109 protein-coding genes, 3 tRNA genes and 1 pseudogene (1 of these 113 running past the window's edge) are annotated in these 115,343 nt (G+C 31.9%); 48 read left to right on the top strand and 65 right to left on the bottom strand.

The genetic code is table 11. The annotated features are described in order from the left end of the window. Nucleotides 1–69: 69 nt before the first annotated feature. The 9 genes and pseudogenes from HXZ74_RS11755 to HXZ74_RS11795 all read right to left on the bottom strand — a co-directional run. Nucleotides 70–2,391 (bottom strand): annotated as a pseudogene (locus HXZ74_RS11755) (efflux RND transporter permease subunit); the annotation flags it as partial. Nucleotides 2,392–2,395: 4 nt separating this feature from the next. Then, nucleotides 2,396–3,487 (bottom strand): efflux RND transporter periplasmic adaptor subunit, encoded by a 1,092-nt coding sequence (locus tag HXZ74_RS11760; protein WP_286475574.1) that lies wholly within the window; start codon nucleotides 3,485–3,487, stop codon nucleotides 2,396–2,398. Between the two features lie 4 nt (nucleotides 3,488–3,491). Beyond that, the gene (locus HXZ74_RS11765; RefSeq protein ID WP_286475576.1) at nucleotides 3,492–4,742 is read right to left on the bottom strand and encodes a TolC family protein; all 1,251 of its coding nucleotides are present in this window, start codon (nucleotides 4,740–4,742) and stop codon (nucleotides 3,492–3,494) included. A gap of 72 nt (nucleotides 4,743–4,814) precedes the next feature. After that, nucleotides 4,815–6,152 carry a sensor histidine kinase gene (locus HXZ74_RS11770; protein ID WP_286475577.1) on the bottom strand — a complete coding sequence of 446 codons (1,338 nt, stop codon included), beginning with the start codon at nucleotides 6,150–6,152 and terminating at the stop codon, nucleotides 4,815–4,817. 3 nt (nucleotides 6,153–6,155) lie between these two features. Next, entirely contained in the window at nucleotides 6,156–6,833 is a 678-nt protein-coding gene (locus HXZ74_RS11775; protein WP_125349494.1) for a response regulator transcription factor, read from the bottom strand. 143 nt (nucleotides 6,834–6,976) lie between these two features. Beyond that, nucleotides 6,977–7,804, bottom strand: a complete 828-nt coding sequence (locus tag HXZ74_RS11780) for a 5'-nucleotidase, lipoprotein e(P4) family (RefSeq protein WP_286475578.1) — start codon at nucleotides 7,802–7,804, stop codon at nucleotides 6,977–6,979. Nucleotides 7,805–7,860: 56 nt separating this feature from the next. After that, a complete protein-coding gene (locus tag HXZ74_RS11785; RefSeq protein ID WP_286475580.1) occupies nucleotides 7,861–8,412 on the bottom strand; it encodes a hypothetical protein in 552 nt (183 codons plus the stop codon). Between the two features lie 490 nt (nucleotides 8,413–8,902). Beyond that, complete coding sequence (locus HXZ74_RS11790; protein ID WP_435653709.1) at nucleotides 8,903–9,478, bottom strand: acyl-CoA thioesterase; 576 nt, start codon at nucleotides 9,476–9,478, stop codon at nucleotides 8,903–8,905. Next, on the bottom strand, nucleotides 9,475–10,977 hold the full coding sequence (locus HXZ74_RS11795; protein ID WP_286475582.1) for a GH3 family acyl-acid amido synthetase: 1,503 nt from the start codon (nucleotides 10,975–10,977) through the stop codon (nucleotides 9,475–9,477). Before HXZ74_RS11795 ends, HXZ74_RS11790 begins: the two co-directional genes overlap by 4 nt. 256 nt (nucleotides 10,978–11,233) lie before the next feature. Between HXZ74_RS11795 and porW the strand changes: the two genes are divergently transcribed. After that, the gene (gene porW / locus HXZ74_RS11800; protein ID WP_502875853.1) at nucleotides 11,234–13,573 is read left to right on the top strand and encodes a type IX secretion system periplasmic lipoprotein PorW/SprE; all 2,340 of its coding nucleotides are present in this window, start codon (nucleotides 11,234–11,236) and stop codon (nucleotides 13,571–13,573) included. 83 nt (nucleotides 13,574–13,656) lie between these two features. On the opposite strand, the gene HXZ74_RS11805 is transcribed toward porW, so the two are convergent. The 20 genes from HXZ74_RS11805 to HXZ74_RS11900 all read right to left on the bottom strand — a co-directional run bounded on the left by HXZ74_RS11805 (nucleotide 13,657) and on the right by HXZ74_RS11900 (nucleotide 30,566). Further along, nucleotides 13,657–14,556 carry a helix-turn-helix domain-containing protein gene (locus HXZ74_RS11805; RefSeq protein ID WP_280062325.1) on the bottom strand — a complete coding sequence of 300 codons (900 nt, stop codon included), beginning with the start codon at nucleotides 14,554–14,556 and terminating at the stop codon, nucleotides 13,657–13,659. Nucleotides 14,557–14,614: 58 nt separating this feature from the next. Then, entirely contained in the window at nucleotides 14,615–15,502 is an 888-nt protein-coding gene (locus HXZ74_RS11810) for an urea transporter (RefSeq protein WP_280062326.1), read from the bottom strand. Nucleotides 15,503–15,518: 16 nt separating this feature from the next. Next, nucleotides 15,519–16,301 (bottom strand): urease accessory protein UreD, encoded by a 783-nt coding sequence (locus tag HXZ74_RS11815; protein ID WP_286475586.1) that lies wholly within the window; start codon nucleotides 16,299–16,301, stop codon nucleotides 15,519–15,521. 1 nt (nucleotide 16,302) lies between these two features. Further along, nucleotides 16,303–16,941: an urease accessory protein UreG gene (gene ureG, locus HXZ74_RS11820; RefSeq protein WP_115000045.1), complete on the bottom strand. Its 639-nt coding sequence runs from the start codon at nucleotides 16,939–16,941 to the stop codon at nucleotides 16,303–16,305. A gap of 21 nt (nucleotides 16,942–16,962) precedes the next feature. Further along, on the bottom strand, nucleotides 16,963–17,652 hold the full coding sequence (locus HXZ74_RS11825) for an urease accessory protein UreF (protein ID WP_115000043.1): 690 nt from the start codon (nucleotides 17,650–17,652) through the stop codon (nucleotides 16,963–16,965). An 11-nt stretch (nucleotides 17,653–17,663) separates the two neighbouring features. Further along, nucleotides 17,664–18,164 carry an urease accessory protein UreE gene (locus HXZ74_RS11830; protein ID WP_115000041.1) on the bottom strand — a complete coding sequence of 167 codons (501 nt, stop codon included), beginning with the start codon at nucleotides 18,162–18,164 and terminating at the stop codon, nucleotides 17,664–17,666. A gap of 5 nt (nucleotides 18,165–18,169) precedes the next feature. Next, entirely contained in the window at nucleotides 18,170–18,802 is a 633-nt protein-coding gene (locus HXZ74_RS11835; RefSeq protein WP_115000040.1) for a hypothetical protein, read from the bottom strand. A gap of 82 nt (nucleotides 18,803–18,884) precedes the next feature. Further along, the gene (ureC, locus tag HXZ74_RS11840; RefSeq protein ID WP_286475587.1) at nucleotides 18,885–20,606 is read right to left on the bottom strand and encodes an urease subunit alpha; all 1,722 of its coding nucleotides are present in this window, start codon (nucleotides 20,604–20,606) and stop codon (nucleotides 18,885–18,887) included. Between the two features lies 1 nt (nucleotide 20,607). Further along, nucleotides 20,608–20,976, bottom strand: a complete 369-nt coding sequence (gene ureB, locus HXZ74_RS11845; RefSeq protein WP_038336652.1) for an urease subunit beta — start codon at nucleotides 20,974–20,976, stop codon at nucleotides 20,608–20,610. An 18-nt stretch (nucleotides 20,977–20,994) separates the two neighbouring features. Continuing rightward, nucleotides 20,995–21,297, bottom strand: coding sequence for an urease subunit gamma (gene ureA / locus HXZ74_RS11850; protein ID WP_038336653.1), 303 nt, complete (start codon nucleotides 21,295–21,297; stop codon nucleotides 20,995–20,997). Between the two features lie 712 nt (nucleotides 21,298–22,009). After that, nucleotides 22,010–22,792, bottom strand: a complete 783-nt coding sequence (locus HXZ74_RS11855) for a DUF2490 domain-containing protein (protein WP_286475588.1) — start codon at nucleotides 22,790–22,792, stop codon at nucleotides 22,010–22,012. 26 nt (nucleotides 22,793–22,818) lie between these two features. Continuing rightward, nucleotides 22,819–25,233 (bottom strand): TonB-dependent receptor, encoded by a 2,415-nt coding sequence (locus HXZ74_RS11860; protein WP_286475590.1) that lies wholly within the window; start codon nucleotides 25,231–25,233, stop codon nucleotides 22,819–22,821. Then, the gene (locus HXZ74_RS11865; protein ID WP_286475592.1) at nucleotides 25,226–25,780 is read right to left on the bottom strand and encodes a GNAT family N-acetyltransferase; all 555 of its coding nucleotides are present in this window, start codon (nucleotides 25,778–25,780) and stop codon (nucleotides 25,226–25,228) included. The genes HXZ74_RS11860 and HXZ74_RS11865 overlap by 8 nt, the downstream gene beginning before the upstream one ends. Nucleotides 25,781–25,787: 7 nt before the next feature. Beyond that, complete coding sequence (locus HXZ74_RS11870) at nucleotides 25,788–26,555, bottom strand: ABC transporter ATP-binding protein (RefSeq protein WP_286475594.1); 768 nt, start codon at nucleotides 26,553–26,555, stop codon at nucleotides 25,788–25,790. Beyond that, nucleotides 26,555–27,568 (bottom strand): FecCD family ABC transporter permease, encoded by a 1,014-nt coding sequence (locus tag HXZ74_RS11875; RefSeq protein WP_038336659.1) that lies wholly within the window; start codon nucleotides 27,566–27,568, stop codon nucleotides 26,555–26,557. The genes HXZ74_RS11870 and HXZ74_RS11875 overlap by 1 nt, the downstream gene beginning before the upstream one ends. After that, nucleotides 27,558–28,580: an ABC transporter substrate-binding protein gene (locus tag HXZ74_RS11880; RefSeq protein WP_286475597.1), complete on the bottom strand. Its 1,023-nt coding sequence runs from the start codon at nucleotides 28,578–28,580 to the stop codon at nucleotides 27,558–27,560. Before HXZ74_RS11880 ends, HXZ74_RS11875 begins: the two co-directional genes overlap by 11 nt. A 3-nt stretch (nucleotides 28,581–28,583) precedes the next feature. Continuing rightward, nucleotides 28,584–29,048, bottom strand: coding sequence for an urease accessory protein UreE (locus HXZ74_RS11885; protein WP_286475599.1), 465 nt, complete (start codon nucleotides 29,046–29,048; stop codon nucleotides 28,584–28,586). A 12-nt stretch (nucleotides 29,049–29,060) separates the two neighbouring features. Continuing rightward, nucleotides 29,061–29,780, bottom strand: a complete 720-nt coding sequence (hypB, locus tag HXZ74_RS11890; RefSeq protein WP_052217937.1) for a hydrogenase nickel incorporation protein HypB — start codon at nucleotides 29,778–29,780, stop codon at nucleotides 29,061–29,063. A 24-nt stretch (nucleotides 29,781–29,804) separates the two neighbouring features. Continuing rightward, entirely contained in the window at nucleotides 29,805–30,152 is a 348-nt protein-coding gene (locus HXZ74_RS11895) for a hydrogenase maturation nickel metallochaperone HypA/HybF (RefSeq protein ID WP_038336663.1), read from the bottom strand. A gap of 87 nt (nucleotides 30,153–30,239) precedes the next feature. Continuing rightward, nucleotides 30,240–30,566: a hypothetical protein gene (locus tag HXZ74_RS11900; RefSeq protein WP_280062339.1), complete on the bottom strand. Its 327-nt coding sequence runs from the start codon at nucleotides 30,564–30,566 to the stop codon at nucleotides 30,240–30,242. A 281-nt stretch (nucleotides 30,567–30,847) separates the two neighbouring features. Here HXZ74_RS11900 and HXZ74_RS11905 point away from each other — a divergent pair, with 281 nt between their 5' ends. From HXZ74_RS11905 to ribD, 7 genes are all read left to right on the top strand, one after another. Then, nucleotides 30,848–31,054 carry a helix-turn-helix domain-containing protein gene (locus HXZ74_RS11905; RefSeq protein ID WP_115000022.1) on the top strand — a complete coding sequence of 69 codons (207 nt, stop codon included), beginning with the start codon at nucleotides 30,848–30,850 and terminating at the stop codon, nucleotides 31,052–31,054. Nucleotides 31,055–31,323: 269 nt separating this feature from the next. Beyond that, nucleotides 31,324–32,061 (top strand): DUF4290 domain-containing protein, encoded by a 738-nt coding sequence (locus HXZ74_RS11910; RefSeq protein WP_280062340.1) that lies wholly within the window; start codon nucleotides 31,324–31,326, stop codon nucleotides 32,059–32,061. Between the two features lie 24 nt (nucleotides 32,062–32,085). Next, nucleotides 32,086–33,396 carry a UDP-N-acetylglucosamine 1-carboxyvinyltransferase gene (gene murA, locus HXZ74_RS11915; protein WP_280062341.1) on the top strand — a complete coding sequence of 437 codons (1,311 nt, stop codon included), beginning with the start codon at nucleotides 32,086–32,088 and terminating at the stop codon, nucleotides 33,394–33,396. A 10-nt stretch (nucleotides 33,397–33,406) separates the two neighbouring features. Beyond that, nucleotides 33,407–34,084, top strand: a complete 678-nt coding sequence (locus HXZ74_RS11920; protein ID WP_038336669.1) for a DedA family protein — start codon at nucleotides 33,407–33,409, stop codon at nucleotides 34,082–34,084. Further along, nucleotides 34,081–34,818: a shikimate dehydrogenase family protein gene (locus tag HXZ74_RS11925; protein ID WP_038336671.1), complete on the top strand. Its 738-nt coding sequence runs from the start codon at nucleotides 34,081–34,083 to the stop codon at nucleotides 34,816–34,818. Before HXZ74_RS11920 ends, HXZ74_RS11925 begins: the two co-directional genes overlap by 4 nt. Nucleotides 34,819–34,872: 54 nt before the next feature. Further along, nucleotides 34,873–36,735, top strand: a complete 1,863-nt coding sequence (locus HXZ74_RS11930) for a DUF349 domain-containing protein (protein ID WP_286475602.1) — start codon at nucleotides 34,873–34,875, stop codon at nucleotides 36,733–36,735. Nucleotides 36,736–36,744: 9 nt separating this feature from the next. Then, nucleotides 36,745–37,797, top strand: a complete 1,053-nt coding sequence (gene ribD, locus HXZ74_RS11935) for a bifunctional diaminohydroxyphosphoribosylaminopyrimidine deaminase/5-amino-6-(5-phosphoribosylamino)uracil reductase RibD (protein ID WP_286475604.1) — start codon at nucleotides 36,745–36,747, stop codon at nucleotides 37,795–37,797. Nucleotides 37,798–37,813: 16 nt separating this feature from the next. Here the strand turns inward: ribD and HXZ74_RS11940 are convergent, their stop codons facing one another. Continuing rightward, nucleotides 37,814–38,068 carry a hypothetical protein gene (locus HXZ74_RS11940; RefSeq protein ID WP_038336677.1) on the bottom strand — a complete coding sequence of 85 codons (255 nt, stop codon included), beginning with the start codon at nucleotides 38,066–38,068 and terminating at the stop codon, nucleotides 37,814–37,816. Nucleotides 38,069–38,157: 89 nt separating this feature from the next. Between HXZ74_RS11940 and HXZ74_RS11945 the strand changes: the two genes are divergently transcribed. The 4 genes from HXZ74_RS11945 (at nucleotide 38,158) to HXZ74_RS11960 (ending at nucleotide 42,706) form a co-directional block, all read left to right on the top strand. Continuing rightward, nucleotides 38,158–38,763: an IMPACT family protein gene (locus tag HXZ74_RS11945; protein WP_038336679.1), complete on the top strand. Its 606-nt coding sequence runs from the start codon at nucleotides 38,158–38,160 to the stop codon at nucleotides 38,761–38,763. Continuing rightward, on the top strand, nucleotides 38,763–39,812 hold the full coding sequence (locus tag HXZ74_RS11950) for an acyltransferase family protein (RefSeq protein ID WP_038336681.1): 1,050 nt from the start codon (nucleotides 38,763–38,765) through the stop codon (nucleotides 39,810–39,812). Before HXZ74_RS11945 ends, HXZ74_RS11950 begins: the two co-directional genes overlap by 1 nt. Before the next feature lie 309 nt (nucleotides 39,813–40,121). Then, complete coding sequence (locus HXZ74_RS11955; protein ID WP_286475606.1) at nucleotides 40,122–41,777, top strand: M36 family metallopeptidase; 1,656 nt, start codon at nucleotides 40,122–40,124, stop codon at nucleotides 41,775–41,777. After that, nucleotides 41,738–42,706, top strand: a complete 969-nt coding sequence (locus tag HXZ74_RS11960) for a M36 family metallopeptidase (RefSeq protein WP_286475663.1) — start codon at nucleotides 41,738–41,740, stop codon at nucleotides 42,704–42,706. The genes HXZ74_RS11955 and HXZ74_RS11960 overlap by 40 nt, the downstream gene beginning before the upstream one ends. A 67-nt stretch (nucleotides 42,707–42,773) precedes the next feature. On the opposite strand, the gene HXZ74_RS11965 is transcribed toward HXZ74_RS11960, so the two are convergent. Then, nucleotides 42,774–43,865, bottom strand: coding sequence for a M42 family metallopeptidase (locus HXZ74_RS11965; RefSeq protein WP_038336353.1), 1,092 nt, complete (start codon nucleotides 43,863–43,865; stop codon nucleotides 42,774–42,776). Between the two features lie 61 nt (nucleotides 43,866–43,926). On the opposite strand from HXZ74_RS11965, the gene HXZ74_RS11970 reads away from it, so the two are divergent. From HXZ74_RS11970 to HXZ74_RS11990, 5 genes are all read left to right on the top strand, one after another. Next, complete coding sequence (locus tag HXZ74_RS11970) at nucleotides 43,927–44,580, top strand: DUF4294 domain-containing protein (RefSeq protein WP_115000016.1); 654 nt, start codon at nucleotides 43,927–43,929, stop codon at nucleotides 44,578–44,580. Nucleotides 44,581–44,652: 72 nt separating this feature from the next. Further along, nucleotides 44,653–45,636 (top strand): 6-phosphofructokinase, encoded by a 984-nt coding sequence (gene pfkA, locus HXZ74_RS11975; RefSeq protein WP_260392431.1) that lies wholly within the window; start codon nucleotides 44,653–44,655, stop codon nucleotides 45,634–45,636. 31 nt (nucleotides 45,637–45,667) lie between these two features. Then, nucleotides 45,668–46,672 (top strand): type I glyceraldehyde-3-phosphate dehydrogenase, encoded by a 1,005-nt coding sequence (gap, locus tag HXZ74_RS11980; protein ID WP_038336349.1) that lies wholly within the window; start codon nucleotides 45,668–45,670, stop codon nucleotides 46,670–46,672. 114 nt (nucleotides 46,673–46,786) lie between these two features. Then, nucleotides 46,787–46,915, top strand: a complete 129-nt coding sequence (locus HXZ74_RS11985; protein WP_260392430.1) for a hypothetical protein — start codon at nucleotides 46,787–46,789, stop codon at nucleotides 46,913–46,915. A 230-nt stretch (nucleotides 46,916–47,145) separates the two neighbouring features. Then, nucleotides 47,146–47,739 (top strand): RNA polymerase sigma factor, encoded by a 594-nt coding sequence (locus HXZ74_RS11990; RefSeq protein ID WP_038336347.1) that lies wholly within the window; start codon nucleotides 47,146–47,148, stop codon nucleotides 47,737–47,739. 306 nt (nucleotides 47,740–48,045) lie between these two features. Here the strand turns inward: HXZ74_RS11990 and aspS are convergent, their stop codons facing one another. Both aspS and HXZ74_RS12000 read right to left on the bottom strand, forming a co-directional pair. Then, nucleotides 48,046–49,803 (bottom strand): aspartate--tRNA ligase, encoded by a 1,758-nt coding sequence (aspS, locus tag HXZ74_RS11995; protein WP_115000015.1) that lies wholly within the window; start codon nucleotides 49,801–49,803, stop codon nucleotides 48,046–48,048. Nucleotides 49,804–49,924: 121 nt separating this feature from the next. Continuing rightward, a complete protein-coding gene (locus HXZ74_RS12000) occupies nucleotides 49,925–51,832 on the bottom strand; it encodes an amino acid permease (RefSeq protein WP_286475608.1) in 1,908 nt (635 codons plus the stop codon). 140 nt (nucleotides 51,833–51,972) lie between these two features. Between HXZ74_RS12000 and HXZ74_RS12005 the strand changes: the two genes are divergently transcribed. Further along, entirely contained in the window at nucleotides 51,973–52,998 is a 1,026-nt protein-coding gene (locus tag HXZ74_RS12005; protein ID WP_286475610.1) for a M28 family peptidase, read from the top strand. Nucleotides 52,999–53,048: 50 nt separating this feature from the next. On the opposite strand, the gene HXZ74_RS12010 is transcribed toward HXZ74_RS12005, so the two are convergent. From HXZ74_RS12010 to HXZ74_RS12025, 4 genes are read right to left on the bottom strand one after another with little or no spacing between them, the layout of a single operon-like run. Next, nucleotides 53,049–53,810: an ABC transporter permease gene (locus HXZ74_RS12010; protein WP_286475611.1), complete on the bottom strand. Its 762-nt coding sequence runs from the start codon at nucleotides 53,808–53,810 to the stop codon at nucleotides 53,049–53,051. Further along, a complete protein-coding gene (locus HXZ74_RS12015) occupies nucleotides 53,803–54,465 on the bottom strand; it encodes an ABC transporter ATP-binding protein (RefSeq protein WP_286475612.1) in 663 nt (220 codons plus the stop codon). Before HXZ74_RS12015 ends, HXZ74_RS12010 begins: the two co-directional genes overlap by 8 nt. Next, on the bottom strand, nucleotides 54,462–54,692 hold the full coding sequence (locus HXZ74_RS12020) for an ATP-binding cassette domain-containing protein (protein ID WP_286475613.1): 231 nt from the start codon (nucleotides 54,690–54,692) through the stop codon (nucleotides 54,462–54,464). Before HXZ74_RS12020 ends, HXZ74_RS12015 begins: the two co-directional genes overlap by 4 nt. Further along, entirely contained in the window at nucleotides 54,692–55,996 is a 1,305-nt protein-coding gene (locus tag HXZ74_RS12025) for an erythromycin esterase family protein (RefSeq protein ID WP_286475615.1), read from the bottom strand. Before HXZ74_RS12025 ends, HXZ74_RS12020 begins: the two co-directional genes overlap by 1 nt. A 185-nt stretch (nucleotides 55,997–56,181) precedes the next feature. Between HXZ74_RS12025 and HXZ74_RS12030 the strand changes: the two genes are divergently transcribed. The 3 genes from HXZ74_RS12030 (at nucleotide 56,182) to HXZ74_RS12040 (ending at nucleotide 58,902) form a co-directional block, all read left to right on the top strand. Beyond that, the gene (locus HXZ74_RS12030; protein ID WP_286475617.1) at nucleotides 56,182–57,672 is read left to right on the top strand and encodes an aminoacyl-histidine dipeptidase; all 1,491 of its coding nucleotides are present in this window, start codon (nucleotides 56,182–56,184) and stop codon (nucleotides 57,670–57,672) included. Between the two features lie 96 nt (nucleotides 57,673–57,768). Further along, on the top strand, nucleotides 57,769–58,563 hold the full coding sequence (locus HXZ74_RS12035; protein WP_115000013.1) for a cobalamin-binding protein: 795 nt from the start codon (nucleotides 57,769–57,771) through the stop codon (nucleotides 58,561–58,563). A gap of 30 nt (nucleotides 58,564–58,593) precedes the next feature. Then, nucleotides 58,594–58,902: a hypothetical protein gene (locus HXZ74_RS12040; RefSeq protein ID WP_115000011.1), complete on the top strand. Its 309-nt coding sequence runs from the start codon at nucleotides 58,594–58,596 to the stop codon at nucleotides 58,900–58,902. Between the two features lie 28 nt (nucleotides 58,903–58,930). Here HXZ74_RS12040 and murB read toward each other — a convergent pair whose 3' ends face one another. Together murB and HXZ74_RS12050 are read right to left on the bottom strand one after the other, a co-directional pair. Then, a complete protein-coding gene (gene murB / locus HXZ74_RS12045; RefSeq protein ID WP_115000010.1) occupies nucleotides 58,931–59,950 on the bottom strand; it encodes a UDP-N-acetylmuramate dehydrogenase in 1,020 nt (339 codons plus the stop codon). A 13-nt stretch (nucleotides 59,951–59,963) separates the two neighbouring features. After that, entirely contained in the window at nucleotides 59,964–61,166 is a 1,203-nt protein-coding gene (locus HXZ74_RS12050) for a pyridoxal phosphate-dependent aminotransferase (protein ID WP_115000008.1), read from the bottom strand. 100 nt (nucleotides 61,167–61,266) lie between these two features. Here HXZ74_RS12050 and HXZ74_RS12055 point away from each other — a divergent pair, with 100 nt between their 5' ends. The 3 genes from HXZ74_RS12055 (at nucleotide 61,267) to HXZ74_RS12065 (ending at nucleotide 62,359) form a co-directional block, all read left to right on the top strand. After that, complete coding sequence (locus tag HXZ74_RS12055) at nucleotides 61,267–61,626, top strand: YtxH domain-containing protein (RefSeq protein ID WP_038336332.1); 360 nt, start codon at nucleotides 61,267–61,269, stop codon at nucleotides 61,624–61,626. Between the two features lie 63 nt (nucleotides 61,627–61,689). Next, on the top strand, nucleotides 61,690–62,043 hold the full coding sequence (locus HXZ74_RS12060; protein WP_038336331.1) for a phage holin family protein: 354 nt from the start codon (nucleotides 61,690–61,692) through the stop codon (nucleotides 62,041–62,043). Then, nucleotides 62,033–62,359, top strand: a complete 327-nt coding sequence (locus tag HXZ74_RS12065; protein ID WP_038336330.1) for a hypothetical protein — start codon at nucleotides 62,033–62,035, stop codon at nucleotides 62,357–62,359. The genes HXZ74_RS12060 and HXZ74_RS12065 overlap by 11 nt, the downstream gene beginning before the upstream one ends. A gap of 67 nt (nucleotides 62,360–62,426) precedes the next feature. Here HXZ74_RS12065 and HXZ74_RS12070 read toward each other — a convergent pair whose 3' ends face one another. From HXZ74_RS12070 to HXZ74_RS12100, 7 genes are all read right to left on the bottom strand, one after another. After that, nucleotides 62,427–64,124, bottom strand: coding sequence for an AMP-binding protein (locus tag HXZ74_RS12070; protein ID WP_180906377.1), 1,698 nt, complete (start codon nucleotides 64,122–64,124; stop codon nucleotides 62,427–62,429). Between the two features lie 116 nt (nucleotides 64,125–64,240). After that, complete coding sequence (locus tag HXZ74_RS12075) at nucleotides 64,241–66,178, bottom strand: DEAD/DEAH box helicase (protein WP_260392429.1); 1,938 nt, start codon at nucleotides 66,176–66,178, stop codon at nucleotides 64,241–64,243. A gap of 216 nt (nucleotides 66,179–66,394) precedes the next feature. After that, the gene (locus HXZ74_RS12080) at nucleotides 66,395–67,810 is read right to left on the bottom strand and encodes an L-serine ammonia-lyase (protein ID WP_114999998.1); all 1,416 of its coding nucleotides are present in this window, start codon (nucleotides 67,808–67,810) and stop codon (nucleotides 66,395–66,397) included. A gap of 208 nt (nucleotides 67,811–68,018) precedes the next feature. Then, complete coding sequence (locus tag HXZ74_RS12085; protein WP_038336323.1) at nucleotides 68,019–68,501, bottom strand: hypothetical protein; 483 nt, start codon at nucleotides 68,499–68,501, stop codon at nucleotides 68,019–68,021. Nucleotides 68,502–68,510: 9 nt separating this feature from the next. Beyond that, nucleotides 68,511–69,212 (bottom strand): NUDIX hydrolase, encoded by a 702-nt coding sequence (locus tag HXZ74_RS12090; protein ID WP_125350221.1) that lies wholly within the window; start codon nucleotides 69,210–69,212, stop codon nucleotides 68,511–68,513. Between the two features lie 33 nt (nucleotides 69,213–69,245). Next, complete coding sequence (locus HXZ74_RS12095) at nucleotides 69,246–69,716, bottom strand: Lrp/AsnC family transcriptional regulator (RefSeq protein WP_038336320.1); 471 nt, start codon at nucleotides 69,714–69,716, stop codon at nucleotides 69,246–69,248. Between the two features lie 212 nt (nucleotides 69,717–69,928). Then, nucleotides 69,929–74,524, bottom strand: coding sequence for a translocation/assembly module TamB domain-containing protein (locus HXZ74_RS12100; protein ID WP_286475619.1), 4,596 nt, complete (start codon nucleotides 74,522–74,524; stop codon nucleotides 69,929–69,931). A gap of 63 nt (nucleotides 74,525–74,587) precedes the next feature. Between HXZ74_RS12100 and tsaD the strand changes: the two genes are divergently transcribed. From tsaD to HXZ74_RS12115, 3 genes are all read left to right on the top strand, one after another. After that, nucleotides 74,588–75,607, top strand: coding sequence for a tRNA (adenosine(37)-N6)-threonylcarbamoyltransferase complex transferase subunit TsaD (gene tsaD / locus HXZ74_RS12105; RefSeq protein WP_280045759.1), 1,020 nt, complete (start codon nucleotides 74,588–74,590; stop codon nucleotides 75,605–75,607). Beyond that, nucleotides 75,607–76,314 carry an RsmE family RNA methyltransferase gene (locus tag HXZ74_RS12110; RefSeq protein WP_286475621.1) on the top strand — a complete coding sequence of 236 codons (708 nt, stop codon included), beginning with the start codon at nucleotides 75,607–75,609 and terminating at the stop codon, nucleotides 76,312–76,314. The genes tsaD and HXZ74_RS12110 overlap by 1 nt, the downstream gene beginning before the upstream one ends. Before the next feature lie 98 nt (nucleotides 76,315–76,412). Beyond that, nucleotides 76,413–76,766 (top strand): hypothetical protein, encoded by a 354-nt coding sequence (locus HXZ74_RS12115; protein ID WP_286475623.1) that lies wholly within the window; start codon nucleotides 76,413–76,415, stop codon nucleotides 76,764–76,766. Between the two features lie 49 nt (nucleotides 76,767–76,815). Here the strand turns inward: HXZ74_RS12115 and HXZ74_RS12120 are convergent, their stop codons facing one another. Both HXZ74_RS12120 and HXZ74_RS12125 read right to left on the bottom strand, forming a co-directional pair. Next, complete coding sequence (locus HXZ74_RS12120) at nucleotides 76,816–77,541, bottom strand: hypothetical protein (RefSeq protein ID WP_286475625.1); 726 nt, start codon at nucleotides 77,539–77,541, stop codon at nucleotides 76,816–76,818. 108 nt (nucleotides 77,542–77,649) lie between these two features. After that, nucleotides 77,650–79,269, bottom strand: a complete 1,620-nt coding sequence (locus tag HXZ74_RS12125) for a glycoside hydrolase family 10-like protein (RefSeq protein WP_286475627.1) — start codon at nucleotides 79,267–79,269, stop codon at nucleotides 77,650–77,652. A gap of 185 nt (nucleotides 79,270–79,454) precedes the next feature. On the opposite strand from HXZ74_RS12125, the gene HXZ74_RS12130 reads away from it, so the two are divergent. Further along, nucleotides 79,455–79,889, top strand: coding sequence for a potassium channel family protein (locus tag HXZ74_RS12130; RefSeq protein ID WP_280036098.1), 435 nt, complete (start codon nucleotides 79,455–79,457; stop codon nucleotides 79,887–79,889). Nucleotides 79,890–79,922: 33 nt separating this feature from the next. Here the strand turns inward: HXZ74_RS12130 and HXZ74_RS12135 are convergent, their stop codons facing one another. Together HXZ74_RS12135 and HXZ74_RS12140 are read right to left on the bottom strand one after the other, a co-directional pair. Continuing rightward, entirely contained in the window at nucleotides 79,923–80,657 is a 735-nt protein-coding gene (locus tag HXZ74_RS12135) for a DUF2911 domain-containing protein (RefSeq protein WP_286475629.1), read from the bottom strand. A gap of 4 nt (nucleotides 80,658–80,661) precedes the next feature. Then, the gene (locus HXZ74_RS12140; RefSeq protein ID WP_180906370.1) at nucleotides 80,662–80,823 is read right to left on the bottom strand and encodes a DUF5522 domain-containing protein; all 162 of its coding nucleotides are present in this window, start codon (nucleotides 80,821–80,823) and stop codon (nucleotides 80,662–80,664) included. Between the two features lie 161 nt (nucleotides 80,824–80,984). On the opposite strand from HXZ74_RS12140, the gene HXZ74_RS12145 reads away from it, so the two are divergent. Genes HXZ74_RS12145 through HXZ74_RS12155 form a run of 3 tightly spaced genes read left to right on the top strand, consistent with a single transcriptional unit; the run spans nucleotide 80,985 to nucleotide 83,307 of the window. Then, on the top strand, nucleotides 80,985–81,311 hold the full coding sequence (locus HXZ74_RS12145; protein WP_114999988.1) for a hypothetical protein: 327 nt from the start codon (nucleotides 80,985–80,987) through the stop codon (nucleotides 81,309–81,311). Continuing rightward, a complete protein-coding gene (locus HXZ74_RS12150) occupies nucleotides 81,311–82,228 on the top strand; it encodes a 1-aminocyclopropane-1-carboxylate deaminase/D-cysteine desulfhydrase (protein ID WP_114999986.1) in 918 nt (305 codons plus the stop codon). The genes HXZ74_RS12145 and HXZ74_RS12150 overlap by 1 nt, the downstream gene beginning before the upstream one ends. Further along, a complete protein-coding gene (locus HXZ74_RS12155) occupies nucleotides 82,225–83,307 on the top strand; it encodes a glucosaminidase domain-containing protein (protein WP_114999984.1) in 1,083 nt (360 codons plus the stop codon). The genes HXZ74_RS12150 and HXZ74_RS12155 overlap by 4 nt, the downstream gene beginning before the upstream one ends. Before the next feature lie 402 nt (nucleotides 83,308–83,709). Here HXZ74_RS12155 and HXZ74_RS12160 read toward each other — a convergent pair whose 3' ends face one another. Further along, nucleotides 83,710–86,535: a GEVED domain-containing protein gene (locus tag HXZ74_RS12160; RefSeq protein WP_286475631.1), complete on the bottom strand. Its 2,826-nt coding sequence runs from the start codon at nucleotides 86,533–86,535 to the stop codon at nucleotides 83,710–83,712. Between the two features lie 253 nt (nucleotides 86,536–86,788). Further along, on the bottom strand, nucleotides 86,789–87,373 hold the full coding sequence (locus tag HXZ74_RS12165; protein WP_280061957.1) for a TlpA family protein disulfide reductase: 585 nt from the start codon (nucleotides 87,371–87,373) through the stop codon (nucleotides 86,789–86,791). 158 nt (nucleotides 87,374–87,531) lie between these two features. Here HXZ74_RS12165 and queA point away from each other — a divergent pair, with 158 nt between their 5' ends. The 4 genes from queA to HXZ74_RS12185 are packed head-to-tail and all read left to right on the top strand — an operon-like array spanning nucleotide 87,532 to nucleotide 91,593. After that, nucleotides 87,532–88,581: a tRNA preQ1(34) S-adenosylmethionine ribosyltransferase-isomerase QueA gene (gene queA, locus HXZ74_RS12170; protein ID WP_038336356.1), complete on the top strand. Its 1,050-nt coding sequence runs from the start codon at nucleotides 87,532–87,534 to the stop codon at nucleotides 88,579–88,581. A gap of 7 nt (nucleotides 88,582–88,588) precedes the next feature. Continuing rightward, nucleotides 88,589–89,638 (top strand): dual-specificity RNA methyltransferase RlmN, encoded by a 1,050-nt coding sequence (gene rlmN / locus HXZ74_RS12175; protein WP_286475633.1) that lies wholly within the window; start codon nucleotides 88,589–88,591, stop codon nucleotides 89,636–89,638. 12 nt (nucleotides 89,639–89,650) lie between these two features. Continuing rightward, nucleotides 89,651–90,604 (top strand): hypothetical protein, encoded by a 954-nt coding sequence (locus HXZ74_RS12180; RefSeq protein WP_286475635.1) that lies wholly within the window; start codon nucleotides 89,651–89,653, stop codon nucleotides 90,602–90,604. A gap of 56 nt (nucleotides 90,605–90,660) precedes the next feature. Beyond that, nucleotides 90,661–91,593, top strand: a complete 933-nt coding sequence (locus HXZ74_RS12185; RefSeq protein WP_314242868.1) for a polyprenyl synthetase family protein — start codon at nucleotides 90,661–90,663, stop codon at nucleotides 91,591–91,593. A 349-nt stretch (nucleotides 91,594–91,942) separates the two neighbouring features. On the opposite strand, the gene HXZ74_RS12190 is transcribed toward HXZ74_RS12185, so the two are convergent. Next, the gene (locus HXZ74_RS12190; protein ID WP_286475639.1) at nucleotides 91,943–92,854 is read right to left on the bottom strand and encodes a GNAT family N-acetyltransferase; all 912 of its coding nucleotides are present in this window, start codon (nucleotides 92,852–92,854) and stop codon (nucleotides 91,943–91,945) included. A 95-nt stretch (nucleotides 92,855–92,949) separates the two neighbouring features. On the opposite strand from HXZ74_RS12190, the gene kbl reads away from it, so the two are divergent. Next, nucleotides 92,950–94,149 carry a glycine C-acetyltransferase gene (gene kbl / locus HXZ74_RS12195; RefSeq protein ID WP_280061962.1) on the top strand — a complete coding sequence of 400 codons (1,200 nt, stop codon included), beginning with the start codon at nucleotides 92,950–92,952 and terminating at the stop codon, nucleotides 94,147–94,149. Between the two features lie 50 nt (nucleotides 94,150–94,199). On the opposite strand, the gene HXZ74_RS12200 is transcribed toward kbl, so the two are convergent. Then, on the bottom strand, nucleotides 94,200–94,868 hold the full coding sequence (locus HXZ74_RS12200; protein WP_280061963.1) for a CheR family methyltransferase: 669 nt from the start codon (nucleotides 94,866–94,868) through the stop codon (nucleotides 94,200–94,202). A gap of 123 nt (nucleotides 94,869–94,991) precedes the next feature. Between HXZ74_RS12200 and HXZ74_RS12205 the strand changes: the two genes are divergently transcribed. Beyond that, nucleotides 94,992–97,679: a PD-(D/E)XK nuclease family protein gene (locus HXZ74_RS12205; protein WP_286475641.1), complete on the top strand. Its 2,688-nt coding sequence runs from the start codon at nucleotides 94,992–94,994 to the stop codon at nucleotides 97,677–97,679. 138 nt (nucleotides 97,680–97,817) lie between these two features. Beyond that, complete coding sequence (locus HXZ74_RS12210; protein WP_114999970.1) at nucleotides 97,818–99,086, top strand: dicarboxylate/amino acid:cation symporter; 1,269 nt, start codon at nucleotides 97,818–97,820, stop codon at nucleotides 99,084–99,086. A gap of 85 nt (nucleotides 99,087–99,171) precedes the next feature. Here HXZ74_RS12210 and HXZ74_RS12215 read toward each other — a convergent pair whose 3' ends face one another. Continuing rightward, nucleotides 99,172–99,489, bottom strand: coding sequence for a GNAT family N-acetyltransferase (locus HXZ74_RS12215; RefSeq protein WP_125350400.1), 318 nt, complete (start codon nucleotides 99,487–99,489; stop codon nucleotides 99,172–99,174). A 102-nt stretch (nucleotides 99,490–99,591) separates the two neighbouring features. Then, nucleotides 99,592–100,824: a metallophosphoesterase gene (locus HXZ74_RS12220; protein WP_280051681.1), complete on the bottom strand. Its 1,233-nt coding sequence runs from the start codon at nucleotides 100,822–100,824 to the stop codon at nucleotides 99,592–99,594. Nucleotides 100,825–100,979: 155 nt separating this feature from the next. On the opposite strand from HXZ74_RS12220, the gene HXZ74_RS12225 reads away from it, so the two are divergent. Next, nucleotides 100,980–102,224: a GTP-binding protein gene (locus tag HXZ74_RS12225; RefSeq protein ID WP_286475643.1), complete on the top strand. Its 1,245-nt coding sequence runs from the start codon at nucleotides 100,980–100,982 to the stop codon at nucleotides 102,222–102,224. 372 nt (nucleotides 102,225–102,596) lie between these two features. On the opposite strand, the gene HXZ74_RS12230 is transcribed toward HXZ74_RS12225, so the two are convergent. The 5 genes from HXZ74_RS12230 to HXZ74_RS12250 form a co-directional block, all read right to left on the bottom strand. Further along, nucleotides 102,597–103,604, bottom strand: a complete 1,008-nt coding sequence (locus HXZ74_RS12230) for a cytochrome d ubiquinol oxidase subunit II (RefSeq protein ID WP_280061968.1) — start codon at nucleotides 103,602–103,604, stop codon at nucleotides 102,597–102,599. Between the two features lie 2 nt (nucleotides 103,605–103,606). Then, nucleotides 103,607–104,944, bottom strand: coding sequence for a cytochrome ubiquinol oxidase subunit I (locus HXZ74_RS12235; protein WP_280051684.1), 1,338 nt, complete (start codon nucleotides 104,942–104,944; stop codon nucleotides 103,607–103,609). A 103-nt stretch (nucleotides 104,945–105,047) separates the two neighbouring features. Further along, the gene (locus HXZ74_RS12240) at nucleotides 105,048–106,049 is read right to left on the bottom strand and encodes an acyl-ACP desaturase (RefSeq protein WP_038333672.1); all 1,002 of its coding nucleotides are present in this window, start codon (nucleotides 106,047–106,049) and stop codon (nucleotides 105,048–105,050) included. Nucleotides 106,050–106,058: 9 nt separating this feature from the next. Beyond that, complete coding sequence (locus HXZ74_RS12245; RefSeq protein WP_280061972.1) at nucleotides 106,059–106,793, bottom strand: lysophospholipid acyltransferase family protein; 735 nt, start codon at nucleotides 106,791–106,793, stop codon at nucleotides 106,059–106,061. Nucleotides 106,794–106,857: 64 nt separating this feature from the next. Continuing rightward, nucleotides 106,858–107,259: a hypothetical protein gene (locus HXZ74_RS12250; protein ID WP_280051686.1), complete on the bottom strand. Its 402-nt coding sequence runs from the start codon at nucleotides 107,257–107,259 to the stop codon at nucleotides 106,858–106,860. A gap of 101 nt (nucleotides 107,260–107,360) precedes the next feature. On the opposite strand from HXZ74_RS12250, the gene HXZ74_RS12255 reads away from it, so the two are divergent. Beyond that, a complete protein-coding gene (locus HXZ74_RS12255; RefSeq protein WP_286475645.1) occupies nucleotides 107,361–107,615 on the top strand; it encodes a hypothetical protein in 255 nt (84 codons plus the stop codon). On the opposite strand, the gene HXZ74_RS12260 is transcribed toward HXZ74_RS12255, so the two are convergent. From HXZ74_RS12260 to HXZ74_RS12275, 4 genes are all read right to left on the bottom strand, one after another. After that, nucleotides 107,599–108,408 (bottom strand): hypothetical protein, encoded by an 810-nt coding sequence (locus HXZ74_RS12260; protein ID WP_280061975.1) that lies wholly within the window; start codon nucleotides 108,406–108,408, stop codon nucleotides 107,599–107,601. The two genes, HXZ74_RS12255 and HXZ74_RS12260, sit on opposite strands and share 17 nt — an antisense overlap. A gap of 79 nt (nucleotides 108,409–108,487) precedes the next feature. Beyond that, a tRNA-Arg gene (locus HXZ74_RS12265) sits at nucleotides 108,488–108,561 on the bottom strand. 27 nt (nucleotides 108,562–108,588) lie between these two features. Then, nucleotides 108,589–108,663: transfer RNA gene (locus tag HXZ74_RS12270), tRNA-Pro, on the bottom strand. A 22-nt stretch (nucleotides 108,664–108,685) separates the two neighbouring features. Then, nucleotides 108,686–108,769 (bottom strand) — tRNA-Ser (locus HXZ74_RS12275). 145 nt (nucleotides 108,770–108,914) lie between these two features. Here HXZ74_RS12275 and HXZ74_RS12280 point away from each other — a divergent pair. The 8 genes from HXZ74_RS12280 to HXZ74_RS12315 form a co-directional block, all read left to right on the top strand. Next, nucleotides 108,915–109,829 carry an N-acetylmuramoyl-L-alanine amidase gene (locus HXZ74_RS12280; protein WP_286475647.1) on the top strand — a complete coding sequence of 305 codons (915 nt, stop codon included), beginning with the start codon at nucleotides 108,915–108,917 and terminating at the stop codon, nucleotides 109,827–109,829. A gap of 353 nt (nucleotides 109,830–110,182) precedes the next feature. Next, the gene (locus HXZ74_RS12285) at nucleotides 110,183–110,557 is read left to right on the top strand and encodes a VOC family protein (protein WP_280061977.1); all 375 of its coding nucleotides are present in this window, start codon (nucleotides 110,183–110,185) and stop codon (nucleotides 110,555–110,557) included. A gap of 2 nt (nucleotides 110,558–110,559) precedes the next feature. Next, complete coding sequence (locus HXZ74_RS12290; protein ID WP_280061978.1) at nucleotides 110,560–110,808, top strand: hypothetical protein; 249 nt, start codon at nucleotides 110,560–110,562, stop codon at nucleotides 110,806–110,808. Nucleotides 110,809–110,811: 3 nt separating this feature from the next. Further along, nucleotides 110,812–111,378, top strand: coding sequence for a pentapeptide repeat-containing protein (locus HXZ74_RS12295; RefSeq protein WP_286475649.1), 567 nt, complete (start codon nucleotides 110,812–110,814; stop codon nucleotides 111,376–111,378). A gap of 429 nt (nucleotides 111,379–111,807) precedes the next feature. Then, the gene (locus HXZ74_RS12300) at nucleotides 111,808–113,040 is read left to right on the top strand and encodes a hypothetical protein (protein WP_286475651.1); all 1,233 of its coding nucleotides are present in this window, start codon (nucleotides 111,808–111,810) and stop codon (nucleotides 113,038–113,040) included. Nucleotides 113,041–113,076: 36 nt separating this feature from the next. Further along, nucleotides 113,077–114,609 carry an MFS transporter gene (locus tag HXZ74_RS12305; RefSeq protein ID WP_286475652.1) on the top strand — a complete coding sequence of 511 codons (1,533 nt, stop codon included), beginning with the start codon at nucleotides 113,077–113,079 and terminating at the stop codon, nucleotides 114,607–114,609. A 14-nt stretch (nucleotides 114,610–114,623) separates the two neighbouring features. After that, nucleotides 114,624–114,851, top strand: a complete 228-nt coding sequence (locus tag HXZ74_RS12310) for a DUF6814 family protein (protein WP_114999946.1) — start codon at nucleotides 114,624–114,626, stop codon at nucleotides 114,849–114,851. A gap of 56 nt (nucleotides 114,852–114,907) precedes the next feature. Continuing rightward, a protein-coding gene (locus HXZ74_RS12315; protein WP_260392031.1) for an alpha/beta hydrolase crosses the window boundary here: on the top strand, nucleotides 114,908–115,343 show its beginning. Its footprint extends 518 nt past the window's final position; only the first 436 of its 954 coding nucleotides appear in the window; the start codon lies at nucleotides 114,908–114,910; its stop codon lies off the right edge, out of view.

Raw genomic sequence — 115,343 nt, forward strand, 5'->3', positions numbered from 1 at the left:
CTAGTTCACCTCATTTCCTTTGGTTCTTCAGTTATATCTAATTTAATACTACTTATTTAAAGTTGCTAATCTAATAGCTTCTTGAAAACGAAGAATAACATCAAACTGTCGATCATTTTCATAAAACTTAGTAGCTGCTTGTCCACCAATTGTCATTTCAATTACTGCCTGAACATCCGCTGTACTAATACCATATTTCGCCATTTTTGAATCACTCAATTCTATTCTAAGTTCAGGTAATCCAATATTTTTGTAAACATTGATATCCGTTATTCCATTTACTTTTTCGATAGATGAAGCTACCTTATTTGCATATTTTTCTAAATCATACAAATCATCACCAAAAATCTTAATAACTAATGAACTTTTTACACCTGCTACATATTCTTCAACATTATCTTGAATGGGTTGCGAAAATCCAAATACAATTCCAGGATAATGATTCAGTTTATCTCGCATCTCTTGAATAATCTCTTCTTTTGAAACCTTGCGCTTCCAATCTTTTTTATCTTTTAATTGAATATTAAACTCAATATTGAAGAATCCTGTTGGATCTGTTCCATCATTTGGTCGACCTGTTTGTGTTAAAATAAAATCAATTTCATCACAATCTTTCTGCATCAACTCTTTCATCTCTTTTGTTAATCGAGTTGACTCTTGTAAATTGACACTATTTGGTAAAGTTGCACGAATGTAAATTGCTCCTTCATTCAATTTCGGAAGAAATTCTGATCCATAATGTGAGAACTTAAACAAACAAAGAGCTAAAATCCCTAAAAAGATTCCTATTGTTGCTTTTTTATAACGAAATGCAGTTTCATATAATCCAAAAATAGTTTTCTGAAAAAATCGAGTAATAAAGTTCTCTTTCTCCTCCATATTTTTCTTAAAAAGCAACTTACACATTGCAGGAACATAAGTTAGACTCAATATTAAAGATCCTAATAATGCGTATCCTAATGTAAATGCTAAAGGAGAGAACATTTTACCTTCCACTTTTTGGAATGAAAATATCGGTAATAAAGCGACAATAAGAATAAGTAAAGCAAAGAAAATATAAGAAGCTACACTTCCAGCGCTTTTCTTTATAACACCCATTTTACTCATTTTTGCGAAACGTTCTGCTCCTACTTTATGTTGCATGGTTGCTAAAGCAACAAAAACTGTTTCCACAATTACCAAAGTTCCTTCTAATAATAGTCCAAAATCCAATGATCCCATTGAAATTAAATTCGCTGGTAATCCTTGTATTTTCAACATAATAATTGCGAATAAAAAGGAAAGAGGAATAACCGAAGCTACAATAAATGTTGATTTCCAATTATATAAAAAAACAAAAACAATTAATGAAACTAATAAAATACCTTCAATGATATTTTTAGAAACCGTATGTACTGTATTATCCACCAGTTTGGTACGATCGACAACTGTTTCAATTTTTACATTATCTGGTAAAGTTCTTGTGTTTAATTCTTCAATCTTTGCTTTCAGATTTCCAATGACTTCGGATGGATTTTCACCACGTAACATCACTACAATTCCTTCAACCATGTCTTCGTGCTTGTTGTAACCAACTTGCCCCAAACGCGGTTTATTTGAAACCACAACATCTGCTACATTTTTAATCAGAATTGGTGTAGAACCATTCAGTTTCACCGTGATATTTCCGATATCTTCAATCTTATCCAACAAACCTACCCCACGAACTACATAAGCTTGATCTCCTTGCTGAATAACATCTCCACCAACATTTATATTTGATTTAGAAACCGCTTCATAAACATCTAAAGGAGATAAATCATAATTCTTTAATTCTGTTGGATTAATTTTAATTTCATACGTTTTTTCTTCACCACCAAAACTTACAACATCTGCAACTCCTGATACAGAAAGCAATTCACGTTCAATTACCCAATCTTGTATCGCTGTAACTTCCTTGATCGGTAAATCACTTTTAATCACATAACGAAAAATCTCTCCTGTTGCACCAGAAGGCGGCTCGATATCGGCATCTGCACCTTCGGGCAAATCAACGCCATTCAACTTATTCGATACGTATTGTTGTGCATAAAAATCATCTACTCCATCTTCGAACTGAACCGTTACCACAGACAATCCAAAAAGTGAAATAGAACGAATATTCGACTTATGCGGAATGCTATTCATCACTTTCGAAACGGGCAAAGTCACCAACTTCTCCATTTCTTCGGCACTACGACCAGGCCATTGCGTAATGATACGCGCTCGGGTATTCGTAACGTCTGGAAAGGCTTCGATTGGTGTGTGTTTCAACGCATAAATTCCCGTAAATAGAAGCGCAAACGTGGCAAATAAAATGAAAGTGGTGTTGCGTAACGAAAAAGTCACGACCGCTTGTACTAACTTTTTCATCCGATTATTTATTTAATTCTTCGTAAATCATCAAAGCATTTCGTGCAATGACTTTCTCATTTGGCGCAAATTTTTCTTCTACAAATGTGAATTCTTCATTCTGACCAATTGTCGTAATTTTTCGAATTTCCATTGTACAATCGTTTTTGTACACCACCACATATTCCTTATTATTCTCGAAAACTTTGGCTTTGTTTGGTATCGCAAACGCATTTCCAACAACATTTTGTTTATCGATAATAATGTCAGCACTCAAACCTGGCATCAAGTTCAAATCTTGATTTTCTAACACAACACGAGCTTTCAAAACGTGTTCATTTTCATCAAACACGTTGTATATTTTATCAATTTTCCCAACATAAATACGATCAGGATACGCCATCGATTTCACTTTTACAGCATCACCTTTTTTTAGATATTGCAAATTATTGGCGTAAATATTTACCATTACCCAAACTTGTTTTAGGTTTGAAATAGAAAAAAGATTTTCATCTGAATCTGAAGTAATAGATTGACCAACACTCATGTTTTTCTGAACGATATAACCATTTTTAGGTGATAAAATCTGGAATTGACCATTGCCAACTGCACGATACATCTTCAAAGTAGCATTGATTTTATCAATTTCAATTTGCGCAGATTGTAATTCGTGTTCTGCCTCTGTAACTTCGGGCTGAGAAGCCATTCCGTCATTCAACAATTCTTTTTTCGACTTAATTTGTTTTCGAATCAAATCCATTTGATTTTGATGATAACGTTTTTGTTGCACCAAATCCAACACTTCGTTCGATTTTACAACTGCCAAAACTTGACCTTGACGCACATAATCGCCCAATTCAAAATTCACTTTATCTACAACACCTTGCAGCAAACTTTTAAAGCCAACCAAATCATTTTCGTTGTATTCAATTTTTCCCGATAAGGTTAATTGTTCGTGAATAGGCTGCTCTAAAACAGACACAATTTCGGTTGACTTTTTCAATTGTTCGTTCAAACAAAATTTGTTTTCTTTTACCGCTTCTTTCTCGGTTTCTTGCTTGTTACAACTACTTAAAACCAAAGTAAAAGCAGCTAAAAAATAAAAAGTTTTTTTCATCATTTTATAAATCTTGTCCAACGATATAATTTAGTTCTTCGAATGTGTTTTGGTAATTTTCCAATAAATCCAAATAAGCTTTTTGAGATTCGCGATAAGCTTGCGTAAAATCAATAAATTCTAACAAAGTGATTTGTTTATTTTGGAGATGTTTTTTGTAATTGTCAATCATAGTTAATTGCTCTTGATTATTCAATTTTTTCCACTGAATAAGTGCTTTATCCAATTGATTGATTTGATTTTGAAGGCGATCAATCGAAATATCTAATTCAGAATGCAGTGCATTTTTCGTAATTTGTTGTTGATTCAGTACAATTTCAGAAGCTTTGATGTTTCCTTTATTCGTATTGAAAATCGGTAAATCAATGCTTACACCAACACCAACAAAATCGCGCATAATATTTCCACCACGATCATAATTCATCTGAAAAGTCAGATCTGGTGTACGTTGCGCTTTTTCTAAAATCAATTGTTTTTCAGCTAAATTGATTTCATTTTCTTGTTTTTTTAGCGCAATATTTTGCTCTTTTGCTAATTGTTTAGCATTGAATGGAATTGATTTGGAATGAGAATTGAATCTTGAAAAATCGATTTCATTTACATTTAGATCTGAGTTTTGCGTTAACAATCGAAGTTTATTGATGTATTCAATTTCTTGATTTTCTAGCTCAATTTGATCTTTTTGTAAACCAATTAATTCGGTTTGAAGTCTGTAAAAATCTGCTTTAGGAACATTTTTTAAATCTGCTTGTCGCTGATATTGCGTCATCATGTGTTCAAACAAATCAACACTATTTTGCAATTCTTTCTTTTCAGATTGAATGCGCGCCAACGAAAAATACGTTTGTCTTAACTCTCTTTTCAGCTCACGCAACAATTCTTCGTACTCAAAAAGTGCCGAATTCTTTTCTAATTCTTTAATCGCAACACGCTTTTTACGTTTACCAGCGGTTTCAATTAATTGCTCTAATTCGACAGAAATTTGTTGATTTTTTCCGAATTTTCCGAATAAATTAGGCTGTTCTTCCACATGATATGTTTTCCAAAGATTAACTTCAGAAATACTCAACGTTGGATTTTGCCATAATTTCTCTTGAATAATTTCAGCATCAATTCTGTCTACATTAAATTTATTCGCAATAAGCGCATAATTTTTTTGTAAAAACGTGGCTTCTAGATTGTCCAACGTTATGTTTTGCGCCTGTGTTTGTATCGCAAGAACAATTGGAATTGCAGTATAATAGATCTTCTTCACTTCTACTCTTTTTGAAAATTCAAAAGTAAAAGTGTAAGATTAAGGTGAGTTTTAAGTTAGATTAAAAGTAGATTAGAAAATGAGTTTAACAATCGTTCCTTTAGGTTTATTCGGAACAATTTCGATATCAATTTGATGAAGTGTAAAAATAATATTCGCCATCGAAAGCCCAATACCTTTTCCTTGAAAATCTTGCGTATTTTTTCCTCGAAAAAAGTTTTGTTTAATTTGTTTGATATCGGTTTCTAAAATACCAATTCCCAAATCGGAAATATGAATTTGCAAACGATGATTGATTTCCAAAAACTGTACTAAAATAGGTTGATTGTTCGAATATTTTATCGCGTTACTTACTAAATTATTCAGCGCAACTTCTAGTAATTTTTCGTTTCCTTGAATGGTTAACAATTGATTATTTTCGACTTGTAAATCCACATTTATACGCGCTTCATGATACAAAATTGCATTTTCAATCACTTGCCAAACTACTTCATCAATTCGAATTTGACTAAATTCAAAACTCGTTTTTGCTCCCGAAAGTAACATCATTTGGTCTAACGTTTCTTGCAAATCATTGGTATATTGTTTCAGTTGCACAATCACATTTTCGTATTCTTCGAGCGTTCTTTTTTTATGATTTGTAACCTCTAAAGTTCCTAATAATGCAGTAATTGGTGTTCGTAACTCGTGCGAAACATAATCAATAAAATTCTTTTGTACATTAAAAGTTTGCGCCATTCGATCAATAAAATGATTGTAGGTTTTGATTAAATCTTCAATCTCTGCATACGACTTATTAAGCTTTAAAGGTTCAGTAAAATTCTTCGCATCACGCTCTTTTATTTGCTCAATAATTTTTGTAATCGGTTCATAAGCAATTACTCCTAAAAAATTAGAAAATAGATAAATAAAAATCAACCCGACCAATGAAACCGAAATCAAAATTTGAAGTAACGATTGCATTTGTTCGTTGAATTCTTGTTTAGATTCGCGCGTAATTACTACAAAATCTCCTTGGTTATCGTGATAAAAAATTCCGTTATAAAAGAAATCTTTACTCGCAAAAAAATCAGTTTTATTCGAACGAATATTCTCTATAAATTGCTGCGTTATTTCTTTATTATCAGCCATATTTCCATTGTATTTTTTATTGTTTTGATCAATAATTAAAATATTTTTTCTGGAAATCGTTTTTATCAATTGGCTTTGTACATTATTGTGTTCTAAAACGGGTAATTCGTCTTTTTCTAAGTAGTAAATAGAAGCCAAAAGTGTCTTATTCTGCAATGATTTGATCTCTTTTTTCTCCATTTCGGTATAAAAAGAAAAATAAATAATTGTAGAAACAATCAAAATAATGATACTAAAAATAATGACTGAATAAAGCGCTAATCGATGTTTTAACTTCATAATTTAAGCTTTAAACATATAACCAACGCCTTTTACTGTATGAATATATTTCATACCATTTTTCTCTATTTTATTACGCAAATACGAAATGTAAACATCCACAACATTGGTGTGATTATCGAATGTTATTCCCCAAACAGCATTTAAAATTTGGATACGAGTAACGGTTTTATCTATATTTTCGATTAAATAATTCAACAACTTAAATTCACGAGGAGAAAGCTCTGTTTCTTCTTGATTGACAAAAACTTTGTATTGATCCAAATCGATTTCTAAGTCATCAAAAATCAATTTATTTTCAGGAATTTCTTGTGAACGAAACTGATTACGACGCGTTAAAGCTTTGATTCGCGATAATAATTCGTCGAAATGAAATGGTTTTGTAATGTAATCATCTGCACCATAGTCCAAAGCCGAAACTTTATCTTGAACTGTATTTAATGCACTTAACATCAAAATTGGAGTGAATATTTTTTTGTAACGAAGTGTCTGTACAAGCTGAATTCCATCCATTTTTGGTAACATAATGTCACAAATAATCAAATCAAACTGAATCGTAAGAAATTCATCTAAAACAGTTTCCGCATCTTTACAAAGCGTAACCAAATGTCCATTTTCTTCTAATCCTTTGATTAAAAAATCGCTAATTCGCTTATCATCTTCGATTACTAAAATTTGCATATACTTTCCATTTTTCCAAAATTAATGAAATTGATCAAGATGAGATGAATGTAATAAGTTTTCTAATTGGATTTTAATTTTTACAATTTTAGAAAAACAAAAAAAACTGTCTTAATCGACAGTTTTTTTATTTATTTTATTCTTTATTTCATAGGAGTTTCTCTCGCTGCTTCATATATAATCGAATCTCTTTGCTGTTGCGTCAAATCATATTTATAATCAAATATTGCAGATTCCCAATCTCCATATCCAACATTTGGCAATACAATAAATCGTTTTCCAAATTCAGATTTTAAAGTTTCTACGGCTGCCGCTCTTTCTTTTTCAGATTTATGATTATCAAATAAAGAAGAAAAATCTGTCAAACTATCTCCCAACAATAAAACAATGTCGTAATCTTTCGAAATATTTTGACGACGCGCTTCTTTACTACTTTCTTTGCTTCTCAAAATTAAATTCTGAGCACTTTGAATTGGATAATTGTATTTCTCTAAATTTGCTAAAGTTCCAGGACGTTCCACTTCGTATCGATTTGTAACATAAAAAATCTGAACACCTCTACTCGCTGCATACTGAAAAAACTCTTGAGAACCAGCCAAAGGCGTTGCAATTCCTTTCGACGTCCAATTTGCCCAAGTTTCTTGCGACCACGTTTTTCCTTGACGCGCCATTTCTACTGCATAGTACGAATTATCCAAAAAGGTTTCGTCAATATCCGTTACAATCGCCAAAGGTTTTGCGCCCTTTTTCGCAATTGCTTCATCTAATCTCATTTTAGCAACATTATAAGCTTGCTGGCTTAATGCTTGATATTCAGCGGCACGTTGTTGAAAAAATGCAGCATAAATTTTACCATCAACTTGCAAACTTTTTTGCTGAACTGGTTGTTGTTCAGTAACTATTTTTGGTGTTTGACAAGCTGTTAATCCAAAAAGCATTAAGCTTCCAATCATCAATTGTATATGTTTCATATCTCTAAATTCTGAAATGCAAAATTAAGCCTTACAATTCAAATCAAAAAATCAGATTACTGAATGTATTTAATCGATTCGAAAGTTGTTTGATGAAAATATTTTTTGAACTGATGATGTTCTCCATTAATCTCTATATCGATTTCTAAATAATCATTTTGATTAAAATGAATTAAATTTGTTTCGAAGAAATAAATATTTCGGATAACGTGAGATTCGGGTAAAATGGTATTTTTCAATAAAATATCATTAGTTCCCATTGCCAATTCTCCATAAAATGTAATATCTGCTTTGATCTTTTTTTGAGAAGAATTAGAATAAAAATCAGCTTCAACGATATTTATACGAACTGTTTTTTCGGTATCATTTTGAATAGAAATTAAAAATTCTAATGTATTTTTTTTCTTTGTTACCGAATCTATTTTTACTTGATAATCTATAATTTGTTGATTAGAATCATCAATCAAATCACCATTTTTTTCAATTTTTAAAAACGATATTTTTGGTTCTTCTTCTTTTGGAAGTGGTTTTTCTATTTGAACTGTTTTTAATTTCTTGTAAATAACAAACAGCACTAATAATACTAGTAAAATGAATAAATATTTCATTCTACAAATTTAAAAATTAAATCGTTTTTCTGATTTCGAAAAAAATGATTTGTTTCGCTTTAGACAATTTTTTTTCTGAAACGAAAAGCACAAAAAGCTAAAACAAGTACACTTCCTGCTTCAGCAAAACTAATAGAATTTGAAGATTTAGAGCTATTTTTACTAAAATTTGTTTGTATTAATTGACTATTTAAACCAGAAGATTGAGCAAATGAAATAGTTGTACTAGCTATCAATAGTAATAAAAATTTGAAGAGAGTTTTAATAATAATGAATTAAATAAAAAGTTTGGTTTTGGTATTAAAGATTATTAAAACAAATACAATGCCTAATTTTCTTAAAATCAAATAATTTGCAATTTAGTAATGACCATTCAATAATACTTTTTCTGGAAGAGGATAAATCACAAACAACTATTTATCAACTATATAAAACCAAAATAACTCAATCCATTTACTGAATTGAGTTATTTATTTATAATATAAAAACTTTAATCTAGTTCTATTTTCACGAAATGATTGTCCAATAAATGATCAATTAAATCTTGTGACTTATAATCAATTGGATCTTTTATTTGCTCTTTTGCTTTTGAATGTTCTTCAATTCGATGCAAAGCTTTATAAAAGCGTCGAACTTCATTCAGATTCTTCAAAATTAATTTTGGAGCTTCAGCTTTTTCTCCATTTTCTTCCTTGCAAATCATCGTAAAATAAGACGAATTACAATGTTTAATTTCACCTGTTTGGATGTTTTGGCTTTCTACTCGAATTCCTACGACGATTGACGTTCTTCCGACATAGTTAACCGATGCTTTTAGCGTTAATAATTCTCCTACTTCTACTGCCGTTAAGAAATCTACTCTATCCACAGATGCCGTGACACAGTACTTTCCAGAGTATTTGGAAGCACATGCGAATGCAATTTGATCGAGTAGAGAAAGAATGAATCCACCGTGAATTTTTCCACTAAAATTGGAATGTGATGGAAGCATTAATTGCGAAAAAGTTACCAATGAACTTTTTACCGTTTTGTAAATCATTTTATCTATTGTTGTGTGTGTGTTCAATTTGTAGTAATTAAGTTTAGACTGTAAAATTCATCTGCAATTTCGCGATTATTAGACAAACGAGGAACTTTATTTTGTCCGCCCAATTTCCCTATTGATTTCATGTAATGCTGAAAACCTTCTGTTTTAACCTCAGAAACGACAAGCGGACGCAAAATATTTCCCGTAATCAAATCATCATAATACGTATTTTGGCGACGCATTTGCGCATCCAATTCTTGATTAAAAATGGTTATATCTTGTGGTTTTTGATCAAATTCTATTAACCATTCGTGATAAGGCAAACCTTCTGTTGGATTAACTTGAGGCGCAACTGTAAACTCATTTACACTCGCTGGATATTTTTCTAAAGTTTTTTGCAAAGCCTGTTCCACTTCATGACCAATTACATGTTCACCAAAAGCAGATGTATAATGTTTGATCCGACCAGAGACAACAATTCTATAAGGTTTTATCGACGTAAAACGAACCGTGTCTCCAATATTATATCCCCACAAACCTGCATTTGTATTGAGAATTAGAACATAATCTTTTCCAATTTCAACATCTTTCAAGGAAATTCGGGTTGGATTTTCATCAAAAAATTCATCAACTGGTACAAATTCATAAAAAATTCCATTGTTCAATAAAAGCAATAAATCATCACTTTTTTGTGAATCTTGATATGCAATAAACCCTTCTGAAGCGGGATAAGTCTGAATACAATCTATTTTTCGACCAATTAATTGATTCACTTTATCGCGATAAGGTTCATAATTTACACCTCCTGTTACCATTAGTTGTAAATTCTTAAAAATCGACTGAACGTTTTCTTTTCCAGAAACTTTAATCAATCGTTCAAAATACATAATCAACCAAGGCGGAATCCCAGAAATCAGTGTCATATCAGCGTTCACTGTTTCATCCACTACTCTATCCACTTTCGTTTCCCAATCTTCAATCACATTTGTTTCATAGGATGGTAAACGATTTTTTTGTAAATAATTTGGAACAAAATGCGCACTAATTCCAGAAAGTCGACCAACTTTCAATCCGTTTTTATCTTCGAGAATTGGACTTCCTTGCAAGAAAATCATTTTTCCATCAACAAAATTAGAATTCTTAGTTTCATTAATATAAAACAATAAAGCGTTTCGAGCAGAATTTATATGAGATGGAACAGATTCTTTTGTAAGCGGAATATATTTTGCACCAGAAGTTGTTCCAGAAGTTTTAGCTAAATAAAGAGGTTTTCCAGGCCAAAGAATATCAGGTTTCCCTTCGATTACCTCATCAAAATAATGTTTCAAACCTTCGTAATCGTTGATAGGAACTTGCAATTTGAAATCTTCATAATTTTTGATTGATTCAAAATGATGATCAACTCCAAACTTTGTATTTTTTGCAGCAACAATCAATTCATTTAGAATTTTGTCTTGTGTTTTCAGCGGATTATTTATCCACTTTTGTTCTTTATTGACAATGTATTTTGCAAAAATTTTCGCTAAAAAAGCTTTCATGCTGTTCCTTTAAAACATTATTATTGGTCGAATTTAAACGAATATTCTAAATAATTTAACAACAATTGCAATGATTTTTCTTAGTCAAATCACTAATTACATTAAAGCTAAAACGTTAGCTATCATTTTATAATCATCCCGTAAAAAGTCGCTTCTCTATTATTTCTATTCCACATAAAATTATCTTATTTTTTCGAGGGATACAAGATTTTTTCTAATCGAACGTTTTATTGTAGATTTGTTTTTATTCGCTATCATGAAAAAGATTGTACTGAGTATCTTCGCCGCAAGTTTTTTAATCGGCTGTTCTACGCAAAAAAATAGTTTCAAAAACCGACAATATCACAAGATGACATCGTGGTTTAATGGAGTATTCAATGCTGAGGATGAGTTAGAAAAAAAGAACACAGAACTGCAAACAAATTATGTAGAAAATTACTCGAAGATTTTACCTGTTGGAATAGAATATTTTTCTGTTTCAGATTCTGCCAATTTAGGTGGATTTAATACACCCAATTTTGGTATTGGAGGTGGAAATCGAAATAATCAAGATAAAGTAGAAAAACCTGTCGGATTTGCTGCTGTAGAGGCAAAAGCTTCTAAAGCTATCGAAAAACATTCAATGTTAATTAAAGGAAAAGAAAATAATCCTTTGATGGGACGCGCTTATTTATTGATTGGAAAATCATTATTTTATCAAAAAAAATACTTTGAAGCGCTTGATGCTTTAAACTATGTTGTCAAAAATTTCAAAGATTCTAAATATGCTCAAGTAGCGCATGTTTATAAGACGGTTGCTGAAATAAAAGGTGGAAATTACTTTGATGGAGCCGAGACTTTGCAAAAACTTTATGAAAACGATCCGTATAAAAGCAAAGAATTAAAAACAATGATTGCGCGAACGTATGCTCAATTTTTAATTGATCAAAAAAAGTACGAAGAAGCGCTTGATCCATTACAAAAAGCCGAATATTTTTCTACAAATAAAGATGAACGCGTTCGAATATTTTATACGTTAGGACAAGTTTTTTCTAAATTAGGAAAACAACAAGAAGCTGGTGAAGCTTTCACACAAGTTTATAAAATGAAGCCTGGATTTGATATGGAAATCAAATCGCAATTGGCTATTGCTGCTAATTTTGATCCAAAAATTAATAATTACGGAAATTACAAGCAAAACTTGTTAGACATCGCGAATAAAGGAATTTATACATCGAAGAAAAACGAGTTATACTACGGAATTTCTGAAATGGCTTTTCGAGCTGACAAAATGGATGACGCTGTAGAATATGCAAAATTGAGTTTGAAAGAACCAATGTCTGATCCTTATATTCGTGGGCGTGCTTTCGAAAATTATGGTGATATAAAGTTCAAGCAAAACGATTATGTTTACGCATCGGCTTATTATGATTCGGCACAAACGAGTTATAATTTGCCAGAAGATCAGACGCGTATTCAGAAACGAAATGATGTTTTGAAAAAATTGATGGAAAAACATTATTTAGTTCAGAAAAATGATTCGATTCTAAAACTTGCTGCACTTCCAAAAGAAGATCAATCAAAATTCTTTACAGATTATATCGAAAAATTAAAGAATAAAGAAGAAAAGCAAGCTATAGAAGAGCAAAAAGAAATGGCAAGTTTTCAATTAGAAAATAAAACGGCAAGTTTTACGACAAGTTTTAACAATGCTGATAAAGGAAAATTCTATTTCTATAATCAAAATTTAAAATCAACTGGACAACAAGAATTCCAACGTATTTGGGGAGGTATTTCCTTAAAAGATAATTGGAGAAATTCGAATGCAATAAGTACTGCAATTGAGGATAAACAAAATGAATTGACAGGGCAAATAGCTGCTGGTGATCCAAGACGTTTTGAACTTGATTATTATTTAGATCAAATTCCGACTTCTCAAAAAGCTCTGAATGACTTGAAAGTTGTGAGAGATACAACGCAATTGTCTTTAGGGACTGGATATTTTGATATTTTCAATAACGCAGAATTAGCTGGAAAAGAATTGAAAGCCTTGGTTGCTTCGCCTCCAAAATCTGAAGATGTGTTGTTAAAAGCGACTTATCAATTGTATCGTATTTATAAAAATCGTGATCAAAAATTAGAAGATGAATATAAAAATGTCATTCTAACAAAGTATCCAAATACGATTTATGCAGGTTATATTCTTAATCCAGAAGTTGAATACATTACAGCTGAAACAAAAGAAGCTTTAGAAGCTTACAAAGTTGCATACACGTTATATCAAGATAAAAAATATGATGACGTAAAGAAAAAAGTACAAGAAGCAATTGTGAAATTTCCGACAGAAATTATCGTTGCTAAATTTGCTTTATTAAATGCTTATGCGATCAAACAAACTGGAAAAGATAGCGATTTTGAACAAGCTTTAGAAATTGTAATTACTGCTTATGACGGAACCGAAGAAGCTAAGCAAGCAAAACGTTTGTTGGATAAATTGCGTAATCCTAAGAAGAATGTGGAGGAACCTGAAGCTACTCCTCCTAAAGCTCCAAAACAATTGGATAGAAATGAAAATATTAATATTAAAGAAGATACAAAAGCTAAAACAGCAAAATAATATAAAAAAAAGAGTTAATCTAGATTAACTCTTTTTTTTATATTATTACTTGATTTTTCTAATAATCATCTAAATCATTTTTCTTAAAAAACGGGATTCTTAGTAGATTGAGAATTCCAGATTTGTTCTCGGTATTCTTTCGGTGTAATACCTGCGACTTTTTTGAACAATTGTGTGAAATGTGAAGCGGTCTGAAAATTAAGCTCAAAAGCAATTTCAGAAATTCTTTTACTTGAATGCAATAATGCTTTGCTGTAATTAATATCCGTTTCGTTAATCCATTGTTTCGGCTTCTTTTGCGTAATATCTTTCACACATTTGTTGAGATAATTTTCTGTTACAAATAATTTATCTGCATAAAAAGTTACTTTCTTTTCTTCTATATGATGTTTAAAAAGCAAATCTTTAAACTGCAGCGAAAGCTCCATTGGACGTGTGGTTGTACTCGGAATTTCCTTGTAATCGATGTTGAGCAATTTTAATAAAACAACGTGTAACATTGCTACAATTATTTCATTAATCTCAAGGCTATTCAAGAAAATTTCTTGTTCCATTAAAACCAATAATTGATGAACGGTTTGAAAAGTAACTGCATCGAGTGATAAGTAAGGCGACATCAAGAAAATACTCGATTTATATTTTGGCAATTCTAATTCAGATAAAATATGATTTTCATACGCCAAAAAGAAGCCTTCTACATCATCAGACATTTCTACAGTTGCCGTAATTGTTCCTTGTTTTATAAAAATTATTTCATTTGCATTTACTACGTATTCTTTGTTTTCCAAATATTGCTTTATGCTTCCTTTGGTCACAAACATGATAAAATTAAACGTTGTTCGATACGGAATAACGGGCATTAAAATATCTTTCAGATAATACTCTAATCGATACAATTGTATATCCTCATTATTTCCTAAAACTTGATGGCTAAGATGGGCTAGAAATAGTTCTTTGTATTGTGAGTTTGATATCATTTCCATGGCAATGCTTTTTTAAAATGAAACTGTTTTTATTGTTCGAATTTTATGCCAAATTACATTATATTCCAAAAAATCGATCAGCGTTCTTTTTTATAAATAATGTGCACCAAGTTCCTACAACAAAAGGAAATGTAAGAACTCCTCCAAATGATGCGAAAATATTGGTTTTAACAAATAAAACATCAATCAAAACAGTGATAAAAACACCTAATAAAACCCAAAAACCATCTATTCGTTTGGTTCCAGCAAATACAATTGCCGTTAAAACAGCATTAAATCCAAATAATCCCATGTGAATTTGTTCTACTGGTTCTCCAAATAAATTTGAAATTTCTGCACTAAAAATTGAAGCTGCTAAACCGTACAAAGCCGCAGCGGGTGAACCAATAAAAACGGCAATAAAAAAGATGATACCAGACATTGGACCACCTTGAAAGATTACTTCTCCGAAACCATTTGTTGATGTAAACAAATCGTTTGTTTCTAATAAAGTTTGAGTATTTCCTGCAGTTGCAGGTCCTATTGTTGTAAAATGATGAATTCCGAAGATTAAACACCATGTTAATAGAATAAATGGTAAAGTAAAAGCTGGAATATTTCTTTTGATAAAAAAATGTTGAATAATCGCTGCTAATGCAGAAGCAACCACCAACAAAATCCAGATAAGAAAAGTAGAGTCGAACATAATTGTTAATGCAACACCCACTAACGCTGCACTAAATCCATATAAACCAGCGTTGATTTCTTCTTTGTCGTATTTCATTAAGATTGCTGTAATTGTCCCAACTGTTGTCGAAACAATTGCGCCAATTCCTCCTTCTATACTTCCTAAGAAAATACCAATCAAAAACAATAAACCTGTACTACTGTTTTCTTGTAACATGATTTGTCCTAAACCTTTTAGAACTTGATCTATAAATGGAACTTTCGTTAAAATTTTGTCCATGATTTTTTATTTGTTTCTATAATTCCCAAAGTAAATCTTGGGCAGCCAAGAAATAATTATACATTGCTTCTCCTCCTTGACTTAAAGCTCTTATGACGAAACCATTTCCGTCCAAAACAGAAATCCCAATTTCTACATTCGTATGTTTTTTTGCAGTTTCTAATAATGTTTCTACCAACGTAACTTTATCCGTTTCTGGTTTTGTACTAAAGAAAATAAAACTTCCTTGATGTGTATAATTTTCTAAAATACCAATACTGCTAATCGGAATTAAATCGGGCTGAATTAAGACATTATCTTTGACTACTAATTTGTTTTGATGATAGATTTTAGTCAAATTCTGAAAACGTTTTAACTTAAAAACTTCTCCCGAATGTTTGCGTCCACAAGTAATAATTTCACTAATAATAATTTGACTATTCTCTCCAATTGTAATAGCAGCGCTACTTTTGAAATTAGAGTTTTCATGCGGAACAACTGGATGCGGCACATAGGCAAACGACGCATTGTTGTGTATATTAATCGTTAACTTTTGAGTTGCCTCGTCATCCATATTAAACAATCGTTGGTACGATTGTGATTGCAACTGAAGTGCTGCATTGTCTTCTACATCAATATTCAGAATATATTCATCGCCATTCAGAATTCCAGGCGAAGAAGTCATCGTCATTTGATATAATTTCTTATCTAATTTTCGTTGTCCAACAGATACAACACGGAAGGGTTTACCGACGTACAAATTTTTGACGAACGATTTACCTTCCTTGTATCCTGCAACAATATCTAATCTACATTCCATCTTATCTCAAAAGATTTGGTTCTTCGATTTCTTCTAAAAGTGCATATTTTTTAATCCAACCAATAACACCATCCAAACCTTCTTCTGTTTTTAGGTTTGTGAAAACAAAAGGAGCTCCGTTTCTCATGCGTTTTGTATCGCTTTCCATCACTTCTAAACTTGCTCCTACATGTGGCGCTAAATCTATTTTATTGATGATTAATAAATCGGAACGTTGGATACCAGGCCCACCTTTTCTTGGAATTTTTTCACCTTCTGCCACATCAATAATAAAAATCGTCACATCAGCTAAATCTGGACTATACGTTGCTGCTAAATTATCTCCTCCACTTTCGATTAAAATCAATTCGATATCAGGAAAACGATCTGCTAATTCATCAACCGCCTCCAAATTCATACTTGCATCTTCACGAATCGCTGTATGAGGGCAACCTCCAGTCTCTACACCAATAATTCTATCTTCTGGTAAAAGGCTATTTTTTGCCATAAATTTTGCATCTTCTGAACAAAAAATATCGTTTGTGATCACTCCTAAATTATAATCACTAAACATTTTTCGACTTAATTTTTCTAATAAAGCTGTTTTTCCAGAACCTACAGGTCCACAAACTCCAACTTTGATATATTTTCTATTTTCCATTTTGAATATTGTTTATAAAATTTATGACATGTATAAGCGAGAATATAAGCGTTCGTGTTGCATACATCTGATATCAAACGATGTGTTGCATAAGCCTACATATTCTCTATCTAATTCTATTGTTTCTTTGGCTGTTTGAGAAATTGTTTCGTACAAATCGAACATTAAATCTTGCCCATCCAATTGTCCCAAAGGCACTAATTTCACTGCGTTTGTTACAATTCCAGAAGCCGAAGTGTAGTAAAAAGCAAACAATGCTTCGTAAAGTGGAATTTGCAATAAACTGGTATAAATTCCGAAAACAATCGCGTAATTAGAATAAGCGATGTTTTGTTTGATGTTGCGCTCGTATTCCTCAACAAATTCTGATTCTACGCGACGCTTGAAAATTTTGATTAAACGCAAACCTAATTTCTGACTTGCTTGTCTGATTTCTTTTGGCGCTTTTAGAGCAGAACATTCTTCATCTAATTTCAAAATTTCTTTCAAATCTGAATGTTGAGTTGCTTCGTACGCTAATTTTACAAAAGCACCATCATTATATTTCAGATTATATTTCATCATATTTTCTACAAACTCTTGCGCCGTTTGTTTGTTATTGACGATTCCATTCTGAATATAAGTTTCTAATCCATTCGAATGTGTATAAGCACCAATCGGTAAAGTAGGATCAGAAATATGTAATAAACTTGCTAAAAATTCTTGTTTCATTCTTTATCTTTTTACGATAATTTTATTTTCAGATTTTTTGTAGACATTGAACCTCCTACTTTGGTTTCGCGATGATGATCTACATTGGCATTCAATAGATGTAGGAGTTTTAAATCTTGAACTTTTGGATTGTAGCCAGATGATTCTAACCAGCGAAAAATGGTCAATTCGAAAGGCATAAGCAACAAATCATTTTCATTGTAAAGTGGTAAATGTTTGTTTCCTATTTCGTGGCAAAGTGCGCTCATTTCGAGAATAGATTGAGGAGAAAGTACAATCGTTTTGGTTTCTAAAACATTCACAACAATTGCCGTTTCGTCATCCATAAAAAGAATATCACCATCGTGCAAACGTTGTTTATCTTTCAAAAATTTGATCGCGACATCTTTTCCACCTCTTGTTCTTTTGCGTTGAATTCTTTTGGTTGTTTCGTACCAATCTAAATCCAAATAATCAATTGATTGTAAAATTGATTGTTCTGCAACAGTTCCTATTCTCTCATTAATAATCATCTTGCTTAATTTTTTCTTCTAAAATCGATATTTTTAGATACGCCCATTCCAAATGCAGAGCCATTAACTCCAGCAACAGATGTTTTTGTCCAACCTTCTTTTGATTTTGTTTCTAACAGCGAAAAATCTGCAAATCTAAATTTCAGTCCCCAGCCGCCGCCTAAAACAATCCCAATCATAGGATAACCTCTCAATCGAAAACCATTAAAATTTTCCATAGACGCTGTTGTTTCAGACAATTGTTGTCCCCAAACATAATGCACATCAAAATGCGCAATTAGCGTAAAATATTTACCAAGCGCCAAGGACGGACTATACCAAATCCCTGTTTCATTTTGTTTGCTTACAACTTGATGATTGACATTATCTTCGGTATATGCGTAGTTAACCCCAATCGCATCATTATTATTGAAGAAATACCCTATTCCAATCGGAGCACTTGAGACGTTGCTGCTACGACCAGATGGCGACGTAACTTTAGAATAATCCAATGAACCATATAGTGAAAATTGCCCTTTTGGACCTTCATCATTGTCTTTCAATCTCATTCCTCCTAAGATTTGCCCGTCCATTTTCCCTGAAACCAATGACATTCCAATTACTGCAATTGAAAAAACTATTTGATTAAAATTTATCATTTATACTTAAAAACCTGATTTTATTAATTCATTAAAAATATTTGAAAAGGCTCAGCACATTGTCTGAGCCTATTTTTAATAATTAGAATAAATAATACAATTGAGCTAAAGGAACTACTTCCGATGGTTCGCATGTAATATATTCTCCGTCAACATATACTTTATAATTTTCTGCATTCACTTCGATATTTGGTGTTTTATCGTTGTGAATCAAATCTTTTTTACCAATATTTCTACAGTTTTTAACAGGTAAGAAAACTCTGTTCAAATTATAGCTGTCAATTGTTCCGTTATCGATAGAAGCCTGAGAAACAAATGTGATATTCGTTTTCTGAACTGCTTTACCAAAAGAACCAAACATATTTCTGTAAATAACTGGTTGTGGAGTTGGAATAGATCCGTTTGGATCACCCATTTTACTACCTGCGATAAATCCTCCTTTCAAGATCATTTCTGGTTTAACACCAAACATAGCTGGTTTCCAAATTACTAAATCGGCAATTTTACCAACCTCAACAGATCCAATATAATCTGAGATTCCGTGTGCTATTGCAGGATTGATTGTATATTTTGCGATGTAACGTTTTGCGCGGAAGTTATCATTGTCATGACCTTTATCTTCTTCAATTTCTCCACGTTGATCTTTCATTTTACTTGCCGTTTGCCAAGTTCTTGAAATTACTTCTCCAGGACGTCCCATTGCTTGAGAATCTGAACTCATGATACTGAAAACACCCATATCATGTAAAATATCTTCAGCAGCAATTGTTTCTGGACGAATACGAGAATCTGCGAATGCTACATCTTCAGGTATATTTTTACTCAAATGGTGACAAACCATTAACATATCCAAGTGCTCATCAATTGTGTTAACTGAATAAGGACGAGTTGGATTTGTAGACGCTGGTAATACATTTGGATACATCGCAGATTTGATGATATCTGGCGCGTGACCTCCACCAGCTCCCTCTGTATGGAATGTGTGAATAACACGACCATTGATTGCTTCCATTGTATCTTCTAAGAAACCACCTTCGTTTAATGTATCAGTGTGGATCGCAACTTGTACATCATATTTATCTGCAACCTTCAATGCTGCATCAATTGTAGATGGTGTTTCTCCCCAGTCTTCGTGAATTTTTACTCCTAAAGCTCCAGCTTCTATTTGCTCTTCAATTGGCTCAACAGTTGCACAGTTTCCTTTTCCGAAAAATCCAAAATTCATTGGGAAAGACTCAGTTGCTTCCATCATTTTTTGAATATTGAATTTCCCTGGCGTAACCGTTGTTGCATTAGAACCATCATTAGGTCCTGTACCTCCACCAATCATTGTTGTAATACCACTGAATAAAGAAGTATTGATTTGTTGTGGAGAAATGTAGTGAATATGAGTATCGATACCACCAGCAGTCACAATCATTCCAGCTCCATTGTGTACTTCTGTCGAAGCTCCAATAATCATTCCTTCAGTAATTCCGTCCATTGTATCTGGGTTACCAGCTTTACCAATACCAACGATTTTACCATCTTTGATTCCGATATCTGCTTTTACAATTCCCCAGTGATCAATAATAATTGCACGCGTAATACAAAGGTCTAAAACACCTTCTGCACGCAATTTTGTAGAGTTTTGTCCCATACCATCACGTACAGTTTTTCCTCCTCCAAAAATTGATTCATCACCATAATGTCCAAAATCATCTTCAATTTCGATGATAAGATTTGTATCTCCTAAACGTACTTTATCTCCCGTTGTAGGGCCTAAAATATTGGCGTATTGTTTTCTGTCTACTTCTAAACTCATTTTAAAGACTTTTAAAATTGTGAGATTTCATATTCTCTAATGCTTGTTGTTTTTGCTCGTCTGATTCTATAGAACCTTGAACTAAATTGCTGAATCCGTACATTTTTTTGTCACCAGCGATTTCTACTAATTCAACTTCTTTTTCTTCTCCTGGCTCAAAACGAATAGCTGTACTTGAAATAATATTTAATCGTTTTCCGAAAGCAGCTTCACGATCAAAAAGCATCGCTTTATTCACTTCGAAAAAGTGGAAATGAGAACCAACTTGTATTGGTCGATCTCCTGTATTAATCACATTAATTTTTACGGTATCTCTACCTTCGTTACAAACAATTGTTCCTTCTTTTACAAAAATTTCTCCTGGTATCATTTTCTTTTATTTTTAGAATTAACGAATAGGATTATGAACCGTTACCAACTTTGTTCCGTCAGGAAAAGTCGCCTCCACTTGTACATCGTGTATCATTTCTGCAACTCCTGGCATTACATCGTCAGTTGTTAAGATGTTTGCACCTTCTTGCATCAATTCTGCAACTCGTTTCCCATCTCTTGCACCTTCCAAAATAAAGTGGCTGATAAGCGCAATAGATTCTGGATAATTTAATTTTACGCCTCTTGCTTTACGTTTCAACGCAAGCTCTCCAGCAGTATGTAACATTAGCTTTTCTAATTCGCGTGGTGTTAAATGCATTTTTTTATTTTTTAAAAAATTAGATATTTATCCTACACATTGATGTAAACAATTTGTGTATGAATATGTTGAATTTTGACAATAAGAACCGTTCATTGTTTAGCTAAAAACAACGAAATCTATTGTAGATCAATAAAAATTAATTATTTGTAATCGATTTGTAGCGAATGAAATAAGATGTATTTCGGTAAACTTTTTAAAGTCTTAACTTCAACTGTTTCCGATATTTTTTGATAAAAGGTTTGATGAAAATAAATAGTCAAAAAGCGAACAAACAAATCACAATCGAATGTAAAAATTTCGGATTCTGATTTATTTTCATCAACTGATAATAGATTGAAATTATCAAATTGAGTAGATAATTTTGTTCCACAATCTATTTGTTCTGTGTGTTCTCTATGCGCCTCGACAAGACTTCTCGTTTGAGAAAACTTCGAGATACTTATTACGACCGTAATAAATAACATTAAAAATACTATAGAGAAAACCTTTTTCATTACCGATGTAAAATTAGACGTTTTACTTTGTTCGTTTCTTACTTAAAAAATCAGATAAATATTCAAAAACGTGACAATTTCATTCTTTTTGACTATTCTAAAACCTTTGATGAATAATGATTAATCTTATTTAAAAATGATTAATCTACTCATTTTAAATAATATAATTGTTTATTAAAATAAATCATTATCATTCAAAATCACTTATTTAATTCCTACGGAAGCTTCCAAACCAAATCCACTGCAACATAATGCACACCCGATTTCACTTCTGAATAATTCCTAATCAAGTTGTTAACATAACCAATATCCATCGTCAACGGAGAATTCGGAATTTGGAACATATAATAAAGTCCCAAACGCGTTTCTTTGTACGCATATTTTGTCCAATGTTTTTCCACATCGTTCATATAACTCGTCGCAAATAAACCTTCGACACTAAGCGCTAAAGATTGTTTATTCTTATCAGAAATTGGATACGTTAATTGCGATTTTACACGTGTTCTTAACTGAAAATTTTCGTCAACTTCATTAAAATCAGCATCAAAAAACTTTCTGAATTCTTGTCTAATTGTATTCTTCCATTTCAACTTTCCTAAATTCGCAGTATACGCATAACGCCCATAAACTCTAAACTCCTGCTCTATTCCCTCTTTATGAAAAGGCGCTTCAGAATCAAATTCATTTTGACGACGATAACTTATCGCATAACTATATTGTTGATTTGGTTTGAATTTATTGTAAATCTCATAATTCAAGACTAAAATTGCAGGTTTATCAACTGGATTATAATTATCTGGCGAACTTTTTCGTCCCATTCCAACATAAGCAACCGCATATTTATTTCCTGTAGAATCTAACTTATGTTGCACGCCAAAAGCAGCCCAAGAAGCGGTTTTAGCTTTCCCTAAACCTGGAGGACTTAATTGTCCAAAACTATTACTAATCGTGAATAAAAAGGCAGCAACAATGCTTATTTTGCGTGTAATTGAAATCATTTTTGTGTTTTGTTTGTTTTATTTTTTTAGAATGAATAGCTTAACGTAGCCATCATATTACTTGGAGATCCAGGGAAAACGCGTGTATAATCAATTCCTCCTTGGAAATAATATTTATCGAAAATATTATTGAACTGTACTGAAATTTTTAATGGGTTCAAATCATAATAAATTGCAGCATTTACCACTGTGTAATCTGGCAAAAATCCCCACTCAGCATTCCCTTGTGCATCTTTCCCAACAGAATTTTCCATACGTCGATCACTTACATAAGAAGCGCCAAGACCAAATCCTAAACCTTTGAAAGTATCATGCAAAACCGAATATTTCAACCATACATTTGCCATATTTTTCGGTGCATTTGGCAAAGACATTCCAACTTCCGAAGCAACAGAAGAAGCTTTAACCTTTGTGTCTGTGTACGTATAATTGAAACTCATTTGTAAATTACGATGCAATTGTCCACGTAAATCAAGCTCCAAACCTTTCGAAGAAACTTTCCCCGATTGACGATAAACAGGAAAACCAGCATCGCTCAATTGTCCTGTTGGCATCATCATATCATTGCGTTGAATTTGATAAAGCGCTAAATCTATTTGCAATTTCTTCTTGAAAAATTCTGTTTTCAATCCTGTTTCTACTTGGAAACTTCTCTCTGATTTGAATGGTTTATCAGCACCATAATTTTTGTAATTTGCTACATAATCAGCAGCAATTGGCACATAACCTTGCGAATAATTAGCGAAATAATTTATTGTTGGCGTTACTTTATATGTCAATCCCACACGAGGTAACCATGTATCTTGAGTTGCTGAATAAGGCGTTTTTGGATCTGCACTTTCTGATGTATAATGCTCGTAACGCAAACCAAATAACATTTCTAATCGATTAAATTTTACTTGATCTTGTACATAAACACCAGTTGTTTTGTAAGAACTCAAAAATGGAAAAGATGCTTGTTTTAACCATTTGTAAGAAGATAAATCTTTCGATTCGTAAATTGGATGATTCAAATCAAATGTCAACGGAACAATTTCTCCATTCACCTCTTTGCTTCTCGCCTCTTTCTGCTGATTGTCCGCATCTGGCTTATATTGCGCATAATCAACACCAAAAATTATATTTTGTTTTACTTGTCCTTTTTGCAATTTATAATTCAAAAAAGCAACAGCATTATCTGTGTAATCAGTTGCTTCACGAGACAAGAAACGCATGTTTACAATTGTGTTATATGGTGCATCTGCAAAACTATTCAACGTTCTGTGTTCGTTTAATTTTTCTTTATAAATTGATTTCGAATAATTAAGCGTTAATGATAAATTGTCTAGAATCTTTTGTGTCAATTTTGTACGAAATGAAAATGTTTCTGTTTTGAAAAAATCTGATGGTTGAGACAATGTAAAAGAACGATTGATTGCATATAGATCTGTTTGTTTCACACCCATTCCACGATCCAAATAACCATCAAAATTGTCGTACGTCAAATCCACATCGATTTGTGTTCCTTTTCTTGGTTTGAACGTAAAAGATGGCGCTACTGAAACTATTTTTTGATTGTTATTTTTTCTGAATGTTTTACTTGTTTGGTAACCTGCATTCAATCTATAAAATAAATTATTACTCAATGGTCCACCAATATCCAAGGTTGTACGCAAAGTTTCAAAACTTCCTGATGAAAAACTGACAGCACCTTTGAAATCTTCCAATGGTTTTTTACTCACTAAATTAATTGTTCCACCTGGCGCAATATCACCAAATAACGTTCCTCCCGAACCTTTCAAAACCTCGATTCTTTCCAAATTAATCGTCAAAGGCGAATTGAAATAACTTGTTCCATAACCAAAACCAGAGCGCAAACCATTCACCAAACGCAAACTATTTCCGTATCCGCTGCTAAAACCTCTCAATGTATAATCGTCATAAGATGAAGCTTGATTAACACCCGATAAATCATGCACCATATCCGAAACTTTAAACGCTTGTTTATCGTCCATCAATTGGCGATTCGCAATACTAATTGTCTGTGGTAAATCTTTCAGATTTCCATTCAATTTTCCATCAAAAGTGATCGTATGTTGATAATATGAATTCTTTTTATCCGAACTAATTAAAACTTCTCCTAATTGTGTCGATTCCTTTGATAAATAGATTTTAAGACCTGTTTGCTCGTTCCAATTTTGTTTTGTAATCACAAAATTTGTTGAATTCAAACCATCAGCCATAATCGAAATTGTCAACGGAAGTTGAACTTCTTTTTCGAATTTAAACTCTCCATTTTCAGCAGTTTCTACGTTGTACGTGTCATTTTCAATCGAAATAATTGCATTCGAAATTGGTTGGTCTTCTTGATTTAGAATTTTACCAAAAATCATTTTTGTTTCTTGTGCAGTAGCTGTTATTCCAAGAAAAATGAAAAAACTAAAGGTGATAATTTTATACATGAAAGATCTTTTCATTTTGAGAAATATTATTTTTTAATTCGATTGTACCAATCTCTTTTTGCATGTGATAAGTAGGAAAATTTGATTTTTCGCAAAACATCATCAAATCAAAACCTAGTTTCAACCAAAACTCATACGCTCCTGGTAAACTTGGATGAGTGTGCAAATACAAACGATGAATATTTTTTTGATGCGCTTGCTTTTCCAATTCCTGAAACAATTGCGTTCCCAAACCAAATCGACGATAAGCCGGCTCCACAAACAAACGAGCAACCTCAACCGTTTTTTCTTTACCAACAGAAAGATGAGGAAAACGATAATCGAAAGGCATCATACCGATAACGCCAATAATTTTATTGTTTTCATCACGCGCCTGAAGAAAAATTCCAGTTTGGCTTTCGATGTAATTTGACATAAAGTTCAACAAGTCTTTTGGAACAATTGTCGGATCTAATGTTGGAAATAAATCGCGTCTAAACTCGATCACATAAGGCAATATTTCTTCGACCTGATGAGTTTCAACAGGTGTAATTTTTATATTTTTCATTCAATTTTTATTTTAATTGTGGCACAAACAATTGTTTTCCTTGATGAGTTAAATTCAACAAAGGCAATTGATACGTTTCTTGCAGAATATTTTTAATTTCTTCTTGATTATAATTTTCTAAATCAACCAATTGATGATTTTTCATCATATAAAATTGATCACCATACATAAATGCCAAATTAGGATCATGCATCACACAAAGGACGGTTTTTCCTTGTTTGACAAGTTCTTGTAAAGTTTCTAAAACCAAAACTTGGTAATGCAAATCCAAGTGATTCGTTGGTTCGTCTAACATCAAAACATCTGGATTTTGAACCAAAACACGGCACAACAATACCAATTGTCTTTCTCCACCAGAAAGCGAAGTATAAGCTTTGTCTTTTAAATGCCACAAATTAAACTTCGTTAACATTTCTTCGACAATTTGATAATCATCTTTTTTTGGAGAAAATCTCGAAAAAGAAGCGCGACCAGTCATCACCACATCAAAAACTTTGAACGGAAAAGTAGTTTGATGAAACTGTGTCATAAAGCCTAAACGAAGCGAAGATGATCCAACTTTTATCTTTTTTCGTTCTTCATTTCTAATGAAAACATTTCCGTCGTATTTCTTCTCCAAACCTGCGATAATATTAAACAAAGTCGATTTTCCACTTCCATTTTTTCCCATCACTACAGATAATTTTGCTTCAGAAAAATTGACATTTACATCATTCAGAATTTTATCTTTTCCGTAGGTAAACGATAAGTTTTGTATGTTAACTATTGTTTTCATTAGTTCCAATTTGCTGCGTTTTTTCTCATCAGATAAATAAAAATTGGTGCACCAATCAACATTGTAAAAACACCAACCGGAATCTCAAAAGGCATTACCGTTCTCGAAAAATCATCAATGACCAAAAGAAGAGTTCCGCCAATACTAATATTTGCCCAAACCGTTTTTTCGTTATTTGGTCCAAAAAACATTCGACTAATATGTGGAACGATTAATCCAAATAAACTTATCACACCAACTGCGGCAACACAAGCGGCTGTAATTAAGGTTGCAACACCTATCAAAATAACTTTCAAAAGTCCTGGTTTTACACCAACTGCAAGCGCTTCTTCATCACCCAAAGACAATAAATTAAGTTTCCAACGGAATAAAATAATAATGGTTAAACCAATTAAAATCGGATAAAAAGCTATTTCTACTTTTTCCCAAGAAGCTGTATGTAAATTTCCCATTGTCCATTGCACAATCATTTGCAATTTGTATGGATCGCTGATGTATTGTAAAAGCGTCAAAACGGCTGTAAAAACTCCAGAAATTATCATTCCTGATAAAACCATATTGATTAACGAACTTTTGACATTTGTCTTAGATATTAAATACGTTAATAAAACAGCACAAATTCCAAATACAAATGCTGAAATATTAATGGATAACACAGGAACAACCATCGCCAAAGCTGCGCCAACAGCAGATCCAGACGATATACCTAATGTAAATGGATCGACAATTGGATTTCTGAAAATTGCTTGTAAAACATTACCAGATGATGCCAAAGCTGCACCAACAATAAACGTTAATACAATACGAGGTAAACGAACTTGCCACAAAATAGTTTCTATACTTGATTGAGGTAAATTAGTTGTTCCCGAAATTAACTTGCTGATTGCAGATGAACTGTAACGAATCAACTCCGAAATGCCTACAAAATTAGTTGCGCCCATTGTCATAGAAAGGATAACAACCGTAAGTGGTAAAATCAAAAGTAGACCGTAAGATTTCAATTTAGATTGCATTTTTCTTGTATAAATCTGGTTTTTGGTACAATTGCATGATATCGTTTTGCACCTCTTTGTTTAATTGTTCAGTCGAATAAGCCGAAGGATAACACCAATTGCGAAGTTGCTTGGCAAATAATAAAAACTTAACCGTATGCGGATCGTAATAAAACGCAGGATTCATCGCGAAAACTTGTTTTGATTTTACCGCTGGCAAAGCATCCAATTCTTTTAGTTGATACACCTCATCAAGGCTCGAATTCCAAAGTACAATCAAATCTGGATTCCATTTATAAATCGATTCTGCTCCTACATTTGGCGATTCCATTTCCAACGGACAAGCATTTTCTGCACCCGATAATTTGATCGCTAAATCTAACAAAGTTCCTTTTCCAGATGTCGAAAAAATACGTCCTTTCGACCATGCGTAATAGACTTTTTTAGGCTTTTCGTTTACAGGAGTTTTCAACTTTTCAGCTTCTGTTTTTACATAAGAAACCACTTCCTCTGCGCGTTGTTTTTTTCCTAATAAAGTTCCCATTCCAAGCAATTCTTTGTAAATCTTATCTTGACTTAAACTTGAAACCGTAAAAACTGGAATATTTAATTCTTCTAATTGCTGAATTGTTTCGATATTTTGTTCATAAACAATCGCTAAATCTGGCTGCAAACCAACAATTGTTTCAATATTACTTGATCCTCCTCCAAAAGTTGGCGTCGCAATTGTTTTATTTTTGATTCGCTCATCTAATTTTGCATAGAACTCAAATTTATCTTCATTCTGAAAAACTTGTTGCGGAATTCCAACCACTTTATCTTCGGCGTGCAACATGTAAATTTCGTCCAAAGAAGGTTCAAAAAGTACAATTACTCGTTTTGCTTCTTCTGGTAACGAAACTATTTTTCCACGGCTATCTTCCGCTTTTATTTCACCATGTTGTTCGTTCTTTTTTGAAGAAGAATGACAACTTTGAAAGAAAATAAAGAATGATAAAATAAGGGTTATGCGATGAAATATTTTACAATTCATGGTTTAATTTTTTACCAAATTTTTTAATAAAAATTCACTGATTAATTGTGCTTCGACAAGTTGTATTTTGTCTTGATAACGAGTCAAAAGTTGCTCGTACATACGACCATCATAAGGAAGCAAAAGTTGATTATCATCATCGTTTTTCCAGTAAATAGGAAGGTGACGATTGCCAACGAAGTAACAAAAATCAGCGGCATCGGACTTCGACTTTGCAGAAAACTGAATACACAAACAAGGTTTTATGTAAACTGAAGCTATTAAATTGTTTTCATGAAATAATCGATCGCCGTTCTGCCACTCATTTTTAGTTTGTAATCGAAGTTCTAATGTCAAACCAGCAGTTGTTTTTCGCGTAATTTTCTGTTTTCGAATCTCAAACCATTCAATCGTTAATTGATCCAAACCATTTTCTACTTGTTCAATTTTTGACTGAATTTCATCTATAATAACCAACTGATTTTCCATTATTTCGATGTATTATTTTTGTTGTGCAGCTTCTTTTTTCAACTGAACTTTCTCTTTCAACCATTGACACCATTCGTCAATTCCTTCTCCATTCAAGGTACTAATTGTTTGCACTTCTAAGTTTGGATTAACCTCTCTTGCATCTTTAGTAACCGCCTCGATAGAAAAAGGTACATATGGCAATAAATCTGATTTAGAAACCAACATCAACTCACTTGTTAAGAACATACGTGGATACTTTTTTGGTTTATCATCACCTTCTGTTGTAGCAATAAGTGTTACACGATAATCTTCACCTAAATCAAAAGCAGATGGACAAAGAAGATTTCCTACATTTTCGATAAATAATAAATCTGTTCCATCCAAATTAATGTGATCCAAAGCTTGTAAAATCATTTGCGCTTCGATATGACACATTCCACCTGTTACAATTTGCAAAGCATTAATTCCTACTTCGCGCATACGAACTGCATCACGCTCCGTTTCTGGATCACCAACTAAAACAGAAATATTCAATTCTTTACCCAAACGTTTTCCAATTTCTTGTAACAACGTTGTTTTTCCTGATCCTGGAGACGAACAAACATTGATGATACAAACATCTTTCAGACGTTCGCGAATCGCATTTGCAACATAATCGTTGGCTTTTAATAAATGTAAAGTTGTGTTGTCGCATTGAACAGATCCTACTCTATTCCCAAGACTTTTTGGATTTTGTGTATTTGTTGACATAATTGAAATATGTTTAATTAATGATTATTTATTTTTAAAGATGACTTGCGAGATAAAAAGCTCATTTCCTTTGACAATTGTACTGGATGGTGTTGAACAATCTTCGCAAACAAATTTGTGATATTTAACTTCGAAATTCTTGTGACAATGTTCGCAATACGCCACAATTTCATTGACTAAAACCTCTAACTCGATTTCATTATAATTTTGGTTATCAGCTATAAATGCATCAAATGCATTTTGGATTAAAACAGGTTGAACATTTGATAAAAGCCCAGCTGTAATTTGAACTTTTTCTATGTCTTCTATCTTCGAATCATAGTGCTCGTTCAACGTATCAAATATGTCTTTGACAATACTTAATTCGTGCATAATTTTTAATTTTTGTGAATAGGTTTCCTCTTTCTAAACAAAATGAATGCTTAGAAAATAGTTATGTATAAGAAAGTTTTATGTTTATCAGATAAATGGTAAACCGTAGATATAATGCCTCAACAGGCAAATTTTATTGGTTGAAGTAGAAAATAAATCAGAAAAAATACGAACACAAATCTGTTGATTAAAATTAAACTTAACATCTGCGTTGATAAATTCATCAAAAGAAAAATCATTGATTTTTAAATCTTCTACAGTAAATGTAAATCCTTCAATAGTGCTATTTGTATTATCACATTTTATTGTCTCTTTTTCTACTTTTTGATGCGCAGAAGATTGATTTGTTTTGTTAGAAAAACTAAACAGAACAATCAAAAAAAGGACAGAAAATATGTGAAAAATCGTTTTCATTTACGATTGTAAAGGTACTACAACATTCTACCTAAAGGATTATTCAAAATAGAGGATAAATGTTCAAAAACGTTACAAATCAATAAAAATTAATTAGCTTACAAAAACAACAATTAAATTGTTTATTAATACATTTTTATTGTTTTACAATAAATTTATTTTGCAATTCAAAATATTTCTATTTAATTTGAAAAATAAATTATTACTAAATATGGAAACTAAATCTAAATTTTATTTAAAATTATTCAAATGAAACAAGAAAACGATTTAACAATATAAATATGGCAATTATTATCAATTTAGATGTCATGATGGCAAAACGTAAAATGTCTTTGAATGATTTGAGTGAAAAAGTTGGTATTACATTATCTAACTTATCTATTCTAAAAAATGGAAAAGCAAAGGCTATTCGTTTCGAAACTTTGAATGCAATTTGCAAAGCTTTAGGTTGTAAACCAGGTGATATTATTGACTATACGGAAGATTAAAACAAAAACCAAAAATTCTAAATTATTAAAAGAAAATACTATATTTGTTGACAACCAAAAGGTTTTAACTTAATTTTCCTTGGTGATAAAGATTTTCAACTATTTTGAATTGAATAGACAAAATCTTGTTTTACGGTTTATCTTCTTCCGACTATAACCGTTTTTTTGAGGAATAAAATTTAATAAAAAATTAGCAATCAATACACCTTTTCTACCCAAATAATCGGATAGAATTTTGTAAATTTGTAACCAATACATTAGAAAATTTAATGGAATATAATACACTTCGTTCGCAATTGATTATTCCAGAATATGGTCGTCATATTCAAGAAATGGTAAATCATTGTAAAACAATAACAGACGAAACAGAACGCAACGGATTTGCCGAAATTATAATTGAAGTAATGGGAGAATTAAATCCTCACTTGCGCGATGTACCAGATTTTCAACACAAACTTTGGGATCAACTTTTTATAATGGCAGAATTTGATTTGGATGTAAAATCTCCTTATCCAATTCCGACAAAAAAAGATACGGTAAATAGTAAACCAAATAAAGTAGACTATCCAAAAAGCATCTATAAATACAGATATTACGGAAATAATATTCGTAAAATGATTGATGTTGCTGTAACGTGGGCAGAAGGTGAAAAACGCGAAGGTTTGTACTTTGCGATTGCCAATCACATGAAAAAATGTTATTTACTTTGGAATAAAGATACAGTTGACGATCAAGTTATTTTTAATCATTTGTACGAATTATCTGATGGTAAAATTGATTTGAGAAAAGTTGATGATCATTTGGTTTCACCTGATCGTTTGAATTCGAATAATAATCATTCAAACAACAATCAAAACAATAGAAGTTACCAAAACAATAATCGTAATCATCAAAATAACAACAATCGAAATAATAACCAAAATTCGAATAATCGTCAAAACAACAATAACCGAAATAATCAAAATAACAACAATCGAAACCAAAACGTTCGAAACAATAAAGGTTAAATCAAAACTATTTAATACAACTAAATGGCTACATTTCAAATAAAGGGAGGGAAACCTTTGAAAGGAGAAATTACTCCGCAAGGTGCTAAAAATGAAGTACTACAAATTTTATGTGCGGTTTTATTAACCAATGAACAAGTTCGTGTTAAAAATATTCCAGATATCCGAGATGTCAATCGTTTGATTGAAATTTTGGGTGATTTAGGCGTAAAAACACAAAAAAATGGAAAAGGAGATTTCACTTTTCAAGCTGACGAATTACGATTAGATTATTTAAAAGGAAAACAATTTCGCAAAGATGGTGCTGCCTTACGTGGATCGATCATGTTAATGGGACCACTTTTAGCTCGTTTCGGAGAAGCTTTTATGCCAAAACCAGGAGGAGATAAAATTGGACGTCGTCGTTTAGATACGCACTTCGAAGGTTTCTTTGCTTTAGGAGCAAAATATCGTTTCAATCCTGACGAAGATTTCTACGGTGTAGAAGTGGACGAAAAAGGATTACAAGGTTCTTATATGTTATTAGAAGAAGCTTCTGTAACTGGAACTGCAAATATTATTATGGCTGCAGTTTTAGCGAAAGGAACAACAACCATTTACAACGCTGCATGTGAGCCTTACATTCAACAATTATGTAAAATGTTGAACAGAATGGGTGCTAAAATTTCTGGAATTTCTTCGAATCTTTTAACGATTGAAGGAGTTGAGAAATTAGGCGGAACTGAACATACATGTTTACCAGATATGATCGAAATTGGATCTTGGATTGGTTTAGCAGCAATGACAAAATCTGAATTAACAATCAAAAATGTTTCCTGGGAAAATTTAGGTGTTATTCCAGATGTTTTCAGAAAATTAGGAATCAAATTAGAACGTCGCGATGACGATATTTATATTCCAGCTCAAGAACATTACGAAATCGAGCGTTTTATTGACGGTTCTATTTTAACTATTTCTGATGCGCCATGGCCAGGATTTACGCCAGATTTATTGTCAATTATTTTGGTAATTGCAACACAGGCAAAAGGAAGTGTTTTGATTCACCAAAAAATGTTCGAATCTCGTTTATTCTTCGTGGATAAATTAATTGATATGGGTGCCCAAATTATTTTATGTGATCCGCACCGTGCAACAGTAATTGGTCTTAATCACGAAACGCCATTGAAAGGAGCCGAATTAACTTCGCCAGATATTCGTGCCGGTATGTCTTTATTAATTGCTGCACTTTCTGCGAAAGGAAAAACTGTTATTCATAATATCGATCAAATTGACCGTGGTTACGAAGATATCGATGTACGTTTACGTGCTATTGGAGCTGATATAATTAGAGCTTAAAAAATAAAAAATGCAATCTATTATTGAGTTTATCACCAATTTTGTTCAACGCCCAGACAAGGTATTAATGGACATTATCAATAATTACGGTTATTGGATATATGTTATTTTATTCCTGATAATTTTCGCCGAAACTGGTTTAATTATCATGTCATTTTTAATGCCTTTTTTACCTGGAGATGCACTAATCTTTTCGATTGGAATGATTGCGGCAAGCGATGATCAAAACCATTTGCATATCGAATATATTATTCCATTACTGATGGTTGCAGCAATTCTTGGTGATAACGTAAATTATTATGTTGGACGCAAATTTGGGGGTTGGATTTTAGGACGAAAAGACTCGTGGTTTCTTAAAAAGAAACATATCGAAAAAGCAACAGAATTTTTTAACGAAAATGGTAAAAAAGCAATTATTATTGCTCGTTTTATGCCTGTAGTTCGTACTATAATTCCATTTATTTGTGGTGTTACAAACCTTAATTATCGCACATTTATTACCTATAGTTTTATAGGCGCGGTGCTTTGGGTTGGCGTTATTTCGCTTTTGGGACACACATTAGGTCAGTTTGACATTGTAAAAAATAATTTAGAGAAATTCATTTTCGGAATTATATTATTGGCGAATATGCCGTTGATTATCCGAATCGTGAAAGCTCAATTCAATAAAAATAAAACAGAAGAATGAGACAATTTGGATTAATCGGAAGAAATATTTCCTATTCATTTTCTAAATCTTATTTTGCTGAAAAATTTAAAAACGAGAACATTGTAGACGCTGTCTACAATGTTTTTGATTTACAGCAAATCGATGAAGTAGAAAAAGTATTCGAAACCGAAGGTTTAGTGGGCTTCAATGTCACAATTCCTTACAAACAAGAAATCATTCCATTTTTGGACGAATTATCGCCAGAAGCCAAAGCAATTGGTGCGGTAAATACCGTTTTGATACAAGATGGAAAACGAATCGGGCATAATACAGATTGTTACGGTTTTCACCATTCGATAGAACCTCTTTTAGAACCTCATCACAAAAAAGCGTTGGTTTTAGGAAATGGAGGCGCTGCAAAAGCGGTTTTTTATATTCTTGATTTATTGAAAATTGACTATAAAATTGTTTCGAGAACAAAAACCGAAAATCATTATTCTTATGATGAATTGAATGAAGAAATCACTCATAATCATCAAATTATTGTGAATTGTTCGCCAGTTGGTACTTTTCCAAATACTGAAAACGCTCCACTTCTACCCTATCAATTTATCAACGAAAATCATTTATTGTACGACTTAATTTACAATCCACCATTGACAAAATTTTTAGAAAATGGTCAACAAAATGGAGCCAAAATTAAAAATGGTCACGAAATGTTGGTTTTACAAGCTGAAAAAGCTTGGAAAATTTGGAATAATCGTACAAAATAGACTTGATATTGTCCTCAAATTTTATTAGATTTGAGAAACAAAACTTAATTTCTTATGAATACTGAAATGGATAACCTGCAAAATGCAGACGGAGAACAATTACCTAAACCTGCAAATACAAACGACTCTAACACGGAATCTTACAAAACGGTAGAGTTAACGAACCAAGAAAAAATAAGCGATATTTCGTTCAAAGATTACGAAAAATTTAGTTTTGATGTTTTGATTAACGAAGCAAAAAATCTATTAAGCAAATATGATGTTCAAGAGATTCGCGAGCATTTTAATCAAATTCGTGATGCATTCAAAACTAAATTAGAAGAAGATGAAGCTGCAAAAAAAGAAGCTTTCTTAAGTGAAGGTGGTGATGAATTAGATTTTAAATACGAAACATCTTTTAGAGCAAAATTTAACGCTGTTTACAACGATTTTAAAAATCAATTAGCAGTTTTTCATAAAGAAAACGAAAAAAAGGAATCTGATAATTTAAAGGAACGTTTAGAAATTATTGACGAATTGAAAGCCTTGTATCAAGAACCAAGTGATTCTTCGGCGGCAATGTTCAAGAAATTTCGTGAGTTAAAAACTCGTTGGCACAATGCAGGAAGAATTCCGAGCAAAAATGCTGAAAATGTATTCAAAAATTATTTTTTCCACTTAGATAATTTCTACACATATTTGGATATGAATAAGGAATTGCAAACATTGGATTATGCACATAATCTGGAAGTTCGTCAATCGATTATTAAACGTGCAGAAGAATTAATTGGAGAGCAAAACGTGCAAAAAGCTTTGAATGAATTGCAATATTTGCATCGTTTATGGAAAGAAGAAGCCGTCCCTGTACAAGAAGATTTGCGCGAACCAACGTGGCAAAAATTCAAAGAATTAACAAATAAAATTCATGACCGTAAAGGGGAATTGAATGAAAAAATAAAACAAGAGCAAAAAGATAATTTAGAAAAGAAGAATCAAATTATCGCTCGTATCAAAGAAATTTCTGAGCAAGCAACAACAAAATCGCATGGCGATTGGCAAAAAGCTATTTCTGAAATAAACTCTTTGCGTGAGAACTTTATCACAATTGGACGTGTTCCGAAAGATAAAAATTCTGCAACTTGGGAAGCTTTCAAAGAAGTGACAAGACAATTTAATCACATCAAAAATGATTTCTATAAAAATCTAAAATCAGAGCAACAACTGAATCTTGAAAAGAAATTGGCTTTGTTAGAAATTGCAAAACAACATACGGAAAGCACGGATTGGAATGCTTCTGTACAAGTGATTAAAAAAATCCAAAATGATTGGAAAAAAATTGGTCATGTTCCAAGAAAAAATTCAGACAAAATCTGGAAAGAATTCAAAGATACATGTAATCAATTCTTTGATCGTTACAAAAAACGTCACGAACAAGCGAATCAAAAATTGGAACTAAATTTCGAAAAGAAACAAGCTTTCTTAAACGATTTCAAAAATCAAACGATTTCTGAAAACAAAGATGAGGCGTTGAAACAATTAGAAGAAATTCAACATAATTGGGCAAGTTTAGGAAAAGTTCCATCAGAAAAAATTTCAATCAATCAAGAATTTACAGATGTTTACCACAAAAAATTAGATGCTTTAAATCTTTCTAAAAATGAATTGAACGATTATAAGTTAAAATCATTTGTCAATAAAGTAAAATCTGGAAATAATGGAAATTTATTGGATGATGAGATTAGAAAAACACGTAAAATAATTGAGGATTTAGAAAAAGAGATTAATCAATTGGATAATAATGTACATTTCTTTTCGAATGCAAATGAGAACAATCCTTTATTAAAAGATGTTTACAAGCAAATTGACGATAAACGTAAAAAATTAATTGAAGCAGAAATCAAACTGAAAACATTATTCAATATTGATTTTAATGCATAATTTTTAGGCATGACACAACAATCTATCGATGAGCAATATATGGCTCGTTGTATACAAATTGCAACAAACGGGTTAGGAACAACATATCCTAATCCGTTTGTTGGTTCTATTATTGTACATAACAACAAAATTATAGGCGAAGGCTTTACGTCAGAATATGGTGGACCACACGCCGAAGTGAACGCAATTAATTCGGTTAAAAATCAAGAATTATTAAAAGAATCTACGTTATATGTTACGTTAGAACCTTGTTCACATCATGGAAAAACACCTCCTTGCGCGGATTTGATTATAGAAAAAGAGATTCCAAAAGTAGTAATCGGAACTCTAGATCCTTTTGCGAAAGTAAATGGACAAGGTTATTTGCGTTTGCTGAAAAATGGTGTTGATGTAACTTTAGGTGTTTTGGAAAAAGAATGCATCAAACTTAATAAACGTTTTATCACTTTTCATCAGAAAAAACGTCCATATATTATCTTAAAATGGGCACAAACAGAAGATGGATACATGGGACGCGATGATGTACAATTATGGATTACAAACCAATATACAAAGCAATTAGTGCATAAATGGCGAACAGAAGAACAAGCTATTTTGGTTGGAAAAAACACAGCTTTAATTGATAATCCGCAACTTAACACGCGATTATGGGAAGGAAATAATCCGTTGAGAATTGCGATTGACAAAAACTTAGCGATTCCGAGAAGTTTCCATTTATTTGATCAAACACAACCTACTGTAATTTTCAATTCGATTGAAAATTGTTCTGAAGAAAATTTAGAACTTGTTCAATTAGATTTTACACAAAAAATATTGCCGCAAGTAATGGATTATTTGTACGAAAACAATATTCAATCCTTGATTATTGAAGGTGGAAGTGATACCATACAACATTTTATTGATGCTGATTTGTGGGATGAAGCACGAATTTTGAGTTCGGATACTATTTGGCATGAAGGAATTTTAGCTCCTCGACTGAAAGGAACTCGAACTGAAAAACATCGCTTTTTAAATGATGAATTAAATATTTTCGAAAATAGAATAGAAATTGAAGAACCTTAGAAATGAGGTTCTTTTTTTATCTTTTATCAATTATTAAATCAGTTTCTAATATCCAAAGAGAGTTTTTGATAAGATTATGATTATTAAGATTTAATTCATCTAAATCATTATCAAATAACACTAAAACTCTTCCTTCAAATAAATCATTATTTATTTCAATAACTTTTCCACTTTCTCCAATTAAAATCCAATAATGATTTTCATCTCTTAAATTATTTGTATTCTTTTTTCCTAAAAAAGTATTTAAAATTACTTTATCATTCAATTTCATTCATAATTTTTTTCATCACTCATAAATATAAAACCTTTTTTCGTTAAAAGTACTATTTAAACTATCTTTGCGGTACTTTTCAATACAACATGACGGACAATTATCGTACAATCGAGAAAGCGGTGGAAGATGTAATTTTCAAAGAATTGGGTAGTAAGTTTATTAATTTTGCTTATCCAGTTGAAAATGAAGATGACATCAAAATTTATTTGGATCAATTGCGCGAAATTCATCCCGACGCCAATCATCATTGTTATGCGTACGCACTTGGAATTGATGGTAAAAATCATCGTGCAAATGATGATGGAGAGCCAAGTGGTTCGGCTGGTTTACCTATTTATAATCAAATTTTATCAAGCGAAATCACTAATGTTTTGATTGTTTCTGTACGTTATTTTGGCGGAACAAAGTTGGGAATTCCTGGTTTGGTAAAAGCGTATAAATATGCGGCGCAAGTTGTGTTAGAAGAAGCAAATATTGTAGAAAAATTTGTTTCGAAACGTGTAAAAATGGTTTTCAATTATGATCAACAAGGAATTGTAGAACGCAATGTCGATCGGATTTCTGGAGAGATTAAAGACAAGCATTTTTCTGATAAATGCATGTTTACAATTTCGGTAAGAGAAAGTAAATTGGACGAATTTATTCGCATGTTTGACGAATATTATCAAATGGAAATTAAAATTATTGACTAATGCTAAATAGCTTAACTTCTTTACGTTTTTTCTTTGCTTTTGTTGTTTTCTTAAGCCATTTAACGTTTGTAAAAACCGATTTAGCTTGGTATAATTATCTAAAAAATAACGTCTTTTTCGAAGGTTATCTTGGTGTTGGTTTTTTCTTTATTTTGAGCGGATTTGTTTTGGCGCTTAATTACGAAAAGAAAGTAATCGACAATCCAAATTTTGATAAAAAGAAGTTTTATATCGCGCGAATCGCTCGTATTTATCCGCTTCATGCCCTAACCTTTTGTGTCATGTTACCGTTTGTTATCATCAATGTTTGGCAAGGTTATTTTCATTGGGATATTGCAGGTGCAAACTTATTTTTATTACAATCTTATATTCCAGTAAAAGACTTTTATTTCTCTATTAATAACGTTTCATGGAGTATTTCGACCGAATTATTTTTCTATTTAATGTTTCCTTTTTATGTGATTTGGTTGCATAAATTTCCGAAACTGAAATATATTTTATTACTAATTATTCCGATTATCATTTTTGCTGAACCTTATTTCAGAACAAATATGAAGTTGGAAAAAGCAATTTTTTACATCAATCCAATTGTTCGCAGTTTCGATTTTATTTTAGGAATTATTACCTGTCAAATCTATAAAAAGATAAAAGATACGCCTATCAGTTTTTCGAAAGGAACTTTAATAGAAATCGCTGCAATTACGGTTTTGGCAATCTTTTTTTACTTCCACAATGATGTTGCGAGAGCTTTTCGTTATGGAATTTATTATTGGATTCCGATGGTTGGAATTGTTTTAATTTTTGCTTTACAAAAAGGTTTCTTTTCGAAAATACTTCAACACAAAATTCTGGTTTATTTAGGTGAAATCAGTTTTGCGTTTTACATGATTCATATGATTGTGATAAAATATGGAAATCAATATTTACCTAAAATCAATGATTTTCAGAAAATTGGAATTTATTTTGTAATTGCTTTAATTTTAAGTGCATTAACGTTTGAATATTTTGAGAAACCCGTTGCGAAGTGGATCAAAAGTAAAGTGAAGTAGTAGCGAGTATTTCTAAAAAATTAAACATTTTTACATTAATAATTTCAATTATAAAATAAACGGTTAATTATTCATTAAAATAACTAGTAGCATTTAATAAATAATCGTTTAAATTATTCATTTTTACATAGATAAAAACTAACGAACGATAGTTAAATATTAACTTATTAATCATCTTATAAAAATTATTTCTATTAAATAATCTGTTATTAGGTTTTTTTTACAATTTCAATATATGAAGGGTATTCAAATTGTAAATTATTTGCATTTTGTATAATTTAACTCAAAATTAAAATACAAAACACTAATATGAAAAAAAATCAATTTAAGGCTTTATTACTTTTACCTTTTTTTACACTTCAAGTTTTACAAGCTCAGAATCACGAGCTAGAGATTAAAAACTATTTTCAAACAAATACAAAAAGTTCAAAATCTTTTAATCAATCGAATGACTTTAAAATCATTAATGTTGATCCTTCAAAATCTCTCAAAGGAGATGTTGTAATTGTACAACAAAAAATAGATGGAATTCCAGTATTTAATCGTTCTGCAACTTTTTTGATTACAGGAAACAAAATTGACCATGTTACAGATGGTTTTGATTATAACATTTCTAAGATAAATGCAAAATCACAAAAAGAAATAATTAATGAAAAGAATGCTTTTTTATCTTTTGCTAATTCAATCCAATTAAAAAATGCTTCTTCATATTCTTTAGATAAAGAAAGTTCGAAAATAAATGAAAAAAGATCATTGATTCCTAATAAAGTGGATTATGTCTTATCAGAATTTATATATTTTATATCCAAAGATGAAGCAAAACTAGCTTATAAATTTGTCTTTAGAGATAAAAACTCTGGAAATGGTTGGTTGGCTATTGTGGATGCTATAACATCCGAAGTTTTATTAAAAACAATCACTACTATTAATGATCATTTCCATGAAAATGATTCTTTTCTTTCACAAAATTACAACACTCCTGATACTAAAAAAACTGTTGCTTATCCTTTAATTGATAAATCTATTAAAGTTGAAAATTTTGCTTCAGGTGCGAAGTATAATATCTTTAAGCTCCCAGTTGAAGCACCTACTTTTGGAAATAGAACAATTATTAATGATCCTATTAATGATACTTACGCACCATTAGGATGGAACAACACAAACAACCCTGATTTAGATTTTTTTAAAGAATATTCTTTTGGAAACAATACAATGGTATATTCTGATGAAAATAACTTAAATGTTCTTGCTGATTTAAATCAATTAGTATATGCTCCTGAACAAAATTTCGATTTTCAACTAGATATAACAAAAGATGTTGATACATATCGTGATGCATCACTTGCAAATCTCTTCTATATGAATAATGCAATTCATGATATTTCCTATCAATTTGGTTTTACTGAAACTGCAAGAAATTTTCAATATACCAATCTTGATAGAGGAGGTGTAGGAGATGATTATGTAATTGCTGAAGGCAGAGATGGTGGAGCATATGATAATGCTAACTTTTTACCTTTATCTGAGGGATATCCTCCTGTAATGCAAATGTATTTATGGTCACCAAAATTTTATAATGGAATAAAAGTAAATTCACCTGAATCTCTAGCTAACTTTTCCGCAAATACAAAATATCCTGTTGATGTTCCAAAATTTCCTTTAGAAGGAATTACGGGAGATTTAGTTGTAAGTATTCCAGAAAATGGCTGTACTCCTTTTAATAATAATGATGAAATAAAAAACAAAATTGTTCTAATAAAAAGAGGAGATTGTAGTTTTCAAGAAAAATATATCAATGCAGGTAATGCATCAGCAAAAGCAATTATATATTATAATGCAACAGATGAACAGCAAATTGGATCATATAATTCAGGAGTTTTAATGTCTCTACTTCTCAACCTGATGGGAGTCTTGATAATGGTATTATTGCTCATGAATATGCTCATGGGATTTCAAATCGATTAACTAGCATAGGCGAACATTGTTTATTATCTACCGAATCTAATGAACAAATGGGAGAAGGTTGGTCAGATTATATTGCTTTAATGTTAACTTTAAAGCCTACAGATAATGCTTCTATTGCAAGAGGAATGGGAACTTATGCTTTAAATGAAGATACGAATGGCCTAGGAATTCGTCCAGCTAAATATTCTCCAGATTTCAAAATTAATGATTATACTTATGGTAGAACAAATGGTATGGAAATTGCATCATTTTTATTCGGAATTTCAATTGGTACTTCTCCTGATGTACATTCTATAGGTTTTGTTTGGAATACAATGCTATGGGATTTAACTTGGAAATATGTTGAAAAATATGGATATAATTACGATGTTACAGCAGATAAAAATAGTGGAACTGCTAGAGCATTACAACTTATAATCGATGGGATGAAGTTACAAAAATGTAATCCTTCATTTGTTGATGGTAGAGACGCTATTTTAGCAGCTGACGAAAAACAAACAGGTGGAGAAAACAAATGTATGATTTGGAATGTATTTTCGAAAAGAGGGTTAGGTGTTAAAGCAGACCCAGGAGGATTAAATGGTTTATGGTATGAACAAGATAAACCTAATCCAGATCTTTATGATCAAGTTGAAGATTTTACTGTACCAAAAGAATGTGAACTTTCTACAACAGATATTAACACGACTAAAACTGTAAATATATCACCAAATCCTGCTAAAGACGAAGTGTATATTACTGCTAAGAATTTAAATGGTAATTATCAGGTAAAAATTTACAACATGACTGGTTCATTAGTAAAAGATGTTAGTTACAATCCTTCTTATCAGAAATCTATAAACGTTTCGAATTTAACAAATGGTGTTTATGTGATTAAAATTGAAGGTGAAAAAATTAATCATTCTCAAAAATTAATCATTAAAAAATAATTAATTTATATTATAAAATAAAAGGCTGTCTTACGACAGCCTTTTATTTTTTTAATCGCTTTATATTTTAAACAGTATGATATTTAAAACTTTGTTCATTTTTAATTGTTTTCACTGATGCGTAAATCAACTCGATGACATTTTTTACATCAGCTTGATGAACCATTTCAACAGTTGTGTGCATATAACGCAACGGCAACGAAATTAAAGCCGAAGGTACTCCACCATTACTATATGCAAAAGCATCTGTATCCGTTCCTGTTACACGAGAACTAGCCGCACGCTGAAAAGGAATATTATTTTTCTCAGCTGCATCAATAATTAATTCGCGTACATTATTTTGTACCGCTGGCGCATAATAAACAACTGGGCCATCACCACATTTTTGCTCCCCTTCTTTCGATTTCGTAATCATTGGAGTTGTAGTATCGTGTGTAACATCCGTAATAATTGCTACATTTGGTTTGATTGTTTGCGTAATCATTTCCGCACCACGCAATCCTACTTCTTCCTGAACCGCATTTACAACGTATAAACCAAAATCTAATTGATCTTTATTTTCTGCCAATTTACGCGCAACCTCAGCAATCATAAACCCTCCCATTCTATTGTCTATCGCACGACAAACAAAATAACGATCATTCAACGTAAAAAATTCATCTGGATAAGTAATCACACAACCAACATGAATTCCAAGTTCTAAAACTTCTTCTTTCGATGTACAACCTGTATCAATCCAAATTTTATCTGGAGTTGGCGCTTCGTCTTTTCCTGCTTGACGCAAATGAATAGCTGGCCAACCAAAAACTCCTTTTACAATTCCTTTTTTAGTATGAATATTTACGACTTTAGAAGGCGCAATCATATGATCTGATCCTCCGTTACGAATCACATAAATCAACCCATCTTCCGAAATATAATTCACAAACCACGAAATTTCATCAGCATGCGCTTCAATCACAACTTTATACTTCGCTTCAGGATTAATCACTCCATAAGCAGATCCGTAATTATCAGTTTTTACCTCATCTACATATGGTTTGATATAATCCATCCAAACTTTTTGTCCTTCACTTTCAAAACCTGTAGGTGAAGCTGTATTTAAATATTTTGTCAAAAAATCCAAAGATTGTTGATCAAACAAATTATTTGTACTCATTTTAGTTTATTTATCTAACAAATGTACTAATTTTAGGAACAATTTTTGAACTAATTCTGATATGAAATTTTATATCTATCATATAACTGTACTACTTACTTTTATTGGATTATCTAATGTTAATGCTCAAATTTTTGGGTTAGATTTAGGGGGAAAAAATCCTTCTCAAGAAATTAAAAATGATTCAATTAATTTAGATGAATTTGCGTTTAATCCTTTAGACACAATACATCTTAATGAAATGAATAGTTATTCGGTTCATTTAAAAACTGATTTAGAAAAAAAATATTATTTATGGCTAAGAAAGCGCGTTCGCGATGTTTGGCCTTATGTGAGAACTGCTGTTAGAGAATATAATTATGTATCGGATACGATTCAAACTATGGATAAAAGACGAGACAAAAAACGTTTTATTAAATCTCGTCAAAAGGATTTGGCTGATCAATTTGAAAATCAATTAAAAAATATGTCTAGTTCTCGTGGACAAATTCTTACTAAATTAATCTACAAAGAAACCGATAAAACAACATATGATATTATAAAAGAATTACGCGGCGGATTGAATGCTTTTCTTTATCAAGCAGCAAGTGGCGCATTTAATATTGATCTGAAACAAACTTATGATCCGAAGCGAACACGAGAAGATTTGTATATTGCGGTTATTCTTCAACGAGATTTTGCAGACGGAACGTTAAAACCTGTCGACGAAGATTAATTTATCTTTCATACTACCAATTATAATAATATTCTGATTTTTTATTATATTTGATTTAATAAAGGGAAAAACGTGGGAAACAATATAAAAAGAATTGGTGTATTAACCTCTGGAGGTGATGCGCCTGGAATGAATGCGGCCTTACGTGCCGTTGTAAGAGCATGTAAGTACTACGATATCAAATCAGTAGGAATCCGTCAAGGTTACGAAGGTTTGATTAACAATGATATGATTGAACTTGGACCTCGTTCGGTAAAAAACATTATCAATCAAGGTGGTACAATTCTTAAAACAGCTCGTTCATTAGAATTCAAAACTGCAGAAGGTCGTCAAAAAGCATACGATCATCTAAAACAAAATAATATCGATGCTTTAGTTGTAATTGGTGGAGATGGTTCTTTTACAGGAGCAAATATCTTTCATCAAGAGTTTGGTGTTCCATTTATTGGAATTCCAGGAACAATTGACAATGATATTTTTGGAACAGATTTTACAATTGGATATGATACAGCTTTGAATACTGTCATTGATGCAATTGATAAATTAAGAGATACAGCAACTTCACATGATCGTGTGTTTTTTGTAGAAGTTATGGGACGTGATGCAGGTTTTATTGCTTTAAATAGTGGAATTGCTTCAGGTGCGCAAGATATTTTGATTCCAGAACAGCGTGATAGCGTCGAAGAATTATGTTCTTCTTTGGAACGTTCAGAAAAATCTGGAAAAAAATCAAGCATCGTTGTAGTTGCTGAAGGTGAAAAATTAGGTGGAGTTTTTGAATTAGCAAAACAAGTTCAAAATCGTCATCCAGAATATGATATTCGTGTAACAGTTTTAGGACACATTCAGCGTGGTGGTTCTCCATCTTGTCACGATCGCGTTTTAGCAAGTCGTTTAGGAATTGCTGCTGTAGAAGGTTTGTTGGAAGGTAAAACTAATCTTATGGCTGGAATTCGTTCTAACAAAATTGTTTTTACAGCGATTGATGAAGCCATCAAAAAACACAATGAGATTGACGAAGAGTTAATCAAAGTAGCTAATATTTTAGCGATATAAACATTTAATATAAAGGGAAATTATATATACTATGTCAAAAATTAAAATTGGAATCAACGGATTCGGAAGAATTGGTAGCCTTGTTTTCGGGGTTGCTATTGAGAGAAACGATATTGAAATCGTAGGTATTAACGATTTAGTAGACGTTGATTATTTAGCTTATATGCTAAAGTATGATTCAGTTCATGGAAAATTTAACGGAGAAGTTAAAGTAGAAAACGGAAACTTAATTGTTAATGGACAAACCATTCGCGTTACAGCAGAAAGAGACCCAGCAAACTTGAAATGGGACGAAGTTGGAGCTGATATCGTAATCGAAGCAACAGGTTTATTCTTAACAAAAGAAACTGCAGGAAAACACATCGAAGCTGGAGCGAAAAAAGTTGTTTTAACAGGTCCTTCTAAAGATGATACTCCAATGTTTGTAATGGGTGTTAACCACGAATCTGTAACAGCAGAAGATACAATCGTTTCTAACGCTTCATGTACAACAAACTGTTTAGCGCCATTAGCGAAAGTAATTCACGAAAATTTCGGAATTGTAGAAGCTTTAATGACAACAGTTCACGCAACTACTGCAACTCAAAAAACAGTTGACGGACCATCAATGAAAGACTGGAGAGGTGGACGTAGCGCAATGGTAAACATCATTCCATCATCTACAGGTGCTGCAAAAGCAGTTGGAAAAGTAATTCCAGAATTGAACGGAAAATTAACAGGAATGTCTTTCCGTGTACCAACAGTTGACGTTTCTGTAGTTGATTTAACAGTTAAATTAGCAAAAGAAACAAACTACGACGAAATCAAAAAAGTAATGCGTGAAGCTGCTGAAGGAGATTTAAAAGGAATTGTAGGATACACAGAAGATGCTGTTGTATCTCAAGATTTCGTAGGTGATACAAGAACATCTATTTTCGATGCAGAAGCTGGTATCATGTTAAATCCTACTTTCGTTAAGTTAGTTGCTTGGTATGACAACGAAATTGGTTACTCAAACAAAGTAGTTGATTTAGTTCAACACATCGCAAAGATTTAATCCTAGATTAAAAAAATAGTTTATTTTAGAAAGTCTTCTCAAATTGAGAAGACTTTTTTACAATAAATTAATATTGTGGACTAATATTTGATTTTAATTTTTTAAACTACTTACATGAAAAAAGAATTACAAACTTTAGGTCCAAAAAAATCAACCATAGATAAAATTTTATCCTTCTCTAAATCTTTATCAAATGTTAAAATACAAAAAATGAGTTCTAAGAATACAATTCATCTAAATTAATTCTATACAACTCTTATTTATAGCTTTATTAAATCAACAATAAAGCGAATACATTATTATACATAATAGCAAAAATTAACAATTATTTATTTTTTTAAGAAATTTTTAAAAAAAATTATGAATAATTATGTTAAAAAACTTGTAAGAATTTTTTGTTTACCTATATTTGAATAAACAAAAAAATACAGCCTATAGATTTAATTCTACTTTAAAAATTAACAATTGCTACTATGAACTATGAAGACGACTCTTTATTAATCCAAGATTATTTGAGAGGTAATGAAAATGCTTTAGAAACATTGATAGAGAAATACAAAGGAAGAATCTATAGTTTTATATACTCTAAAGTCTTAGATAAAGACGTCACTGAAGATATATTTCAGGACACTTTTATCAAAGTAATCCTTACATTAAAAGGTGGACGATATAACGAAGAAGGTAAATTTTTGCCTTGGGTTATGCGTATTGCTCACAATTTAACTATTGACTATTTTCGATCAAACAAAAGAATGCCTACGGTTAGCGAAACTGTTGGTTACAATGAAGAATATAATATTTTTGACTTTATTGGTATCAGTGATGAATGTTCTGAAACTAAAATCATTAAATCACAAATTGAAAATGATTTAAGAAATTTAGTCACTCAGTTACCAGAAGATCAAAGAGAGGTTTTAGAACTTAGAATATTTAAAGAATTAAGTTTTAAGGAAATTGCAGAAGAAACTGATGTTAGTATAAATACAGCATTAGGAAGAATGCGATATGCTATTATCAATCTTAGAAAAGTAATTGAAAATAATAACATTATTTTAACAGTTGATTAAAAAATAAACTTATCTTATTAGCGTTTTAAGTAAAATAAGTTTTTATGATTGAATTTTATTCTGAAAATCAAGAACCACAACAATTTACTATAATCAAAATATTATCTTTTTCAAAGTCAATTAAGTTTGTTAAATCAACGATATTACATGAGGATTATATCATTAATTTAAATTAATTTATCTTTAATAAAGATTAGAAAAGCCTAAAATGTTATACATTTTAGGCTTTTTATATATCTATAATTTGAAACAAAAAAAGACTACTTATAAAAGTAGTCTTTAATATTTATAGGAATTTTATTCTTCTTATTTCGCAACAAATGTTGACGCAATATTCAGTTCATCCATTTGTGTTTGATCAATTGGAGCTGGCGCATCAATCATGACATCACGACCTGAATTATTTTTAGGGAATGCAATGTAATCACGAATTGTTTCTGAACCATCTAAAATTGATACAAAACGGTCAAAACCAAATGCTAAACCTCCGTGAGGTGGCGCTCCGTATTTGAAAGCGTTCATTAAGAAACCAAATTGCGCTTCTGCTTGTTCTGGCGTAAATCCTAATAATTCGAACATTCTTGCTTGAACTTCTTTATCGAAAATACGAATAGAACCTCCACCGATTTCATTACCATTTAAAACTAAATCGTAAGCATTTGCACGAACTTCACCTGGATTAGTTGCAATTAATTCCATATCCTCTGGTTTTGGAGAAGTAAATGGATGGTGCATTGCGTGATATCTTTCAGATTCTTCGTCCCATTCTAATAATGGAAAATCGATAACCCATAATGGAGCAAAAACTTCTGGATTACGTAATCCTAAACGCTCTGCAATTTCCATACGTAAAGCCGATAATTGCGCACGAACTTTGTTTGTATTACCTGACATTACCAACATCAAATCACCTGGTTTTGCGTTCATACGCTCAGCCCAAGCTGCTAAATCTTCTTGTGAATAAAATTTATCTACAGAAGATTTAAATGTTCCGTCTTCGTTGTAACGTGCCCAAACAAGTCCAGTTGCCCCAATTTGTGGACGTTGAACCCATTCAATTAATTTATCAATTTCCTTACGTGTGTAAGCATTACAACCTTCGGCAGCAATACCAACAATTAATTCTTGTTCATCAAATATTTTGAAATCTTTTCCTTTCGCTAAGTCTGTAATTTCACCGAACTCCATTCCAAAACGGATATCTGGTTTATCATTTCCATAACGACGCATTGCTTCTGCAAATGTCATTCTTGGAAATTGATCAAATTCTAAACCTTTAAAAGTATGTAATAAATGTTTTGCTAAACCTTCGAAAACATTCATGATATCTTCTTGTTCAACAAATGACATTTCACAGTCAATTTGTGTAAACTCTGGTTGACGGTCTGCACGTAAATCTTCGTCACGGAAACATTTTACAATTTGAAAATAGCGGTCTAGACCCCCTACCATTAATAATTGTTTGAATGTTTGTGGTGATTGTGGTAATGCATAAAATTCACCTGGATTCATACGAGAAGGAACCACAAAATCACGTGCACCTTCTGGTGTAGATTTGATTAAAACTGGAGTTTCAACTTCTACAAATTCTTGTGCATCTAAATATTTACGAACTTCCTGCGCAACTTTAGAGCGGAAGATTAATTTTTCTTTTACTGGATTACGACGAATATCTAAATAACGATATTTCATACGGATATCTTCTCCACCATCTGTATTATCTTCGATTGTAAATGGAGGCAATGCAGATGCGTTCAAAATTGTAATGTTCTCTGCTAAGATTTCGATATCTCCTGTTGGAATGTTTGGATTTTTTGAAGCTCTTTCGATTACAGTTCCTGTAACTTGAATTACGAACTCACGTCCTAAATGACGAGCAGTTTCAAATAATTCTCTCGAAGAACGTTCTTCATCTAAGATGATTTGTGTGATTCCGTAGCGATCACGTAAATCGATCCACATCATAAAACCTTTGTCACGTAGCGTTGATACCCAACCGCTTAACGTTACTTTTTCATTAATGTTGGCTTGTGTTAATTCACCACAAGTATGAGTTCTAAACATTTGTCGTCAAATTTATAAGACAAAGGTAGAGTTTTGAGGTGAAATAAAGAAGTTATATAACTTTTTTGATGAAATAATTTTAAGAAAAAAGCGATTCAAAATTGAATCGCTTTTAGAACTATTATGAATTTTGATTTCTCAACTTACTATGTTTATAACCGTATGTAAAATAAATTGTCAAACCAATTGCGATCCAAATCAAGAAAATCATCCAGTTTTTCAATCCTAATTGTGCCATCATATAAAAACAACACAACATACCTGCAAGTGGAATAATAGATGTTCTTTTGAAAAATGTTCTAACTACCATAAAAACATAAATCATTAAGAATAAAACCATTGGAATTTTGTGTTTGAAAACATCCCATCCTTTTTCCATTTTCTTATCTTCATAAACTGGCAATTTGCTCAATGTAGATTTGTATTGTTCTGGTGATAGTTGAGTCAAATAATCATCCAAAAATTCAATTTCAGATCCTGTTAATTCATTAATTGTTGTATAAGAATCTTTTAGCTCTTTTGGCGTTAACGAACTTACAAAATGTTCAACTGGCATAGGTTGCGGCTTATTTGTAAAGAAATCAATCGAATCATCTTTAAACGTTGTTGCGCATAAAAATACAATCACCGCAGTTACAATAGGCATAATGTATTTTGCATTGATAAAAGGCGTTTTAAAATTTCCTCTTTTCGCATTAGGATCGGCATCCATACGAAGTACAGCCGCACAAACTAACACAAAAGCAAACAAAGTTCCGATAGAACAAGCGTCAACAACCAATTCCAAATCTGTAAATAAAATAGGAATACCTACTACAAATCCAGTAAAAATAGTTGCAAAAGAAGGTGTTTTAAATTTCGGGTGAATAGTAGAAAATTTCTTTGGTAATAAACCATCTCGAGACATTGTCATCCAAATACGAGGTTGCCCAATTTGAAAAACAATAAATACACTCGCCATCGCTACTACAGCCGAAAAAGCAATAATTCCTGCCAACCACTTTAAATCTTGAATTTTATCAAAAACATACGCCAAAGGATCTCCAACATTCAATTCAGAATAATGAACCATTCCCGTAATTACCAAAGCAATCAGCACATATAAAACAGTACAAATAATGATAGATGCAAAAATTCCGCGAGGCAAATCTCGCTTCGGATCTTTACATTCTTCCGCAGTTGTGCTAATCGCATCAAACCCTATATAAGCGTAGAAAACAGACGAAACTCCAGCCAAAACACCTCCTATTCCATTCGGTGCAAAAGGATTCCAGTTATCTGGATTCACATAAAAAGCACCAACCACAATTACCAAAAGCACCACTGCTAATTTTAACACAACCATTGCGTTACTTGCTTTTCTCGATTCATTAATACCGCGATAAACCAAAGCTGTAATCAAAAAAGTAATGATTAATGCAGGAATATCCACCACTAAATTAAATCCTAAATATGGTGCATCTTTGAAAGCTAAATATTTTGGGATTTCTTGTGCATAAGGCGAATTCGCAATTCCTTCTAATGTTTTACCTTTCGCTAACTCATTCGAAACAAATTCAAAACCTTCTCTTGCCGTAAAATAATCCATTGTCATCCATTCTGGCAGATGTAATCCCATTCCGGAGAGCAAGGTGGTAAAATAATCACTCCACGAAATTGCGAGCACAATATTCCCTATCGCATATTCCATAATCAATGCCCAACCAATTACCCAAGCAAATAATTCTCCAAATGCAACATAGCTATAGGTATACGCACTACCCGAAACAGGCACTAACGAAGCAAATTCTGCATAAGCAAAAGCTGTAAAACCACAGGCAATTGCTGTAAAAATAAAAAGGAAGATAACTGCTGGACCACCTTCAAAACTTGCTCGACCAATGGTACTAAAAATACCAGCTCCAACAATTGCGGCAATACCAAAACCTGTTAAATCTCGAACACCTAAGGTTCTTTTCATTGTAGACGTGTTCTTTGCAGACTCTGCTAAAATGGATTCGACAGATTTTTTTCTGAATAATTGTGACATAATTTATTTAAAAACGGGCAAATATAAAAAAGACAATCCCAAAATCGAATAGAATCCGTATAAATATTGGTTTTTTATTCAAATTTTCTTTTTTATTTTACTTGGTTAGATTAATTTTAAATTTAATTCAAAAAATTAACATGAAACAATTTTTATTTGCAATTGCTTTAGCTGCTACTTTAGTAAGTTGTGATTCTACAAAACCAATTTCTCAGGAGAAATATCAAAAGAGTCTTGTAAAATATACAGATAAAATTTCTGAAGCGGAATTAAAAAAACAGCTTTATATTATTGCTGCGCCTGATATGGAAGGTAGAAATGCTGGTACGGAAGGAGAAATAAAAGCGGGGAATTACATTTCAAATTATTACAAGGAATTAGGAATTAATGGTCCAAATAATAATTATTTCCAAATTATTCCTGCTGCTACTTTTAGTCGAGTAAAAGGTCAAATGAGAAATGTAATGGGATTCATCAAAGGTTCAGAAAAACCAGAAGAAATTGTAGTTATTTCTGCTCATTATGATCATGACGGAATCAAAGATGGAAAATTGTATCCTGGTGCTGATGATGATGGTTCTGGAACTGTTGCAGTAATGGAAATTGGTCGTATTTTCCGCGAAGCTGAGAAGAAAGGAATCCGTCCAAAACGTTCGGTTTTATTATTACATGTTTCTGGTGAAGAAAAAGGTTTATTAGGTTCTAAATATTATTCGGAGCATCCAATTTTTCCTTTAGCAAATACAATTGCAAATGTTAATATTGATATGATTGGGCGCGTAGATTATGAGCACAACGAAAAAACAAGAGATTTTGTGTATGTTATTGGATCTGAAATGTTGTCTTCTGACTTGCACAAAGCTGTTTTAGATGCAAACAATGGATTGGGAATTAATTTGGATATGCGTTATAACACGCCAGATGATCCAAATCGTTTTTATTATCGTTCGGATCACTACAACTTTGCAAAACATAATATTCCATCAGTTTTCTTCTTTAATGGAGTGCACGATGATTACCACAAACCAGGAGATACGCCAGATAAAATTGAATATGATTTATTGACGCGTCGTACAAAATTAGCTTTTAATACAATTTGGATTTTAGCAAATGCCGAAAATAGACCAGTTGTAGACAAAGAATCTCCAATGCCTTCGACAAGATAGTTATTGAGAATATAAAGTAAAAATCCCTTCAATTGAAGGGATTTTTTGCTTTATAGATTTTTCTTTCTGACGAAGATAAAATAATTCAACCCTAAAAATACAATAATATAAATAAGATTAACATAATCTAATCGTTCTAATGAAACAATTTGATTCATTAAATTATTTAGAGATTTAGGAGAACTTGAATATGGAATATACTCTGCTGCTTTCTTGCTACTTATAACACCACAAAAAACTGTCATAAAAAGTGAAAATCCTATTGGATAAATAAAGCTTCTAAAAAATAAACTTAATGCAAACTGTACCATACTTACAGCTAAGCTGCCAATCCAAAGTTTTAAAAATGTATAAAAAGCAATTTCTCTAAAATCAAAATTCTGAAAACCATAATTTGGCGCAATAAATTGCAACAAATATCCACTCAACAAAAAAAGTACATAAGCCAAAATCACCGAAAAACTTACTATAAGCAAGATATATAAAGCTTTTGCCAAATAAATTCTAGTATGTGAAATAGGTAATGTAAACAGCAACTTATAATTATTGTTTTTATACTCGACATCGCAACAAGAATGCACAAAAACAGCAATCAGAATTGGAAATAACAAATAAAAAAACTGGAAAACATATCGTCCTAATAGAATATACCAAGGATTACTTTCAAAAGGTTCTATTGGCGCCTCATATATCAAATAAAAAAACACCATAATTACAACTAAAACGGGTATAAATAAAACACCAAAAATTTCTTTATTTTTTGATAATTTATATTGTTCGGAAGCAAATGCTTTATAGAATGTATTAGTCATTTTTGGGTTGAATTAGGTTAATAAAAATTTGTTCTAAATTCGCTGTTTCAGACTGAATATCATATATTTCAATATTATTCAGAATTAGTGAAGTAATTTTTTGATGAAAATCTTTATCGTGTTCAATTTCTAAGTGAATGATATTATTTTCAGCCCTAACATTTTCTATAATTGTAGTCGCCTTCTCTGAATCGCTCACTTTTATCGCAACTTTACGAATAACATTTCCAAGTAATTCTTCTTTTTCGCCTTCGAAAATCATTTTTCCTCCTTCTATAATTCCGATATGTGTTGCAACTCGTTCCAATTCGCTCAAAATATGACTTGACAAGAAAATCGTTTTTCCTTCTTTATTCAATCTCAAAAATAATTCGCGCATTTCGTAAATTCCTTGTGCATCCAAACCATTTAGAGGTTCGTCCAAAATCAAAATCTCAGGATCATGAAAAATTGCAATCGCAATTCCTAATCGTTGTTTCATTCCCATCGATAAATCTGAGGTTTTATAATGTGCTGCATACAACAAATCAACCAATTCCAACACTTCACTTATTCGCTCCTCTCCTTTTTTATAAATTACATCCAAATATTTCAGGTTTTCATAAACCGTTAACTTTGTGTAATAACAAGGTGCTTCAATAAGACTTCCTGTCAATGCATAAATTTGATCGCATCTTGTTTGATGCTCAAATCATTCAAGAAAATATTATCATCTTTAGAATTCAATAAACCTAAAAGCAATTTTATCGTTGTCGATTTTCCTGCTCCATTTCGTCCCAAATAACCATAAATACTTCCTTTCGGAACATTAAGATTAACTTGATTTAATATTTGTTTTGATCCGAAACTAAAATTCAAATCTTTTATCTCTATACTTTTCATTATTTGTCTTCATTTAGTGGTGTTGGTACTTGATTCACATCGATGTAAAAAATTCCATCTACAAAATCACTCCATTTCGCTTTCACATTCATCCCTTGATCCAGCACAGAAAAATATTCTGTTTTGAGAATAGATTGACTCGAAATTTGACGAAAATCTAAAAAGAAATAAGGTTGATTGAGTTGATGAAACACATTTTCTATCGCGTACTTATTAGGCGTATTTGTAATTTGTTTCAATGGATTGTAAACTCCATACGAAGTAAACCCAATTGCATAGGATTGATTTTTGTATTTCTCTTTAATGTACTGCCCTAATGGTTTGAAATCGTTTGTATGATATTTTTTATAAGCATGCACATTTGCAGACCACACAATCACTTTCTGATTTGGATAAAGAGAATCTAATTGGTAAATTAAATTATTGGCCATCAAAGAATCGCGGAATTGCATACTTTTCATTGTTCCAGATTTATATTTCAAATTTTTCTGAATATCATTTTTAATATCATTCAGATATCTTGCATAAATGGTTGTTTCAGCAGTTCTTGGGAGTTTAGAAATTCGATATTTAATAGAATCTAATTCTTTAAGAAGTTGATTAATTTCATTTTTACTATAAGTTGCTTCAATATATTTTTTATGTCTAAAAATTGTAAGATTATCAATATTTTTATTAAAAAAAGGATAATCATATAAGGATATATTTTGATTAGCTAAAAACTCTCTAAGTAATTTTATTCTTCTTAAATAACCTTTATTTAAAATTTCAGTTAGTAAATCACCAGAGTATTGAATATCAAAACCTCCTAACGTAATTGGATTTTTTGTTTTCTTCGATTGTAAATAGTAAGCGTTTAATGAACGTGTTTCCTTATTCTCCCACCAAAAATTAAACATACCCAAACCAGCAATAGAGTCTTTTCCAATACCTAAAGTACCTTTTTCCATTTCCTCATTTGTTACCCACATATCATATTGTCCAGCTTCGTACAACACAACATTATAGTCTAAGTTTTCGTGAAAATATTTTATCAAACGAGCTTTTGCCTTAAAAGTTTGCCCATCTTGATGAACACTTTCTCCAAGAAAAACAATACGATTATCTTTCAAAACTGTTTTAAGAAATTCTAAATCCTGAGTGTTTTTTTCGCTCATCTCAATAGAATTTATTGGATGTTTATATTGATTTGTTTCAGCAATTATCTTTTCCGTGTCATCATTGAGAGTTATCTTGAAAACAAAAACATTCAACAATACTGCACTGAGTAAAGTCAAAATTGTAAATAGTGTTAATTTCTTCATGAATGATTAGTGTTATCTAAAAATAGTATTTTTCGTATTACATCACGTTTTTATTTCACATTTATAATAATATGATTCATAAAAGACTAAAAAGGTTGGTTGAGTATCAAAAAAATTTAAAACTTCTTTAATAAAACTATATTGTCGCAATTCCGTAACTTTGAGGAACAATAAAAAAACAAACAATGAATAACGATATTCTTAATTTGGAACCAAAAGCAATCTGGAAAAACTTTTCAGCATTGAACTCAGTTCCAAGACCTTCTAAAAAAGAAGAAAAAGTTCGTCAGTTTATCATCAAATTTGGTGAAGACTTAGGTTTACCTGTCGAAACAGACGAAGTAGGAAATGTTTTGATCAAAAAAGCTGCGTATCCAGGAATGGAAGACCGTAAAAAAGTGGTGATGCAATCGCATTTGGATATGGTTTGTCAAAAAAATAATGATGTTACATTCGATTTTGAGACACAAGGAATTGAAATGTTGATTGAAGATGGAAAATTTGTTACGGCAAATGGAACAACTTTAGGTGCAGATAACGGAATTGGCGTTGCAACAATTATGTCAATTTTAGAATCGAAAGATATTCCTCATCCAGCTATTGAAGCTTTCTTTACAATTGACGAAGAAACTGGAATGACTGGTGCTTTAGGTTTGAAAGCAGGATTTTTATCTGGAAAAATTTTGTTGAATTTAGATACAGAAGAAGATGACGAATTAGACATTGGTTGCGCTGGTGGTGTTGATGTTACGGCTACAAAAACTTACACGGCAGAAGCTACTAACGGAACTGCTTTTACCTTAACATTAAAAGGTTTGAATGGTGGACACTCTGGAATGCAAATTCACGAAGGTCTAGGAAATTCTAACAAATTGATTGCTCGTTTATTAAATGCTGCAACTGAATTTGGCTTACAAATCGCGCATATGGAAGGTGGAAGTTTACGCAACGCTATTCCTCGCGAATCTTGGGCTAACATTGTAATTCCTTCTGACAAAGTAGATGCTTTCAAAACGTCTTACGAAACTTTACGCGCAGAAATTATTGAAGAATACGAAACGAAAGAACCTAAAATGGTAATTACATTAGAACCAACTGATGCTACTGATGCAATGTCAGCACAAGATTCTAAAGTTTTTGTTCAAACAATTATGGCAGCTTTCAATGGTGTTTACAGAATGAGTCCAGATGTTGAAGGTTTAGTAGAAACGTCTAATAATGTAGCTCGCGTAGAAGTTATTGACGGAAACGCTCGTATTTTATGTTTAACACGTTCTTCTATAGAATCAGGTAAAGAAGCATTAGCGCAAACATTAAGAGCTGGATTCGAATTAGGTGGTTTTGAGGTTAAATTCTCAGGATCTTACCCTGGTTGGAAAGCAAATACTCATTCAGAAATTTTAGAATTGATGAAAGGTATTTATGTTTCAAAATTCGGAGAAGAACCAAAAGTTGTAGCATGTCACGCTGGTCTAGAATGTGGAATTATTGGAACAAATTATCCTGGTTTGGATATGATTTCTTTCGGTCCAAATATCTCTGGCGCTCACTCTCCTGACGAAAAAGTAGAAATTGCTTCAGTTCAAAAATTCTGGGATTATTTATTAGATATTTTAAAAGATATTCCAAACGATGGTCCAGTTGATTACAGCTGTGCAAATTCAAAAAATATATAATTTAAGCTGAAAACTTAATCTAAAGACCACTTTTGCAAGTGGTCTTTTTTTTTACATATTTTAATCTTAATTTTAGTTATTATTAATCATAATTAAATGTCATCAAATCGATATCCTCAACGCATTGTTTGCTTAACCGAAGAAGGAACCGAAATTCTGTATAATATTAACGAACAACATCGTTTAGTAGGAATTAGTGGATTTACATATCGTCCGCCACAAGCACGAAAAGAAAAACCTAAAGTTTCGACTTTTTTAGATGCAAAATTTGAAGATATTATCAATTTGAAGCCAGATTTGGTTGTAGGATATTCGGATTTACAAGCTGATATTGCAGCAGAATTAATTAGAAGAGGAATTAATGTTTTTATTTTTAATCATCGAACAGTTCACGAAATTTTAAATATGATTTTGCAATTTACTTCATTGATTGGTTGCCAAGAAAAAGGATTAAAATTGATCAAATCTTACGAAAAGAAACTTGAAGAAGTAAAACAACAAGCTGCTCTCCTTCCCTATCATCCAACTGTTTTTTTTGAAGAATGGGACGAACCAATTATTTCGGGAAGTGCTTGGGTAAATGATTTGATAGAAATTGCTGGTGGAAAATTAGCTTTTCCAGAACTCAAAAATAAAGCTTTGGCAAAAGATAGAATTTTGTTAGACGAACAAGTAATTGAACGAAATCCAGAAATTATTATCGGTTCTTGGTGTGGTAAAATATTCAAACCCAAAAAGGTAAAACAACGAATTGGCTTCGAAAATGTAAAAGCAGTTCAACAAAATCATCTGTACGAAATAAAATCTGAACTGATTTTACAACCTGGTCCTGCTGCTTTAACCGATGGTTTGGATAAAATTGTGGAGATTATAAAAAGTTATACGTTTTAGGTAGTAAATTTTAAGTAGAAAAAATAAATTATGGATGCAGATTTTTTAATTTTATATAGTAATATAATAATATTACTACACTTTATATTTGATATTCTTCTATTAATTAGCGCATTTATTGCAAACAGAAAAAAAATAATTTTTAGTAATTATCTAATTTTCATTACCATTTCTATTTTACTATTATCAATAATAAGATTAGCTATAAAAAACTATCTTAGCGTTTCAATTTATGAGCTAAATATAGTTACAACTATTCTCGAAAAACTTTTATACATAGCATTCGGAGTTATCTTAATTCTTGGAGTTTATAAATTAAAAATCAATAAAGAAGAATAAAAAAATCCCGCTTTCAGCGGGATTTAAATTATTGTATAATATTGACTTCTCGAACCAATGTTACGCCATATTTGGTTTTCACATCTTCTATAATTCGTTCAGATAAATCATATATTTCACGTCCAGTTGCATTGCCATAATTCACCAAAACCAAAGCTTGTTTATCGTGAACTCCCGCATCTCCAAAACGTTTTCCTTTCCAACCTGCATGTTCTATCAACCAACCTGCGGCTAATTTCACTCCTGAATCAGTTTTGTAATGAGAAATTTCTGGGTGAAGTTTTTCAATTTCAGCAAATTCTTCATTCGAAATGACAGGGTTTTTAAAGAAACTCCCCGAATTCCCAATCTGCGAAGGATCTGGTAATTTACTTTGACGAATTTTGATTACAGCTGCACTAATTTCTTGAATCGTTGGATCAAAAATTTGCTCCTTTTCCAATTCAGATTTTATTGCACCATATTCAACATGAAGTTTATGACTTTTCTTCGTCAACTTAAATGTAACCGCTACCAAAACATATTGTCCTCTCAATTCGTTTTTGAAAACAGATTCGCGGTAACCAAAATGACATTCTTCATTTGTAAAAGTACGCTCATCACCCGTTTCCAAAACTAATGTTTGAACTTCTTCTATATAATCCTTGACCTCAACGCCATAGGCACCAATATTTTGCATCGGCGCAGTACCAACATTTCCAGGAATCAACGAAAGATTTTCTAATCCTCCGAAATCATTTTGCAACGTCCATTCAACAAAATTGTGCCAATTCTCGCTCCCTTGCGCTTTTACGTACACAAAATCATCATCTTCGTTGATAATTTCGATTCCTTTCAAATTTAATTTTAACACAATTCCTGGAAAATCGTCTACAAAAAGCATATTACTTCCTCCACCAATAAATAAGATCGGTAAATCTTTTTGACGACGAAAAACCAAAACTTTTCGCAAATCTTGAATAGTCGCAACATCTGCAAAATATTTTGCCTTTGCCTCTATTCCGAATGTGTTATATAATTTTAATGAATAATTTTCGATGATTTCCATCTTCGTATTTTTCTTATGATCTAATTGTTCCTGGATATTGTTCTAAAGCTTCTTTCAAGATTTCGACAGAACGAACCAAATCTTCTTCTTTCAAAACATAAGCCAAACGAACTTCTTGAATTCCTGAATTTGGAGTTGAATAAAATCCTGCTCCTGGCGCCAACATTACTGTTTCTCCGTTTGACGAGAAAGATTCTAATAACCAAATAGCAAATTTCTCTGCGCTATCAACTGGTAACTGAATCATACAATAGAAAGCTCCTTTTGGATTTGGACAAACCACACCCGGAATTTGCTGTAAACCTGTAACTAATGTATTGCGACGTTTTAAATATTCTGTACGACAATCTTCGAAATAAGTTCCAACATTTCTGTGGGCTAAAGTTGCAATGTATTGAGAAATTTCAACAGGACTTAAACGCGCTTGTGCATATAACATTGCAGCTTTTAAGAATTTCTCGTTACGTGTAATCAAAGCTCCAGAACGTGCACCACATAAAGAAAAACGTTTCGATTCTGAATCAATTACAATTGCATTATCTTTCAGTTCTGGGAAACTTAAAACAGATGTAAATTCTTCTTCAGTATATAAATATTCTGCATAAACCTCATCCGCAATTAAATAGATACCATGCTCTAAAACTAAATCTTTCAATTGATTTAACTCTTCTTTAGAATACACATATCCAGTTGGATTTCCAGGATTACAAATTAAAATTGCACGTGTTTTATCCGTAATTTTTTTCGCAAATTCTTCTATTGCAGGTAAAGCAAAATTATTTTCTATTGAAGATGGAACAGGAACAATATTTACATCATTTTCACATGTAAATCCATTGTAATTTGCATAAAAAGGTTCTGGAATAATGATTTCGTCACCTGGATTTCCAATAATTCCGAAAATAAATAATAAAGCTTCTGAACCTCCTAAAGTTGCAATAAAATTTTCTGGCGTTAAATCAATTCCACGATTTGTAAAATAATCTGCCAAAGCCTGACGATATTCCAACGTTCCTTCTGAGTGCGTATAAGAAATAATGTTTGAAGGGAAATTTTTCAATCCTTCTAAAACAGCTTTTGGCGACTCAATATCAGGTTGTCCAATATTTAAGTGATAAACTTTCGTACCTCTTTTTTTCGCTGCATCTGCGTATGGCACCAACTTTCTGATTGGAGAAGCTGGCATATTTTGTGATTTTTCAGATAATATTAACATTTATTGTAATTTTTTAAATTTGATTTGAATTCTTTGGTATTGTTTTTGTAATTTTAAAGTGTAAATATAAAAAACGTTTAATCTCAAAAAAAACTTTATTATGAGTAAATTAAATAATGCAACTAAATTATTAGCAGGTTTAGCAATCGGAACAGCAATCGGAGCAGTAGTAGGTTTATTATATGCACCAGAATCAGGGAAAGACACTCGCAAAAAATTAAAAAAAGAAGCTGACAAATACAAAAAAGAGTTAGACAAATACGCGAATGATTTTTCTGATAAAGCTAAAAAAACTAAAAAAGAATTAGAAGCTAAATTAGACGAAGTAAAATCAAAATTAGCTGAGCAAAAAGACGAGTTTGTTTCTAAAGCAAAAGAAGCTGGAAAAGATTTAAAATCTAAAGCAAACCAAACAAAAGAAGATTTAAAAGACGAGTTTCAAGAAAACGTAGGAGTTTAATTTCTTCGAAACACAACATTCCTTAAAATTTATAATTAACTTTGTCTGAAATAAATCAATTTTATGTTTAATGAACTAAAAGTTTATATTAATAATAGAATAACTTTAGCTAAATATGATCTCGTAGATTCGCTGAGCAACATGCTGGCGAGCGGTATTTATGTATTAATTATTGCCGTATTTTCTTTGTTTCTATTATTATTAGGAAGTTTAGCATTAGGATTTATTTTGGGAGGTTATTTTAATGATACAGGATTAGGTTTTCTTGCTGTAACTGGAATTTATTTCTTGATGATGGTACTTTCTATTTTATTTAGAAAGAAATTAAAACTTTTCTTGACAAATATTGCCGTAGAAAACGCTATGGAAGCTATGTCTAACCACGATGATGATGACGAAGACGACGATGAAGAATAAAGAACAAATATCTGCGATAAAAAATTTAGACGATTTGCGAATGGCAAAGCGTAAACTAAAATTGCAAATGAAAGTTGCCGAAAATAAGCATGATAATTCATTTGTAAACAAAGCAGTAAGTCTTGTAACAAATTTAAAATCTGATACAAGTTTCACTTCTTCTAAAGTTGAAAGTGCATTAAATTGGGCTGGAGATAAAGCTTCAAAAAAATATCCAATGAAAGGGATTACAAAAATTGTAATTTCTGGATTGATTATGATAGCGGTTCCAATCATTACGAGTAAAATTCAGGAATACATTGAAGAAAAATTATAAAATTATTTGATAATACAAAAACCACTTCGTTTGAAGTGGTTTTTTTGTGTGTTAATTTTAAGCTCGACTAATATTTTTCGTGAAAATATTCGTTTGGTATAATCGTTTTATTCTTTTTATCTACAGCTTCTTGGTTTCGCAATTCTACTCGACGTATTTTTCCTGAAATTGTTTTTGGCAAACTCTCCACAAACTGCACAATACGCGGAATTTTATAACGTGCCAAATGCTCTTCTGTATATCTAAAAATATCTTTCGCTAATTCTTCCGACGCATCATGTCCAGGCGCTAAAATAACAAAAGCTTTTACAGCATTACTGCGTAAATCGTGCGGACTTGCCACAACAGCAGCTTCCATAATGGCATCATGTTCCAACAAAGCGCTTTCTACTTCGAATGGTCCTACACGAAAATCAGACGCTTTTATCACATCATCATCACGTCCAACAAACCAAACATAACCATCTTCGTCCTTATAAGCTTTGTCTCCAGTATAATATAATCCATGCTTGAAAACTTTCGCCATTTTATCTTTCTGAATCAAATAAGTTTTGAAAATTCCGTTGATGGTTTCTTCATTATGCACAACACAAATATTTCCTTCTTCGCAATCTTGCACAATATTTCCATCATCATCTGCAATCACAATATCATACAAAAATGCAGGTTTACCCATCGATCCGTATTTAATCTTCTCATTTGGCAAATTCGCTATCATCGCAGTAGACTCTGATTGTCCGTAACCATCACGAATCGTAATTCCTGTACCTTCTTTCCAGACATCAATAATTTCGGGATTAAGAGGTTCACCAGCTGCAACACATTGACGAAGTTTGAAATCATAACTTTTCAAATCTTCTAAAATTAATACACGCAAAGCTGTTGGTGGCGCACAAAAAGTTGTTACACCCAAATCTTGAATGGTTTGTAATTGTTCTTTCGGAACAAATTTATCTGCATGATACCCCAAAATTGTCGCACCCATATTCCACGGAGCAAAGAAACTACTCCAAAAGAATTTCGCCCAACCTGGTTGAGAAATATTGTAATGCAAATCGCCTTTTTTCATTCCAACCCAAGAAGAAGTCGTGAAACCTCCAAGCGGATAAGTATAATGCGTGTGCACCACTACTTTCGGCATTCCTGTCGTTCCTGAGGTAAAGAAGTAGAATAAATCGTCATCAGGTTTTGTATCAGCAGCCTCAGCTTGCGTAGATTCTTTCCATAACTCATTGATATTTGTCCAACCTTCTCGTTCGCCTTCTGTGATTAATTTTACCTTAATCTTTTTATCAAATTTTGCTTCTGCTTCATCTATTTTTGATGCATTTGCTTGATCTGCTAAAGCAACTTCTGGAAAAGAAGATTCGAATCTAAAGGTTAAATCTCTTGCTTCTAAGGTTGTTGCGGCTGGAATAATAATTAATCCACCTTTGATAGATGCCAAATAACCAATCCAAGTAATCGGTAATAATGGAACTTGAGAAAACATTTTGTCTCCTTGTTTAATTCCTTTGTTTCTTAAATAGTTTAAGAATTGATTGTATTTATCAGCTAAATCCTGAAAAGTATAATCTTCTCGTTGATCATTATACTTCCAAATTAAACCTTTTTGTGTTCCTAATTGAGCTACATTGTAAGGTTCGAAAATATCCTTTACCCAATTGAATTTCTCTGGTTTAAAAATTTTAATTTCTTTTAATTGCGCATAATTCTCTTCTTCGATGGATAATCGAATAGAGTTAAACAATTCTTGTACTGTCATTTATTTGTGGTTTTGAATAAATATAGAAAAATTATTTATTCAAACAGAAGTTTTATGAATAAAAAAAGGATGATTTAATAAAATCATCCTTTTTGTTATTATTTGTTGAGAATATATTAATCTCTACCTCTTCTTGAGTTTCCTGTTCTGTTACGGTCTCCACCGCGGTAACCACCACGATCTCCACTTCTTGAATCTCTTGAGTCACGGTCACGATCTCCTCCACGGAATCCACCTCTGTCTCCTCCGCGATCACGATCTCCACCACGATAACCTCCACTTCTTTCGCGGTCATTATCACGACGACTATTGAAACCACGTCCGCGAGAATCTCCTCCTCTATCATTACGACGACGATCTCCTCCACGACGCTCACCATCACCACGTCTTGGTTCTGGTTTAGAGATTTGAACATCTAAATCTACACCATCACGTTGTGCATCTTTGAAAGATTCTAACACTAATGATTCGAATTGTGTATCAACTTCGAAGAAAGAGAAATTACGTAAAATTTCAATTTTTCCGATTTCGATGTTACGGTTACGAGTTTGCTCGTTGATTAAACCAATTAAGTTTGGAACACGTAAGTTGTGTTTTTGACCAATATTGATAAAGAAACGAGAGAAATCACGACCTCCACGGCGGTTAGAAGAACGATCTCCTCTATCACCACGATCTCCTTCAGAAGAAATATCTTTCGTGTTTTTGTAATATTCTAAGAAAGAATTGAACTCAACTGTCATGAAACGTTTTAATAAATCGTCACGATCTAAGTTTGCCAATTTTTCGTTTACAGTTTCCATGTAAGGCTCGATTAATTCTTCATCAACCTCGATGTTTTCGATTTTATCGATTAAAGAAATTAAACGTTTTTCACAGATTTCTGCTCCAGTTGGTACGTTTTTAGGCTCAATTTTAGAAGCAATTAATTTTTCTAAATCTCTAATTTTACGCGCTTCACGTCCTCCTGAGATAATGATAGAAATCCCTTTGTTACCCGCACGTCCTGTACGTCCTGAACGGTGTACATAAACTTCAGGATCATCTGGTAAATTGAAGTTGATTACGTGAGTCAACTCATTTACGTCGATACCACGAGCAGCAACGTCTGTTGCAACAAGGATTTGAATGTTTTGGTTACGGAATTTTTCCATCACGTGATCACGTTGTGATTGTGATAAATCTCCGTGTAATGCGTCTGCATTGTAACCATCTTGCATCAATTTATCTGCTACATCTTTCGCTTCGCGACGAGTTCTACAGAAAACGATACCATAAATATTTGGGTAATAATCGGCCAAACGTTTTAAAGCTAAGTAACGATCAGAAGAACGTACTAAGTAAACGTGGTGCTCGATATTTTTTGATGCAGTATTTACTTTACTTACAGCAATCTCAACTGGATTGTGCATATATTCTGAAGCGATACGACGAACCTCAGAAGGCATTGTAGCTGAGAATAATAAAGTTTGTTTTTCTTCTGGAGTTGTTTCTAAGATAGAATCGATTTCGTCACGGAATCCCATGTTCAACATCTCATCTGCCTCATCTAAAACTGTCCATGTGATGTCATTAATTTTTAATGCGCCACGTTTGATTAAGTCCATTGTACGACCTGGTGTTCCTACAACGATTTGTGGATTATCTTTTAATCCTCTAATTTGTTTAACGATGTCAGCACCACCGTAAACTGCCTGTACACGTACTCCACGCATATCTGCAGAAAAAGATTCTAATTCTTTTGCAATTTGTAAACATAATTCACGAGTAGGACACAAAATAATTGCTTGTACTGATTTTGAATTGCTGTCTAATTGATTTAAAACCGGAAGCCCGAATGCTGCAGTTTTTCCTGTACCTGTTTGCGCCAATGCAATAACATCTTGATCTGATGAAAGGATTTGAGGAATAGCTTTTTCTTGGATTGGAGATGGGTTAACGAAGCCCATTTTCTCAATTGCAGTTAGGATTTCTTCTTGAAGTCCTAATTCTTTGAATGTAATCATGTTAGATACGATACCGAGATAATGAAATTCATTTATATTCCATATCACCGGTTTTATTTTAAATTATTTAACCAACAGATATGAAAGAATAAAATTAAATGGCTGAGCAGCCTAAAAAATCCCTAAATGAATATTCTTTAACATCCGTACCTTAACTCTAAAAGGCTGTGCAAATGTAAGGATTATTTTTGAAATACACAACACACATTCATAATCCTTACAATTAATACACATAATATTATTTTATTGATAATGAATAAATTACTAACAGTCTGCAATATTTACAGCAACTGCCAAACCTCCTTCAGAAGTTTCTTTGTATTTATTATTCATATCTTTTGCAGTTTCCCACATCGTATTTACGACTTTATCTAACGGAACTTTCGCAGTCAACGGATCTGTATCCAATGCTAATTCTGCCGCATTTATCGCTTTAATCGCTCCCATTGTGTTACGTTCGATACAAGGAATTTGAACCAAACCTCCAATCGGGTCGCATGTTAAACCTAAATGATGTTCCATTGCAATTTCGGCAGCCATCGTTACTTGCGCAGGAGTTCCTCCCATTAATTCGCATAATGCCGCTGCAGCCATAGCCGAAGATACACCGATCTCAGCTTGACAACCTCCCATTGCTGCAGAAATAGTTGCTCCTTTCTTAAAGATAGAACCAATAACTCCTGCTGTTGTTAAGAATTGTTCAATCTCTTTTTGACCAGCTTTATGATTTTCGATCACCAAATAATACATCAAAACTGCTGGAATAACTCCTGCACTTCCGTTTGTTGGTGCTGTTACTACTCTACCTAATGAAGCATTTACTTCATTAACAGCAAGAGCAAAACAACTTACCCATTTCAAAATTTGACGAAAATATACTTTGGTTTTTCGGATTGAAGCAATCCATTCTTGCGGATTAGAATAAGGTGTTGCTCCAACCAAATTCTTATGCATATCGTAAGCACGACGTTTCACGTTCAATCCGCCTGGTAAAATACCTTCTGTATGACAACCAATGTACATACACTCTAACATGGTATTCCAAACACGCATTAATTCATGGTGAATTTCATCTTCTGTTCGGATTGTTTTTTCATTCTCGAACATGATTTCTGAAATCGATTTATTCTCTTTCGAACAAAATTCTAATAATTCTGTTGATGTATTAAATAAATATGGAAAAGCACAAGTGACATCTGTATTGGTAGCACTATCATCCTCTTTTGTAATAAATCCTCCTCCTATCGAATAAAACGTAGAAGATAACTCTTCGTTCTCATAGAAAGCTGTAAACATCATTCCATTAGCATGAAAAGATAAAAACTCACGATTAAAAACGATATCAGTTTCAGGATTAAAATCAATTAAAAATTTATTTCCAAAATTTAATTGTTTATTTGTATTGATCGTATTAATAATATTCGAAATATCATCCACAGGAATATATTCAGGATCAGCACCGCTTAGCCCTAACATTACTGCATAATCAGTTGCATGTCCTTTACCCGTAAGCGATAAAGAACCATACAAATCTACACGAACTTTTGTAATTTTATTAAAGATAGATGCAGCATCCAATTCTTTCAGAAAAGCTTCTGCAGCGCGCCAAGGACCTAAAGTATGCGAACTTGAAGGACCAACGCCAATTTTGAGCATATCAAATACTGAAATACAATCCATTTTGTACTTTTAATTTATATTTTTTCCACACAAGACAAATATAGCCGTTAAATTCTCATATTCGCTTTATTTAAGCAGTTTTTTTATCAACTTAAACAATTAATAAGCTTAAAATATTCATATTGAATGATATTAATACAAATAATTCAGCATCAAAAAAAGAGGTTACAGCTAATTGCAACCTCTTTTCTATACTTTATTGAGTTTTTTATTTAAACTTGTGCCAATATGGATAGATAATCGCTAAACCATAACCTATAAACACAAACAATGTAAACATGGTAAAAAGTGTTCCATCTGCCATAAATTCAGGCTGCATTGCTGCTGACACGAATAATGATGTTACAACCATATACACACCAATTCTTTTGTAAGATTTTACTAAAAAGATACCAATTAATGCAATAACTCCTAAAACAAGCGTTGCAATTGGATACCATTTTGGCATTTCTGGCGCATCTTCGTTCATCATTTGGCGGAACAAATAATCATTTGTCACCAATAATTGATAACCACGATAAAGAATACTCAAAATCAAGAAAACCATTATAAAAATCATTGATTTGAAAAGGAATGATGTTTTGTTTCCTTCGTGTTTCAAATCTTTTGTTTTGGTATTATCCGACATTAAAACTTTTGTGTCAAAAATATCGTCACGTTCTTGATTTTGTTCTACTTTTTGATCTGTCATAGCTTTATTTTAAAATAAGAAATCATATCCTTTCAAACTCAATTTTTCGTATTTTTCTTCATCAAAACGATACAATTTAGATACTTTACGATGTTGTTTAGGATCAGTTGTATTACCTGTTTCGATAATTAAATTTGAGTTAAAGATTTTCTTTCTAAAGTTACGTTTATCCAACTCACGATTCAAGGCTTTTTCATACAAACTTTGTAATTGCGCAATTGTAAACTCATCTCCAAGTAAGTTAAATCCTACTGGACGACGCTTCACACGACGTTTTACACGCTCTTTTGCATATTTTACAATCTCATTGTGATCAAAAGCTAAATCCGGAACGCGATCGTAAGGAAACCATTCTCCACCTTGTGTTTTCACTTTTTCCTCTATTTGAGGCGTTAATTTAACCAAAGCATAGTAAGCAACATTTACAACACGTCCTAATGGATTACGAAAAACTTTTGTAAAGGCTTTCAATTGTTCAATATATGTTTGATGCTCATCGTAAGCAATTTTCTCAATTAACAATTCGTGAATTGCTTGATCGTTACTTACCGTTGGCGCAATATATTTTCCTGGCAAAACCAATGCTCCTTTGAAAGGATCGTTTAGTTTTTTGTACACCAATATTTTGAGATCTTCTCCATCAAACCCGAAAAGTACGAGACTTGAACATAGAGCGACCTGAAAATATTTTTCTTTTTCTTCGTCTGTCATTTTGTGGGATGATTAATAAATTGAAATTTATTTTTAATGAAAAATTGAATGCATCAATCTATTTTTATCGTTGAAAGATTCTTCTAACGAAATCATAGATTCTGTTCTCAATACATCATCAATTTGATCAATTTTGTAGATAACATCTTTCGCATCAGAAGTATCTCTTGCACGAATTTTACAGAAAATATTATATTTCCCTGAAACAACGTGAACCACTGTTACGTTAGGAATTTTATATAATTCATCTATCACTTTCTGAGTTTTGTTTGTTTTTGTAAGTAACAATCCTACATACGCAACAAACTGATAACCCATTTTATCATAATCTGTAATTAGTGTAGTTCCTTTGATGATTCCAGCCTCCTCTAATTTCTTAACACGTACGTGAATAGTACCAGCAGAAACATTCATTTTCTTTGCAATTTCTGTAAATGGCATTCTTGTATTGTCAATCAAATACATCAAAATTTTCTTATCAACATCATCAATTATGTAATTCATTTTCCTAATTTTTGATTATTATTATTATTTTAATAAAAAATCGAATTAATTTTTAGCAAAATTATAAATAAAACAAACAAACTTCAAAATATTTTTTAATGATTTATTTAATATTTTACTTTTGTTATAATAATAGTTCAAAAAAGAAAGAACTAATCACTTTTGTTTGTTTGCGCGAGTTTATTGTCTAACCACAATAAACTCATTTTTTTTTATTTAATTTTGACTAAACCACGGCGCTTTTGCTCCACCTTAGGTTGAGTAGTTTTTTGATACGTAACTTTGACCGTATCTTTTGTAGTTTGACGAGTAGAATCTATTCTTCTTTCCTCACTTTTAAACTGTTTCGGAAGTACAATCGAATCAAATCTTTCTTGTGGTTGCTCTTCTTTTTTAGCTTTAGTTTTCTTTTTACTTTCATCTAAACCTAAGAAACCTCTAAACGTATCGAAACTTTTGTTGTATTGTATTCCGACTCCGAAACTTTGATTCAAGTTGTTTTCCATTCCAGGTAATAAACCGAAAGTTGTAGGTTTTGTAAATGCTTTTAAGACCAAAGATCCATTATTTAATTTTGAAATATCGTAGGAAATATCAAAATTACCATCGAAATTCTCTTGTACATTTCTATTATTTGTAACCGCAATTCCATACGAACCACGCAAACTTAAACGATTATTAACGCGATATGAAACCGAAGTTCTAATTTTATCATTTGTCTCCGATTGTGCACTACCACCAACGTACTCCATTTGTATATCTACATTATTCGCAATAGATGATAACATGCCCGCAATTGTCGATAAACCAATATCAGCAGCTGTACTCGTTACACCAGACTGAACAGCCGATGCGTCACCAAATTTACCTGTCAATAAGATATAACTAAACTGAAGCATCTGTTCTTCTGTATTTGAACGGAATTTTGATTGTAACTGCGAATTGATATCTGAACCTGCATTAGGAATTGTTAATCCAAAATCGATAATAGGTTTCTTCAACGTTTCGGAAATATTAATTGATAGGAGAGCATCATAAATTTGCGAATATCCTACACCTAAATAGTCTCCAACATTTGATACCGAACGCTGATATTCTGCCGTAATATTAAGCGTTGCATCGAGCGGATTTCCTGCAAATTGTACCGAAGATCCTTTTTTGATTTTAAAATCTTTCGGAATCAACGGAAATTGTCTAAACTCATATGTACCACTTTCTATATTATATACACCTGTAATACTCAATCCAGCTTTATTCATTAAGAATCTAAGATTTTCTGCTGTACCACGTGCTGTCGCTTTATCGTTTGTAGCTGCATCAAAAATCAAATTCACCATTGCATTTGGATACGCATTAATGTTGACATCTATCGACATTCCTTTTGGCGCATGCGGTTCATTATTTTTAGATTTTTCGTCCAGATGTTGGTTAGGAACAAAACGAACCAAGTTATTTTCTGACTCAATTGTTGTACTTCCTGTATTAATTGTCAATTCAGAATTCCCTACAACAGTCGCATCACCAGCAATTTCCAACTCCTCTACCGCACCAAACATAGAGACATTTCCTTTGGCAAATACTTTTCCATAAAATAGTTCATTGTCTTTTATAGATGTATTCATCACCAATAAATTTTGCGTATCGAAATCTAAGTTGAGACCCCATTTAGACAGGTTGCGGAAAAGAATTGCTCCGTCAACCTTTCCTTTTGTATTGTAAGCAGTGTCTTTAAATGCAATATCATTCAAAATAATACTTCCTTGTCCTGCACCTTGTTTCGAAACAAATAGGTCGTTTTCTCCTTCAAATAAATAATCTGTTCCTAAGAAATTAACTTTTAATCCAAGGTCTTTTGCAACCATATTCCCACTAAGATTTGGCAAGTCAACAGGTCCTGTAATTTTTAAATCACCAGATAAAGTTCCACGCATATTAGAAAAAACAGATTTTAAAAATCCTTCTAAGAAATCGATGTGAAACTCATCAAAATTGGCATCTACATCAACCTCAGGTCCAGTTGGTTTATTGATAATATTACCATAAGCAACCAACGATTGAATTTGCTCTTTCTGTAAACTTGTTTCAAAATTAAATTGTTTATCCGCTACATTATAACCTCCTTGCAACGTCAAATTACCAAGCTCAAAATCATTTAAACCTAACTTATCAATTTTAGCTTCAAGTGTTGGTTCAAGTTTTTCTTTTGTACGAATAATATCTACTTTACCATTTGCTATACCGACAATTTTTAGATTATTCAATAATGTTTTAGGTATAATTTTTTCTAAATGCAAATCTTTAAAATCAGCATTAAATTTATAATCTGTATTATTATTAAATAAACCACTCACCTTCAGATATTGTTCTTCCGATTCTAATGATAAATCTTCAACTTTCAATGATTTATTGATTCGATTAAAAATTACACGATTCGAATTTGCATCATTCAAATGATTAATTGTCCATTGTGTCGAATCAATTTGTATTGTTGAAGGAGAAAATCCAAAAATCAAATCATTATTATTCTGAACTGTATGAAAAAGATTCAGATTAAATAAAATTGGATTTTTTCGACCAATATTAAAATCTGTTTTCACAATCATTGTATCATTCTTCGGAATCGAATTTACATTAATCGCATTAATCGTTACACCACTTACTTTCAAACTATCAATCTTCGCATTCAACGTTGGCAACTCAGCAATTGTATTTAGATTAACATTAGATTGGAACAATTGAATTCCGGCATATTTGATTCCAGGCGTTTCAAGCGTCGCTTCCAACTGATTTTTCGTTCCATCTATATAACCTTTGATATGCGTATCTGGCTCAATCGAAATCGATGAATCGATATATTGTAATAAATTTTCTTGCACATAAACATCAAACGAAAAAGCCTGATTTGGCGAAACTTTTTTATGACGGAAAGATGGAACTAAATCTACAAGCGAATTATTGATGACATTGGCAACTTCTGTAATATTATAGCGACCATCTACTGTAGCGCGCATATAATTAGGAACATCCAAAGTCATGATTTTATGCGAACCATCTATTTGAGAATTCAACATGACATGTGACAATTCTAACGTATCTTTTTTCGAACGGAAGTAAAGATTTTTGATATCAATATTTCCTCTGAAATCATTAATATTTGTCAACTTAAAATTCCCTTCTACATCACCGCGTACAATTGCATTTAGATTTTTTGTAACGCCAAGCAAATCTAAATTAATTTGACGAATATTCGAAGTAAAATCAAAATCATAAGGTTTTCCACTAAAGTTAATTTTACCTTTCAATTGCGCATTTAGATTTGGATCTTTGATATCGAACAAGCCATTGAATTGATAATTTTTGACCAAACCGTCAACCGTAATATTTTGGTAACGTTTGCCCATCAAATCCATATAACGAAGTGTACCATCCAGATTTAAATTGATATTTTTCAAATCTGTTCCTCGTCCATCAAATCTAAATTTTCCGCTTACAAAACCCAAATCTTTTGCATTTGTCAATTGACGAAGATTTAAGTTTTTCGCATCTAAAGTTCCTTTATAAATTAAAGCTTTTACATTTTTATAATTCTTGATTTGCGCTTTAATATCTGCATCTCCAAGTCCAGAAACGGCGTAACCATTTGCATGAATTTCATTTGGATTTAATGAAATATCTCCACGATAATTTAAGTTTCCAAAACGTGTCAACATATTTGGAATTTTCTTCGAAACAAAGGTTGGAAGTAATTTTGTTATTTTTTGATATGATGTATTAATTTTTACATTTCTTGTCGAAAAATTTAACAGAGAACCATGCAAAACATCTTGCAATTGTAAGCGAGAAGCGCCAACATAATTGTCTTCACCTTTCAATTCGAAATCAGAAAAAGTCAAATTATTCAGTGTTCCATTTACTTTTCCATATAAATCTACTGACGAATTTTTATCAAATAAAGGAGTAAAATAACGAATTTCCTTAAAGTTAATTTTAGAACCTCGATCAAAGAAAACATCCCAACGAACTTTATTTTCAAAGTCACTCATATCCGAAGGCTCGTCATAACTCAACAATAAATTTCCATTCAAAACAGATGTATCCGTTCTCAAATTCAAATTGCCAACTCGAATTTCTTTTTTCGAATAATGAACTTTTCCTGTAAAGTTTTGTACGTTATACGTTTCTTTATTTTTTGTCGCAACAAAGCAGAAGTTTTCTAAATCAGCCGTAATATCAGAATCAACTAATCGAAACTTCTTAACCGTCATGTTCAACTGTTTTGAATCCAACCAGATATTCCCAGAATTTTGATTAACAATTGAAACTTTACCATCTTCCAAAATAAAATCTCCATCCAATTTGAAAATCTTTTTCGGATCTTTTGGTTTATCAGAACTAAAACCGTTCACAAATTTGATAAAATTCGAAATTGAATCGCCTTTGTACGTAATCACACGAACTTCGGGTTCAATCAATTTTACCTCACTCAAATCAATATGATCTTTTTTGATTCCTGGTAGAAGTGTCCAAAGATTAATTGTCGTTTCCAAGGTTTTCGACTTCATAAAATCATATTTATGATCGTCTTTTATCTTAACGCCATGGAAATATATTCGTCCAAAAAAATCAATATCCACTGAATCCACATACATTTGTGTATTCAACGATTTATTTAATTTTTCTAAGGCAAAGTGAGCTATTTTTGTCTGTACCGCAGGGATTTGTATTGCGATTGCTACTGTTAAAACAAGAGTTAAAACGAGTATAATCAACGACAATAAAAATCTTCCTATTCGTCTGACTATTTTCAATGGTTTAAATTTACGATATTTGCAGGGTAAAAATAAGTTATAAATTTTATTCTACAAGGAATTATGAGCGATAAAAACTACATTTTAGCCATAGAATCTTCTTGTGATGATACAGGCGCAGCAATTATTGACGGAAATAAAATTATTTCTAATGTTGTGGCAAGCCAAAAAATTCACGAAATATATGGTGGCGTAGTACCAGAATTAGCTTCGAGAGCACATCAACAAAATATTGTTCCCGTCGTAGATCAAGCCCTAAAACAGGCAAATATTAACAAAGAAGAACTTAAAGCAATTGCGTATACGCGTGGTCCAGGATTGATGGGATCGCTTTTGGTTGGCGGAAGTTTTGCGAAATCTTTCAGTCAATCATTGGATATTCCGTTAATTGAAGTTAATCACATGCAAGCACATATTTTGGCAAATTTTATTGAAGATGCCAATGACGAAAAACCAACTTTTCCATTTTTATGTTTGACGGTTTCTGGTGGACATACTCAAATCGTAAAAATCAATAATTATTTTGAGATGGAAATTTTAGGAGAAACGATTGATGATGCAGCTGGTGAAGCGTTTGATAAAGCGGGTAAAATTTTAAATTTACCTTATCCTGCAGGTCCAATTATCGACAAAAAATCTAAGATTGGAGATCCTACAAAATTCAAATTTGCAAAACCAAAAATTGAAGGTTTAAACTTTAGTTTTAGCGGTTTCAAAACGTCAATTTTATATTTTATTCAGAAAGAAGTTAAAGCGAATCCAAATTTTATCGAAGAAAATATTGACGATTTGTGCGCTTCTATTCAACATTCTATTGTTAATATTTTGATGGAAAAAGTAAAAAAAGCTTCGGACGAAACTGGAATTAAACAAATTGCGATTGCAGGAGGAGTTTCGGCAAATTCTGAAATCCGTCAACGATTAAAAGATGGAGAAACAGAATTTGGTTGGAAAACTTTTATTCCAAAATTTGCATACACAACAGATAATGCGGCGATGATTGCAATGGTTGGAAGTTTAAAATTTGATCAAGAGTTATTTACAGAAAACACAGCGAAATCTGTGGCTAAATACCATATTTAATGAAATTATTTTTTGGAGAAATTCATCAAGAAACGGCTATTCTGAACGAAGAAGAAAGTCATCATTTCGCGAAAGTTTTACGCGGAAATGAAGGCGATTTGGTGCATGTAACAGATGGAAAAGGAAATTTGGCTGAAGTTGAAATTACATCAATTTCTAAAAAAGCAGTTGAAGGAAAAGTAATTGATTTAAAAACAAATTTCGAGCAGAAAAATTACTATTTACATGTTGCAATTGCACCAACAAAAACGATGGAACGTTTGGAATTTTTCTTGGAAAAAGCAACCGAAATTAGTATTGATGAAATTACATTTTTGCAAACTTTTCATTCGGAACGAAAAAATATTAAGATTGAACGAATCGCAAAAATTGTTCAGTCTGCAACAAAACAATCGTTGAAAGCGTATTTGCCAAAAGTAAATGATTTGACAAAATTCAATGAGTTTATCAAGCAGAATTTTGAAGGTTTCACGAAATGTATTGCGCATTGCGAAGCAGATATTGAACGCACACCTTTACGAACAGTTTTGGAAAATAATCCGCAGAAAATTTTAATTATGATTGGTCCTGAAGGTGATTTTTCGCGAGATGAAATTTTCGCTGCAGAAGATCATAATTTTACAGGAATTAGTCTTGGACATCAACGTTTTCGTACAGAAACTGCCGCTTTACAAGCTGTTTTTGCCGTTGATTGGGGATTAAAATAAATCGAGTAAAACTATTACTTCATAAAAAAACCGATTCTGTAGAATCGGTTTTTTTCTTTTTATCTGAAAATAAATATCTTTATCAAAATTAAAAACTCATGAAAAAATTAGCACTTATTTTGGGATTATTCATCGGAAGTTTTTCGTTTGCTCAAACTGTAAATGATGTTCCGATTAAAGATATTAATGTTGATTATGTACAGATTATTGGAACTGGACGAGGTTTGAGTACAAAAATGAATATTCGCTTGGATTTTGGACAAGAAACTAAATCAATTTCCTTTAAAAATGGTTTGAAAATAAAAGATGAACGTGGAATTGCAGTGAAATTTAATTCAATGATTGATGCGTTAAATTTTATGTCTGCAAATGGATATGAATTTCAATTTGCCTACACATCGAAAGAAAATGATGACGATGCGCTTTATTATATTTTAAAGAGAAAAAAATAAACAAATCCTCAAATTATGTTGAGGATTTGTGTTATGTATCAATAACAATCTAATATAGTCTACAGTAATTATTTTCAATAGTTAAATTATTTTTAATAAGCCAAATCTCTAAATCATTTTCAAATTCTATAAAATAATGTAGAAGGTTAAGATCTTTACTTTTTGTCCATTCAAAGTCGAAGTTATAAATTATATCAAATAATTCAGGTTTAACTTTCCGAAGTTTAAAAAGAAAATTTTTACATTTTTTTTCATCTTGTTTAACGACATTATTCATTAAAGAATAAACGTTACCAATAAAATTATGTATAAAATCAATTTGACAATTATTATGTGACAAATTTTCTAATTGTATCAATAAATTGTCATTGAAATTAATTCTTTCTTGTACAAATTTTTTACTACAAAATCCCATTTTATTATAATAAGGAAACATTTTTCTATGTGATGCTAAATTGTAAATAAATGAAGCTAGATCACTTTTATACCTTAATAATTCAAAACTATTTTTACCTGTTTTAGAATTAATAAAATCATCATACTTAGTTAATCCAAGATAATCTAAATAAATATGTAAAAGTTCATGAGTAAAAGATTCTAAATCTATCTCTAAAGTTGGAGTAACAATTTCTGCATAATTTCCTTCTGTTTTACTTGCCCAAGAATACTCAGAAGAATTATAAATTAATTTAATATTATAAATGCTATTAACTTTATCCCAAACTTCTTGATTTTGATAATTTATATAATTTTCAAAGTGCAAATTGTTACACATGTTTATTTTATATTACTCTTAATCACCAAATATACAAAAACAACAAAGTTCTAAATCAAAAAAATCCCCAACTAAAGTTGAGGATTCATATCAAGAGAAATTCTATTCTTAATTAATTTTTTGAGCCACGTAATCACTTTCGTTTCCTAAACGATCGACAGCTTTTAGTGCGACTGCCGTTAAGCTTTTACCATCTTTATGTTTCAAAATTGTTTGGTTTGTTTTGGTTTTATCCAAAATAGATGTTTCCCAATCGTTGTTGTAACGTGTGTACAAAATCCATTTCGATATATTCGAATTCATTTTATAATCATTCCAATTTATCACAACTTCTGATGCTTTTGCATTTACAGACAAACTTGGTTTTGCCAAACGATCTGCCTTAATCCAATTCATAGTTGGCACCAAAGCTTTGGTTTTGTATGGACCTTCTTTCAGATAGCTCAACATCGAAGGATTTTTTGTCAATCCAGCAATACTCCAGTGAATAACACCCACATTATTTTGCAAAATCTCTCCAGCCATTTTTACCTGATTTGTAATCTCAGTTGTTCTATCCGAAACTTTCACTTCTACCGTATTCAAACCTGGCCAAAGATGACGGTTATGTGTATTTTCTGATTTCCACCATTCTAATAATTTAGGAAAACTTTGTCCTGTCGAATTAATTGGCCAATATAATTGTGGCGAAAAATAATCAACCCAACCTTTATTCAGCCATAATTTTGCATCTGCATACAATTCATCATATTGCGAAGAACCTGTAATTCCAGCAGGATAACCTGGTTTCCAAATTCCAAAAGGACTAATTCCAAATTTTACAAAAGGTTTTTCTGCTTTGATTTCTTTGTAAATTCTTTCGATAATTGTATTCACATTTTGACGACGCCAATCTGCTCTCGATAATGTTCCTCCATTATTTTTGTAAACATTCCAAGTTGAATTATCTGGAAAATCTGCACCACCGTTGTAAGATGCATAGGGATAAAAGTAATCATCAAAATGAACACCATCAATATCATAACGCGAAACGATATCACGAACAACTTCCGAAACGTGATCTTGCGTTTTTTTGTCAGCAGGATCAAACCAATACATACCGTTCTTCAATCTCACCACATTACTTGGCGATCTTTTCACCATCGACTCGCTTGTCACCGGCCCTCCACTACTGTGATGCGCTCTGTAAGGATTTAACCAAACATGCAATTCAATTCCACGTTTATGCGCTTCCTCCACCCAAAACTCTAACGGGTCATAATATGGAGAAGGCGCTTTTCCTTCTTCTCCAGTTAAGAAGTAAGACCAAGGCTCAAAATTACTTTTGTACAAAGCATCTGCCGCTGGACGAACCTGAAAAATAACTGCATTAAAATTGTTTGCTTCTAACATATCCAACAACTTTATCGCCTCATCTTTTTGTTGCGTTGTCGTTAAATCTTTTTTAGAAGGCCAGTTAATATTTGCAACAGAAGCCACCCAAGCCGCGCGGAATTCACGATTTACTTCTGGTAATTTCACCGTAAAAACTTCATCTTTCTTGTTCGGAAGTTCAGTTTTTGGTGTAGTAGGAATAGTTGTTTGCGTAGATTCTACAGGTTTTGTAGGCTGTTTTGATTCTACTTTTTTATAAACTATTTTTTTCGAACTTTTATTTGAAGCACACGAAGTCAAGCCAATTGTAGCTACTCCGAAACACATCAAAATATATTTAAAATTAATTTTCATTCGTTGAAATATGTATTTTTAGCGTTACAAAATTAGTAATAAAGCTTTATTAATCCAGATTTTATCAAATATTTAGGATATCTAGATTTTCCTTCTCTATTAAATTTACGAAATTTTTCGCTTCAAAAAGTGTTTTATAAATTTTATTCTTTATATTTTTGCATTCATCTATAATTGATAAAAATATGTTTCTAATTATATGTTTTGGTGTATTGATTATTTGTCTAAATGTTATTTTACAATCAACTGTTACAGTTTATTCGCTAAAATATCTGCATAAATTTAATCTCAAAAAACAACGATTAACGTTTAGTGAAGTGCTTTGGCAAATGGCAATTTCAGTATCTTTCTTGACTTTATTGCACGGTGCACAATGTACAATTTGGGCGGCTACTTTTTATTTCAATCCAAATATTGACAATTTATATAGTTTTCAAGAAGCAATCTATTTTTCATTAATCACTTTTACAACCGTTGGTTACGGTGATGTTGTGATTGATAGTGAATGGAAAATTATGGCTGGATTAGAAGCTATAAACGGAATTATGATGGTAGGCTGGTCAACTGCGTTGATGTTTTCTTACCTACAAATTATCTTAAAGAAGAATATTACTCAATAAAAAAATCCCTTCAATAAACGAAGGGATTTTTTATTAATATTTATTTTTTTCCAAATTAACTTTCAATTCTTTGTAATAATCTGGCGCATTTGCATCTTTTTCTAAAGCTGTATTGACCCATTTCAGCGCTTGATTTCGATCCAATTTATTCGAATAATAGAAGTTTGCTGAATTGTAAAAATCTCTTGCAGAAGAATTTTCGTTCAATTGATCTCCAATCATTTTCAAAACTTCATTAATTGTATTCGTTTCAATATCCAAAACAACCGTTGTATTATCCCACGCTAAAACCAAATTCGCTGATTTTTGCGTCACATTTGTAAAACGAATCTCAAACGTTTCAGTCTTATTGTTCATCGATTTTGTTGACGAAGCTTTCACTTTCAACGCGATATTTGACTCCTTCCACTCTTTCGGATTTCCCCAGTTTTTCGTGTCTTTGTAAAAAATCACATCCCACTCCTCTTTGTTCGGAATGCTATACAACGCATATTCGCCAGCAGCCAACTCTTGTCCATTCACTTTGATTGGTTTATCAAATTTGATGACCGTATTTTCATTCGCTCCAGTTCGCCAAACTTCTCCATTCGGAACCAATTTTCCAAACACTTTTCTTCCGTTTACATTTGGTCGATTGTATTCAATTTCAAATTCTGTTAAACCTACTTTTTGCTCAACTTCAGCATGAGAACTTACCGCAGGAAATTTCATTTGCGCAAAAACACAACTTCCTATTAACAAAGCAAAAACCGTTGATGTTATTTTCATATAATTATTTCTTATTCTTTATTTTATCTGTTTTTTTGTCATATCCATACGGACAATGTTTACATCCACTTTTGCAACAATATCCTCTTCTTTTTAGATATTGTTCAGTAAATATTCTGAAACCTTCTGGAGATAAATAATAATCTCCTTCTTCAAACTTTTTCATTTCTAATGCTGTGAAATTACAACTTTTATCTATAAACTATCATTAATTTTGGTATGATAATTATTTGTGAAACATCTTCTAAATTTACGATTTTTAACGCTTTTTAAATCAATATCTTCTCAGATTGATTAATTTTGCAACAAAATCGAATTACCTAAATCATGTTTGTAGTTGTTTTGAGTCATTTGTTCCGAAAAAATTTTATTGGAATCACCATTTTTCCTTTCATTTTTTTGAGAGATAAAAAACTGAAAAATGATGAAGTTTTAATCAATCACGAAACCATTCATATCATTCAGCAACTCGAACTTTTGGTTGTTTTTTTCTATCCTTTTTATTTGATTGAATATGCGATCCGATTAATTCAATATCGCGATCAACACAAAGCTTATCGCAATATTAGTTTTGAGCGTGAAGCTTATGCAAACGAACACAATTTGAATTATTTGAAAAAACGAAAATTTTATAGTTTTCTAAAATACATCTAATGATTTGGAACGATTATAAAGCTCAAATTCAGAACATTGACATCAAACATTTAACTTCTCAAAATATTCAACTTTCTATATTAAGAGAAGATTTGATTCATCCCGAAATTTCTGGAAATAAATACCGAAAACTGAAATATAATTTTATTGAAGCTGAAAAACAAGGTTTCAAAAAATTGATAACGTTTGGTGGTGCTTTTTCCAATCATATTGCAGCAACGGCGGCAGCTGGTCAACTTCATCATTTCGAAACTATTGGCATTATTCGTGGAGAAGAATTGAAAGATAAAATCGATGAAAACCCTACATTACGTTTTGCAAAAAAATGTGGAATGCAATTGCATTTTATTTCGAGGGAAGAATACCGAAAAAAGGATGAAGTAGAATTTATTAATCATTTAAACACTAAATACCCAAATACTTACGTTATTCCAGAAGGAGGCACAAATGATTTTGCGATAAAAGGTTGCGAAGAAATTTTGTACGATGATTGTTTCGAATATGATTTTATTGCTTCGGCAATCGGAACTTGTGGAACAATTGCTGGATTGATTGAAAGTTCGAAACCTCATCAAAAAGTTTTAGGTTTTCCGAGTTTAAAGGGAAATTTTATCCAAAATGAAATCGAAAAATTGACAAATAAAACGAATTTTACTATTTTTAATGATTATCATTTTGGCGGATATGGGAAAGTTTCGGATGAATTAATTACTTTTGTAAATGATTTCAAGCGAATTAACCATATTCAATTGGATCCTATTTACACTGGAAAAATGGTTTTTGGAATTTTTCAATTAATTAAAAATCATTATTTTAGTGATAATTCTAAAATTCTTTTGGTTCATACAGGCGGATTGCAAGGAATTGAAGGAATGAACAAACTTTTAAAGAAGAAGAACAAAAATATTATAGAATGAAAAAATTGTTATACGTTTTTAGCTTAGTGTTGACGATTTCGACGCAAGCACAAGAAAGTAGAGACATAACTTACATTCGAAAACACGCTATTTTAGCTGTTGAAGAAATGCAACTTTACAAAGTTCCGGCAAGTATTACGTTGGCTCAAGGTTTATTGGAAACTGGCGGCGGACAAAGTAAATTAGCCGATCAAGCCAATAATCACTTCGGAATAAAATGTAAAGGTCCTGAAGAATGGTCGTTGGATAAACCTCGAATTTATCACGATGATGATGCAAAAGGCGAATGTTTCAGAAAATATTCTTCAGTTGAAGAAAGTTATAGAGATCATTCTAAATTTTTGGCGTTAAGACCATATTACAAAGCTTTGTTTATTTTAGATCCGACAGATTATAATGCTTGGGCTAATGGTCTTAAAAAATCTGGTTATGCAACTGATCCAAAATATGCGTCAAAATTAATTTCAAGAATTGAGAAATATAATTTAGATCAATTTGATAAGATTTCTCCAGAAGAAGTTTATGCAAAATTGTACACGTTATACAACAATCAAGATGATATGATGCTGGCAAATAATTCGTCAAAATCTAAAACGAAAAAAGAGCCAAAAACCATCAAAGAAGAAGTTGCATTAGCGTCTTATCAACCAAAAAATAATGTTATAGAAAGTGAGCCAATCGTAAATAATACTAAAACGATTACCTACGAAACTCGTACGCAAACTCCGACAACGCGCATCAAAAATCATAAAAATAATATTCCTTATATCGTTGCACAAGCAGGAGAAACAATTGCGACAATTTCTAAAACGTACAACAAAGTTCCTTCGGATATTGCGAATTTCAATGAAATACAAATGGGTTCTAAATTGAAAGATGGACAAATTGTATTCTTCGGAAAAAAGAAAACAAAAGGTTCTGATTATTCGTACAAAGTGCAAGAAGGTGACGATATGTACACGATCTCGCAACGTTTTGGTGTGAGAGTTAACAATCTATACAAGCTAAATCGTATGGAACCAGGTGAACAACCTAGAGTTGGACAACGAATTAATTTGAAAACAAAAGTTAGAGCATAATAATTTCAATAAACTTAAAAAAGCTTCCAAAAGGAAGCTTTTTTTATTTCATCGTTTTAGAAAACATTTAATTATTTAAACTAATCAAATCCTAATTTAACAAACTTTCATTATCTCATTTATAAATCTTCCACATTTACTAGACACACCAACAGACACTTAAAAATCAACACTTAACTTACTAAATTAGATTAATAAAAAAAAATAAATAACGATGATATCCTTTTTCATTTTAAAGCTTAGGTTTTAAGCTGAATTATATGATGTATATATGTTTTAGCTTTACAATTTAGGTTTATCATTAAGATTCAGAGTTTCATTAATTTATAAACGATTAGAATTATATCAAAAAAAACGCCACCCAAATTGGGTGGCGCTTGTTATTAAAATTAATATCTAAAGTTAGTTTTTAACAACTTTTGTTGTCTTAGTACTTCCATCAGCATATTTAATTGTTACAATATAAACACCTTTGCTAAGTGCTGATAAATTAAGCTCTGTAGCTGGTTTCATATTTGCTAATGTTCTTCCAGAAAGATCAGTAACAACAATAGAAACAGCATCTTTAACATCAGAGATTCTTAACACATCTTTGAATGGATTAGGATATATTGATATCGTAGTTTTACTCATATCTGACACACCTAATTTTCCTACATTAACAGTGTAATCTTCCATCTCACCATATGCCTCGTTTGCATTATTTGGTCCGCAAGCGAAATGATGACCAAAAGCATCTGCTTTTGATGCAGATAATACAACTCTCATTCTTGTTTTTCCTAATTTTGCATCAGCAGGAATAATTATATCTTTAGTAAGAACTTCTGCAAGTCCTGTTCCTACGTAAGTATACTCATTTTCTTCAAAAGTACCATTCTGGTTAAAATCAATCCACACACCTACAGATTCATATAACCAACCATCACCTGAAGGTCCAACTTTTACAGAAATAGGATAAGTTCCTCCAGTAGACACTTCTGCAACCAATGATGTGAAATCAGAATAACCTGTTGCTCCACTACAACTAGAATCTTTATTAACTCCTGCAAATGTTACATTTTCAATAACATCACCATCGTTACAAATCATATTAATTCCGTTGTTACAATAAGTATAGTTAGCAGCTGTTGTAAATGAAATCTCTTCACATCCTGTTGCATCACCTGTTTCATTTGAAGCTACCACTTTTACAAAATATTTCGTATTAGCAGCCATAGAAGTAGCATAACTTGTTTCTGTAACTTCTTTTCCATCTACTATATCATAAACTCCAGAAGAAGTCCCTATATAAACTTTATACTTATCTGCATTATCAACAGTATTCCAAGTAATTTTAGTAGTTGTTGCTACATTAACTGCATCTTTTGTTGGAGCTGTAATTGTAACACAATCAGGAAGTGTTGCTACCCCTTCTTTTATATCAATTGTATAATCTTCGACTTGACCAAATGTAGTATTTCCACATGGTTGAGGATCTGTAGAATAAGTCGTTCTAACTCTCATACGAGTTTTTCCTAATTTTGCATCAGAAGGAATTTTAACAACACCAGTTGATGTAGCTGCGTTTACAGTCATATTTGTTTTTTCGTTATCTGTAAACACTCCATCTTGGTTATAATCTATCCAAACACTTGTTTTATCACCATAGAAATTAGAAATCTTAACCTCAATTGGGTATTTATTATTAGTTTGAACATTCCCTACAATGTTAGTGAAATCTTCGTATCCGTTATTATTATATAAAGCTGTCGAAGCATTATCTATATCCGCGAATTTAACATTAACAATTCTTTCAAAACTATTACTTGTAGAAGTCGCTTGAGCATCACAATATGTAAGTGCAGTAGATTTTACATTAATTGTATACTCTTCTACTTGACCATTTCCAATATCTGAACAAGCTGTAGAAAGAGCATTATGAATAACAGAAGTATTTGTGAAATTATACTTCACTCTCATTCTCTTCTCTCCGGCTTTAACACCTGTTGGAATAGCTAAATCTCCTTTTAAATTAATTACACCACCTGTTACAACATTTGACACCAACATTGTTGTTGTTGTATTGAAATAAGCTTCTCCCGCATCATCAAAATCACCATCTTCATTCCAGTCGACGTATATCGCAGCAGCAAAATTATTACTTCCCGATCCTATTCCTGATAAAGTAAATGGCACTGACGTTACATCATCATTCATTTCGAATTTTGTTGTTGTAAAATTTTGATGAGCTTCAAACGTTCCAAAAGTAGTAGCCGCTTCATCAGATATTTTTTCAATATCTCCAAATTTGAATGATTTGATTGGGAACATCTGAGCAGGAATAGTAGTAATGATCGGTCCACAATATGGAGCAAGCGCATTTTCACCTGTTGTAAATGTAGTTTCCACACAACCTACAGCATCTCCTAAACTATTAGTTGCAACAATTTTAGCAAAATATTTCGTATTAGCCGCCAACGCTTGAGCTGCAGGTAACATATAACCTGAAGATAGTTCTTCTCCATTTATTACATTGTAATTCGCTGACACACTTCCTAAATACAATTTGTAAGCATGTGCATTTGCAGCAATTCCCCATGTAAAAGTTGGTCTTACAAAAACACCTGTCGCACCATCTACTGGAGTAGAAAGAGTAGTACAACTTGGAAGAGCATCAACCTTTTGTAAAATAGAAATATTATCAAAGAATACTAATGCTCCGTTAGTATTATTCGCACTTGAACTTGTTACTGAAATTCTAAACCTAAAATTTGCTCCATTAACAATTCCATCAGCTATAGAGGCTGTAACATGTACACATTCACCTGTTGTTCCACTATATGGAATCGTAGAAACTGTTGTAAAAGTAGTCCCTGTTGAAGCAGTAGAATATTGTACAAGAATATCTCCTTTAAGTTCCCCTACATTATTTTGTAAGAAATCCTCTATGACATAATCAAAGCTAATGTCAACTTGCTTTCCATTAGTCACCATCGCAGCAGGCTTAGTATAAGTAAGAGTAGCTGTTTTTCCAGAGGCAGCAGTTCCCACTAAAGCAGCTCCCCAAGCTCTGTCAGCTCCAGTACACCCCGCATTATTATACACTCCTGTATAGCTAGCTGGTGTATAACCTCCAGCTCCAACCCAAGTCGTCGGAAGCGCTGTTCCTTCGAACCCCTCTTTAACTGAGACTTGTGCATTCGCGCCAATACCTAGCGCCATACCACATAATAGTAAAATTTTCTTCATGTATTAATTCATTAAATATTAGTAATACAAACATACATTTTTAATATCAATACGAAAAAAATAAACGAAATTATTTAATAAATAATCAATAAAAACACCATTTTAACAACTTATTAAAACATATTTAAGAAAATAAATCTACATACATTAAAAAAAACTAAAAAAATATCAACTTACATGCTTTTGATTTTAATAAAAAAAAATACCTCTAAAAAGCATAATTTTAGAGGCATTTTTAAAAACTATTTTTTCTTTATTTCATCATTTTGAAAATATCAACCAATTGTTGATTGATTTCTCCTGTTTGATAATCCATCGGTGCAGGTGCGCGATCAATCATAATATTTCCTTCTTTGTCTAAAATAATAAAAGTCGGGATGTATTCTATCTTATAATCAAAACCAAAATTATCTTCTCTTCCAGCAAATAACTGCACACCAGACATCTGATTTTCTCTCACCATTTTCTCCCAAATTGGCTTATCTTCTAATTTATCCAAAGAAACACTTACAAAATGAATTGGTGCATCATGAAATTGTTTTTCCAATTCTTTCATAAAAGGAATTTGCACTTTACAAGGTCCACACCATGTTGCCCAAATATCCATATACACATATTTTCCTTTGAAATCTGATAAATCAAATCGTTTTCCGTTGATATCAGCCAAAGAAAAATCAGGAGCTTTTATCAATTCTTTTGGAATTTCAGATTCTGGAGATTGTTTTTTTGCAACAGAATCAATCTTTTCTATTTCAGCAGATTCTTCAATTTTTTGTTCGGATTTATTACAACTAAAAAGTGTAAAAATAGCGGACAAAATGAGTAGGTTCGTTTTCATTTTATTTTTCAAATAAGTATTAAAAAACTTGATAATATCTATAAGTCTTTTGTCAAAAATAAACATTTAAACGTTAGCAATTTCATAAAATACCTCATTTCACTTGACAAAGGGGTATCTGACATCGTATATTTGCAAAAAATTGTACAATTATGAAAATGAAAACCTCCGATTTCGACTTTACTTTACCTGAAGAACTTTTAGCAGATCGTCCTTCTGAGAACAGAGACGAAGCTCGCTTAATGGTTGTTCACCGTGACACCGGAGAAATTGAACATAGACAATTTAAAGATCTTATCGAGTATTTCGACGAAGGAGATGTAATGATTCGTAACAATACGAAAGTTTTTCCTGCTCGTTTAATGGGTAACAAAGAGAAAACTGGTGCTCAAATCGAAGTTTTTTTGTTAAGAGAATTAGATGCTGAGACTCGTTTATGGGATGTTTTGGTTGATCCTGCGCGTAAAATCCGTATCGGAAATAAATTATTCTTCGATAATGATGATACATTAGTTGCAGAGGTTGTTGACAATACGACTTCTCGTGGACGTACTTTACGTTTCTTATTTGATGGATCTTACGAAGAATTCCGTGCAAAATTGAAAGAATTAGGAGAAACTCCACTTCCAAAATATATTTTACGTGACGTTGAACCAGAAGATGCAGAACGTTACCAAACAATTTATGCAAAACACGAAGGAGCAGTTGCTGCGCCTACAGCTGGTTTACACTTTTCTAAACACTTATTAAAACGTTTAGAAATCAAAGGAGTTGATTTTGCTGAATTAACATTACACATTGGTTTAGGAACTTTTCAGGCTGTAGAGGTTGAAGATTTATCTAAACACAAAATGGAGTCTGAGCAAGTTATTATTCCTCAAGAATCTGCTGATTTAGTAAATCGTGCAATTGACGAGAAGAAAAAAGTTTGTGCTATTGGTACAACTTCTATGCGTTCTATCGAATCTTCTGTTTCTGCAGATGGTCATTTAAATGCTTTTGATGGTTGGACAAACAAATTTATTCACCCTCCATATGATTTCTCTATTGCAAATTGTATGATTACAAACTTCCACACGCCAAAATCTACATTAATCATGATGATTTCTGCGTTTGCTGGTCACGATTTAACAATGAAAGCATACAACGAAGCTGTAAAAGAAGGATACAAATTCTACTCTTACGGAGATGCAATGTTAATCTTATAAGACAAGTTTGAATACAACAAAAAAAGACATACGAAAGCTTTCACAAGCTGAGATTGAAGATTATTTCAAAGAAATTGGAGAAAAATCATTCCGCGCAAAACAAGTGTACGAGTGGTTATGGAAAAAGAATGCGCATCAATTTGATGACATGACAAATATCTCAAAAGCTCTTCGCGAGCAATTGGGAGAATCTTTCCAAATTCAACCTGTTGAAGTTGATCTTCTACAAAAATCTAACGACGGAACCATCAAGAATGCAGTTAAGCTTCATGATGGTAACGTTGTGGAATCTGTTTTAATTCCGACTGATTCTCGCACAACTGCCTGCGTTTCTTCGCAAGTTGGTTGTAGCTTGGATTGTACTTTTTGTGCAACAGCACAATTAAAACGTATGCGTAACTTAACAGCTGCCGAAATCGTCGATCAAGTTGTGATTATCGATGAAGAAAGTAAACGTTATTTCAATCGTCCATTAAGCAACATCGTATTTATGGGAATGGGAGAACCTTTGTTAAATTATAACGAAGTAATTTCTGCCATCAAAAAAATCACGTTGCCAGAAGGATTGGGAATGGCGCCAAGAAGAATTACAGTTTCTACTTCGGGAATTCCTAAAATGATTGAAAAACTCGCTGACGAAGATTTACGCGTTAACCTTGCGGTATCTTTACATTCAGCTCGAGAAGAAGTTCGTAATGTAATTATGCCTTTTTCTGTTAAATTTCCGTTGACGGATTTAATGGATAGTCTTCAATATTGGTACCAACAAACGGGTTTACGAATTACGTTCGAATACATTGTTTGGGGTGGTGTTAATGACAAAAAAGAAGACATTGATGCATTGGTAAAATTCTGTCGAAAAATTCCTTCTAAAGTAAATATTATCGAATATAATTCGATTGATGACGGAATCTATAAACAAGCATCAGAAGAAGCTGTGAACAATTATATCAAAGCTTTAGAATGCAACAATATTGTGGTAAATGTACGTCGTAGTCGCGGAAAAGATATTGATGCTGCTTGTGGACAATTAGCCAATAAAACTGGAAATGATTAAAAAAATAATCAAATGAAATATTTAGCCATATTTTTATTTTTGATTCTAACTAAATTCTCTTTCGCGCAAATAGTAGAAAACATCGATACAATTTCTATTGATGATTATAAAATGGAAAGTATCAACTTACCTCCTACTTTGAACGAAATTTCGACTTTAGAATATGAAAAAGAAGATAAAAATGTGGCTTCTTTTTGGGGTTTAAACGATTCTGATTCCAAACCAGAATTGTATCGTTTTGATGCAAAAACAGGTGAAATTATCAATACTATTTTCATCACAAATACTCCAAATATCGATTGGGAAGAAATGTCTTCGGATGATAATCGAATTTATTTTGCTGATTTTGGAAATAATTTGGGCAAAAGAAAAGATTTAGCCATTTATTTTATCGAGAAATCAAACATCGATTATTCAAAATCTTATCAGCAACTAAAAGCTGAAAAGATAGAATTTTATTATCCTGAACAAGAAACTTTTCAATTCAAAAATATGACAACAAATTGGGATGCAGAAGCATTTTTTGTCTACCAAAATCAGTTGCATATATTTACAAAAGAATGGTCAAATATGGCAACGTCTCATTATGTTGTTCCTATTGATTCATCTAAAAAACACGCAGCCAAAAAGTTAGAAACTTTTCCTACAAATTACGCTGTAACTGCTGCTTATATCGACGCTGATGTAAATAGTTCTACCAAAGGAATTTATCTGTTGGGTTATACCAAAGAAGCGTTAACTTTTATCAATTGGTTTGATTTGCCAAAAGATAACAATCAGTTATTCTTCACTTCTCAAGTTAAAAAAATAAGTTTACCTTTGGGCTTCACGACACAGTTGGGACAATTGGAAGGGATTTCAGTTTTGCCAACCGAAAACAAAATTTGTTTTAGCGGAGAGGAATTTAACTATAAAGGATTCTATGCAAAACAGGTTGTACATTGCATCAATAATTTTACGAATTAAAAAACTAAATTTTGGGTAACACGGTAGATTTGATTAAAGCTCCAATCGCGGAGGAAATGAAATTGTTTGAACAGAAATTCTTCGAATCGATGAAGAGTAATGTTTCACTTCTTGACCGTATTACCAATTATATTGTGCGCAGAAAAGGAAAACAAATGCGTCCGATGTTTGTGTTTTTGACTGCAAAATTGAATGGCGAAGTACAAGAACGTACTTATCGTGCGGCTTCTTTTATCGAACTTATTCATACAGCGACTTTGGTACACGATGATGTTGTGGATGATAGCACATTGCGTCGTGGTTTCTTTTCTTTGAATGCCATCTGGAAAAATAAAGTTGCAGTTTTAGTTGGTGATTATTTTTTATCAAAAACTTTAATAATTTCGACTAAAAACAAAGATTTTGATTTACTTGAAGTTGTTTCTGTAGCGATACAAGAGATTTCGGAGGGTGAATTATTACAAATCGAAAAAGCGCGTAAACTTGATATTACAGAAGATGTCTATTTCGAGATTATCCGAATGAAAACGGCTACGCTTATTGCGGCTTGTTGTGAAGCTGGAGCGCGTTCTGTTGGTTGTTCGGAAGAAGTTGCGAAGAAAATGCATCGCTTTGGTGAATTGGTTGGAATTGCTTTTCAGATCAAAGATGATTTGTTTGATTATACCACTTCTAATGCCATTGGAAAACCTGTCGGAATTGATATTAAAGAACAAAAAATGACGTTACCATTGATTTATTCGATTAATACAGCGAATGAAAAAGACAAAAAATGGTTGATTAATTCGGTAAAACGTTATAACAACGACAAAAAACGTGTACGCGAAATTATTCAGTATGTGAAAGATCATGGCGGAATTGAATACACGCAAAAAATGATGAAACAATATAGCCAAGAGGCTTTAGATATACTATACGAATTTCCCGAAAATGAATTTCGAAATTCATTGGAAACAATGGTGAAATACGTTATCGAAAGAGAAAAATAACAAAAGGACTTCTAATTGAAGTCCTTTTTGTTTTATATTAAGAATTAACATTTCTAAACTCTGGATGCGATATTGAAACAAGTTCAATATGACTCCGTTAAATTAAAATCTATTTTCAATAATAAATTAACGGATAATTTTGGACAGTGTCAAAACATTTCAGCTTCTCATCACTTTAAAAAACTAAATCATCCTCCTATTTTACCTAGCTGACATCGTTACGAACTAAGTCAGTTTAATTAAAGATCACGTCAGCTTACTTCCTAACTTGGATAACTTTGTTTACAACATAAAAAAAGCCATTACAAACCGTAATGACTTTCTATTTTGATTGATTAAAACCTTATTTTTAAATGGATTTCTGGAAAATATAATCATCCATAATGTATCCATTTCCGATGTCAAATGTTTTTGATTCCATATTCTTGAAACCATTTTTCTCGTAAAAACGAATTGCTTTTGCATTGTGTTTATTCACTGTTAAATGAACTGCTTTTGCACCTTTTTCTCTCGCATAATCTACAACTCTATTCAACATCAATTGTCCAATTCCTTTGGTTTGATTAGACTCTTTCAAGTAAATTTTAGATAAGAAAACAGTATTATTTTCATCTAATTTGTAATGTAAATAACCAGACGGAACATTATCAATTTTCAGGATTTCCCAAACATCTCCATTAGCAATTCCTTCATTTACTTTATCATTATTATACATCATATCAATCATATAGTTGATTTGATCTTGCGATAATAAATCCTTGTAACATTCGTTCCAAATCTCATTTGCCAAAGGTTGAACCAAATGAATATTTTTCTCATTAACCGTATGAAAATGCGGATAAACATCTAATTTTACTGGATTTATTTTTTGATTAACTTCTAAATTTTGTAGAATTTCATCTTTACGTTTATCAATTTCGCCTTCTAACATTTGCAATGTCCATTTACGTTTTAATGAATTGTAATAAAACATTCCGATTCCAATATATAAAAAGACTTGTACAGCAATTGACACATAATTTTCGGCCAAAAATTTATTCATTTTAAGGCTATTTTCCATCAAATTATCCATAGATGAACTATTAAAATTAACACCTATATCAATAATTCCTGAAGCAAACAATAAAACAAATACAAAAGAAAAAGCAATTTCACCCGCTATATATAATCCTACTGCTGATAAAATCGTTTTTAATTTATCCTTTTTGAAAAATTTTGCTAAGAAATAGAACTGAAAACTAAATATGATGATTAGAAACACTGTTTATTATTTTTTATGTCTTACAAAAATACGAAAAATATGACCGTAAACATTTATATTTGTATGAAACATATCAAAACAAAAAGTGATTTATTATGTATAGCGATAAATTTCAAAACTACTTACAAACGCAATTGAATGATTTAGAAGAGCAAGGATTATTCAAAAAAGAACGTATCATTGCTTCTCCTCAAAGTGCAGAAATTACATTAGAAAATGGTAAAACATTACTTAATTTTTGTGCGAATAACTATTTAGGATTATCTGATAATAAAGACGTTATCTCAGCTTCTCAAAAAATGTTAGATGACCGCGGATACGGAATGTCTTCGGTTCGTTTTATTTGTGGAACGCAAGATGTACACAAACAATTAGAGAAAAAAATCGCTAATTTCTTAGGAATGGAAGATACGATTTTATATGCTGCTGCTTTTGACGCAAATGGTGGTGTTTTTGAGCCTTTGTTTACAGAAGAAGATGCGATTATTTCTGATGAATTAAACCACGCTTCTATTATTGATGGTGTTCGTTTATGTAAAGCTGCTCGTTATCGTTATAAAAACAATAATATGGCTGATCTAGAGGCTCAATTAATTGCTGCTTCAGAAAAAAATCATCGTTTCAAAATTATTGTAACAGACGGAGTTTTCTCTATGGATGGTATCGTTGCAGACTTGAAAGGTGTTTGTGATTTAGCTGATAAATACGATGCTTTGGTAATGGTTGATGATTCTCACGCAACTGGTTTTATTGGAAAAACTGGACGTGGAACACATGAGCACAACGAAGTAATGGGACGTGTAGACATCATTACATCTACTTTAGGTAAAGCTTTAGGTGGTGCAATGGGTGGATTTACTTCTGGTAAAAAAGAAGTCATCGAAATGTTACGTCAAAAATCTCGTCCATATTTATTCTCTAACTCTTTAGCTCCTGGAATTGTTGGTGCTGCTTTACAAGTGTTAGAAATGTTAGAAAATGATACAACTTTACGTGATAAAGTAATGTGGAATGCTGAATATTTCCGCAAAGAAATGGTTGCTGCTGGTTTTGATATTCCAGAAGGTGATGCTGCAATTGTACCTGTTATGTTGTATGATGCAAAATTATCTCAAGTGATGGCAGACAAATTATTAGATGAAGGTGTTTATGTAATCGGATTCTTTTTCCCTGTTGTTCCTCGTGATAAAGCACGTATTCGTGTACAATTATCAGCTGCACATACAAAAGAGCAATTAGATCACACAATTGCTGCTTTTACGAAAGTTGGTAAAGAATTAGGAGTGATTAAGTAAGAATTCTTAATCTTTATATACAAGCCGTTTCAGAAATCTGAAATGGCTTTTTATTTCTTCTGTAATAATAAACAAGAAGCGGAATAATTTCGCTTAAAATATTTCAAATAATACTTCATCATAAATCTCCAATCTTGGAATTTATAAAAAGGAAGAAAAATTCGAATTAATTTGATCGGAATTAATTTGGGCTTATCTTTTAATTGTTGATAAAAACTATATCCTGTTGTAATTTCTCTAGCATCTTCCAATTCAAAATTTTGAAATAAATCTTGATATAATTTAGATGGATTTGGTCTATAGTAACTCTCTACCGGATCTGGAGCTGGCGGAAAAATAAAAGAATTGGTTACTATTAAATAACCATCTTTCTCCAAAATTTCATACAATATTTTACAAAGCTTTTTTCGTTGTTCTTGATCGATATACATCAACACATTATTGAACAAAATACATTTCACTTTATATTTTTTAATTTCCTCTAAAAAAGCTGAATCATATAAATCTCCTACCAAATCCACTCCATCAGCAGATTTCATATCTAGATGAATTACATTTTCAGCTTCATTTGGAACTAAACTGAATATATTTTTCTGAATATGACTTTGTCGATTTGTTCTGTATTCTTTTGTAGAACTGCCTACATTTAAAATTGGATATGAATTAGAAGATAAATTATTTATTTTTTCTCCGATCCAAATTGATTCTTCAATTAGCATTATTTTATAGATTGGTTAGTATAAAAGTAATCAAATTCTTCAAAGTATATAAATTTTTAAACGCCACAAATTGTCTCTCAAAATCCTTACTTTTACAACAACTCAACGAAAGAAAATTTCAAAATGGCTCAATTCATAGAAAATGTTGTAAAAGATTTAGTCCAAAATCAAAAAAACTTTATCAACACCACTTTAGTTTTACCAGGAAAACGTCCGATGTTATTCTTCAAACAAGAATTTCAGCGTCAAGCGCAAAATATCATTCTTCCACAAATGAAAAGTATTGAAGAATTGATGAGCGAACTTTCTGGTTTAGAAATTATTTCTGGAATTAATCTATGGTTCAAAGCGTATCAAGCTTATAAAAAAATCGTTGACAAACCTGATTCTTTCGAAGATTTTATCAAATGGGGACCAACTGTTTTGAAAGATTTTGATGATATCGATGCTTCTTTGCAGCCTGCACATAAAGTTTTAGACTATTTGGTTTCGGTGGAACGAATTAGTCAATGGGGAGATGGAAAAATTGAGATTGTGAAAAATGAAATCATTCAAAATCACTTAACGTTTTGGGGAATTGTTTCGAAATTATATTTTCAGTTACAACAAGATTTATTGGATTCGAAAGAAGGTTATGCTGGAATGGTTTTCAGAATTGCGAGTGAAAAGGTCGAAGAAATTGTCGAAAATAGAACTTCACATTATGTTTTTGCTGGATTTAATGCCTTAACAAAAGCAGAACAAGCGCTTATTTTTCGTTTAGAAAAAGAGAATTTAGCCACTTTATATTTTGATGCAGATAAATATTATTACGAAAATCCAAATCAGGAAGCGGGTTCTTTTCTTCGTAAATATAAAGAGAAAATAAAACCGATAAATTGGGTGGTTGATGAATTTTCGAAGCCAAAAAATTTGCAAACAATTGGTGTTGCAAAACAAGTTGGACAAGCAAAATATATTGCAGATTTAATTAGGAATCTCAATGAAGATGAAATAAAAAATACCGCTTTAATTTTAGCTGATGAATCTATTTTACCTGCAATTCTCAATTCTTTACCCGAAAATATCACGCATCTTAATATTTCGATGGGAATTCCGTTACGTTCGGTTCCGTTAGCGCAATTTTTCAAATCAATTTTTGAGTTACAAATGAATCGGGAGAAATTAGGAAAAGGAACCATGTTTTACTTCAAAAATGTCTTACAAATTCTTGAAAATAAAACCTTATCTCTTTTTAGCACGGACGAAAGCCGAAAATTAATTGGTGATATTCGATTACAAAATAGAATATTTAATTCACAAAATTCCATTCAGAATTCGTTAGGAGAATCAATCTTTAAATCTATTTTTCATATTCCGAAAAGTATCACTGAATTTATTCATCATCTAAAAAATTGGACAGACTATTTATTGCATCATCCTTCGATGAACGATTTGTTGATGAAAGAATATTTATTCTTTTTCAAAAAAGTTTTCAATCAACTGCACGAAAATTTGTTGAGTGTTGATGATATCAAAGATTATAGAACCTTATTTTTATTATACAACAAAATCGTTTCTTCTGAGACAATTTCCTTTATTGGAGAGCCTTTGAAAGGTTTACAATTGATGGGATTATTGGAAACTCGTTTATTGAATTTCGATAATATTATCATGACTTCTGTGAATGATGAAATTTTACCTTTGGGACGACAAAACAATACATTTATTCCGTATGATATTCGCAAACAAATGAAATTGAATACATTTACAGAAAATGATTCTATTTATGCGTATCACTTTTATCGTTTGATTCAGCGTGCAAAAAATGCTTATTTCGTGTACGATACCGAAGCTGATGGAATGGGTTCTGGAGAAAAATCTCGCTTTTTGGCTCAAATCAAATTTGAAAGTAATCACGAAGTAAAAGAAACTTTTGCCGCACCAAGTTTTGTCACAAAACCTTTGAAAGAAATCATTGTTCCAAAAACTGATGAAACAATGACTAAGCTTCAAAATTGGGCTGAATATGGAATTTCACCTTCTTCACTTTCTACCTATTTACGCAATCCGTTAGATTTTTATGAGCAACGTGTTTTTAATGTAAATGAAGTCGAAGAAGCCGAAGAAATTGTAAGTGCAAGAACGTTAGGAAACATTGTACACGGCGCTTTGGAGGATTTGTACACGCCTTATATTGGGCATATTTTGCATGAAAATGATTTCAAAAATATCGAAAAAATAAAAGATAAAACCTTACAAGAACATTTCAGCAAAGAATATAAAGATGGACATTTGGATAAAGGTCCAAATTATTTGATTTATAAAATTGCAGAACGAATTGTAGATGGAGTTCTTTCTAAAGATACGACTACTGCAAAAGAAAATGAATTTGTAATTCGAGCTTTGGAAAGCAAGCACGAAGTTGATTTTACACTAACAAATGGCAAAATTGTAAAGCTAAAAGGTGTAATTGACCGAATAGATTCTGTCAATAATCAAATCCGAATTATTGATTACAAAACTGGTTATGCGAAAGATATTTCGGTAAAAACCGAAGAAATAGAAACCGTTTACCAAAAAGAAGATAAAGCGAAACAATTACAATTAATTTTCTACGCACATTTATTTTATGCAGACAAAGAGAACTTAACTAAAGACATTGAATTGTGTATTTATCCAATCAAATTTCCAAATAAAGATTTAATTAAACTTTCGGTTGATAAAAATACAACCATCGATTATTCGATTGTCGAAAATTCCACCTCACCAATGTCAACATTAATCGAAGAGATTTTAAATCAAGAAATTCCGTTCAAACAGCCAGAATAGTACTCAATACACTATAAAGAAAACCCTTTGTAAACACTACATACAAAGGGTTTTATATTTAATTTGGTGTATAAATTGATTTATATTCTTAATAATTTGCTAAAAAATAGTAGTTTTGGAAAAGTTTAAAATCGCATAATGAAAAACAATAAACTTTTTATAGCTATTATTATTGCCCTTCTTATCGGGGTTGCGCTTGGAGGATATGTACATTATAATACCTCGCCAGAATTTATTAAAACATTTTCTACTAACATAAAACTTCTTGGTACTATTTTCATTCGTCTTATTCAGATGATTATTGCGCCTTTAGTTTTCTCAACATTAGTAGTTGGTATTGCTAAAATGGGTGATATGAAAATGGTTGGACGTGTTGGTGGACGTGCAATGGGGTGGTTTATCACAGCTTCTCTTACTTCTTTGGTGATTGGTGCTATTGTTATCAATGTAATGAAACCTGGAGAAGGATTGAATATTGAAATCGATTCAAGTTCTGCTCAAGATTTATTAAAAGGTCAAGCTTCGCTTACATTAGAACATTTCATTACACACATGATTCCTAAATCTGTTTTCGAATCATTTGCAACGAATGAAATCTTACAAATCGTTGTTTTCTCTATTTTCTTTGGTGTCGCAATGGCAGCTTATGGAAAAGAAGGAGAAATGATTACGAAAGCGTTAGACAAAATTTCACATATCGTTTTAATCATGGTTGGATACGTAATGTGGACTGCGCCATTAGGAGTTTTAGGAACTATTTCTGCTGCTATTGCTACGTACGGATTCGGAATATTCTTACTTTATGTTAAATATTTAATCGCCTTTGTAATTGGTATTTTACTTCTTTGGGCTGTTTTAATTTTGGTTGGATATTTCATCTTAGGAAAACGAGTAATCGACTTATTAAAACATATCAAAGCGCCTTTATTAATCGCTTTCTCTACAACTTCATCAGAAGCTGTATTCCCAAAATTAGTAGAAGAATTAGAAAAATTTGGAGCGCAAAAGAAAATTATTTCGTTTACTTTGCCGCTCGGATATTCCTTCAATTTAGATGGATCAATGATGTACATGACGTTTGCGTCGTTATTTATCGCGCAAGTTTATGGAATTCACATGCCGATCGAGAAACAAATTTTGATGTTATTGGTCTTAATGCTTACATCAAAAGGTGTTGCAGGTGTGCCAAGAGCTTCATTAATTGTAGTGGTTGCAACTTGTTCGATGTTTGGAATTCCGCCAGAAGGAATCGCATTGATTTTACCTATCGACCATTTCTGTGATATGGCTCGTTCGATGACGAATGTTCTTGGAAATGCTTTATCGACTGTTGCGGTTGATAAATGGGAAGGACACGTGGCAATTGAACAAACATATACGCACGATGATGATCATCACAAAGCTTAAATAAAAATTGCTTTTCAAAAATATAACAAGAAATGCGACCTTTATCGGGTCACATTTCTTGTTATAATCTCATTTCGTTAACTGATTACAATTCGTTATATTTCGGAAATTTAGGATGAACAATTCGTTTCCATTCCGGATGCTTTTTGATGTAGGCATACACATAAGGACAATACGGAAACAAAGGATTTTTATGTTCCTCCAAATAAACCAATGTTTTTTCTACCAAAGCAGCCGCAACACCTCTTCCTCCTAATTCTTCAGGAACTTCGGTATGAATCAATTTGATGATATCATCTTCTTGTTTATAATCTATAAAAGCGATGTATCCATCAACATTCAACTCAAAGCGTGAAGTTGATTCATTTTTTACAACCAGTAAAGGAATTAATTCTTCATTCATATTATTTCTTTTTTTATGACAATAATCCGATAAAAATCTGTTTTCAGAATTGATATACATCAAAAAAGCAACCAAAAATTTTGATTGCTTTTTCCTACTATTCTATGCTGATTTCAATTCTATTAACGTAATTTCTGGCCAAATCCCAACTCTTCCAGGATAAAAATGATAACCAAAACCACGATTTACATTGATAATTTTTCCTTCAAAATCATAAAATCCTGCCCATTGCGGATACACATATTGCGCAGGACTCCAACGCAAACCAATTTTCGGAACTTCAATTCCCAACTGCATTCCATGCGTATGTCCAGACAAAGTCAAGTCAAAATGTTTGGGATGATTCTTCAAAATTTCGTTCCAATGCGAAGGATCATGTGACATTACAATTTTAAAATCCTCTGCATTTACATAATTCGAAGCTACATCAATATCACCTAATTTCTTAAATCGTGTTCCCCAATTCTGAACGCCAATCAACGCAATTTTTTCACCACTCTTTGTAATAAATCGGTTTTCATTTAATAATAATTTCATTCCAATCTTAGGGAAAATCGCTTTGATTTTCTCAAAATTATCTTGCTTTTCTTCCTCCGTTTTCCAATCCGAATATTCACCATAATCATGATTTCCTAACACTGCAAAATTACCATGCGGCGCTTGTTTTATTTTCGAAAAAACATCGTACCATTTGTCCATTTCCCAATGAAAATTATTCACAATATCTCCCGTAAATAACAATATATCAAACTCTTGTTGATTGATTAAATCGACTGCATATTCTATCTTTTCTCGATTATCCAAACTTCCCGAATGAATATCTGTAATATGTAAAATCTTGAAACCGTCAAACGATTTTGGTAAACGTTGATAAGCCAATTTTTTCTTGATTACTTTGAAATTATATTTTCCAATTGTCATTCCATAAATCAAACTAAAAAAAGGTATTGAAGCCACTGTTAATCCAGAAATCATTACAAATTTTCGGCGAGAAGGTAAATAAGAATCTTCTTTTGTTGGATGATTTGTTGCACGATTAAATAGCCAACCAAATCCTCTAAAAATATCTTGAACAAGAAAAAATAAAAACATAATCAATCGCGGAAAACCAAACAACATAAACAGACCTGTTGCCCACATTGTCGTTTGCGTTTGACCGACATTACGATCAAAAAAGATTAAATTATATCCAAAATTACCCAAAACAAGTAACCACAAAAGCATATTTCCGAAAAGAATATACTTGTTTTGAATAAATTTTTTAAAGTTAAAATACAGGTAAATTTCAAGTACGATTGAAATAATTATTAGCGTGATAACACTATTGGTAAACATTGTTTTGATTGATTTTTAACAAAAATAAAACATTTCCACACATAAATAACTTTTCATCAAATTCTTAACAGAACATTATAAAATTTATAGATGATTCTACACAAAAATTTGCGTGATAAAAACGTAACTTTGTAGCATATTTTTAAGCATAAATTATGAAAAATAGACTACCTGTAACGGTACTTTCTGGATTTCTTGGAAGCGGAAAAACGACACTTCTTAATCATATATTACACAACAAAAAAGGACTAAAAGTAGCAGTTATCGTAAACGATATGGGCGCGGTAAATATTGATGCTCAAATGGTTTCTCGCGAAAATGATTTAATTCAAACGGATGAAAAATTGGTTGAATTGAGCAATGGTTGCGTTTGTTGTGAATTGCGCGAAGATTTGATTGTAGAAATCGAGAAGTTGGCTCGATCAGGGAAATATGATTATTTGGTTATCGAAAGTTCTGGTATTTCTGATCCAGGTCCTATTGCGCAATCATTGGATTTTGTTTCGCCAGATGGTAAAATTGATTTGCCAAAAGTTGCGCGTTTAGATACGTTGGTAACTGTAGTTGACGCTTATAATTTCTTCAAAAACTTAGGAACTGATGAAGATGTTTTTGATCGTGGTTTTACAGAAAATAGAGAAGATAATCGTCCGATTGTGAATCTTTTAATCGATCAAATTGAATTTTCAAATGTGATTATTCTAAATAAAATGGATTTGGTTGAAGAAGAAACGTTGATGAATATTGAAGCGTTTGTGACAAAATTAAATCCTTCTGCTAAAATAATTCCTGCAAGTTTTTCTCACGTTGAATTAACTGAAATTTTGAATACCAATTTATTTGATTTTGAGAAAATTCAGGATATGGATGCTTGGGTAAAATTATTAGAAGAGCAAGAAAAAGAGGAACATCACCATCATCATCACGACCATGATCACGAATGTGGCGAACATTGTACGCACGAACATCACGATCATTTGGAAGAAAAATATGGAATGACTTCTTTTGTTTACAGACAAAAAATTCCATTTCATGCAGAACGTTTTTTAACGTATTTGAATGATAATTTTCCTGTAACGATTTACCGTTCAAAAGGTTTATTTTGGTTAGCAAATCGTCCTGATGAAGCAATTTTCTTGAGTCAAGCTGGTGGTAGTATCCGAATTGATCCTGCAGGAGCTTGGTGGTGCTCGATGCCGTATGACGAAAGAATTCAGTTTGCAGCGTATCAATTTAACCAAAAAACGATTGACGCCAAATGGTCGAAAGAATGGGGAGATCGAATGATAGAACTTGTTTTTATTGGACAAGGTTTGGATAAAGAAAAAGTTACACAAGAATTAAATTCTTGTTTGCTGAATGAGCAAGAAATTGCAGAATGGCAAGCAAAACATAATTAAAATAAAAGAGCCTTATTTCGATTTGAAATAAGGCTCTTCTCTTATCATTCTTATTCTAAAAGATTTAAACAGATTTATTACATTTATCAAATTCATTATCGTTATCTAAAAGCTCGGTTAATTACAAACAAGTCTGTTTGTAATCAAATCCTCTTGACAGACATTAAAAACAAGTGTGTTTGTAATCAAATCCTCTTGACGGACATTAAAAACAAGTCTGTTTGTAATCAAATCCTCTTGACGGACATTAAAAACAAATGTGTTTGTAATCAAATCCTCTTGACAGACATTATAAACAAATGTGTTTGTAATCAAATCTTCTTGACAAACATTACAAACAAGTCTGTTTGTAATAGAATTTGGAACGAGTATTTATATTTTTTGCTTCTGATTAAATGAATAAATCAAGTAAAATAGAAATGGTAAAATAAATATCGAGCCGAGTAATAATGCCCAAGCTAACATATTTATTGTGCTCATTGCGCCATAATCTTTCAATAAAGATAATGTTGAACCATCTTTGAATAATACCAAATTTGGAAAATGTGAATACGATGCTGCAAACAAAATCATCATCACAATTATTCCTGCATAAACTTTCAAAAGAGAATCTTTCGCTTTATTTAAGGCAGAAAGTAATAATACAATTGAGATTGAAGCAATTGCAATTGCGATATAACCGTAAATTTCTGATGTTATCCAACTAAATAATGGAATGTTTTTCCAAAGTGAAACAGCAAATACCAATGCGCCAGCAACAAAAATTAAAGCTGTATAAATCTTCGCTCGTTTCCTTAAAATTACTTTGTCTTCTTCGTTTTTAACAGTTTGAATGGAATAAACCGAAGCCAAGAAAGCACAAATCACAACAGTGAAAATTCCTACCGAAAAATTAAACCAACTTAACCACGAAAATATATACGCATCTTGAAACGAAAGTGCATTATCATCAATACTTCCCGAAACGATCGATCCTGCTATTATTCCCAAAAACAAAGGTGTTACAACACTTGAATAAGTAAAAATCACATCATACAAATTGTGCCATTTATCGTTAATTGCATCATAATTTCTGAACGTAAACGATGTTCCACGTGCGATGATTCCTAACAACATGATCACCAACGGAATATGTAAATAATTAGAAACATCTGCATAAATCTTAGGAAAACCGACAAACAAAATCACAATGGCAATAATTAACCACATATGATTTGCTTCCCAAATAGGTCCAATCGAATTGTACATAATCTTCTGCGTACGTTTTTTGTAACTCTTTTCAGAGAATAATTCGACAATTCCAGCTCCGAAATCTGCTCCACCTAAAATTAAATATAAACAGATGGCAACCCACAAAAATGCTATTACTACGTAAATCATACTTAATGTTTTTCTGGTTTATAATTTGGATCTTCTGGATCATAAAGCTTCGCAACCATTTGTATTTGTCGATTCATTAAGAACACCAAAATAATGGACAATGTGATGAATACAAACGTGAAAATGTAAAACGAATATTGTATTCCTGGCATTGGCGTGATGGAATCTACCGTTCGCATAATTCCGTAAATAATCCACGGTTGACGACCAACTTCTGTTACCGTCCAACCTGCTTCTAAAGCGATATATCCAAAAGGTGTCGCAATCATAAACAATTTATAAAACCAGCGTTTTGTTCGCCAATCTTTCTTAAAAAATTGCGCAATCAAATAAATCACAGCTATTCCCATCATCAACATTCCGAATGTTATCATAATCTGAAATGCATAATGTACAACTGCCACAGGCGGCCATTCATCTTTCGGAAATTCTTCTAGACCTTTTACAGGTGTTTTGAAATCTGAATGAACCAAGAAACTCAATACACCCGGAACTTTTATCGCGTATTTGATTTCTTCTTTCGATTCGTCCACTATTCCACCCAAAACAAACGGCGCGCTTTCTTCTGTTTTGAAATGCGCTTCCATCGCAGCCAATTTAATCGGTTGACGTTTTGCGACATCTTTCGCCGAAATATCACCACTCAAAGGTGCTAACATTGCTGCTGTGATCGCTAAAACAGAACTAATTTTGAATGCTTCTCGATGAAAATTTACATTCTTACCTTTCAAAATAAGATAAGCATGTAAACCCGCAACCGCAAATCCAGTCGCACAAAAAGCTGCAATAGTCATGTGCAACGCTTGTGAAAACCACGCATCGTTGAACATAGCTTTTACAGGATCTATGTTAAGATATTCGCCATTTACAAAATCGAAACCTGACGGAGAATTCATCCAAGCATTTGCTGCAACAACCAAAATTCCTGAAGCTAAACCGCTAATTCCTACAATTACACCACAAATCCAATGAAACCATTTGTTGAATTTGTCCCAACCATAAAGAAAAAAGCCTAAAGCAATAGCTTCAATAAAAAAAGCTGTTCCTTCTAACGAAAATGGCATTCCGAAAATTGGTCCAGCGTGTTCCATAAATTTAGGAAACAATAATCCTAACTCGAACGAAAGCATTGTACCAGAAACTGCTCCCGTAGCAAATAAAATCGCAACTCCCTTACTCCAAGCTTTGGTTAACCCTTTGTAAATTTCGTTTTTAGTTTTGAGGTATTTGTAGTGAGCAATTGCCATCATAAAAGGCATCACCATTCCAACACACGAAAAAACAATGTGAAAGGCAAGCGACATCGCCATCTGACTTCTGGCAGCAATAAAATCGTCCATAAGTAATTGTTTATAATTTGTTTTGTTGGTTAAAGTTACTAAATAAAAAGAGGCAATTCGATTTTGAATTGCCTCTTTTTTATATGATTTTGATTATAATAATCTATTTAGACGTAGCTGGTAATAACCATTTGAATTGTGGTCCATCTTCAGGAATCACAATACGTTGCGAAATTCTATCCATTCTATCTGGGAATTTCATGATATAATCTCTTGCTTTTTCAGCCTCTGCATTCAATCCAGAGATTTTATCCAATTGCCAAGCTTCAATTAATTTTCGCATAATATCGATGTAATCAAACGCTGTGTACACACCAATACGTTGCGCTGCATCTGAAAACGCATCAAACAAAGTACCTCTTTCTTCTCCAGAAGCTCTTAAGAAATGCGCTGGCATTACAATCTTAAGTTTGAACATATGTTGAACAGCTAACATCATTTCTGAAGGATCAGCTTCGAAAATACGACGAACGAACTCTGTGTAAGCTAAATGGTGACGCATTTCATCTCCTGCAATGATTTTACACATACGCGATAATTTTTTCGCTCCGTATTTTTTTGCAATTGCTGATACATTATTATGCGATACATAAGTTGCTAATTCTTGAAAACTTGTATAAACAAAGTTTTTGTAAGGATCGTGTGCTGTTCCAATGTCAAAACCGTCATTTATCAAATGCTGCGTTGTTACTTCAACCTCGCGCATATTGATACGTCCTGATAAATACAAAAATTTATTCAAAACATCACCGTGACGATTTTCTTCTCCTGTCCAATGGCGAATCCATTTTGCCCAACCATTTTCTAGGTAATTTCCTTCTTCATCTACCACACCGTCCATTTGCATCAACCAAGATTCGTAGGTTGGCAAAGCTTCTTCAGTAATGGTATCTCCAATCAATGTAATCCAGAAATCATCTGGCAAATCTTTCGAAAGCTCTTGTAATTCTTTGATTTCGTCAAAAAAAGAATCTGTTTGAGAATTCGGTAAAAAATCTGTTGGTTGCCAAATTTTATCGGCTGGAACTAAGAATTTGTCCATATAAGCATCAATATCTTTCTCAAGAAATTGCATTACTTCCAGGCGAACATTTTTTATTGACATATAATTATTTTATGCGGTTATACTACTTTTTACAGTTTTTTCGGTAAGCTCAAATATTTCATCAAACTTATAGTCACTCACTTTTAAGGGTTTATGGTATTGTATCGTTACTTTCGCGCCCAAATACATCGGGAATTTACCCCACTTTTCTATTTCCCACGTATTATTTAGCGTAACTGGAACAACATAAGCGTCTTTAGCATATTTCGTCAAAACTTTCAATCCATTCTCTTTGAAAGCCTTTGGTACTCCATTTTTGCTTCTTGTACCTTCTGGAAAAATAATGGCTGAATAATTATTTTTCTGAATGTATTGCGCTAATTTTTTTATTTCCTCTATTGCTTGTTTTCCGTTTTTACGATCGATTAATGCAGAACCTCCATGCGTTAAATTGTACGATACACTGGGAATTCCTTTACCTAATTCTATTTTCGAAATAAACTTTGGATGATAATCAGCCAAATCATATTCTAACGGAGAAATATCATACATACTTTGGTGATTACTCACAAAAATTAATGGTACATTTTGTATCAAATTTTCGTGTCCCTTATAGGTATATGTTGTACCCAAAATTCTTGTCCAAAAAACCAAAAGACCATTCATCACTTTTACACTTTTGTGATGAGCAGCATACCCTCCCAAATTGTAGCACAACCATTGCACAACATGCATTACCAACAACGTTAATCCATAAAAAATATAAAAGATTATAGATAACGGATAACTTAAAACTTTCTTCAACATTAGAAATTTAGACAAATTTAATAAAAAATTATGCTAAGCATAATATATTTTTCTTGGCGATTTACTTTATTAATTTCAAAGTTAGCTTTTCTAGATGAGCTTCATCATAAAAAGTAATTTGATTTGATGATTTTACTTTAAAATATGCAGTTTTTTGCAAATTTTGAATCATATTTTGAGGAATTTCACAATCAGAATTCACTTGTTTTAAATGATTAAAAATTATTGCTTGATTTATTTTGGTATAATCAGCCGTAATTATTCCGCAAGCCGTTTTCATCACCATCTTTTTGGTTGCATCTTCAAAAATAATGTAATCTCCTCCATCATCAATATTCCATTTTCCTGATAAATCGCTAATTTCTGAAGTCACAGTTTTCGATTCAGTAACTGTTTTAGTTGGTAAACAACTTGTTAATCCTAAAAAGAAAAACAAAAGTATTGCTAGAATTGTATATTTCACGTGGTTTTATTTGTAACGAAGGTAGAAATATTTTGAATATTACGGATTGATTTTTTTAATATTCAATATTATTAAGAAATTTGTTGTCTAAATAAGAAACAATGGCAAACACAAAGAAAGGAGAAGTTTTCACCGATCAAAATAACATCAAAAAAGTAAAAATAGAACGAAAACCAAGTTTTCCTAAAGTCTATATTTTAACCGATGAGTGTCAATTCGTGGAAGATGGCTTATACGAATTAGATTTTTTTGAAACGCCAAGTGTTACTAATTTCAAGTCTGAATTAAATCCAACTATTCCTGCAATTAATTTTAAGCAATTGAGTGAAAAAGGGAAAGTTAGTATTTGTAAGTAAAAAATTTATATCCATTTACTTCTCCTGTAGATTTAACTAAAATTTCATTAATTAGTTTTATTTTATCTTGATCTGAAATTGATTGTTTTAATGCTGATTGTATTTCAGATACATCCTCGAAAACATCAATCAATTTGTCTAAGAATATTTCACTATTTGAATTCAAATATGACTTTTTTCCGTTCTTTAAAGTACTCATTCTTAATATATGGTTATTTATTGATAATTTTTTTGAAGAATCGTTTTCTTTAAATTCATCAAAATAATAAATTATTAATCTTACTAATAGTTCAGAAATAGAATCTAATAATCTTCTTATTTCATCTAAATTATCAAGATAAAAATTTTTAGTTAAATGAATTTCTTTAAAGGTTATATTGTCTAAATGAGCAAAAAATTGTGTTCTATATTCTCGTATTTTTACAATTAAATCGTTATAAGTAGTATAGATATTATTCTTTAAATATTGGATCTCTTCAAGTTCGTTACATCTCTTTAAATTGAATAATAAGTTATCTATCTTAATTAATGAGTTTTTATCATTAGAAGAATCAGATAACAATTTATGCAGATTGATTATATTATAATGACTATTAAAAAGAATTTGATATTCTAAAATATCACAATAAGAACTATTATAAAACTCCATATCAAATACATTATTATAATTTGTTTTTGATAATAAAAATTGTTTTCCTCTTACTATTAATTTATGTAACTCAATAGTTTCATTAAAAATAAAATTGAATCTTTGAATTTTATCTCCTAGATTCTTTTTTGAATTAATATCCATTTTGCAATTATATAAAAAAGTAAATAAATATAAAACAAAAAACCCACACTGATTATCAGTGTGGGTTTTCTTTAGATTGTGATCCAGTCAGGATTCGAACCTGAGACCTACTGCTTAGAAGGCAGTTGCTCTATCCAGCTGAGCTACTGGACCAATCCAAAATTTTATTACTAAAATTCGTCGGGGTGGCAGGATTCGAACCTGCGACCTCCTGCTCCCAAAGCAGGCGCGATGACCGGGCTACGCTACACCCCGATTCGGTCATTCAAAAAAAATGCGGAGAGACAGGGACTCGAACCCTGGCATCGGTTTCCCGATGACAGATTAGCAATCTGCTCCATTACCGCTCTGGCACCTCTCCTAACTTTTAAAAATAAGACTCATTTGTCTCATAAAGCGGTTGCAAATATATATTGACTTTTATTGCAAAACAAGTCTTTTTAGAAAAAAAATTAAATTATTTGGCTTAATTTTGGCTATTCAAAAGACTATTTAGAACTAAAAGAATGAATTTTAAAGGATTAGTATTTTCGGCAATTTCTTGTTTTTTTATTTTGGCTAGTTGTGCAACTAAAAAAGTTCCACCAAAAACAATTACAAAAGTAATTCGTGACACAGTCATTATTAATTCAAAAACAGATCAACCGGAAATGACTCGAGCTGCAAAACTCGACAAGTACAAGGTAACAACAGATTATTATCCATCTATTTCGCAAGATGAGCGTGTGCGATTTTTGGTGTTACACTACACAGCAATCAATACAGAATTATCGTTAAAAGTATTGACTCAGAAAGATGTAAGTGCGCATTATTTGGTAAATGATTATGATGACAAAACAATTAATCTTTTAGTTGACGAAACAAAACGTGCATGGCATGCTGGTGTTAGTAGCTGGAAAGGGTTAGATAATCTAAACTTTTCTTCTATTGGTATCGAAATCGTGAATCTTGGAAACAAAGGAACGGATGCTTATCCAAATTACACGCCTTATCCAGATTATCAAATCAAAAAAGTGGGTGAATTAGCGCAAGATATTGTAAAACGTTATAATATTTCCCCTTTTAATGTAATTGGGCATGCGGATGTTGCGCCAGGTAGAAAACCAGATCCGGGTCCACTTTTCCCTTGGAAAAAATTATATACAGATTATGGTGTTGGTGCTTGGTACGATGATACTGATAAATATGTGTTTATGCAACAATATCCTTGGGATACAACAAGTTCAGTTTTTATCACTCAAGTGCAAACTGATCTTAAGAAATATGGTTACAACGTTCCTACAAATGGAATGATAGATTCGCAAACTAAGAATGCGATTGTGGCATTTCAGATGCATTTCCGTCCAGAAAAATACGATGGAGTTGTAGATGCTGAAACTTGGGCAATCTTGAAAGCATTGAACAAAAAATATAATCCATAAATCAGTTTTGATTTATAGCATAAAACTCCTACTTGTTAGGAGTTTTTTTATGGAATCAACTTTCGAAATAATAATATGAATAAATAACCTCTTGTCTATTTTAAATTAAAATTCGTCAGTTCGAGTGATTTTTAGAAAGTTATTTTCTAAAAATTGTATCGAGAATTAAGATGAATTTTATCTTCTAAAACCTTATTCTCGATACAAAATTCTAAAAGAATTTCACTCAAATTGACGGTTTTTTTTATAAAACTACCAAAATACATTACAAGTTAATAAATAGCATAATTATCATTTAAAATGGAATTGAGACTTAAGAAAAATTGAAGTAATTTTATCCAAAATAATATAACATGGCTTTTAAAAGTTTGCGCCCAATAATTTGGACGAAAGATTTACAAAAAACAACAAAATTCTATAAAAAATTAGGATTTAAAATTGCTGATCAAAATGAAGATTGGATTTGGGCTTGCTTGCAAAAAGACGATGTAGAAATTATGTTGGCTTATCCAAATGAAGGAGCAGATTTTGAACGAGCTAATTTCACAGGTTCTTTTTATTTTGTTGTAGACAATGTAGACGAGTTGTGGAATCAAGTAAAAAATGATTGCGAAGTTGTATATGAAATTGAGACTTTTGAATGGGATATGCGCGAGTTTGCGATTTACGACAACAATGGTTATATCTTACAATTTGGACAAGAAATAGAAGTTACATTCGAAGATTAATTATGATCTCAAAAAGATATTACAACATTATTTTAGCAATAATTATTCTGATTATTCCTGTTGTTTTTTACATGATTATTAACACTATGGTTAGTATAAAATATGAAACCGACGGAGTTGACACTTGTATTTCTACTATAACAGGAAAAAATCTTTGTTCGCAAATCGATCAATTAAAAGTTACTATTTACATTGACATGATTGTGATGATTTTTTGGTTAGCTCTAAAAAACTTGATCGTAAAAAAATAACTTATGGACTATCATTTCGAAGAAAAATTTGAACAAATTAATTTCTCAGAAAATCAAAATATAGCTGGTGAATACGAAAATTGCGAGTTTGTGAATTGTGATTTGAATGGATTAGATTTAAGCGATATCAAATTTATTCAATGTCAATTTATCGAATGTAATTTGAGTAATTCGACTTTAGAAAACACAAGCTTTCAGCAAGTTGAGTTTATCAATTGTAAAATGATTGGTTTCAATCTCGAAAATTCGAATAAATTTGGATTAAGTATTTCGTTTGAAAATTGTACGTTAAACGACTCATCTTTTTATGAATTACCGTTAAAAAAGACGAAGTTTAGCAATTGTTCTTTACAAAATGTAGAATTTTCTTTTGCAGATCTTAGTCAAGCCTATTTTATGAACTGCAATTTGGCTCACGCCATTTTCTATCAGACCAATTTAAAGCAAGCCAACTTCAAAACGGCTTACAACTTCACTATAAATCCGAATGATAATCAATTAAAAGGTGCGCAATTTTCTAAAGAGAATTGTATCGCATTGTTAGATTATCTTGGAATTAAGATAGATTAGAAAAAAGGTTTCGAACAAAATCGAAACCTTTTTTATGCTTTCTACTTATAATATTCTAATCAGAATAAATAATTTCAGATTATATTTTACTAAATCATAACATTTTAGAATAAATTACTTCTTTATTTTATCAATTTGTCAATAATTATTTCTTGATTTAATAAATAATAAGATTATTATTGCATCTTTTTTTGATAAATTCTCTGAAATAAATCCAACTCAGATTATCAACTTAAAACTTTTCTTGACATTTTTTTAAGAAATTAAAAAAAATATTAGCGTATTATTTACACTAATAAAATAAAAAAGAAATTCTTTATCAAAAAAAGCATTATTATTTTTCAATACATTATTTTAGTTAAACTTAAGTCTATTTACTAAGTCAACACAAAATCACAAATAATGTACAACTAACACCATTTATTAAAAATGAAAAAAATTTTTGTCGCACTTGCTCTACTATCCACTTTTGGAGCCACGGAATTGAAGGCTCAATACGCTTCTGAATATGATGGCGGTTTGGTCGTAAAATTAAATCCAGAAGGAAGTAAATATGTCCGATTTATTCTTTGGGGACAAACTTGGTTTCAGGATTACGAAGGAAAACACGCCAATGATGGATTTTCTATCAAACGAGCACGCGTTCTCGCTTATTCGCAAATCAATGATCGATTTATGATTTTAACACATTTTGGTGCAAATGGAATCTATGATAATAATCTTTCTCCGATGGGAAAAAGTACAGATGTATCGTTTTTCTTGCATGAAATGTTTTTACAATATAAGGTAACAAATAATTTAGCAATTGGTGCAGGAGTTCACAATTTTGGTGGAATTTCTCGTGGAAATGGTCAAGGTTCTATCAATATGTTGACGCTAGACAATAACAGAGCTGACTGGTCTACACTTGGTTTGTCTGATCAATTTTCAAATCATTTGGGCATGTTTGTAAAAGGGCGAATTGGAAAACTAAATTATCGTTTAGCATTAAGTGATGCTATTACGAATACTTTGGACGGAAACTCTTCGACAGTTTTACAAAACGGACAAGAAAAATATTTAGGAAAAGCGATACTTGGAGAAGGTAAATATGCAGTTTCAGGTTATTTTGATTATCAATTCTTAGATCAAGAATCGAATGCCTTACCTTATCGCGTTGGAACCTATTTAGGAACTAAAAAAGTATTCAATATCGGAGCAGGATTTTTTAATCAAAGCAATGCGATTGTCAAAAAAGAAAATGATAATTTGATTGGAGAAAATGTAACTCATCTTGCTGTTGATGCGTTCTACGATGCTCCAATTGGAAAATCATCTTCGATAACAGCTTATGCGAAATATCAAAATTCGGACATGGGCGAAAATTATGTACAAGGTAATGTTGTAGGAGATGGAAACCAATTTTCTGGACATGTTGGGTATTTACTGCCTAAAAACCTCAAAGAAGGCGAAGGGAAATTCCGCAATAGAATTCAGCCGTATGTTGGGTATTCTTACAGAGATTTCAAAGGTTTAGTGAAACCTGCAAACGAATTAAAATTAGGTGGAAACTGGTACATTGATGGTCAGAATGCTAAAATTTCTGTAGAATATCAAAAATCTTTCGATCAACCAAAACACATGGACGACATGATAACAATACAAGCAATGATATTACTATAAAAAACACACAAGAATTAACACAAAAACACATTATTTATGAGCGAAACTGCTAACAAAAAAACAATCTGGAAAGTGATTGGTGCTTCCTCGATGGGAACGCTAATTGAATGGTATGACTTCTTTATTTTTGGAAGTTTAGCTGTTGTAATTTCTACTAAATTTTTCCCAGCTGACAATCCTACAGCTGCCTTTTTATCGACCTTAGCAACATTTGCTGCTGGATTTGTTGTACGTCCATTTGGTGCATTATTCTTTGGTCGATTAGGAGATATTATTGGTCGTAAATATACGTTTATGGCAACTTTAGTATTAATGGGAGGAGCAACTTTTTTGATCGGATGTATTCCATCTTACGAATCAATCGGATTTATCGCACCTTTATTAGTATTAATCTTACGTTTATTACAAGGTTTAGCACTTGGAGGCGAATATGGAGGTGCCGCAACATACGTAGCAGAACACGCGCCAGACGGAGAAAGAGGATATTGGACTTCTTGGATACAAACCACTGCAACTGTTGGTTTATTTGTTTCGTTAATTGTTATTTTATTGACGAAAACATTATTATCAGAAGAACAATTTGATCTTTGGGGATGGCGAGTTCCATTTATTTTATCAATTTTGATGGTTTACGTTTCATACTTGATTCGTAAAAATATGGACGAATCGCCAGCTTTCAAAAAAGCAAAAGATGAAGGAACAACTTCTAAAAATCCTTTGAAAGAATCTTTCGGGAATCGTTACAACATGAAGTTCGTTTTATTAGCACTTTTTGGAGCTGTAATGGGACAAGGAGTTGTATGGTATACAGGTCAATTTTACTCAATGAGTTACATGAAAACGGTGATGAATGTAGAATCTGACCAAGTAGATTCTTTGTTAGGAATCGCCTTATTATTCGGTACACCTTTCTTTGTATTCTTTGGATGGTTGAGTGATAAAGTTGGTCGAAAATGGGTGATGTTAATCGGTATGATTGTCGCTGTATTTGCCTATAGACCAATCTACGAATCAATGTATCAAACGACAAATCTTGAAAACAAAGAAGTAATTGCGGCTCAAACTATCGAAAAAGCTGAAATCAAAAATGTTGACGAAAAATCTGATTCTATTTATACAATTCAAAAATCATTTACAGATGGTACAACTTACAAACAAGTTACAACGCGTCATTTAGAAAATGGTCATGCAAAAGTTGTAGATGGAAAAGTAAGTGAAATTGTTAAAAAATCGACACATATTAATAGTGGTGATAAATGGAAATTAGTTGGATTAATTTGGATTCAAATTATTTTTATCACAATGGTTTATGGTCCAATTGCTGCGTTCTTAGTAGAAATGTTCCCTGTTAAAATTAGATATACATCAATGTCTTTACCTTATCACGTAGGAAACGGAATTTTTGGAGGTCTTTTACCTGCTGTTTCTACTTATTTGGTAACAAATGCCAAAAACAATGGAGATCCGCAGTTTTACTTAGAAGGTCTTTGGTATCCTATCGGAATTGCGGCTGTTTGTTTTATCATTGGAGCAATTTATATCAGTAATAAAGACAGAAATGTTAACTAAAAAAACTATTAAAAATGGAAGCAATTAAAAAAATATTAGGAATCGTTTGGATCGCATTATCACTTGTTGTAGCCTACTTTTGTGTTATGGAATTTGGAATTCCAAAATTATCATCAGGCTCTCAAGATGATTTAGTATTCGGAATTATTATTCTATTTGTCCTTACACCAATTATCGTTATCGGAATGGCTCTTTTTGGCTATTATGCTTTACTCGGTGAATACAGTGATGAAAAAATGTAAAAAAACTATACAAGAAATCCTCAACACATGTTGGGGATTTTTTTGTATTTTAGAATATGATGCAACGACTTATTATTATTTTATTCATTCTATTTTCTTCTTGTTCTAATTCGATTAGAGAAGGAAATTATTATGAAAAAATTGACAAGTATAATATAGAATATACGATAAAAGGAAAAGGTCCCGTTCTAATTGTTGGGCATCCTACTTCTGGGAAAATTGCATACGAAAACTCTTTACAACCTTTAGAAAAATATTTTACAGTTGTCTACTATAATTCCCGTGGAATTGGACGTTCCGAAACGCCAAAATCTTACGAAGAATACCAAGATTCGCATCTCGTAAAGGAAATTGACGAACTAAGAAAAAAATTGAATATAGATCAAATTTGGCTGTTTGGACATTCAGATCAAAGTGCGATTGCTTTGCAATATGCGGTAGATTATCCTGAGCACTTAGATGGTTTGATTCTTTCTGGAACTGGATTTATCA

Source organism: Empedobacter sp. R750, assembly GCF_030324345.1.
Lineage (GTDB): Bacteria > Bacteroidota > Bacteroidia > Flavobacteriales > Weeksellaceae > Empedobacter > Empedobacter falsenii_C.

Coding starts and splice junctions, on each gene's coding strand:
- HXZ74_RS11760 (WP_286475574.1), bottom strand. CDS start 3,487: ATGAAAAAAACTTTTTATTTTTTAGCTGCTTTTACTTTGGTTTTAAGT.
- HXZ74_RS11770 (WP_286475577.1), bottom strand. CDS start 6,152: ATGAAGTTAAAACATCGATTAGCGCTTTATTCAGTCATTATTTTTAGT.
- HXZ74_RS11775 (WP_125349494.1), bottom strand. CDS start 6,833: ATGCAAATTTTAGTAATCGAAGATGATAAGCGAATTAGCGATTTTTTA.
- HXZ74_RS11780 (WP_286475578.1), bottom strand. CDS start 7,804: ATGAAACATATACAATTGATGATTGGAAGCTTAATGCTTTTTGGATTA.
- HXZ74_RS11785 (WP_286475580.1), bottom strand. CDS start 8,412: ATGAAATATTTATTCATTTTACTAGTATTATTAGTGCTGTTTGTTATT.
- HXZ74_RS11795 (WP_286475582.1), bottom strand. CDS start 10,977: ATGAAAGCTTTTTTAGCGAAAATTTTTGCAAAATACATTGTCAATAAA.
- porW (WP_502875853.1), top strand. CDS start 11,234: ATGAAAAAGATTGTACTGAGTATCTTCGCCGCAAGTTTTTTAATCGGC.
- HXZ74_RS11805 (WP_280062325.1), bottom strand. CDS start 14,556: ATGGAAATGATATCAAACTCACAATACAAAGAACTATTTCTAGCCCAT.
- HXZ74_RS11810 (WP_280062326.1), bottom strand. CDS start 15,502: ATGGACAAAATTTTAACGAAAGTTCCATTTATAGATCAAGTTCTAAAA.
- HXZ74_RS11815 (WP_286475586.1), bottom strand. CDS start 16,301: ATGGAATGTAGATTAGATATTGTTGCAGGATACAAGGAAGGTAAATCG.
- ureG (WP_115000045.1), bottom strand. CDS start 16,941: ATGGAAAATAGAAAATATATCAAAGTTGGAGTTTGTGGACCTGTAGGT.
- HXZ74_RS11825 (WP_115000043.1), bottom strand. CDS start 17,652: ATGAAACAAGAATTTTTAGCAAGTTTATTACATATTTCTGATCCTACT.
- HXZ74_RS11830 (WP_115000041.1), bottom strand. CDS start 18,164: ATGATTATTAATGAGAGAATAGGAACTGTTGCAGAACAATCAATTTTA.
- HXZ74_RS11835 (WP_115000040.1), bottom strand. CDS start 18,802: ATGATAAATTTTAATCAAATAGTTTTTTCAATTGCAGTAATTGGAATG.
- ureC (WP_286475587.1), bottom strand. CDS start 20,606: ATGAGTTTAGAAGTAGACAGAAAACAATACGCCAATATTTTAGGCCCT.
- ureB (WP_038336652.1), bottom strand. CDS start 20,976: ATGATACCAGGAGAAATTTTTGTAAAAGAAGGAACAATTGTTTGTAAC.
- ureA (WP_038336653.1), bottom strand. CDS start 21,297: ATGCATTTAACACCACGCGAATTAGAAAAGCTAATGTTACATACTGCT.
- HXZ74_RS11855 (WP_286475588.1), bottom strand. CDS start 22,792: ATGATTTCAATTACACGCAAAATAAGCATTGTTGCTGCCTTTTTATTC.
- HXZ74_RS11860 (WP_286475590.1), bottom strand. CDS start 25,233: ATGTATAAAATTATCACCTTTAGTTTTTTCATTTTTCTTGGAATAACA.
- HXZ74_RS11865 (WP_286475592.1), bottom strand. CDS start 25,780: ATGAAAAATATAAAAATTACACCTGTTGAAACTCATCAGGTCGAAGAA.
- HXZ74_RS11870 (WP_286475594.1), bottom strand. CDS start 26,555: ATGAAAACAATAGTTAACATACAAAACTTATCGTTTACCTACGGAAAA.
- HXZ74_RS11875 (WP_038336659.1), bottom strand. CDS start 27,568: ATGCAATCTAAATTGAAATCTTACGGTCTACTTTTGATTTTACCACTT.
- HXZ74_RS11880 (WP_286475597.1), bottom strand. CDS start 28,580: ATGAATTGTAAAATATTTCATCGCATAACCCTTATTTTATCATTCTTT.
- HXZ74_RS11885 (WP_286475599.1), bottom strand. CDS start 29,048: ATGGAAAATCAGTTGGTTATTATAGATGAAATTCAGTCAAAAATTGAA.
- hypB (WP_052217937.1), bottom strand. CDS start 29,780: ATGTCAACAAATACACAAAATCCAAAAAGTCTTGGGAATAGAGTAGGA.
- HXZ74_RS11895 (WP_038336663.1), bottom strand. CDS start 30,152: ATGCACGAATTAAGTATTGTCAAAGACATATTTGATACGTTGAACGAG.
- HXZ74_RS11900 (WP_280062339.1), bottom strand. CDS start 30,566: ATGAAAACGATTTTTCACATATTTTCTGTCCTTTTTTTGATTGTTCTG.
- HXZ74_RS11905 (WP_115000022.1), top strand. CDS start 30,848: ATGGCAATTATTATCAATTTAGATGTCATGATGGCAAAACGTAAAATG.
- HXZ74_RS11910 (WP_280062340.1), top strand. CDS start 31,324: ATGGAATATAATACACTTCGTTCGCAATTGATTATTCCAGAATATGGT.
- murA (WP_280062341.1), top strand. CDS start 32,086: ATGGCTACATTTCAAATAAAGGGAGGGAAACCTTTGAAAGGAGAAATT.
- HXZ74_RS11920 (WP_038336669.1), top strand. CDS start 33,407: ATGCAATCTATTATTGAGTTTATCACCAATTTTGTTCAACGCCCAGAC.
- HXZ74_RS11925 (WP_038336671.1), top strand. CDS start 34,081: ATGAGACAATTTGGATTAATCGGAAGAAATATTTCCTATTCATTTTCT.
- HXZ74_RS11930 (WP_286475602.1), top strand. CDS start 34,873: ATGAATACTGAAATGGATAACCTGCAAAATGCAGACGGAGAACAATTA.
- ribD (WP_286475604.1), top strand. CDS start 36,745: ATGACACAACAATCTATCGATGAGCAATATATGGCTCGTTGTATACAA.
- HXZ74_RS11940 (WP_038336677.1), bottom strand. CDS start 38,068: ATGAAATTGAATGATAAAGTAATTTTAAATACTTTTTTAGGAAAAAAG.
- HXZ74_RS11945 (WP_038336679.1), top strand. CDS start 38,158: ATGACGGACAATTATCGTACAATCGAGAAAGCGGTGGAAGATGTAATT.
- HXZ74_RS11950 (WP_038336681.1), top strand. CDS start 38,763: ATGCTAAATAGCTTAACTTCTTTACGTTTTTTCTTTGCTTTTGTTGTT.
- HXZ74_RS11955 (WP_286475606.1), top strand. CDS start 40,122: ATGAAAAAAAATCAATTTAAGGCTTTATTACTTTTACCTTTTTTTACA.
- HXZ74_RS11965 (WP_038336353.1), bottom strand. CDS start 43,865: ATGAGTACAAATAATTTGTTTGATCAACAATCTTTGGATTTTTTGACA.
- HXZ74_RS11970 (WP_115000016.1), top strand. CDS start 43,927: ATGAAATTTTATATCTATCATATAACTGTACTACTTACTTTTATTGGA.
- gap (WP_038336349.1), top strand. CDS start 45,668: ATGTCAAAAATTAAAATTGGAATCAACGGATTCGGAAGAATTGGTAGC.
- HXZ74_RS11985 (WP_260392430.1), top strand. CDS start 46,787: ATGAAAAAAGAATTACAAACTTTAGGTCCAAAAAAATCAACCATAGAT.
- HXZ74_RS11990 (WP_038336347.1), top strand. CDS start 47,146: ATGAACTATGAAGACGACTCTTTATTAATCCAAGATTATTTGAGAGGT.
- aspS (WP_115000015.1), bottom strand. CDS start 49,803: ATGTTTAGAACTCATACTTGTGGTGAATTAACACAAGCCAACATTAAT.
- HXZ74_RS12000 (WP_286475608.1), bottom strand. CDS start 51,832: ATGTCACAATTATTCAGAAAAAAATCTGTCGAATCCATTTTAGCAGAG.
- HXZ74_RS12005 (WP_286475610.1), top strand. CDS start 51,973: ATGAAACAATTTTTATTTGCAATTGCTTTAGCTGCTACTTTAGTAAGT.
- HXZ74_RS12010 (WP_286475611.1), bottom strand. CDS start 53,810: ATGACTAATACATTCTATAAAGCATTTGCTTCCGAACAATATAAATTA.
- HXZ74_RS12020 (WP_286475613.1), bottom strand. CDS start 54,692: ATGAAAAGTATAGAGATAAAAGATTTGAATTTTAGTTTCGGATCAAAA.
- HXZ74_RS12025 (WP_286475615.1), bottom strand. CDS start 55,996: ATGAAGAAATTAACACTATTTACAATTTTGACTTTACTCAGTGCAGTA.
- HXZ74_RS12030 (WP_286475617.1), top strand. CDS start 56,182: ATGAATAACGATATTCTTAATTTGGAACCAAAAGCAATCTGGAAAAAC.
- HXZ74_RS12035 (WP_115000013.1), top strand. CDS start 57,769: ATGTCATCAAATCGATATCCTCAACGCATTGTTTGCTTAACCGAAGAA.
- HXZ74_RS12040 (WP_115000011.1), top strand. CDS start 58,594: ATGGATGCAGATTTTTTAATTTTATATAGTAATATAATAATATTACTA.
- murB (WP_115000010.1), bottom strand. CDS start 59,950: ATGGAAATCATCGAAAATTATTCATTAAAATTATATAACACATTCGGA.
- HXZ74_RS12050 (WP_115000008.1), bottom strand. CDS start 61,166: ATGTTAATATTATCTGAAAAATCACAAAATATGCCAGCTTCTCCAATC.
- HXZ74_RS12055 (WP_038336332.1), top strand. CDS start 61,267: ATGAGTAAATTAAATAATGCAACTAAATTATTAGCAGGTTTAGCAATC.
- HXZ74_RS12060 (WP_038336331.1), top strand. CDS start 61,690: ATGTTTAATGAACTAAAAGTTTATATTAATAATAGAATAACTTTAGCT.
- HXZ74_RS12065 (WP_038336330.1), top strand. CDS start 62,033: ATGAAGAATAAAGAACAAATATCTGCGATAAAAAATTTAGACGATTTG.
- HXZ74_RS12070 (WP_180906377.1), bottom strand. CDS start 64,124: ATGACAGTACAAGAATTGTTTAACTCTATTCGATTATCCATCGAAGAA.
- HXZ74_RS12080 (WP_114999998.1), bottom strand. CDS start 67,810: ATGGATTGTATTTCAGTATTTGATATGCTCAAAATTGGCGTTGGTCCT.
- HXZ74_RS12085 (WP_038336323.1), bottom strand. CDS start 68,501: ATGACAGATCAAAAAGTAGAACAAAATCAAGAACGTGACGATATTTTT.
- HXZ74_RS12090 (WP_125350221.1), bottom strand. CDS start 69,212: ATGACAGACGAAGAAAAAGAAAAATATTTTCAGGTCGCTCTATGTTCA.
- HXZ74_RS12095 (WP_038336320.1), bottom strand. CDS start 69,716: ATGAATTACATAATTGATGATGTTGATAAGAAAATTTTGATGTATTTG.
- tsaD (WP_280045759.1), top strand. CDS start 74,588: ATGAGCGATAAAAACTACATTTTAGCCATAGAATCTTCTTGTGATGAT.
- HXZ74_RS12110 (WP_286475621.1), top strand. CDS start 75,607: ATGAAATTATTTTTTGGAGAAATTCATCAAGAAACGGCTATTCTGAAC.
- HXZ74_RS12115 (WP_286475623.1), top strand. CDS start 76,413: ATGAAAAAATTAGCACTTATTTTGGGATTATTCATCGGAAGTTTTTCG.
- HXZ74_RS12120 (WP_286475625.1), bottom strand. CDS start 77,541: ATGTGTAACAATTTGCACTTTGAAAATTATATAAATTATCAAAATCAA.
- HXZ74_RS12125 (WP_286475627.1), bottom strand. CDS start 79,269: ATGAAAATTAATTTTAAATATATTTTGATGTGTTTCGGAGTAGCTACA.
- HXZ74_RS12130 (WP_280036098.1), top strand. CDS start 79,455: ATGTTTCTAATTATATGTTTTGGTGTATTGATTATTTGTCTAAATGTT.
- HXZ74_RS12135 (WP_286475629.1), bottom strand. CDS start 80,657: ATGAAAATAACATCAACGGTTTTTGCTTTGTTAATAGGAAGTTGTGTT.
- HXZ74_RS12140 (WP_180906370.1), bottom strand. CDS start 80,823: ATGAAAAAGTTTGAAGAAGGAGATTATTATTTATCTCCAGAAGGTTTC.
- HXZ74_RS12145 (WP_114999988.1), top strand. CDS start 80,985: ATGTTTGTAGTTGTTTTGAGTCATTTGTTCCGAAAAAATTTTATTGGA.
- HXZ74_RS12150 (WP_114999986.1), top strand. CDS start 81,311: ATGATTTGGAACGATTATAAAGCTCAAATTCAGAACATTGACATCAAA.
- HXZ74_RS12155 (WP_114999984.1), top strand. CDS start 82,225: ATGAAAAAATTGTTATACGTTTTTAGCTTAGTGTTGACGATTTCGACG.
- HXZ74_RS12160 (WP_286475631.1), bottom strand. CDS start 86,535: ATGAAGAAAATTTTACTATTATGTGGTATGGCGCTAGGTATTGGCGCG.
- HXZ74_RS12165 (WP_280061957.1), bottom strand. CDS start 87,373: ATGAAAACGAACCTACTCATTTTGTCCGCTATTTTTACACTTTTTAGT.
- queA (WP_038336356.1), top strand. CDS start 87,532: ATGAAAACCTCCGATTTCGACTTTACTTTACCTGAAGAACTTTTAGCA.
- HXZ74_RS12180 (WP_286475635.1), top strand. CDS start 89,651: ATGAAATATTTAGCCATATTTTTATTTTTGATTCTAACTAAATTCTCT.
- HXZ74_RS12185 (WP_314242868.1), top strand. CDS start 90,661: ATGAAATTGTTTGAACAGAAATTCTTCGAATCGATGAAGAGTAATGTT.
- kbl (WP_280061962.1), top strand. CDS start 92,950: ATGTATAGCGATAAATTTCAAAACTACTTACAAACGCAATTGAATGAT.
- HXZ74_RS12200 (WP_280061963.1), bottom strand. CDS start 94,868: ATGCTAATTGAAGAATCAATTTGGATCGGAGAAAAAATAAATAATTTA.
- HXZ74_RS12205 (WP_286475641.1), top strand. CDS start 94,992: ATGGCTCAATTCATAGAAAATGTTGTAAAAGATTTAGTCCAAAATCAA.
- HXZ74_RS12210 (WP_114999970.1), top strand. CDS start 97,818: ATGAAAAACAATAAACTTTTTATAGCTATTATTATTGCCCTTCTTATC.
- HXZ74_RS12215 (WP_125350400.1), bottom strand. CDS start 99,489: ATGAATGAAGAATTAATTCCTTTACTGGTTGTAAAAAATGAATCAACT.
- HXZ74_RS12220 (WP_280051681.1), bottom strand. CDS start 100,824: ATGTTTACCAATAGTGTTATCACGCTAATAATTATTTCAATCGTACTT.
- HXZ74_RS12225 (WP_286475643.1), top strand. CDS start 100,980: ATGAAAAATAGACTACCTGTAACGGTACTTTCTGGATTTCTTGGAAGC.
- HXZ74_RS12230 (WP_280061968.1), bottom strand. CDS start 103,604: ATGATTTACGTAGTAATAGCATTTTTGTGGGTTGCCATCTGTTTATAT.
- HXZ74_RS12235 (WP_280051684.1), bottom strand. CDS start 104,944: ATGGACGATTTTATTGCTGCCAGAAGTCAGATGGCGATGTCGCTTGCC.
- HXZ74_RS12240 (WP_038333672.1), bottom strand. CDS start 106,049: ATGTCAATAAAAAATGTTCGCCTGGAAGTAATGCAATTTCTTGAGAAA.
- HXZ74_RS12255 (WP_286475645.1), top strand. CDS start 107,361: ATGGCAAACACAAAGAAAGGAGAAGTTTTCACCGATCAAAATAACATC.
- HXZ74_RS12260 (WP_280061975.1), bottom strand. CDS start 108,408: ATGGATATTAATTCAAAAAAGAATCTAGGAGATAAAATTCAAAGATTC.
- HXZ74_RS12280 (WP_286475647.1), top strand. CDS start 108,915: ATGAATTTTAAAGGATTAGTATTTTCGGCAATTTCTTGTTTTTTTATT.
- HXZ74_RS12285 (WP_280061977.1), top strand. CDS start 110,183: ATGGCTTTTAAAAGTTTGCGCCCAATAATTTGGACGAAAGATTTACAA.
- HXZ74_RS12290 (WP_280061978.1), top strand. CDS start 110,560: ATGATCTCAAAAAGATATTACAACATTATTTTAGCAATAATTATTCTG.
- HXZ74_RS12295 (WP_286475649.1), top strand. CDS start 110,812: ATGGACTATCATTTCGAAGAAAAATTTGAACAAATTAATTTCTCAGAA.
- HXZ74_RS12300 (WP_286475651.1), top strand. CDS start 111,808: ATGAAAAAAATTTTTGTCGCACTTGCTCTACTATCCACTTTTGGAGCC.
- HXZ74_RS12305 (WP_286475652.1), top strand. CDS start 113,077: ATGAGCGAAACTGCTAACAAAAAAACAATCTGGAAAGTGATTGGTGCT.
- HXZ74_RS12310 (WP_114999946.1), top strand. CDS start 114,624: ATGGAAGCAATTAAAAAAATATTAGGAATCGTTTGGATCGCATTATCA.